Genomic DNA, 115,343 nt, shown 5'->3' with positions numbered 1-115,343 from the left:
GAGCCGGCCGCCTGCGCCGCGGCCGCGGATTCGCGGTCCGACACGGCCAGGGCCCCGTCGATCTCGCCGAAATTCCGTTCCAGCAGGGCCTGGAGCTTCATCAGCATCGTCACCTGCGCGGTGACGTCGCTCGCGAACTTGACGATCTTGTAGGGCCGCCCGCTGGCGTCCAGGATCGGGTTGTAGGAGGCCTCGATCCAGACCGCGCGGCCGTCCTTGGCGATGCGCTTGAACTGGCCGGCCTGGTAGACGCCCCGGCGCAGGGCCGCCCAGAACTCGCCGTAGGCGGCGCCCGCCCGCACCTCCGGCTCCACGAAGATGCCGTGGTGGCGGCCCACGATCTCCGACAGGTCGAAGCCGAGGGTCGACAGGAAGTTGGCGTTGGCGTCCAGGATGGTGCCGTCGAGGTCGAACGCGATCACCGCCTGCGACTTGCCGATGGCCTCGATCTGACCCTGGCGATCGGCATCCATGAGCTTGCGGGCGGTCACGTCGGTGGCGATCTTCACGACCTTGAACGGTCGGCCGGAGCGGTCGAGGACCGGGTTGTAGGACGCCTCGATCCACACCTCGCGGCCGCCCTTGCCCAGGCGCCGGTACTGGGCGGCCTGGTAGCGGCCGGACCGGAGGTTCTGCCAGAAGTCGGCATAGGCGGCGCCGGCCTGTTCGTCGGCCTCCACGAACAGCCTGTGGTGCCGGCCCTGGATCTCGGACAGGTCGTAGCCGACCACCTCCAGGAACCGCTCGTTGGCGGTGATGATGACGCCGTCGAGATCGAACTCGATGATGCCGTTGGACTGGGAGAGTGCCGCCAGCGTCGCCTTCTGCTCGAAGGACGATCTGCCCCATACGTCGATCATGATGGCCTCCGGCGTCCCGCCCCGGTGTCGACCGGGACCGACGCGCATCCGCGTCGATCAGATCCGCCGACGCATGTATTCGATGTGAAAAAATACCACCATAGGGTTTAATCCTGAGTTAAGATCGTTGCAGCGCGGTCCGTAAACGGATCGGTATCTCGAACGGGTGGGCCGCCCCCGCGCGAATGCCTTGGCGCTGCAAAGGCAGATCCTTCGCCGGCGGCCGGCATCGGGCGAAACCTTGTGGCGCGTGCGAGACGAGCCGCCGCGCCGGTGCGGCTACTCGCGCCGGAGCCGGTGTCGGGCTCTCGCCGGTCCCGGGCTCTCGCCACTCCCGGGCTCTTGCCGCTCTCGGGTTCTTGCCGACCCGGGGCTCTTGCCGATCCGATCCGCCCGGACGACATAGCAACCACCGAACGACCGCGGCCCGCGCGGGTTCGGCCCGGCCGGTGCCGCCACGGTCGCTCCACGCGTGATTCCGAAGAGACCCGATGGCCAAAGCCAAAGCCGCCGCCAAGACCAGTCTCAATAAGACCAGTCTCGACAAGACCAGTCTCGACGAGACAAGCCCGGCCGCGAGCGCGCCGCCCAAACCGGTCTCCCCGAAGACGGCGTCTTCGAAGGCCGCCGCCGCCAAGGGCGTCCGGGCGAAGGCCGAGCCGGCGGCTGAGGAAGCACAGGCCGAGGCCCGGCTCGAGGCGCTGTTCGACGGTCCGCGCGACACCCGGGTCATCGCCGTGCGCGGCGCGCGCGAGCACAACCTCAAGAACATCGACCTCACGATCCCGCGCGACCGCCTCGTGGTCTTCACCGGGCTGTCGGGCTCCGGCAAGTCGTCGCTGGCCTTCGACACGATCTACGCCGAAGGCCAGCGCCGCTACGTCGAGTCGCTCTCGGCCTACGCCCGCCAGTTCCTGGAGATGATGGCCAAGCCCGACGTCGACCAGATCGACGGGCTCTCGCCGGCGATCTCCATCGAGCAGAAGACCACCTCCAAGAACCCGCGCTCCACCGTGGGGACCGTCACCGAGATCTACGACTACATGCGCCTCCTGTGGGCGCGGGTCGGCATCCCCTATTCGCCCGCCACAGGCCTGCCGATCGAGAGCCAGACCGTCAGCCAGATGGTCGACCGGGTGCTGGCGCTGCCCGAGAAGACCCGGCTCTACCTGCTCGCCCCCGTGGTGCGCGGCCGCAAGGGCGAGTACCGCAAGGAGATCGCCGAGTTCCAGAAGAAGGGCTTCCAGCGCCTTCGCATCGACGGCGAATACTACCCGATCGAGGACGCGCCGAAACTCGACAAGAAGCTCAAGCACGACATCGACGTGGTGGTGGACCGCATCGCGGTGCGCGCCGACATCGCCGGGCGGCTGGCGGAATCCTTCGAGACGGCGCTGGAACTCGCCGACGGCATCGCCCTCGTGGCCTTCGCAGACGGGGCCGAGGGCGAAAGCCCCGAGCCGATCACCTTCTCCTCGCGCTTCGCCTGCCCGGTCTCCGGCTTCACCATCGCGGAGATCGAGCCCAGGCTGTTTTCCTTCAACAACCCCTTCGGTGCCTGCCCGACCTGCGGCGGCATCGGCCACGAGATGCGGATCGACCCCGAACTCGTGATCTCCGATCCGCGCCTGAGCCTCAAGCGCGGCGCCATCGGCCCCTGGGCGAAATCGACCTCGCCCTATTACGGCCAGACCCTCGATGCCCTGAGCCAGCACTACGGCTTCAAGACCGGCGTGCCCTGGGCCGACCTGCCCGAGAGCGCGCGCACCGTGGTGCTCTACGGCTCGGGCCGCGAGTCGATCCGGTTCTCCTACAACGACGGGCTTCGCGCCTATGCGGTCAACAAGCCGTTCGAGGGCGTGATCCCCAACCTGGAGCGCCGCTACAAGGAGACCGAGAGCGACGCCTCCCGCGAGGACATCTCGCGGTTCATGAGCGAGACGCCCTGCGCGGCCTGCGCCGGCAAGCGCCTCAAGCCCGAGGCCCTGGCGGTGAAGGTGGCGATGCAGGACATCGGGCAGGCCACCGCCCTGTCGGTGCGCGAGGCCCACCGCTGGTTCTCCGACCTCTCGGGGCAGCTCACCGACAAGCAGAACGAGATCGCCGCGCGCATCCTCAAGGAGATCCGCGACCGCCTGACCTTCCTCATCGACGTCGGGCTCGACTACCTCAGCCTGGCGCGCGGGGCGGGCACGCTCTCGGGCGGCGAGAGCCAGCGCATCCGGCTCGCCTCGCAGATCGGCTCGGGCCTCACCGGTGTGCTCTACGTGCTGGACGAGCCCTCGATCGGCCTGCACCAGCGCGACAACGAGCGCCTGCTCGGCACCCTCAAGCGCCTGCGGGACCTGGGCAATTCGGTCATCGTGGTCGAGCACGACGAGGACGCGATCCTGCAGGCCGACCACGTGGTCGACGTCGGGCCCGGTGCGGGCATCCACGGCGGGCGGATCATCGCGCAGGGCACGCCCGCGGAGGTCCTGGCCAACCCCGCCTCCCTCACCGCCAAGTACCTGACCGGCGAAATGAGCGTGCGCACCCCCACCGCCCGGCGCAAGGGGGCCAAGGGCAAGCTCACCCTGGTCGGCGCACGCGGCCACAACCTCAAGGACGTCACCGTCGAGATTCCGCTGGGCACCTTCACCTGCGTCTCGGGCGTCTCGGGCGGCGGCAAGTCGACCCTGATCATCGACACCCTCTACAAGGCGGTAGCCAAGAACCTGAACGGGGCGATGGAGCACCCCGCCCCGCACGAGCGCCTGGAGGGGCTGGAACACCTCGACAAGGTCATCGACATCGACCAGTCCCCGATCGGGCGCACCCCGCGCTCCAACCCGGCCACCTACACCGGCGCCTTCACCCCGATCCGCGACTGGTTCTCGGCGCTGCCCGAGGCCAAGGCGCGGGGCTACCAGGCCGGGCGGTTCTCCTTCAACGTCAGGGGCGGGCGCTGCGAGGCCTGCTCGGGCGACGGCGTCATCAAGATCGAGATGCACTTCCTGCCGGACGTCTACGTCACCTGCGACGTCTGCAAGGGCCGCCGCTACGACCGCGAGACCCTGGAGGTGAAGTACCGCGGCCGCTCCATCGCCGACGTCCTCGACATGACGGTGGAGGAGGCCGCCGACCTGTTCAAGGCCGTCCCCTCGATCCGCGAGAAGATGGAGACGCTGGCCCGCGTCGGCCTCGGCTACGTCAAGGTCGGCCAGCAGGCCACCACCCTGTCGGGCGGCGAGGCGCAGCGGGTGAAGCTCTCCAAGGAGCTCTCGAAGCGCGCCACGGGCCGCACCCTCTACATCCTCGACGAGCCCACCACCGGCCTGCACTTCCACGACGTCGCCAAGCTCATGGAGGTGCTCCACGAACTCGTGGACCAGGGCAACACCGTGGTGGTGATCGAGCACAACCTCGAGGTCATCAAGACCGCCGACTGGGTGATCGACATGGGGCCAGAGGGCGGCGACGGCGGCGGCGAGGTCGTGGCGCAGGGCACGCCCGAGCAGATCGCGGCGGCGAAGGGCAGCCACACCGGCCGCTTCCTGCGCGACGTGCTCGCCCGGCGGCCCCTGGGAGCGCCGGCTTCCAAGGCGACGTCCCCCAAGGCGACGACCCCCAAGGCGACGTCCCCCAAGCCGCCGATCCCCAAGGCGCGGGCCGCCGGCGGCGGCTGAAGCCGGCGTCGCTCCGGAAAGGCGCGCCTGCCCGTGATTCGGGCGGTCGCTGCCCGTTTGGGGCCCGCTGGAGGCCTCCGGCGGACCGTCGGGGCGGGCGAGGCCGTGACGCCGGTTTGCGCATCGGTCGACGCGCGATTGCGCAATCGTCCCGGCCGTAGGCCCCCGATCAAGCGATTGATCGTCTTGCGTTATTCTGCCGACGCGTCCCGGACAAACCCAAGGTCTTCGTCACGAGATCTTGGGCAAGACCTTAACGAATCCTTTCCAGGCAGTGCAGCCGAATTGCGGCTTTTGCGCAACGGTCGATTTGGAACTGCCTTGCCGGCGAGCATCCCCCTGTCATTCGCCGCCGACCTGTAGAATAGTTCTCAGCGTTGAGACGCGACTTGGGGCCGCAATGGGGGGCCACACACCGACTGCGAATCACACCGCGACCAAGCGGTGGACCAAGCGGGAAGGTGCGTAAGGCTGCGTCGCGGACGCCTGAAATCCTTGGGAAGGAAAAACACGATGACGAAGAACTGGCTGGCCGCTGGAGCACTTGCGGCCACGATGACCATGACCGCTACCGCGTCCTATGCCCAGACCACCACCGTTCCCGGTGAGCAGGTCGGTCTGGCCACCGGCGCTCCGCTGCCCGAGGGCATCTACGCGCTGAACACGTTCGTCTACCGCAGCAACGAGAACGTCACCCCCGGCAGCGTCGACGTCGGCGTGAACGTCCCGGTGCTGGTGTGGTCGACCCCGTTCGTTCCCTTCGGCGGCCGCATCGAGCTGCTCGTCGCTCCCCCGACCGTCTTCGCCTTCGGCAAGAACGGCGGCCCGAACGGTTCGCGTGACCTGTCCATCAACGTCGGCACCTTCGTGGGCGGCATCTGGGCGTTCGACCTCGGCGGCAACGTCGGCGTCAGCTTGCTCGGCGGTGTCTACCTGAACGAGCTCAACGGCGACCGCGGCGTTCTCGTGAACAACGCCGGCACCACCTTCGCCACCCCCGTGCTGCCGCAGCTGGCCTCGAACACCTACCGCGCCGGCATCGCCATCAGCTACACCGGCGACGGCTACAACCTCACCGCCAACCTGACCGGCAACTTCTACGACTCCCCGGCCACCTTCGGCGGCAACAACGCTTTCGGTACCCGTGGACCGTTCATCATCTCCGACTCGCTCAACCTCGACCTGACCGCGACCAAGAAGTTCGGCAAGTTCGAGATCGGCGCCATCGGCTACGGCACCGTCAACCTCGACACCAGCCCGAACAGCCTCGCCTTCCGCAACCGCGGCAACTTCTCGCTCGGCGGCCTCATCGGCTACGACTTCGGACCGTTCACGGCCCAGGCCTATGTCGCCACCACCGTCGCGAACGCCGTCCGTCGCGCCGACACGGTCGAGGGTTGGTTCCGCGTGATCGTGCCGCTGTACTCGCCGACCCCGGTCGTCGCTTCGGCCGCTCCGATCGTCCGCAAGTACTGATCTCGCAAGTCCAGATCCGTTCATCCTCTGAACCGATCTGAATGGTCGCTCCCGGTTCGTCCGGGGGCGACCTTTTCGTTTTCGGGGTAGCCTCCGGCTGCGAGCGACCGGCCCCCGTGGGCCTTTCGGATCGTCGAGGGACGCAAGGGGCCGCCGTTCGTTGTCGCGGCTTCGTCCGGTGCGAGCGCGTCGCGCCATCGGTGGTCCGGCTCCGGTCGATGGATCGCCGCCTCGCACGCAGGGGCGGGCCCGGCTCCCGGTTCGGCCGGGCGCGGTCGGTCGCGCAGGGCGGGACGTCCGGAGCCCGACGTGACCTCACGTCGGACCGCCCCATCCCTCGCCTTCGGCAGGACGGGCGCGACAGGGCCGGCCGAACGCCGGCCGCGATCGTCCCCGCAGGCTTTTCGATGGTGACGGACGAACGGGTTCCGGACGTCGAAGGAAGCCGGGGCGGCTTACGCGAACAGGCTCGACACGCTCGATTCCGTCGCGGTCCGGCCGATGGCCTCGCCGAGCAGCGGCGCGATGGTGGCGACCCGGATGTTGCGGGCGAGCTTGACCGCCTGGGTCGGCTGGATCGAGTCGGTGATCACCAGCTCCTTCATCCGCGAGGCGGCGATGCGCGAGACCGCACCCCCCGACAGCACCCCGTGGGTGATGTAGGCCGAGACGTCCTTGGCGCCGGCGGCCAGCAGCGCATCGGCGGCGTTGACGAGGGTGCCGCCGGAATCGACGATGTCGTCGACGAGGATGCACGAGCGCCCCTCGACCTCGCCGATGATGTTCATCACCTCCGATTCGCCCGGGCGCTCGCGGCGCTTGTCGACGATGGCGAGCGTCGCGTCGATGCGCTTGGCGATGGCGCGCGCGCGCACCACGCCGCCGACGTCGGGGGAGACCACCATCCACTCCCTGGGATCGAGGCGCTCCTTGATGTCGCGCACGATCACCGGGGCGGCGAAGAGGTTGTCGGTGGGGATGTCGAAGAAGCCCTGGATCTGGCCGGCATGGAGATCGAGGGTCATCACCCGATCCGCGCCGGCTTCCGTGATGAGGTTGGCCACCAGCTTGGCCGAGATCGGGGTGCGGCCCGAGGTGCGCCGGTCCTGGCGGGCGTAGCCGAAGTACGGGATCACCGCGGTGATGCGCCTGGCCGAGGAGCGCCGCGCGGCATCGATCATGATGAGCAGTTCCATCAGGTGATCGTTGGCCGGGTAGGAGGTCGACTGGACGATGAACACGTCCTCGCCGCGCACGTTCTCCTGCAGCTCGACGAAGATCTCCATGTCGGCGAAGCGCCGGACCATGCATTTGGCCAGCGGCATCTCGAGATAGGCGGCGATGGCCTCGGCCAGCGGCCGGCTGGCGTTGCCGGCGATGATCTTGATCGAGGACTTCATGCCGGGACTTTCCACCAGTGTGCTCGCGCCGACAGGCGTGGATGGCACCCGACCCGGTGCGCGTGGCCGAACGACGGGCGTGGGCCCGCACGGCGCGCGGGGACCGGCCTCGTCGATGCCCGCGCTCTTAACAGCGGCGGGGGGGCGTCACAATGCCTTCATGCGAGCGGTCCGCCGTCATCCCAGGCCCCGGGCACCGTCGGCGACGCGCCCTGCCCCGTCCCGGCAATCAGGGCGCGAGAAGACGGTGCAGATGCACGACGAAGTAGCGCGTCTGGGCGCTGTCCACGGTCGCCTGCGCCTTCGACTTCCAGGCGGCCTGGGCCGAGGCGAAATCGGGGAAGATGCCGACGATGTCGAGGCCGGGCACGTCCTTGAAGTCGACTCCGTCGAGGCTCTCGAGTTCACCGCCGAAGACGAGGTGCAGTTTCTGGCCGCTGTCGATCGTGGTTGTCATAGGCCTCTCCTCGTCGGGCCGGGGTTCGCCGCGCGCCCTTTAAGCACGGCTGCGGGACCCTGCGCGAGCGGTCCGGCCGGGATGCGTCCCATGCTCGGGCCGCCGGGCTCGTCCCGACGCCATGGCGGACGCTCGTCGGCAAGCACGCCGTGAGCCAGATTCGGCTTCACACGTCGAACAGCGACCCCTGCGGGGCGGCGGCCGACGCCTCGACCGTGGTGTCCACGACACCGCGCTTCTGGGCCGCGCGCCTGCGCCGGGCGGGCGCGGGCTTCTGCGGCGCGTCCTCGCCGGGGGGGGCGTGGCCGTCGGTGACGACGCCGATCCGGCCATCGGCGAATTCCAGGGTGAGCCGCTCGCCCGGCCCGAGGGTCGCGGTCCCGCGCACGGCTCCGCCGGCGGCGTCGCGCACCAGGGCGAAGCCCCTCGCCAGCACCGCCCGGTAGCTGAGGGAGCCCAGCAGCCCGCCCAGGGCCGCCAGCCGGTCGCGCCGGCGCTCGCCGAGGCGGGCGGCGGCGGTCGCGAGGCGCAGGGCCAGGGCGCCGAGGCGCTCGCCGTCGCGGGCGGCCGCGGTCCTGGCCCGCCCGAGGGTGGCCGCCTGCGCCAGCGACAGGCGCCGGCTCAGGTGGGTCAGCGCCTCGCGCTTGCGCAGGGTACCGAAGTGCAGGGCCTCGCGCGGCTTGTCCGCCACCAGCCGCAGGCGCCCGCGCGCCATGGCCAGTGCCAGGGCGGGGGGATGGCGGCCGATCCGCTCGGCGAGGCGGGCGAAGCGCGCGCGGTGGACGCGGGCATTGCCGGCCAGCGCCGGCACCAGCCGGGCCTCGGCGAGGTCGAGGCGCTGGCGCTTGCCCGCCAGCACCGCATCGGCCGCGGGCAGGGCACGCACCAGGGCACGCAGGTCGCGGGCCTCGCGCACCAGCCGGCGTTCGATGCCCTCGCGCTGGCGGGCGCCGAGGTCGCGGATTTCGGCCAGGAGGTCGGCACGCACCGGCACCGCCATCTCGGCGGCCCCCGTGGGGGTTGGCGCGCGCCGGTCGGACACGAAGTCGATCAGGGTGGTGTCGGTCTCGTGCCCCACCGCCGAGATCAGCGGGATGGTGCCGTCCGCGACGGCGCGCACCACCGCCTCCTCGTTGAAGGCCCAGAGGTCCTCGATCGAGCCGCCGCCGCGGGCGACGATCAGCACGTCGGGCCGCGGGATCGGCCCATCGGGACTAAGCGCGTTGAAGCCGCGGATGGCGGCGGCGATCTCGTCGGCCGCCCCCTCCCCCTGCACCCGTACCGGCCAGACCAGCACCGGACGGGGGAAGCGGTCGGCGAGCCGGTGCAGGATGTCGCGGATGACCGCACCGGTGGGCGAGGTCACGACGCCCACGACCCAGGGCAGGTAGGGGATCGCCCGCTTGCGCTCGGGTGCGAACAGCCCCTCGGCGGCCAGGACGCGCTTGCGCTCATCGAGCAGCGCCATCCAGGCGCCGATGCCGGCCGGCTCCAGGGCCTCGACGACGATCTGGTAGGAGGACTTGCCGGCGAACGTCGTGATCCGCCCGGTGGCGATCACCTCCAACCCTTCCTTGGGCTTCTGGCGGAGGCGGTTGAAGGTGCCCTTCCAGACCACGGCGTCGATGCGGGCCGAGCCGTCCTTGAGCGAGAAATAGGCGTGGCCCGAGCCGTGCTGGCCGCGATAGCCGGAGATTTCGCCGCGCAGGCGGACATGCCCGAAGGCATCCTCGAGGGTGCGCCTGAGCGCCCCGGCGAGGTCGCTTACCGACCATTCGGGAGCATTCCCGACGGCGGTGGCCTGCAGGGCGGCGGGAGACGGGACCGGTGACATGGCGGGACGCTAAGGCCGGAAACCCCATCGCGTAAAGCGCGGTCCGCCGGAACACGGCCGGGAACCGGCATCACGGGTGCGTGTCAGGACGCCCGTCCAGCCCTGAGGGCGTCCCGCCCCGCGGCACGGCCGCACGGGCGTGCGGGATGGTCCCTCAGCCCGCCTTTCTCGCCGCAGGGGCCGCCGCCTTCGCCGGCGTGCCTCCGTTCGTTGCAGCCTTGGTCGCTCCGGCCTTGGCCTTGGCGATCTTGGCCAGTTCCCGCAGCACCGTGGTCGTCACGCTCAGGCGCTCGGGGATCGTGGTGAGCTCGCGGATGAAGACGATGCTCATGTCGGGGCGGACCTTCGCGAAGGAGGCCTGGCCCGCCACGTAGGCCACCAGCCCCTGCGGGTTGGCGAACGACTTGTCGCGGAAGTGGATGACGATGCCTTTCGGCCCGGCCTCGACCTTCTCGATGTTGGTGTCGCGGCACAGGATCTTGATGGTGACGATGCGCAGCAGCTGCTCGACCTCCGGCGGCAGCGGCCCGAACCGGTCGATCAGCTCGGCCCCGAAACTCTCCATCTCGGCGTCGTTCTCGAGGGTCGAGAGCCGGCGGTAGAGGCCGAGCCGCACGGTGAGGTCCTCGACGTAGTGCTCGGGGATGGTGACGGGGGCGCCGAGCGCGATGGTGGGCGACCACGCCTCCTCCACCGGCTCCTCGATCCCGGCCTTGAGGGCGGTGACGGCGTCCTCCAGCATCTGCTGGTAGAGTTCGTAGCCGACCTCCTTGATGTGGCCGGACTGGGCGTCGCCGAGCAGGTTGCCGGCCCCGCGGATGTCGAGGTCGTGGCTGGCGAGCTGGAAGCCGGCGCCCAGGGTGTCGAGGGTCTGGAGCACCTTGAGGCGCTTTTCGGCCTGCACCGTGAGGGTGCGGTTGGCCGGCGTCGTGAACAGCGCGTAGGCCCGCGCCTTGGCGCGCCCGACCCGGCCGCGCAGCTGGTAGAGCTGGGCCAGCCCGAACATGTCGGCCCGATGGACGATCAGCGTGTTGGCGGTGGGGATGTCGAGGCCCGATTCCACGATGGTGGTGGAGAGCAGCACGTCGAACTGGCCCTCGTAGAAGGCCGTCATGACGTCCTCCAACTGGCCCGCCGCCATCTGCCCGTGGGCCACCGCCACCTTGGTCTCTGGCATCTCCCGGTCGAGGAAGCTCTTGACCTCGGCCAGATCCTCGATCCTGGGCACCACGTAGAACGACTGCCCCCCGCGAAAACGCTCGCGCAGCAGGGCCTCGCGGATCAGGAGCGGATCGAACGGCATCACGAAGGTGCGCACGGCGAGGCGGTCCACCGGCGGGGTCGCGATGATCGAGAGCTCGCGCACCCCGGTCATGGCCAGCTGCAGGGTGCGCGGGATCGGGGTCGCCGAGAGGGTGAGCACGTGGACGTCGGCCTGGAGATTCTTGAGGCGCTCCTTGTGGGCGACGCCGAAGTGCTGCTCCTCGTCGACGATGATGAGGCCGAGGTCCTTGAAGCCGACGGCCTTGGCCAGCAGCGCATGGGTGCCGACGACGATGTCGACGGTGCCGCCAGCGAGCCCGTCGCGGACCCGCTTCATCTCGGTGTTCGAGACGAAGCGCGACATCTGCGCCACCTCCACGGGCAGGCCCTTGAAGCGCTCGGCGAAGGTCCGGAAGTGCTGGCGCGCCAGCAGGGTGGTGGGCACCACCACCGCCACCTGCTTGCCGGAGATGGCGCAGGCGAAGGCGGCGCGCAGGGCCACCTCGGTCTTGCCGAAGCCGACGTCGCCGCACACGAGGCGGTCCATCGGCCGGCCCTCGTTGAGGTCGGACAGGACCGCGTCGATGGCGGTGGCCTGGTCCTCGGTCTCGTCGAAGGGGAAGCGCGCGGCGAATTCGCCGTAGAGGCCGTCCGGCGCCACGAGGCGGGGGGCCTGGCGCACGAAGCGCTCGGCGGCGACCTTGATGAGCTGGCCGGCCATCTCGAGGATGCGCTTCTTCATCCGCGCCTTGCGGGCCTGCCAGGCACCGCCGCCGAGCCGGTCCAGGGCGACCTCGGCGTCCTCGGAGCCGTAGCGGGTCAGGAGCTCGATGTTCTCCACCGGCAGGAGCAGCAGGCCGCCGGCGTACTGGAGTTCGAGGCAGTCGTGCGGCGCACCCGCGGCGGTGATGGTCTTCAGCCCGACGAACCGGCCGATGCCGTGGTCGGCATGGACCACGAGGTCGCCGGGCTGGAGCGCCTGGACCTCGAGGATGATGTCCTGTGGGCGCTTGGCCTTGCGCTTCTGGCGCACCAGCCGGTCGCCGAGGATGTCGCCCTCGGAGATCACCGCCAGCCGGTCGATGACGAAGCCGGACTCCAGGCCCCACACCGCCACCGCCACGTCCGCGCCGCGCTTCAACGCGTTGACGGCGCCCAGCGTGTTGATCTGGACCGGCTTCTTGAGGCCGTGGTCGGCGAGCACGCCGCAGAGCCGGTCGCGCGAGCCCTCGGACCACGCCCCGAGGATGACGTGATGTCCCGAACCCTGCAGGTCCTTCATGTGGGCCACCGCCGCGTCGAAGACGCTGGCGGAATCGTCGGCGCGCTCGGTGGCGAAGCTTCGGCCGGTGTGGGCCTCGCAGTCGATGGTGCCGTCGTCCGGGGCCTCGGGCATCGAGAAGCCGGTGAGGCGCACCACGCTGGCCGCGGCCACGCGCTTGTCCCATTCCGCCGCCCCGAGATAGAGCGCGTCGGGCTTCAGGGGCTTGTAGGGCGCCACCCCCGTGGAGGGCGTCTTCATCGCCTCGGCGCGGGCCTCGTAGTAATCCCCGATCAGCGCGAGGCGCTCGGCGGCGGCCTCCTCCACCTGCGGGTCGAACACCAGCGGCACGCCGGCGAGGTAGTCGAACAGGGTGTCGAGCCGGTCGTGGAACAGCGGCATCCAATGTTCGAGCCCGGCGTAGCGCCGGCCTTCGCTCAGGGTCTCGTAGAGGCGGTCGTCGCGGGTCGCGGCACCGAACTGCGCCACGTAGCCCTGGCGGAAGCGCCGGATCGTCTCGGTGGTGAGCTGGACCTCGCTCATCGGCACGAGGTCGAGGGAGCGCAAGGACCCGACCGTGCGCTGGGTCTCGGGGTCGAAGGCCCTGATCGATTCCAGCGTGTCGCCGAAGAAGTCGAGGCGGATCGGGTTGGGCAGGCCCGGCGGCGACAGGTCGAGGATGCCGCCGCGCACCGCGTATTCGCCCGTGTCCCGCACCGTCCCCGTGCGCAGAAAGCCGTTGGCCTCGACCCAGGCGGTGACGGTGTCCATCGGGATGACGTTGCCGATCGCCGCCGAGAACGTCTCCACCGCGATCTTCTCGCGGGGCGGGACGCGCTGCACGAGGGCGTTCACCGTGGTGCAGAGGATGCGCGGGCGCTCCTCCGACGACCGCGAGCGGGTGATGCGCGAGAGCGCGGTCATGCGCTCGGCAGCGACGGCGGGGTTGGGCGAGACGCGGTCGTAGGGCTGGCAGTCCCAGGCCGGCACGCTCATCGCCTCGATCTCGGGGGCGACGAACGACAGGGCGCTGCGGAAGGCGGCCGAGCGGCCGGAATCGCGGGCCACGTGCACCAGCACTGCCGGTCCCTCCGCGCGCGCCGCCAGGGCGCGGGCGAGGTCGGCCACCACCACGGCGTCGAACCCGTCGGGCACGTTGACCAGCGTCGGGCTCTTTCCGGCCTTGAGCGCCTCGATGGCGCGGGCGAGCGCCCCCGATTTCGGCAGGGCGAAGCGGGCGGTCTGCGGCTTGGGAGCGGCGGGGACGGGGGCTTTGGGCTGGGGTTTGGCCATCGGGTCGGGGTTTTGAACTCGTGCGAGAGATCGACGGAAGGCCGGGCGGGGCTGGACTCCTGCTCCATCCAACCCGCCACCTCATCCTGAGGTGCCCGCTGTAGCGGGCCTCGAAGGCGGCCTCCAGCCCACCCGACGATTCCCGGAGCCCTCCGCTTGGCAGCGGCGCCTCAGGGAGGAGACAGCGCGTGGGACGTCGAGCGATGGCAGATCCATGGATCCACCGCCATCGTCAGCCGTGGATCGGCGCGTCGTGCTTATGGAACGCCCGGAGGCGGCGGTACAGCGGGGTGTCGTAGTTCTCCGGGGTCGGGTCCTCGCCGGTGAGCCAGCGGAACAGGTCGCGGTCGGGCACCTCGATCAGTGCCTCGAACTGCGCCAGCTCCTCCTCGCTGAAGGACCCGATCTCGGCGTCGGCGAAGCGGCCCATGATCAGGTCCATCTCGCGGATGCCCCGGTGCCAGGCCCGGAACAGGGTGCGGCGGCGGCGCGGATCGAGGTCGGCGCTGGTGCGGGTGGTGCCGGACATCGTGGGCATCCCATGGTGGGGAATCGGACAGGTCGAAGGCCGGATATGGGGAGCGGCGCCGGAAAGGGCAGCACCCGGGCCGACCGCGCCGGCCCTTCTCGTGTGCGGGAGGGCATAATCTTCACGTCTTCGGCGCGACCTAGGGCGGGTTGCCGCAGCCGGTGCGCGTGTCCTCGCCGCAGCCTGCGCCGCCCGAGCGCGGGTGCTGGAACCGAAGGGCGCTTGTGGGTACGAGGGTGAGGCCACCGCCATGTCTCGCCGATGACCCGCCCGGACCCGACCCCCAGCCCCACCGGGGCCAGCGCCGCGCCGGACGCGGGCGGCCCTGCGCCCCTGCGCCCGAGCATCCTCGATCCGCTGTTCGCCCCCGCCCGCGGCCTTCCCGGCGTCGGGCCGAAGATGGCACCGATGATCGAGCGGCTGCTGGGCACCCCCGAGCGCCCGGCCCGGATCGTCGACCTCCTGTTCCACCTGCCCCAGGGCGGGGTGGTGCGAAAGCTCCTGGGCTCGATCAGCGAGGCGCCGCCGGGCGAGCCGGTGACGCTGGGCGTCACGGTCACCGGCTACCGGGCGCCCCAGCCGGGGCCGGGCAAGCGCCCCTACCGGGTGCTGGTGGAGGATGCCACCGGCGACGTGACCTTGGTGTTCTTCGGCATGCCCGCGGCCCGCGTCGAGAAGATGCTGCCGCTGGGCGCCCACCGCTACATCACCGGGCGCATCGACCTCTATGACGGCCACCGCCAGATGGTGCATCCCTCGCGCGTCGTCGACGAGGCGGGGCTCGCGGCCCTCCCGGCGGTCGAGCCGGTCTACGGCGCCACCGAAGGGCTGACCTCGCGGGCGATCTCGAAGCTGGCGCACGCCGCCCTCGACCGGCTGCCGAGCTTGCCCGAATGGCAGGACCCGGCCTGGCTTTCCAAGAACGGGCTACCCGCCTTCGCCGACGCCCTCAAGGCCGAGCACAGGCCGGAGGGCGCGCCCGCCCCGCCGGCCGCCGACGGCACCGTGGCCGCCGGCCCGGCCCGGCGGCGGCTCGCCTACGACGAACTCCTGGCCTCGCAACTGGCGCTGGCCCTCACCCGCGCCCGCAGCCGCCGGGCGCCGGGCCGCGCCAACGCCGGCGACGGCCACCTGTCGGACAGGATCGCGGCCGCCCTGCCCTTCTCGCTCACGGGCGCGCAAGGCCGGGCGCTTGCCGAGATCCGCGCCGACCTCGCCTCCGACCGGCGCATGCTGCGCCTGCTCCAGGGCGACGTCGGCTCGGGTAAGACCGCCGTGGCGCTGCTCGCCATGGCCAGCGCCGTCGAGGCCGGGCGCCAGGCCGCCCTGATGGCGCCCACCGAGATCCTGGCGCGTCAGCACCTCGCCCGGCTCACCGCCATGGCCGGCCCGTTGCGCCTGCGTCTGCTCACCGGCCGCGACAGGGCCGCCGAGCGCCGGGCGACGCTCCTCGACCTCGCGGAGGGGCGCATCGACATTCTGGTCGGCACCCACGCGCTGTTCCAGGACGGCGTCGCCTTCCACGACCTCGGCCTGGCGGTGGTGGACGAGCAGCACCGCTTCGGCGTGCACCAGCGCCTGGCGCTGGGCGCCAAGGGCCAGGCCGTGGACATCCTCGTGATGACCGCGACCCCGATTCCCCGGACCCTGGCCCTGACCTGTTTCGGCGACATGGACGTCTCGGTGCTGGACGAGAAGCCGGCCGGGCGCCAGCCGATCGTCACCCGCCTCGTCTCCACCGACCGCCTCGACGAGGTCGTGGCCGCCCTAGGCAGGGCCGTGGCCGCGGGTGACCGGGTCTACTGGATCTGCCCGCTGGTGGCCGAATCCGAATACGTCGATCTCGCCGCCGCCGAGGACCGCTTCGCCGACCTCGCCCAGGAGTTCGGCGCCGCCGTCGGCCTCATCCACGGCCGGATGCCGGGGCCGGACAAGGACGCGGCGATGGAGCGGTTCTCCCGCGGCGAGACCCGGATCCTGGTGGCGACCACCGTGGTGGAGGTCGGCGTCGACGTGCCGGAAGCCACCATCATGGTGATCGAGCATGCCGAGCGCTTCGGCCTCGCCCAGCTCCACCAGCTGCGCGGGCGGGTCGGGCGCGGCGCCGGGGCCTCGACCTGCCTGCTGCTCTATCGCGGCCCTCTCGGCCAGGTCGCCCGCGCCCGGCTCGAGACCATGCGCGAGACCGAGGACGGCTTTCGCATCGCCGAGGAGGACCTGCGCCTGCGCGGCGAGGGCGAGGTGCTCGGCACCCGCCAGTCGGGGCTGGCCGCCTTCCGGCTCGCGAATCTGGAAAGCGACGGCGACCTGCTCCAGGCCGCCCGCGACGACGCCCAGCTCGTGGTCGCCCGCGATCCGGGCCTGAAGAGCGAGCGCGGCCGTGCCCTCAGGGTGTTGCTCTACCTGTTCGAGCGGGACGCCGCGATTCGCCTGCTCGGGGCGGGGTGATCTCGGGGCGGGGTGATCTCGGGGCGGGATCCCGAGGCGAAGGGGCGGCGTTCCGTTCAGGAAACGAGCGGGGACGACGCGAAGCCGAACGGCGCGGGTCGCCGCGGGCCGATCGCCGTAGGCCCCGGCACGACCGCCACCACGACCGCGCAGCGGCGCCCCAACGAAGCGGTTTCTCGTTCCACGACAACATGTTGTAGGGGGCGTCTCACGTGCCGGCCAGGCACTCGCGGGGCGTGCGCGGGCCCGATGCGGGCATCGTGAGCTTGAAGTAGCCATAATCTCTGATTAACTGAACATGAACGAACGGCCGTCCAGGCTGCGCCGCCACAGATGTTTCAGGAGGATGGATATGTCGAGCGGACTGTTCCAGAACCTGCCGGGTGCCCACGAGATGGGGGGCGTCAACGGCCTTCCGAGCGAGCCGTGGCTGCTCCCGATCTCCGACGGTCCGGCGCCCGTCGAACCCGCGGCGGAGGCGGTGATGCTGTCCGTGCGCCGGGCGGCCCGCCCCTTCCAGATGGCGGCCAACGCCCTCGTCGCCGCGCTGGTGCTGATGCTCGGTGTGCAGATCGCCACGGACTGGGCCGGCACCCGCTCGGTCCCCCGCTCGAGCGAGCGGATCGCCGACGCCACGCCGCCGACGCTTCCCGTCGAGAAGGCGGCGCTGACGGTCCACAACTGAACCGGCGGTGCGCGGCCCGGCGCCGGCTCAGGCATCCTGGCTGGCGGGGGCCTTGCGCCCGGCGGACGACGGCGCCGCCTCGGTCTGTGCCGTGCGCAGGCTCGCCGCCATGGCATGGAGCCTGGCCTGGGGGTCCTCGGGCTGGATCACGCCCGCCGACATGACGAGCTTGGCCGCGTCGTCGACGCTGATCTCCACCTCGATGATGTCGGCGCGCGGCAGGTAGAAGAAGAAGCCCGTGGTCGGGTTGGGCGCGCAGGGCAGGAACACGCCGACATGGTCGCCCGCCGGATCGAGGGCGGTCTGTACGTCGGGGCCGGCCGGGGCCGACACGAACACCACCGACCAGGTGCCCTTCACCGGGAATTCGACGAGCCCCACCGTGCGGAACGAGGTGCCGTTGGCGGAAAACAGCGTCTCGAAGATCTGCCGCAACCCCTTGTACAGCCCCGAGATTACCGGAGTGCGCGCGAGCAGCACCTCCCCGAACTCGACGACGCTGCGCCCGACGAGGTTGGCGGTGAGGAAGCCCAGCAGCGTCACCGCGAAGAAGGCGATGAGGAGGCCGAGGCCGGGAATCGAGAACGGCAGGTAATGGTCCGGCAGGTAGCTCGGCGGCACCAGCGGCTTCACCCAGCTGTCGATCAGGCTGATGAAGTACCACGTGAGGTAGATGGTGATGGCCAGCGGCCCGGCCACGATGATGCCGGTGAGGAAATAGGTCCGCAGGCGCCCGCGCTTGCTCAGGCGCGGGCGGGTGCCGGGGAGGTCGGGCGGTTCCGGTGTCGGCAGGACCGTTTCGCGCAAGGGGACGTCTCGCTGGGGCCGTGACTCTGGAACCGGGAATCCGGCGGACCGAAAACACGGGGGATCGATGGAACGGGGACCCGTACGCGGTCCCTACCCGCAAGGGTTAGCGAGTCGGGCTCGCGACCTCAAGCGGAGGGCGGATCGCCCGGCCCGCTTTCGGCCCGTGTCCCGCGCGCATCGGCCACGCGCTTTCGCGGGCGGCGTCGGGCGAAACGCCTTGCCGATCGAAGGGCTTTGCGGGTGTAGGGATGTCTTGATGTCTGTGTGATCGTATGGCGCCGGCCCGGCCGCGCCGGGCGGATCGCGCGCGGTGATGGAAAGCGACGGACGGCGATGAGACGGCCCACATTGAGCGCCGGGTTCAAGGCCGCCGCCGTCGTCGTCGGCATCGGCATTCCCGCGGTGGTGGCGAACCATCTGCACCAGCAGTACGGGCAGGCCCTGCACGTCGCCGAGACCAGCACCGCCAACACCACCCGCGCCCTCGAACAGCACGCGGCCCGCACCCTGGAGACGGTGGACACCTACCTCCAGGCGGTGATCTCCGTGATCGGGCCGGACATGGACGGCCTTTCGCCCGAGGTGATCCACAAGGCCCTGCGCGACCGCCTCGCGCAGTCGCGCCACCTCAACAACGTCATGATCCTCGATGCGTCGGGCCGCCTGATCCACGAGGCGGGAGCGTTCCCGGCCCGGTCCACGGAATTCGGGGACCGGGACTACGTCGAGGCCCTGCACGGCGACGGCCAGACCGGCCTCGTCGTCGGCCGGCCGGTGACCGGGCGCGTCAGCAAGCTGCCGACCCTGCCCCTGATCCGCCGCATCACCCGCGCGGACGGATCCTTCGCGGGCATGGTCGTCGCCTCCCTCAATCCGGCCGCGTTCCAGGAGGTCTACGACGCCCTCGACCTCGGCGCCGGCTCCACCCTCTCCCTGTGGCGGGCCGACGGCACCCTCTTGGTGCGCTCGCCCGACCTGCCGAGCGCGGTCGGCAAGAACTACGCGGCCACCGAGAACTACAAGCGCTACGTCCTGGCGCGCCAGACCAGGCCGTTCTGGTCGGCGGGGTCCACCGACGGCATCGAGCGCGTCCTGGCGCTCGGCTTCGTGCCCTCCTACCCGCTCTACGTCAGCGCCACCCAGTCGCGCGACACGGCCCTGGCCGAATGGCGCAGGAGCGTCTGGACCCAGGCGCCCATCGCCGGCGGCACGACCCTCGTCCTCGTCCTGTCCCTGCTGTCGCTCGCCAGCGAGATCGGCCGCCGCCAGCGCTCCGATGCCCAGACGCGGCAGGCCGAGCGCAGCGCCCGCATCACCAGCGCCACCCTGCGCAACACCCTCGACACCATGGAGCAGGGCCTGATCGAGACCGACGCCCGCGGCGTCGTCCAGGTCTGCAACCGGCGCGCGCGCGACCTCCTCGGCATTACGGACGCCATGATGGCGCGCGCCCCGGTGCTCGGCCGCGACCTCGAGGGGCATCTGCGGCACGGCGAGGCCGATCCCGCCGACCCCCAGGCGCGGCGCTTTCCCGACGAGGGCGACGTGGCGCGCTGCGCAGCCGTGTTCGAGCGCGAGTGCCGCGACGGCACCGTGCTCGAAGTCCGCACCGTCGCCCTGCCCGAGGGCGGCGCGGTGCGCACCTATACCGACATCACCCCGCGCCGCCGCAGCGACCGGGCGTTCAAGGAGAGCGAGGCGCGCTACCGCCTGCTGGCCCAGACGGCCACCGACATGATCGTGCTCTCCGGCATCGACGGGGTCCGCCACTACGTCTCGCCCGCCAGCGTCGACCTCCTCGGCTACGGACCGGAGGAGCTCGTCGGCGCCCATCCGGAGGCGATGGTGCATCCCGAGGACGCCGCGCGGCTGGGCGAGATCCTGACCGCCCTGCGCGAGGGCCGGATCGACCAGGGGGTGAGCACCCACCGGTTCCGGCGCAAGGACGGGTCGTTCACCTGGGTCGAGTCGAAGTACCGGCTGATCCGCGACCCCGCCACCGGCGCTCCGGCCAGCATGATGGTGGCCGTGCGCGACGTCTCGGAGCGTCACGAACGGCAGGAGGAGCTGCGCGCCGCCAAGGAGGCAGCCGAGGCCGCCGCCGCCGCCAAGGGCGAGTTCCTCGCCAGCATGAGTCACGAGCTGCGCACGCCCCTCAACAGCATCATCGGCTTCTCGGGCCTGATGCTCGACAGCCCCGATCTGCGCACGCCGATGCTGCGCCGCTACACCCGCCTCGTCCAGGACGCCAGCACCACGCTCCTGTCCATCGTCAACGACGTCCTCGACGTCTCGAAGCTGGAGGCGGGCAGCCTCGCGCTCGACCCGCAGCCGTTCTCGCCGCACGACCTCGTCGAGGGCGCCGTCGCCCTCCTGCGCAACGAGGCCGACGCCAAGGGCCTGGCGCTGACCGCGCAGGTCGAGGCGGGCGTGCCCGAACGCCTCGTGGGCGACGATGCCCGCCTGCGCCAGGTCCTGCTGAACCTGCTCTCCAACGCGGTGAAGTTCACGGCGGCCGGCCGCGTGCACCTGCACGTCGCCACCGAGGAGGGCGGCGAGCGCGCCCGGATCCGCTTCACCGTGACCGACACCGGCATCGGCATCCCGCAGGAGAAGCGCCACCGCCTGTTCCAGCGGTTCAGCCAGGTCGACGGCTCCACCGCCCGGCGGTACGGGGGCACCGGCCTCGGCCTCTCGATCTGCCGCAGCCTCGTGGAGATGATGGGCGGCACGATCGACCTCGACAGCGCCGAGGGCGAGGGCTCGCGCTTCTCCTTCGCCATCGCCCTGCCGGTGGCCGCCACCCCCGCCGTCGAGGGGGCGGCCGATGCCGACGCCCGGGCCGGCACCGCCGTCGGCCGGTGCGCCCACATCCTCCTGGCCGAGGATGTGGACATGAACCGGGAACTCGCCGTGACGCTGCTGAGCGGCTGGGGCCATCGCGTCGACGTGGTCCTCGACGGAGCGGCGGCGGTGGAGGCGGTGACCCGCGTGGCCTACGACCTCGTGCTGATGGACGTGCAGATGCCGGTGATGGACGGCCTCGAGGCGACGCGGCGCATCCGCGGCCTCGGCGGCGCCTTCGCGCGCCTGCCGATCCTGGCCATGACCGCCAACGTCATGACCGACGACGTCGCCCGCTGCCGCGAGGCGGGGATGGACGATCACATCGGCAAGCCGTTCGCGCCCGCGCGGCTCCGGGCGGCGGTGGCGCATTGGGCCGGCCCGAGCGTGCGCGGACCGGACGCCGGCGTGCCGACGCAGGACGACCGTGACCAAGCGCCCGCCCCCGGCCATGACCCGGCCATCCTCGACGAGCTGCACGACCTGCTCGGCCCGGCGAGCCTCGGCCAGATGCTCGCCCGGTTCGCGTCCGAGCTCGACCGGCGCTTTGCCGCCCCGGTGCGGGACGCCGCCGACTGGCCGGCGGTCGGCGGAGATGCCCATGCCCTCGTCTCGAGCGCGGGGCTGCTCGGCTTCGGGCGCCTCTCGGACGCCTGCCGGACGATGGAGCAGGTCTGCACCGGGCCCGACCGCGACGAGGCACGAAGCCGCCTCCAGCTCGACCGCGTGCGCGAGGAGATCGCCTGGGTACGCCGGGCCCTGCCCGTGATCACGGCCCGCCGGGCGGCGTGATCGGCTATTCCACGGTCACCGATTTCGCCAGGTTGCGCGGCTGGTCCACGTCCTTCCCCATGAAGACGGCCGTGTGATAGGCGATGAGCTGGATCGGCACCGCGTAGACGATCGGCGCGACCACGGGGTCGAGGTCGGGCATCGTCACGGTCGCCATGGTCTCCAGGCCGGCCTCTGAGGCGCCCTTGGCGTCGCCGATGAGGATGATGCGCCCGCCGCGTGCGGCGACCTCCTGCATGTTCGAGACGGTCTTCTCGAACACCGCGTCGTGGGGGGCGATGACGATCACCGGCACGCTCTCGTCGATCAGCGCGATCGGGCCGTGCTTGAGCTCGCCCGCCGCATACCCTTCCGCGTGGATGTAGCTGATTTCCTTGAGCTTCAGCGCGCCCTCCAGCGCCATCGGATAGCTGGTGCCGCGCCCGAGGTAGAGCACGTCGCGGGCCTTGGCGACCTCGCGGGCGAGCGGCTCGATCTCGACCTCCAGCTTGACCGCCTCCGCCATCAGGCCGGGCACCGTGATCAGCGCGTCCACGAGGCTTCGCTCACGCTCGGGGCTGAGGGTGCCGCGCGCGCGGCCGGCCGCGATGGCGAGGCACAGGAGCACGGTGAGCTGGCAGGAGAACGCCTTGGTCGAGGCCACCCCGATCTCGGGGCCCGCCAGCGTCGGCACCACGGCGCTGGCCTCGCGGGCGATGGTGGAGGTCGGCACGTTCACCACGGCCAGCGTGTGCTGCCCTTGCGCCTTGGCGTAGCGCAGGGAGGCCAGCGTGTCGGCGGTCTCGCCGGACTGCGAGATGACGAGGGTGAGCCCGTCCTTGTCCAGCGGCGGCTCGCGGTAGCGGGCCTCCGAGGCGACGTCGATCTCCACCGGCAGCCGCGCCAGGCTCTCGAACCAGTATTTCGCGACCAGCCCCGCGTAATAGGCCGTGCCACACGCGGTGATCGACAGGCGCGAAAGATCCTTGAAATCGAACGGCAGCGCCTCGGGCAGGGCGACCCGGCCGTTGGCGAGGTCGACGTAATGGGCCAGCGTGCGGCCCACCACCTCGGGCTGCTCGTGGATCTCCTTGGCCATGAAGTGGCGGTGGTTGCCCTTCTCGACCCGGAACGCCTGGGCGACGATGCGCTGGCGGGGCCGGGCGACGGGAGCGCCCGACGCATCGTGGATCTCGGCGCCGCTGCGCGAGAGGACGGCCCAGTCGCCCTCCTCCAGGTAGGTGATCTCCTCCGTGAACGGCGCCAGCGCCAGGGCGTCGGAGCCGAGGTAGGTCTCGCCCGCCCCGTAGCCGATGGCGAGCGGCGCGCCGTGGCGGGCGCCGATGAGGAGGTCCTCGAAGCCCGCGAAGATGAAGCCGAGCGCGAAGGCGCCGCGCAGCTGCGGCAGCGCCGCGGCCACCGCCTCCACGGGTGCCAGGCCCTTGTCCATCTCGTGGCTCACGAGCTGGGCCACCACCTCGGTGTCGGTCTCGCTCTCGAAGCGGACGCCGCGGTCCTGCAGCATCCCCTTCAGCTCGCGGAAGTTCTCGATGATGCCGTTATGGACCACCGCCAGCCGCGCCGTGGCATGCGGATGGGCGTTGGTCTCGTTGGGGCGGCCGTGGGTGGCCCAGCGGGTGTGGCCGATGCCGATGGCGCCGGCGAGCGGCGATTCCGCGAGCCGCGCCTGCAGGTTGGCGAGCTTCCCCTGCGCCCGGCGCCGTTCGAGCCGGCCGTGCTCCAGGGTCGCGACCCCGGCGGAATCGTACCCCCGGTATTCGAGCCGCCGCAGGGCCTCGACCAACTGGTCCGCCACCGCGTCCCGACCGACGATACCGACGATTCCGCACATGATCCGTTGTCTCTCGTCAAAACCGTTCGTGGTCGTGCTTGTATCGGAACCGGTCGATGCGTGGCCAGCACATCGATCGTGCGGTGTGCCGATCGGCCGATTGTTGAACGGGCCTGTGAGGAAAGGCCTACAGGTCTCCCCGCCGTCAGGGCTTTTCGTGCGTCTTGGTTTCCGGTTTGCGCACCAGCCCCTTGGTCGCGCGCCAGAGCCTGGCCCCCTCCGGGCGGTTGACCTGGCGGGCGCGGGCTACCGCGAGCCCGTCGGCGGGCACGTCCGCGGTCACCACCGACCCGGCCCCGACGATGGCCCCCGCCCCCACCGCGACCGGGGCGACCAGGGCGCTGTTGGAGCCGACGAAGGCCCCCGCCCCGATCGATGTGCGGTGCTTGTTCACCCCGTCGTAGTTGCAGGTGATGGTGCCCGCGCCGACGTTGGCGCCCGCCCCCACCGTCGAATCGCCGAGGTAGGTCAGGTGGTTGGCCTTGGCGCCGGCCCCGAGGCGGGTGTTCTTCAGTTCCACGAAGTTGCCGACCCGCGAGCCCGTCTCCAGCACCGCGCCGGGGCGCAGCCGGGCGTAGGGCCCGATGGTCACGCCCGGTTCCAGGCTCGCCCCTTCGAGGTGCGAGAAGGCATGGATGACGCAGCCGTCCCCCACCGTGACGCGCGGCCCGAACACCACATGAGGCTCCACCAGAACGTCCTGGCCCAACACCGTGTCGACGCTCAGGAAAACCGTCTCCGGCGCCACCAGCGTCGCCCCGCCGATCTGGGCGGCGCGGCGCAGGCGCGACTGGATCTCGGCCTCCGCCACGGCGAGCTGGACGCGGTCGTTGACCCCCTGCGCCTCCGCCTCCTCCACTCGCACCACGGCGACGGACAGGCCCTCGGCCACCGCCAGGGCGACGGCGTCGGTGAGATAGTATTCGCCCGCGGCGTTGGCGTTGCCGATCCGGTCCAGGATGGCCAGCGCGTGGCGCCCGGACAGGGCCATCAGCCCGGCGTTGCACAGGCCGACGCGGCGCTCCTCGTCCGTGGCGTCCTTGTCCTCGCGGATCGCGGTGACGCTGCCATCCTGCGTGAGGACACGGCCGTAACCCGTTGGCCTGTCGGTGTCGAAGGCGAGGACGGCGATGGCCGCACCCTCGGCCAGCGGCGCGCGCAGGCGCGTCAGGGTCGCGGCGGTGACGAGCGGGGTGTCGCCGAAGGCGACCACGACGTCGTCGGCATCCTCGGCCAGGGTGTCGCGGGCGGCCAGCACCGCGTGCGCGGTGCCCAGGCGCTCGGCCTGGGGATGGACCCGCGCCCCGGGGGCGATGGCGGCGACCTCGGCCTCCACCGCCGCCTGACCCGGCTCGGCCACCACCGCGATACGCCCGGCACCCGCCTCCCGGGCGGCGGTGAGGACGTGCCCGAGCATGGTCCGGCCGGCGACGGCATGCAGGACCTTGGGCAGCGCCGACCGCATCCGCGTGCCCTTGCCGGCGGCCAGGACGATCGCCGTGAGAGTCCGTCCGGCCGATCCGTGTCGTGTGGTCATCCTGCCTTCGCCTCGCGGTTCGTCGCGCCGGTGCACGCTTGCCCGGACAACAGGTCGACGACCGGCCGGGCGGCCCCCGTGGAATCGCGCCGACGGTCCAATCAGGCGGTCTAATCAGGTTCGTGCGGCCAAGCCAACTTTGACGCGGCCAAGCCAACTTTGACGCGGGCAAACCGACGCCGCACGGGCGAACCGGCGCCTCCGCCGATGGCCCGAAAGTCGCTTGGCCTTCCGGGCCGGTCGGCACGAGTCCTTAACGCCCCGTTCAGGCCCCGGCATGGTAGGGAGGCCATCGACCGCCCGTGCGAACGACCCCCGTGTTCGCCGCTTCGAACGAACCGACATGAAGGCCGCATGACCCTGCCGACCCGGTCCACCCCCTTCCGATCCCCCTCGCTCCCCCCGGACTCCGGCTCGACCCGCAGGGACGTTCTGCGCCAGGGGGGCGTGGCGATGGCCGCCCTCGCCCTGGCGCCGGCCGCGGCCGCGGCGCAGGAGGCCGCCTCCGCCCTGCCCGCCGCCGGCACGCCGTTCTCGCCCGGCCTCGTTACCGATCTCGCCCGGGCGCTCGCCGCCAAGCCCTACCAGCGCCCGGCGGCAGACCTGCCCGAGTCCCTGTCCGGCCTGAGTCGCGACCAGTACGCCGCCATCCGCACGGTCCCCGGCAGCGCGATCTTTGCCGGCGACGACCTCGGCTTCACCGTCGAACCGCTGCACCGCGGCTCGGTCTACGGCGACCGCGTGACGCTCACCCTCGTCGCGGACGGCGTCCAGCGGCCGGTGCCCTACGATCCGGCGCGCTTTGCCGAGGGCGGGCCGGCGCTGCCCGCCTTCAAGGACGACCCGGGCTATTCCGGCATCCGTATCCGGTCTCGGTTCGGCGGCGGGGATCTGGCCGATTTCGCCCTGTTCCAAGGGGCCTCCTTCTTCCGCCTCGTCGCCTCGGGCCAACGCTTCGGCGCCACCGCCCGCGCCTTGACCCTGCGCCCGGCCGATCCGCGCGGCGAGGAGTTCCCGCAGTTCCGCGCCCTCTGGATCGAGCGTCCGGCCGCTCCTGACGCGATCGTGATCCACGCCCTCGTCGAATCCGAATCGGCCACCGCCGCCCTGCGGATCGACTGCCGGCCCGGCCCGGCCTCCACCGCCGAGGTCTCGGGCACCCTGTTCGCCCGCGCCGCCCTCGACCACCTCGGGCTGGCCAGCATGACGACGCGCTACCTGTTCGGGCCGAGCGAGCGGCGCGGCGCCGAGGACATCCGCGCCGCCGTCCACGGCTCGGAGGGCCTGCGCATCCGCACCGGCGCCAACGAGGCGATCTGGCGGCCGCTGCGCAACCCAGAGACCCTGCAGATCTCGTCCTTCCTCGACGAGAGCCCGAAGGGCTTCGGCCTGATGCAGCGCTCGCGCGACTACGCCACCTACCAGGACGACATCAACGGCTGGGAGCGCCGCCCCTCGCTCTGGGCCGAGCCGCGCGAGCCCTGGGGGGCGGGCGCGGTCAGCCTGCTGGAGATCCCGAGCGATTCCGACGCCAACGAGAACGTGCTGGCCTATTGGCGCCCCAAGGAAGGGCTGGCGGCCGGGGCCGAGCGGGCCCTGGCCTACCGCCTGACCTGGGGATGGGACGCGCCCGAGCGGCTGCGGCTGGCCCCCGTCACCGCCACCCGCAGCGGCCGCGGCTCGGCCGAGGGCCGGCGCCGGTTCGCGGTGGATTTCAGCGGCGACGACTTCACCGGCGGCGCGGAACTCCAGACCGAGCTCACGGCTTCCCCCGGCACGATCGTGACGCGCACGCTCTACCGCTATCCCGAGCGGCGGACGGTGCGGGTGGCGTTCGAGCTCGATCCGGCCGGTGCGAAGGCCTGCGAATTGCGGCTCCTCCTGCGGCGCGACGACAGGCCCGTGACCGAAACATGGCTGTACCGTTGGACACCCTGACCCCCCCGCATTCCGACGCCGACCGGCATCCCGCCCCGCCCCCGGAGGCGGGTCCGGCCAGGCCGACCGAGGCGACATCCGCCGTCCCGCCGGAGGCCCATCACGCGATGCCGCCGGAAGCACCGCTGGCGATGCCGGTGCAGGACCTCGGCGCCTGGGACCCGCGCTCCGGCCATCGCCCGGCCCGGCCCGAACGCCGCCCCTGGCTGGCGCGCGCCTTCGTGTTTGGAGGCGCGGCACTGCTGACCGCCTACGGCGCCCTGCAGATGTACGAAGTGGTCTCGGTCTCAGGCGGCACCACGGCGCTGCAGTACGTGCTGCTCGTCCTCTTCACCCTCAACTTCTCCTGGATCGCGCTGGCCTTCACGGGCGCGATCCTCGGGTTCGTCGTGCTGTTGCGCGCACCGCGCCACAAACCCCTGGCCGGGGCGCTCGCCACACGCACCGCGGTGGTGATGCCGGTCTACAACGAGGCCACCGCCCGCACCTTCGCGGGCATCGAGGCGATGCGGGCCGAGGTCGAGGCCACCGGCCACGGCGCCGCCTTCGACTGGTTCGTGCTGTCGGATTCGACCCAGGGCGACGCCTGGATCGCCGAGGAGCGCGCTTTCCTGGCTCTGCGCGAGCGCCTCGGACCCGAGGCGCGCCTGTACTACCGCCACCGGGCCAAGAACCATCATCGCAAGGCCGGCAACATCGGCGACTTCGTGAGCCGCTGGGGCGCCTCCTACGACCACATGCTGGTGCTCGATGCCGACAGCCTGATGAGCGGCCCCTGCATCGTGGCGCTCGCCTCCGCCATGGAGGCGGACCCGGACGCCGGCATCGTCCAGTCGCTGCCGCTCATCATCAACCGCAACACCCTGTTCGCCCGCGTGCAGCAGTTCGCCGCCCGGATCTACGGGCCGGTGATCGCCACCGGCCTCTCGGCCTGGTCTGGGTCGGACGGCAACTACTGGGGCCACAACGCCATCATCCGCACCCGCGCCTTCGCGCAGGCCTGCGGCCTGCCCGACCTGCCCGGCAAGCCGCCGTTCGGCGGCCACGTCCTGTCCCACGACTTCGTCGAGGCGGCGCTGATCCGGCGCGCCGGCTGGAGCGTGACGATGCTGCCGACCCTGCCGGGCTCCTACGAGGAGAGCCCGCCTTCTCTCATCGACGTGGCTGTGCGAGACCGGCGCTGGGCGCAGGGCAACCTCCAGCACTCGGGCATCATCGGCGCTGCCGGCCTGCGGGCGGCCTCGCGCCAGCATTTCGCCACCGGCATCGCCGGCTACGTCGCCTCCCCGCTCTGGCTCGCCCAGCTCGTGGTCGGCATCGCGCTGGTGCTGCAGACGGCCACGATCCAGCCCGATTATTTCTCCGGCGATTCCGGCCTGTTCCCGAACTGGCCGCGGTTCGACCCGGTGCGCGCGCTCCAGCTCTTCGGCCTGACCATGGGCATCCTGCTGGCGCCCAAGCTCCTCGGCCTCCTCCTCGCCCTGTTCGACGGGCCGGTGCGCCGGGCCAGCGGCGGCGCGCTCCGGCTGGTGCTCTCGAGCCTGATCGAGACCCTGCTGTCGGCGCTCATCGCGCCCATCGCGATGCTGATCCAGTCGGGCTCGGTCTTCCAGATCCTGGCGGGCCGCGACACCGGCTGGAACCCGCAGCGGCGCGACGACGGCTCGATCCCGTTCTCGGACATCGTGCGCCGCCACCGCTGGCACATGGCGCTGGGCCTGGTGACGGGGGTCGCGGCCTTCGCCATCGCCACCTCGCTGTTCCTGTGGATGTCGCCGACCATCCTCGGCCTGGTGCTGGCCATCCCGATCTCCTGGGCGAGCGGGCAACTCGCCTGGGGGCTCGGCCTCAAGCGCCTCGGGCTCCTGATGACCCCGGAGGAGCGCGATCCCCCCGCCGTGGCCACCGCCGCCGGCAGCCTCGCCCGGCGTAACGCCGCCATGGGCCTCGACGACGCCCCCGCGCTCGCCGCCATCCACGCCGACGCGCACCTGGCGGCCGCCCATGCCCTGATGCTGCCCCCGGCCAGCCCGCGTTCCCGTGGCGCCATCGATCCGGACCGGACGTTGGCGGCGGCCAAGCTCGCCGAGGCCCGGACCCTGGACGAGGCGACGGCCTGGCTGTCGCCGAAGGAGCGCCTGGCGGTCCTCCACGACCGCCCGCTCCTCGATCGCCTGAAGAGCCTGTCCTGAGCGCTCGTCCCGCCGCCGGGAAATACCGATTTCCGTCCCGGCGGTTTGGGCGTAGAGACGCGATGTCCGGGCGGCCTGCGCTCCGGAAGGGTGGCCGAGTGGTTTAAGGCAGCGGTCTTGAAAACCGCCGTGGGGGCAACTCCACCGTGGGTTCGAATCCCACCCCTTCCGCCAAATGTACCTGTAAGTTCTTGATTTAGTTAATAAAATTTGACCGTCTCTTACATGGCCCCAATGGTGGCCCCAATAACGATCACGAACATAAGCGGACATCGACGGGCTTCCACGGTCGAACCCTGCATCTCGTCTCGCATCCTCCGCAAGTCGCTAAAGCTCAGGCTTTTCCCGGCAATCAATCTCGACGGCGTCCCGGTCTGAGGGGCAGCGGAGGCTGATCACCTTCGGCTGGACGCACCAGAAACTCGGCCACGTCGACCCGTAGGGCAACAGCAAGGCGATCTAATACGTCGATCGTGGGATTGAAGCTGCGCCGCTCAATCCCACTCACGTAGCCGCGGTCCACGCCAGCATCGACGGCAAGCGCTTCCTGAGAAAGCCCCCGTTCAACCCGCAATCGTCGCAGATGCCACGCCACGCGGGCTCGTCCGTCCATGGTTCGGACGCGACCAGCTTGCCCAGGCTGAAACCATCGAATATGTTCGACACAATTGCCGTGAGACGCTGACTTGAGACGGTTATCCCCGTCACGCCATCAGTGCGGTGTATGGGGACTTCATTTCGATGCGGGTGCGCATCCATCGCGGCGCGCACGAGATCGGCGGCAGTTGCGTCGAGCTGGAGCACGAAGGTTCCCGCCTTCTACTGGACTTCGGCCTACCACTGGACGGGGACCCTGAGGACACGAGCCGCCACCCGGTGATCGATGGTCTAACCGGCGGCGCAGATCTGCTCGCTCTCGTACTCAGCCACGGCCACCGCGACCACATCGGCCTCAGTCACCTCGCCGGGCCGGACCTGCCGGTGGCGCTCGGCGCTGCCACCCTTCGTATTCTGCAGGCGGCATTCGCCTTCGTCCCCGATTGCCACGTGCCCACCAACACCATCACGTTTACAGACCGCCAGCCGCTCACCTTCATACCGTTCACGGTTACCCCCATCCTCGTCGACCACTCGGCCTACGATGCCTACGCCCTGCTGGTGGAGGCAGGCGGACAGCGCCTGCTGTACTCGGGCGACCTACGCGGGCACGGGCGCAAGGGCGCGCTGTTCGAGCGACTGCTGCGCGAGCCGCCGCAAGACATCGACACCCTGCTGATGGAAGGCTCAAGCCTCGGCCGGCTCGACGACAACCGCACCTTCCCGACCGAGGTAGAGATCGAGGACCGCTTCGTCGACTTGTTCGAGGACACCGTGGGACTCGCCCTGGTCGCGGCCTCGGCCCAGAACATCGATCGCGTGGTCTCACTCTACCGTGCCTGCAAGCGTGCCGGCCGGACCCTCGTCATCGACCTCTACGCCGCCGAGGTCCTGGCTGCGACCGGCAATCCGCGCATCCCACAATCCGACTGGCCGAACGTCGCCGTCTTCGTGCCCCACCACCAGCGCGTCCGCATCAAGAGGACCAACCGGTTCGACCTAATCGAACGGCACGGCAGGAACCGCATCTACGCGGAGGACCTCGCCACCCTGGCACCGCGGGCCGCCCTTCTGTTCCGCCACTCGCTGCTGCCCGACCTCGACCGGGCCGGGTGCCTCACCGACGCACGCGCGATCTGGTCACAGTGGGACGGCTACCTGCGCCAGCCGCGAGGGCAGGCACTCGCGGCTGACCTAGCCGCCCGTGCCATCCCACTCACTCACGCCCACACCTCGGGGCACGCAAGCATCCCGGACCTCAGACGCCTCGTCGAGGCGATCGGCCCGCGCCGGCTCGTACCCATTCACACCTTCGCACCCGAGCAGTTCCCGGCGCTGTTCGGACCAAGCGTGCGCATCGAACAGGACGGGACTTGGTGGGAGTGTGCAGCGTGAATAATCCAGTTTCCGTTTTCCGGGCCCTGAGCCCCAGCTTCATCGACGCCCTGGAGGCCTTGGCGGAACGGGCAGGTTGGTGGCAGGACGTGCTCGCTCACCCCGACCTGATCCTGGCGGTGCGGCGCGAGGCAGTGAACGTCTACCACCGCGGCGCCTCGATCTTCCGCGTCACCTTCCCGAACGGCACGGTCACGGCGGAGACGCACGCCAAGTATCTCCTGCGCCAGCGCCAAACGACGGTTCGGCTCGACCCGGCAGGGGGCTTCGGGATCGACCCGGCCAGCGCCGTATGGACGGACTATGCCGGTCCCGCGACCTTGGCCGAGATGCTTCGGGCCGCTTCCGCACTGGCAGGCCTGGAGAAGACTGGCCTGCACCGGCTGCTGCGCAACGCCACCAACGTGATCGATGTCGAGATTGCGCTGACGGGTTCCACACCCGGCAACACCACCACGGGGAACGACGAGCACAACAACGAGGGTGTCGAGGCCGACGCGGCGCTACTAGACGGCACGGCAGTCGCGTCCCCAACCCAGAGGCAGGACCGGCTCGACGTGGCGAGCCTGGAGGAGAGGGGCAACCCAGACGAGGCGTGGCTGGTGTTCCACGAGGCTAAGATCGCCGCGAATCCAGAACTGCGCGCCGCGCCGGACAACGTGCCAGCGATCGTCGAGCAGGTGGCGCGCTACACAGAGACCCTGACCCGGGAAGCCGATCGGCTCGTCGCCGGCTACCAGGCGCTGTGCCAAGACCTCACTCGGCTCGACGCCCTGCGCCAGCGGGTGCAGGGAACCACAGGCGTATCGGAGGCCGATCTCTGGCGGCGCGATCCGTTGGCAGCAGAAGTCGCCAAGGGAAAGCGGTGTTTGCGGGTCGACCCGCGCCCACGGCTCGTCGTGTTCGGCTTCGACGCCAACCAGCGCAATGGCATCCTCGGCGGGCACCTCAACCGACTGCAGGCAGAGCCGTTCAGTCTCGCAGTCCGGGCCATCGGCAACCCGGGCGCGGGCACCAGCAACGCCTTCCGGCGACCGTAGCTAATCGTCTCGACACGCTCGCAGATTGTGGATGCGACCGCCAGCCGCACCCACAATCTGCGCTCAGCTGTAAATTCCGAGGGGGGTCTACGTGAATCCCTAGTCCCGGCTCGTTCGAGCCCCGACGGGACTTCGTCATCATGTCGCTGCCCACTCCCGCCCTCACCCGCGGCACCTTCCACGCCGCCCTCTTGGCTCTGCTGTGCTTCTCCGAGCAGGCCCAATCTGAACCGCGTCTCGAAGGCCGCTTCCAGGGCCGCGGCGAAGGGCTCCTCACCCTGCGCGTCGCCGACGTTTCGACCGAACCGAACCGGCCCGAGTATTACGTCACCACCGACACCGCCGTGCCGAACGAGTGCACCGGCAGCGTGGGTGGACTGGCCACCCTGATCAATCCCGGCACCCTGCGACTGCGCCAGAAGGGTGAGGGCAGCGAGCAGACCTGCGAGGTGACGCTGCGCTTCAGCCCCGATCGCAGCCGCGTGACGATGTCGGCGCAGAACTGCAGCGACTACCACGGAATGTCCTGCGATTTCGCCGGAGCGCTCAAGCGCCGCTGATCCGGACTAGGGCCGAGCGCGACCACAGCCGCGTTCGTCCACTGCCGCGACTGGCCGCCCCCCGGTCCACCCTCTCTCCTGCCTCCGAAACGGAGCCGCCCCATGCGCACCCTGCTGCCGCGTGCAACCCTGACGCTTGCCCTGCTCCTTGCCGCCCCGGCGGCCCACGCCAATCCGCCGGTCGACGAGACAAAGGCGGGGTTGTGCCTCGACCTCAAGGTCGACGGCCAGGTTTGTCGCTGCAACCACGACTTCCGGCTCGTCGACGACGGCCAGGGCGAGATCACACTCGTCACCGGCTACGACGAGGCCAAGGCCGGCGTGAAGACGGTGGTGGCGTTCGCGACCGCCCAGGCACCCGACATGGAGAACGCCTACGGCTACGCCCTGCGCCTGACCTCGGTGACGCTGATGCCGGTGGGGAACCCCGACAGCCAACGGCATTGGCCGGCCACCGGCCTGTGCTTCATGGTCAAGCCGAACCCGGTGCGGGCGGGGACAACGCCGATCAAGCAGGACATCGTCATCCTGTGCACGGCCCACCTCACCGACACGGCCGCTCGTGTTCGCCGCTTCGACTGGAAGTTCGTGTTTTGACGATGCCCCACGAGCACTTTCAGCACCATGATTGGAGCGGCCCCATGCACAGACCAACGACACGAAAGCTCGCGGCCCTCCTCGCCTGCCTAAGCCTGACACCTGCCCCGACCAACGCGGCCGAGCTGATCCCCGGGCGCTGCCACATGAGCACCTGCAACTGGTTCAGCGTCGAGGAGAAAGATCTGGCCGGCACCGCGAAGATGGGGGCGTTGTTCAAGGTCGTGCTCGAGGGCTGGCAGTCCCACCACCCGGACAGCAACTACGCCCGCAAGACACAGCGGCAGGGCGGGCAAGCGAGAACCAGCTACGTCTTCTGCTCCAAGTCGAAGCCGGCACTTATCGATCGCGATGCACAGGGTCGCTGGGCCGCGGAGTACCTGCCGATCAACGCCGCGTTCGGACCGCCGGGCGTGCTGGAGACGGCGGCGACGATCTACTTCGCCGTCTGCCATGCGATCGGCGCAGGCAGCCAAGAGGACACCACCGACCTTGCCCGCCGGTTCGGCTACCCGGAGCAGGAGGAGAAAGGACCGGCGGAGACGCCGATCACACGGCCCGAGGACATCCTGAGGCCATGAGTACCACCCGCCGATCAGAGAGACATTCCATGCACTTCGAGGCTGAACGCAGACCGGAATGCCCGGAGAAAAAGGCGGCGACCGTACCGTCGGTCGGCATCTTCTGGGGCGTGCCGGAAGACGACAGAACCGTGCTCGTCACTCACCGCACACCCTTGGCGGAAGCGGAAAGCTACGGCGACTGCCTCACCCATCCCCACGGGCACAACGAAGTCTGGGAGGGATGGCGGCGGCTCGGAGCCACGGCTCTGCGCCGCCAGGGCCTGCCCGCCGCAATCGCTGCGCATGAGTACGAGGTCTTCCCGCGCGGGCGTGTCGTCTACATGCGGCCGGCCGTGTTGTTCACCCTCTACGCCGACCGGCGGCTTCAACGGCCCGACACGGTCGCCGAACTCGTCCGGCGATTTGGCCTGACTGAACAGCGCCACGTCGTGCGATCCGACGTGCACTACCGCAGCTGAGCCCAAGGCAGAGGAGCGCCCTCAAGGGAGCATCATCGCAGAATTCATGGCGAACGTCCTTCCGACAGACCGACCCCCTCCTACTATTTGGTCAGCGAGAACAAAGGTGACAAGCTCCCGACGGGATGACTGTCAACCGTCTCGCCCACATCCAAGAAAGCTACCCGAAACAGCCCAGGCCAAGTGTTTGAAAGTTGAGCGGTCCGCGTATCCATCTTCTGCCGGGATAGCGGCATCACGGACACCCGCGAGCTGTCGCTCAGCCCCGACGGGGACAGACTTACCTGCGGCAACTAAATAAGCTGGCACAAGGGGAATATAGAAACCGCTTTACGCCACAAGCCGACAGCAGATCATCGCCAAAATCCGAACGTTCAGCTTCACGCCAAAATCAAACGTCGGCAAAGTCATGGCGCTTCCTCTAATGCAGCCATTAGATGTTTGCTATCAATTGCTAATTCGCTCGACAAATCGCTACCTATCCAAAGCGACACGCAGCCGTCGCGCACGCTCCTTGAAGGCAATCTCGCCGCCTTCAAGAATACCGCACACAGCTGTGCGGATACCCAGTTCTTCGAGTCCGCCAGAGTTGTAGGTAATAGGCGGAAGATGACCACGCTTATGCGGTCCAGCTTTAGCAACTATGATCTGATCGGCGTCTGTATTTATCACAAGATTGGCGTTGTGAGTCACCATAATTACTTGACGCATATTCTTCGCTGTCATGAAAAGCTGAACCAACTCGTCGTAAATGCTTTTCGGATCAAGATTTTCTTCTGGTTGATCGATAATTAGCGGCCGCGTGTCGGTGTCGTCTAGAGCAAGGTACAGCAGCAGGAGAACGATACCGCGGGTCCCCGGCGACAAGTGCCGGATGTCGATGCCGTCATAATCGATGCTGTAGGTCAGTGTGATGTGCGAGGTCCCGTACAGCCATTTAGCGAACTGCTTGGCCCAGTGCCGGAAATTCGCCGCGTCGGCACGTGGGACGTTGGCTAGATCTAGCAGGGTCCGCTGATGTTGAGATAGGAAATCGGAGATCGCCCCGAACACGGCCTGCTCGTCGCCTTCTTCCCAAGCTGATCGCAGGGCTTTCTCGGCATACTCTCGGAGTGTGCCACGACCCTTGAAGTCTCCTCCCCTTAGATCGAAAAGTTTCTCGCCCTTAGCGGCCCAGCTATCAAGGTCAACGTTACGGTTCACGGAAAACGAGAGCTTTGCAACCGTTTTCGAGGCGGCTGAGAGACGCTCGGTCAGTGGGGCGTACAGCCCCCGGAGCGTCTCCTGTTCTTGAACGATTGACTTGAAAATCTCTCGATAGGTCTCGTTCCTGGTGTTTCGCAGTTCGCCGGCGCGGGTACTCGCCTGCAGAGCGTCCGTGATCCTGTCGTTGAGCTGGTTCAGAGCAGCTCGCTCCTCGTCAACTTTCTTTGAAACCGCCGCGTACCGCGCCGCAGTGGTCGAGTCCGTGTTGATCTGCGCTTGGATACGGCCGATCTCGGCGTCAAGGATTGCCAAACTTTCCCGCGAGAGGTCAGCGTTAGGCGCGATCAAGGCCGTCCGTAGGTCGACGACGGAGACGGCCTTACCCCGCCAACTATCCGAACTTTTCTGAGCGGCTGATGCCCGGTTGGTTAGTGTAGAATCAACATCGCCGGCGTACTCAAGCAGGAATGCAGACCAGTCGGTCTCTTCCAGAGCAGCAGCACGATGTCTCGCCTTGGATTGAGCCAGCGCCGTCAGAGCGCCAACGTTCTGAAAATGCCTGACCTCGTCCTGCAGAATTGCAACGGCACTCTTCCGAGCGTTCCACGCCCTGATCTGTCCTCGCGCGTAGTCGGCCGCTGCAGTCAGTTCGGCAAGACGCTGCACCCGATCCTCGCTGCCTGTTGTGACCAGTTTCTTGCGGTCAGCCTCCAAGGACTCGATTATTATCGCGCGCCGTTTGGCATGCCCCTGCAAGTCAGTAAGCTGCCGCTGCTTCTCCAGCTCGGTGTTAATCTCTTCGGATATATTGGCAACGGCATCCTCTGCGCGCCTCCGCGCCTGTGCAAACCGGGCCGTCGCTTCGTCTCGCATATCGTCGAAATTGATGGCGCCGTCTCGATCCACAAGCGAATGGGATGCGAAAATGACGCGTTCGATTTCTCCAACCAGCTCGTCCGTCATGCCGTCAGACGAACAAAGCTCCTCGACGAATTGCTGGGAGAGGTATCGCGCGCGGGGGAAATCGCTTGATGATGCTACCCAGGTTCCGTCAATCGGACGCTCAACAATGTCGTCGTCATCCCACTCGATCCGGACCGCAGCCCCTCCCAGTAGATTAGACCGCGCTCCGGTTCGGACATTGCGGTTCTGAGCGCGCGCCATGAAAGAGGCCGGGCTCAAGCGGTTTGGAAGCGCGTCGCAACCGGCAGCGATCATGTCAGCCAGCGCGGTCTTCCCAGACCCTCGCGCGCCGATGATTGTCACAAGTCCAGGGTTGAGTTCGATCACCGAAGTCTGCGCCCAATCTGTGTTCAGGATCTCAACCCGCCTGATGACTTCCGACCCTACACTGCCAACCGGCGCGGCCGATCCGACATAGGTGCGCCCCGCGGGATCGATGCAGGCCTGCCGCAAGGCATCAAACCGGACATCGCCCTTGATCCAGGAGTAGCGGTCCGCGTCAGGTAGGCCGACGGTTGCCAGAGCATGTGCATCGCAGCCGTGGAGACAGGGCTTCAGGCCGCGGTAACGCTGCTTCAGCTCGCCCTCACTCGCGGTCTTTCGGGCGAGCCAGAAGTCACGCTGGGCGCCGCTGCTAGCGAAGATGACATCGGCGAAGTGCTCCATCTCCTCGCGCAACGTCTGGTCGGCAGCGTTCCGCATGCCTGAAGTCCCGTCGGTCTCGGTCCCAGAAACCGCGATGAGGACATTCGTGTTCGCCCAATCGCTCTTCCCGTACGCGGTACGGAGCTGACTGAACTCAACCTTGAACTGTAGGGCGCCGTGCGACAGCGCAGCAAGCTCGGACACTTTTGATGGATCAGCAGCGCGGCCCAACCTTATTAGCTCGTCGCGCCGGCATCGATAGGTGTCACCGTGTGCCTCGAAGGTAAGCTGCTCTAAGAAACGCTTGGCCGAGGCAACGTGATCTGCGCCATCCGGCGAGATCAGCAAGTGTAGGTTGATGAACCGGCCCTTCACGGTCTGAAGGCCCAGTCGAAGCTCAACGTTTGGGAATATCAGAGCGCAGCGGGAGAGCTCGGCGCGCCGTGCGCAGATCTCTTCATAGGTGTCCAGGACGTAGTAGTCGGTAACGCCGATTGCATGGATCTCTGGCGACGCTTCGTTCAACAGGCGCACGTATTCCGAGGCGCGGTTCTCGCCCCGGAATTGGTCGTTCATGATGGTGCCGGGTGCGTGAATGTGGGGGTCCCATCGGTGCCAACGGGATCCAGAATTGAGCGTAGCGAGCAAGGGGACTTTCCGAACGTGTGCCGACAGGACGGCTCACCAATGTGCCGCATCTCATTTTCGGCGCAACTGGAGATCAAGGCAACCGGAGATTGGAATTTATGAATAAGCGAGAGGGATTTTGAGGCGTCGAGCCAAAAGCCCCTTCCTTCATTCTGAATTACGGAAGCGGTCGGTCCACTTCCGGCCAACTACCGCTGTTCGACCGAGCGTATAGAGGTGCCCGAAAGCGGACGATCCTAGCTTCTGCAAAGGGCCAACTTCGGAAATGGCTCAACCACGTAGGAATGAAAAGACACACCAGCGCATCCCTGCGAAGGCCCGCAAGGCAATCGCATGTCTCTCGGCTTTCTGAACCGCTAAATCTTCAGATAAAAAACACCCCCGGCGAGCAGGAAGAAGACGTACACACCACGACCGCCAGATGACGATGGCCACGATGCCTACGACCACCACCAACGCGTTGCACCACACGACGCCGACCACCACACTGACAGCCGGCTGGCATACCTCGCCGTTCCAAGTGCCCGGACAGGCATACGCTCAGACCCAATCCAGCCCGTGTTCATCCTGCCGGCCGACCCGGGAACCCTGACCTGACCGCAGCACCGCGGTCGCCGTCAGGACACCAACCACCATGGTCAACTACCTTCCTGTCCCCGCAGGGACCGGCGACGCTGTCCCCACACACCTTCATGACCTCATCGACCCAGGCGATCTGGGCCCGATCGAGCGCGTACCGCTCATCCCCGAGGCCGCCCGGCGCCACCACCACGTCTTCGTGCGCGCCGACCACCGGTTCAAGGCCGCCGCCCGGTTCCTCCAGGCCCTCTGGCGTGAGGACCGCGACCTGCCCATCGGCTACCACACCGATTCTTCGGGCAAGCGCCGCCGTCGCCTCGGCTCCCGCATCGGCACCGCGGCAGGCGAGCAGGGCACCAACTTCATCCACCCGGGCATCGTCCCGGTCGTGGCCCGGGCCCTGGCCTACCGTGAACCAGGCGCCGTTTATGACCTGGACCGCCTCGAGACCAACCTGCTTTCGTCGCAGCCCCTGACCTTCAACCTGTTCGGCCTGCTCGCCCGCGACCTCGTCCTGGCCACCCGCTTCATGGGGGAGTTCATCCCAGGGCTAATGAAGGAGGTCACGGACCTCGCCTTCGAGCACAGCCCGGGCCGCGGCGATGCCCGCTTCACCCAGGATGGCACCGCCTTCGACGTCGCCGTGCGTGGGCGCAGTGAGACAGGCGAGCGGCTCTTCGTCGGTATCGAAGTAAAGTACAGCGAGAGCAGCTTCGAGACGGTGCCGCGCTTCAGCCCCCGTTACGCCGCCATCGCCCCGACCACAAACCTCTTCGTGGACCCCGCCGCCGCCACGTTGCACGCCAACCCCTGCCAGCAGCTGTTCCGCCAGCACTGCCTCGCCGCCACCATCCTCGACCAGGGCTTTGCCGACCGAGCCGTGCTGGTACTCATTGCCCCCCAGCACAACACACTCACCGCGACTGCGGCCACCACCTACACCCGCCACCTTCGTGACCCGGCGAGTGGACCGATCCCATTCATCCCCCGCACGCTGGAGCAGGCGATCACGGCACTCGCGGCAACGGGCCTCACGGACCACGCCCGCGCACTGCACCGCCGCTACACCGACTGGTGGCTGGTCGATGGCGAACTGCAGCTCGATGCCGCCCCGAACGAGACCAACCTGTTCGTGCATCCCCGGAACGCCAACCGGAAACGATCCCGTCCCGAAGCACAACCGCACCGCAAGGCCGCCTGACAACCTCCGGGCGCCGCGGCCCGCACCATTACCACCCCAACATTGGGTCCCGGCAATACAGCACGCCGGGACTCACAACGCCTGAGGAATGTTTAGCCACAGTGACCACCCTCACGAGCGCTTGATGGCATCACCAGACCGCTGCAGAGCGAAGCTATATCCAGACACGCCTTCATCGATTAATTGGCCAAAGCCGGCCCAACGACCGGCGACGCCGCCCGCGATGTCAGGGCGGACGCAGCCACACTTCTCCTGCCCTACAGCCTCTACTTCATGGTAGCGGCACTTCTTATTCCCCACTACGGTTTGTCCGCCCAGCATGCGGTGCGGCGTCTTCTCTCGGACGTCACCACCGTGCTCACATCACCCAACCGCCAGACCTTTGACACCTACGTCACAAGCCAGCGCTTCCGAACGACGCCTGGCATGCTGAGCCGCGCACTCGTCGATCTGCAGGAATTCAAGCCAGCCCTCGATCTACAGCAACCCAGCTTCGTCGCAGTCGAACTCGACCTACGCCCGCATGCCAACAGTGCCATGCGAGTGTGCAGCGCCGACGGCCACGTTGAAGAGCGTCGGCCGCTTCAGACAGCTCACAGATCACCCTATCACCTCACGGTCAGCACCGCGGACGAGCCGGAGCATGGAGGCCACGACAGCACGTTACTGCTAAGCTTCATCCTTGAACCCATCCACTGCAGCGGCCGGCGACTGGAGACACGGCTGACCATCGCAACCCGCCTCATTCCGGAGTTCTGGTGGTCGCCAACCATCCCCAACGAACTTGCCGCGCTCACGGAGTGGTGGCTGCATCAGCTCAACCTACACCTCGCGACTGCATAGCAAGGTACCGACAAGGACGGCCAACACGCGGTCGCCCGCCTACCTTCGTCGCCCTACCCAACTACCGATACGACCGACGACGGCCGGCCGTCCCAGGCCTGGTATCCGACAGCACCGGCACCACCCGCCGCACACCATCACCAAATGCTGGCCGCATGAGGCGAGGTCAAGTGTTTGAAACTTCAGCGGTCGCATCCGCCTACTGGTGTTCGGATGGCGCCTACACCTGCCCCCGCGACCTCCAGCACAGTCCTTGCCAGCGGCCCCATTACGTTGCGGACATCATTACCGCTTTGCGCCAACAACGGACCTCCGGCCCGCAGGGGCTGAATCGCCGCTTGCGACCCAACTACGCCGTAAGAGCAAGCCAACGTATCTCTTGAAAGCAGACGTTGCAGTCGATCTCGCCGTGCGAGGGCATGATCTCGGATCTCCGCCTTTCAGAGTGGTGACGCCGCCGCATCATTCCTCTGACTGCTCCTGGGTGACGGCCGTATGCCGTGGTTGAGGACGAGTCGGTGGTCACGCTGACGTCACCAATCTTTTTCGTGTGTCAGTGGAATAGACGCGCCCGTTCGGCATCTCTCCCGATGCGGTCATGGTCGACCGCCGGAGACCTCACTCATGCACACCATGCTGATCCGCGCTGCCTTTGCGGCCTTCGCCTTCTCCGCCGTCGCCGCCCAGGCCGCTGCGCCTGCGATGACGGCCGAGACTGCCAAGGGGCCGGCGCTCGTCGATTCCAAGAGCATGACCCTCTACACCTTCGACAAGGACATGGGCGGCAAGTCGATGTGCAACGGCCCCTGCGCCGCCAACTGGCCGGCACTGATGGCCGCCTCCGGCTCGGCTGCTAGTGGCGACTGGACGATGGTGACGCGGGACGACGGGACGATGCAGTGGGCCTACAAGGGCAAGCCGCTCTACACCTTCGCCAAGGATACGAAGCCCGGCGACATCACCGGCGACGGATTCCTCAACGGTGCATGGCACATCGCCAAGCCCTGATCGGTAAAGCCTCGTGGACGAGATCGCCGCCCTCATCGAACCGCAGATCCCAGCGTTGCGGCGCTACGCAGTCGCACTGTTGCGGGACCGCGAAGCGGCGGATGACCTCGTCCAGGACACGTTGGAGCGGGCGTTGTCCGGCTGGTCCGGACGTCGCCGCGACGGCGACCTGCGAGCCTGGCTGTTCACGATCGAGCGCAACCTGTTCCTCGGCACTGTTCGACGCCGGGGCCGGCGCGGCATCGATGTCGGCGCTGAGGCTTTGGAGCAGGTGCCCGATCCGGGTGCCGACCCTGAGGCCGTTATGGGGGCACGCGACGTGCTCACCGGACTCGACGCCCTGCCCGAGGAGCAGCGCTCAGTGCTACTGCTCGTCGCGGTCGAGGATCTGTCTTATGCGGAAGCGGCGCAGGTGCTCGGAGTACCACTGGGCACGGTGATGTCGCGGTTAAGCCGAGCCCGGGAGCGGATGCGAAGTTTTCTGGAAACGGGCCGAATCGGCTTGTTAAGGAGGGTGAAATGAGCGGGGATCCGCGCCCGGTCGGCGAGGACGACCTGCACGGCCTGATCGACGGTCATCTCGAACCGGAGCGGCAGGCGCTGGTCGAGGCATGGCTCAGGGGAAACCCCGCGCGGGCGGCCGAGGTCTCGGCGGATCGCGCCCTGCGCGAGCGCTTGCGTACCCGCCTCGCGCCGATTGCCGAGGAGGCGATCCCGGCGCGGCTCCGGGTGGCCAACATCCGCTCGCGACATCGCCCAATAACCGGGCGCTGGCTTCCGGTCGCGGCTACGGCCGTGTTCTGCCTCGCGGTCGGCGGTGCCGCCGGCTGGTTCGGCCATGCCGCGCGGCAGGTACCCACGGTCACGCTCGCGCGAACCGAGCCGGCGACCGACGACGCAGTGGCGGCCTTCCGCACCTACGTGGTCGAGGCGGTGCATCCGGTGGAGGTGCGCGCCGACGAGAAGCCGCACCTTGTGACGTGGCTCTCGAAGCGCCTCGGCCGGGCGGTGACCACCCCCGACCTCACGGCCTACGGCTTCCGCCTGATGGGCGGGCGGTTGTTGCCCGCTGGGTCCGAATCCGCAGCGATGCTGATGTACGACGACGACCACGGCACCCGGCTGACGCTCTACAGCCGCGTGGGCGATGCGGATGGCCGCACAGTGTTCCGCTTCGCCCGCGAGGGCGACGTCGCCGCTTTCTCCTGGGTCGATGGCGGCATGTCCTACGTCGTCACCGGTCGGACCGACGAGGCCCGGCTGCTCACCGTCGCGCAGGCGGTTGATGCGCAGGTCCGCGGCCTCGCGCCGGATCGGCAGCAGCCATGACCCTCGACCAGCTCCGCATCTTCGTGGCGGTGGCCGAGCGGCAGCACGTGACGCGGGCCGCCGAGGCACTGAACCTCGTCCAGTCGGCGGTCAGCGCGGCGATCGCCAATATCGAGGGGCGTCACGCCACCAAGTTGTTCCACCGGGTCGGCCGCGGGATCGAGCTGACCGAGGCGGGGCGCACGTTCCTTGTCGAGGCCCGTGCCGTGCTCGCCCGGGCGGAGGCCGCCGAACTGGTGCTCGCAGACCTCAGCGGCATGCGACGAGGGACGTTGGCGCTTTACGCCAGCCAGACCATCGCCAGCGACTGGCTGCCGCGCCATCTCGTTGCCTTCCGCCGGGCCTACCCCGAGATCGCTATCCGGCTGGCGGTGGGCAACACCACCGACGCCGCCGACGCGGTCCGCGCCGGGCAGGCCGAACTCGGCTTCGTTGAGGGAGCGCTGGACGACCCGACGCTCGCGAGCACGACCATCGCGCGAGACCAGCTTGTCCTCGTAGTCGCTCCTGGCCATCCCTTCGCCGGGGCTACTGCCCTCGAACTCAAGGAGCTCGCAACGGCCAATTGGGTGCTGCGCGAGGCGGGATCGGGAACCCGCTCGGCTTTCGAGGCGGCGCTCACGGAGGCCGGTCTGGCCGTGGCCCGGCTCCGGGTCACGCTCGAACTGCCTTCTAACGAGGCGGTCCGCGCCGCCGTCGAGGCCGGGGGCGGGGCCGCCGTGCTGTCCGAGACCGTGGTCGCCGCAGCGCTTCGAGCCGGGACCCTGGTACGGGCGGCGTTCGCCCTGCCGAGCCGGCCGTTCCGGGTACTGCGCCACAAGGAGCGCTACCGCAGCCGGGCCGCCGACGCGCTGCTCGATTTGATCGCAACGGCGGATGCCGAATGAGCGAGCCCGCGAAACCCGTGCCGCCAGACGACCCGCGGGTCAGGCTCGCTGAGGACCGGACCGTGCTGGCGGCCGAGCGCACCTTCGTCGCGTGGCTTCGCACCGGGCTCGCCTTCCTCGGCGTCGGCCTCGCCGCGCAGCGCTTCCTGCGAGAGGTGCTCGCGGTCTGGCCGCTGAAGGTGCTGTCGCTGACGCTGATCGCCTGCGCGCTCGCCTCGTTCGCCGGTGCCGTGTGGCGGGACCGGGCGATCCGGGCACGGCTCGCCCATGCCGAGATCCCGATGATGCCGCGCCTCCTCACCGTTGGGATCGCGGCCCTGCTCATCGCGATCTCGGGCCTCGCGGCTACCGCCCTGCTCTGGGCGTGAGGTCAGGCCACCGTGACCCGTACCCGGTGCCAGGCGGCGCTGAGGTAGCCCTTGTAGTTCCAGGTGTCGTCGGGCGCGGCCGGCTGGGTCTGGCCGGCGGAATCCCAGGCCCGCACCGCGAGTTCGTGCTCGCCGGTCGTCAGCTCGCGCTCGATCTCCCAGAACGTCCAGGCGTAGGGCGCGTCGGCATCGCGCTCGATCCGGGCCTGCGCCCAGCTGCGACCGCCATCCGTCGAGACATCGACGCGGGCGACCGCGCGGTCGCTGGCGATGGCGTAGCCGCGGATCGCTTGCCGGCCGGCCTTCAACGCTGCGCCGCGGGCGGGCTCGCAGATCGCGCTGTTGAGCGGCATCGCCTCGATGGTGATGCCGTGGACGGGGTCCGCGGTCTCGGCGGTCACGTCGGGCGGAAACAGCTTGTAGTCGTCGGCCTGCATCGGGTTGTCGGAGGGGTGATCCTGCACCGTGATGCGGGCGAGCCATTTCGGGCTGCGGATGCCGGCAAAGCCCGGCACCACCACTCGCAACGGATGGCCGTGCTCGGGGGCGAGAGGCTCGCCGTTCATCGCGAAGGCGAGCAGCGTCTCGGGGGCCAGCGCCTTGGCGAGCGGGATCGAGGCGCCGAAGCGCGTGTCCGTGTCCGCGATCCGGTCGTGGCTCTCGAAGGCGACGTGACGTGCGCCCCCCGCGTCGAGGCCGGCCGCGCGCAGCACGTCGGCGAGGCGCACGCCGGTCCATTCCGCGTTGCCGATGGCGCCGGCCGCCCACGGGTCACCGGAGACCGGCGCCACCGCCAACATGTCGGCCCGGCGGTTGCCGGCGCATTGCATCACCGCCGTGACGGTGACGTGCGCGAAGCGTGCCTTCAGATCGGCGACGGACAGTTCGAGCGGCGTCACGACCATCCCGTCGACGGTCAGGCGGTAGCTGTCGGCGTCGAGGTCCGGGATATCACCGTGGCTGCGAACGTAGAAGTCGGCCTGATCGGTGAGGAAGGCCGCGCGCAGGCGATCGAGCGGCGGCTCGGCGTTGTAGGGCGCCTTGCCGTGGACGATGAGGCGGTCCTTGCGCTGGAACAGGCCGAGCATGGGGTCTTTGTCCTGCGTTCGTGAGGTGTCGACGACGAGAACGCGCCGGGAACCGACAAGGCCCCCGGCGCGCGTCGCCTCAGGGCTTCATCGTCGAGATGACCGCGTTCTTCGCCCGGTCCACCACGGCGACGCTGAGGTCGCGGTTGAGGACGTAGGCGTGGGCGTTGTCGGCCGAGAACGCGATCGCCTGGCGCGGCTCGTTCAGGCCGGTCACCGTGGCGACGACCTTGAGGGTGCCGGTGTCGATCACCGAGAGCGAGTTGTCCTTGAGGTTGCCCGAATAGACGAAGTGCCCGTCCGGGGTCAGCGCGGCGCCGTAGGGGTCCTTGCCCACTGCCACCTCGGAGGTGACCTTACGGGCGGCGACATCGATCACGCCGATGGTGTTGCGGCCGCTGTTGGCGGCAAACAGCGTCTTACCGTCCTTGGTGATCGAGATGGCGCGCAGCTTGTCGAACCCGGCGATCTCGCCGGTGATCTTGTTGGTGGCGGTATCGACCAACGTGATCTTGTCGCCGAGGAAGTTCGTCACGAACACGGTCTTGCCGTCAGGCGACAGCTTCACGCCCTGGCGCGGCTGCGAGAAGCCGGGGATCACGGCCTCGGCGAGCATGGTCCTGGTGTCGAACACGGTCAGCGTGCTCGCGGCCTCGTTGTTGACGTAGAGCTTGGCCCCATCGGCCGAGAGCACCGTGCCGAACGCGCCGGGGCCGGCGGCGAGAACGCCGGCTTCCTTGCCGGTGGCGGTCTCATAGACCGTGATCCGGCCCGTGCCGCTGTCGGAGACGTAGAAGCGGGCGCCGTCCGGCGCGAACACGATGTTGCGCGGCGTGACGAAGCCGTCGAGGCGGCGCAGCACCGTGCCCTTCGCGACGTCGTAGACGATGACGGCGCTCTCCTCGCTGTTCGACACAGCGGCCACGGTCCCAGCGGCGTTCAGCGCCAGGGCGTTGTTCTTGATCGCGCCGTCGAAGCCGGCGGCGAACCCGGGCTGGGCCTGGGCGAGGAGCAAGGCGGCTCCGGCGAGGAGGGTGCGGAGGCTGGTGCGGACGTGGGTCATGAAGCGTGTCTCTCTGGCATGCGCGCTCGTTCGGCGGCCGGGGCCTGCCGTGAGGGCTGGTTCGAAATCGGATTGCGTGATGCGAGACCGGTTTGGCCGTGCATCGCCCTGGGGAGATGCCGGAGGGCGCGGTCTATTCCCCGAGGCCGGCGAAAAAAACGCGGCGGCCTCGGGATTCGGGGGTTCAGGGCGTCGGCTTCAACGCCGTGAGGTAGTCGACGATGGTCTGCACGTCGGCCGGATCGACCGGTGCCTTGTAGACGTGAACCATCTTGTTCACGGTCTCGGTCCACTGCGCCTTCGTGAGCTTGGGCTGGGTCAGCACCATCCCGGCCGAGTGGCAGGCGAGGCAGTTGTTGTTGACGGCCTCCGCCCCCGGCCCGTCGGGGAAAATCCGGTCGGAGGTCGGAAATTCGATCGATTGCGAGGTGAAGCGCATCGGCTCGGGAGCTGGGGCGGCGAGCGCCACCAGAGGAGACAGGGCGAGCGCGGCGATCAGGGCCGCCGGATGGATCGGGTTCATGGCTGTTCTCCTCAAGCGGCCTGGAAGGACACGGTCTCGATGCCGTTCTGCATGAAGCCGGCCCCGTTCCAGACCCGGTCCAGGGGCTGCGCGACGCCGTTGGTGTTGGTGCAGCGGACCCTGACCGTGTGGCTGCCGACAGCCAATGCCGGCAAGCTGCCGTCGAAGCGGCGGAAGCTGTAGGGACCCTCGTCCGCGCCTAGCTGCGCCGGGAACCACGTCGCGCCGCCGTCGCCTGAGAAGTCCACCGCCTTCACCCCGCAATCGCCGCCGAAGGCGATGCCGCGCAACGCCACCGGCGTTCCGGCCGCCACCTTGGCGCCGTCCTGCAGGTTGGTGACGAACGAGCGCGGCACCATCCTGTTGATCGGCACCGTCTTGAAGCCGGTCTGGCCGGGCTTGATGTTAGCGCCCGGCACGTCAGGAATGCGGTAGGCGGTCTTCATCCAATACCCGTCGTCGGGTTTGTCCAGCACCTCGATGTCGGACAGCATCTTGACCCAGTAGGTCGAGTACCAGCCCGGCACTACGAGCCGGAGCGGGAAACCATTAAGCAGCGGCAATTGCTCGCCGTTCATCGCGTAGGCGATCATCACCTCACCATTGTTGGCGTGGTCGAGATCGAGCGACTTCTTGAAGTCGGGCGCGTCGTCGACCACCGGCTCGTCGAGGCCGTTGAAGCGGACCTGCACGGCACCGGCCTTCACCCCGGCCTTTTCGAGCACGTCCCTGAGGCGCACGCCGGTCCAGCGGGCGTTGCCCATCGAGCCGTTGGCCCATTGCGCGCCGGGCACCCGCGGCTCGAACAGCCCGCGCGAATTGCCCGAGCACTGGTTCACCGCGGCGATCTCGAAGCGCGGCAGGCCGGCGATGGCGTCGAGCGAGAGCGAGAGTTCCTTGTCGACGTGGCCGTGGACCTTAAGCCGGAAGGTGCCGGCGTCGACTTCGGTCGGGATCGAGGCCCAGTGCCAGCGCACGTAGAAGCGGTCGTTGGGCGTGAACACGCCCTCGTCGAACACCGAGAACGGCGTCTCCAGCAGCGGCGGATGGGTGCGTTGAAGGATCATCTCGGCCTTGCCCGGAAAGGCGGTGGTCAGCGCCCGCTCGTCCGGGCCGCCAGGCAGCGGAAGCTTCACCGAGCCCGCGGCCCAGGCCGGCATCGCGGCGGCGAGGCTGCCAACCCCTAGGCCACCCAGGACGAGGCGGCGGTTCAACGGTTCGTGCAGATGGCGCATGATGTCTCCCTGGAATCGTTTGTTGGGCCGCGTCGGCCGGTCGCTAGATCTCGGTGTCGCCGTCGGCGGACGGCATTGGCGTCGGTCGGGACGGTTCGGTCTCGCCGCCGGAAACTCGGGTCGTCGATCCATGTCATCCCGGCAAAGAGGCGTCTTCCCCGTGAAGGAGATGCTACGGCGAGACGATTATTCCATCCGATGATCGTTTGAGATTTCAACGATCTCCGATTGCGATCATCCGAAGATTTCCGATCTCCGATCAATGGCGGGCGGGCGGGTCAGATGATTGTCAGCCAGACGGTGCCGACGGCGGCGACGGTCAGGGCGACCGTCCAGAACAGGACCCAGCGCATGTGACCGCTGGTCTCGCCCTGCCGGGCCTCGTCGGTGGTCTCGAAGGTGGGTCGGGTCATGATGGATCTCCCTGCCATTCGGGTGGTCGAAGGCTTCACGCGCCGCCGGACGGATGCCCGGCGGCCAAGGGGGCGCTGTCAGCGTCCGATCAGTTCCCGCGCCGGGCCGCCGGTCTCCTGGCCGCGGCCACGGGCGTAGGCCGGGAGCGCCGGGTTCTTGGCGTTGGCGCCATCGGCATCGCCGTAGATCGGTGCGGATGGGCTGATGATGGAGTGGGCCTGCGGAGCGCGGAGGCCCTGGGCCTGCGAGAGGACCGTCATGCCGACGAGGGCGGAGGCGGCGAGGGCGACGGCGGCGATCGTACGTGTCATGGTCGATATCCTTCTGGTGGGGTCGTCACGTCGGTTCGTGATCACAAGAAGGTAGCGGCCGATAATCATTCGTTCCAATAGTTTGATTAGCTAGTTATAATCGATTGTTTTGATGATTAAGCGCCGCTTGCGAGCTGCTATCTATCGAGGCGGCGCGCGATGCGGGGTCGTGCTAGAGCCAGTGCGTTGACCCTCCGAAGCCCGAGAGCGCCCCGTGTCGGAATCCAGTCTGCTGGCGATCAGCACAGGCCTGAAGCCGCTCTCTCGCCTCCAGCATCCGCGGGACGTGATCCGGCAATTCACGCCGAACTGGTTCACCGTGGTGATGGGCACTGGCGTGGTCGCCTTGGCCCTCGACCGTCTGCCGGCGACGCATGCCCTGCTGGCCCCTGTCCCGCTCGGGCTCTGGCTCGCCTCCGTCGTGCTCTTCGCCACCTTCTGCCTAGTCTACGGCGCGCGTTGGATCTTCTACTTCGATGGCGCCCGACGGATCTTCGGACACTCGACGGTGTCGATGTTCTTCGGGGCGATCCCGATGGCACTTGCGACGCTGCTGAACGGGCTACTGATATTCGGTCCACCGTATCTCGGCGCCGAGACCGTCCGCATCGCCCTGCCTCTGTGGTGGTTCGACGTGGCGCTCGCTCTGATCTGTGCTGTCGCGATCCCCTACCTGATGTTCACCCGCCAGGAGCACCGCATCGACCAGATGACGGCCGTCTGGCTGCTGCCAGTGGTGACAGCCGAGGTCGTCGCCGTCTCCGGTGGCCTGCTCGCTCCAGCCTTGAATGGCGAGAGCCAACAACTCGCCGTCATCGTCACGAGCTTTGTGCTCTGGGGCGTCTCGGTCCCGCTGGCGCTGAGCATCCTGGCGATCCTGGTGCTGCGCATGGCGCTGCACAACTTGCCACCGCGGGAGATGGCCGCATCGAGCTGGCTCTCCCTCGGTCCGCTCGGAACCGGGGCGCTCGGCCTGCTCGTGCTGGGGCAGGCCGGTGGCCCGATCCTCGCGGCGGACGGTTTTGCCGGAGCTCCGGACATCCTCAGGATCGTGGGCCTCATCGGCGCACTGATTCTCTGGGGCTATGGGGCCTGGTGGTTCCTGCTCTCGCTCGCCGTCACCGTGCGCTACCTGCGCGCCGGCGTTCCGTTCAACCTCGGCTGGTGGGGCTACATCTTCCCGCTCGGCGTCTATGCCCTGGCAACCCTGCGGATCGGCGAAGTGACGGCACTCAGCGGGTTCGCCTGGCTCGGAGCGGGCCTCGTCGGCCTGCTGACCCTACTCTGGCTGATCGTGTCCGTGCGCACGTTGCGCGGGGCCTATCGCGGGGAGCTCTTCGTCTCGCCCTGCCTCGCCGGGGCCTGACCGGGCCTCGGGCGCATCCGATCGGTTCAAGCGAGGCCCAGCACGCGGATTAGACCGAGGCTGACGGCGCCGAGTGCGACGAGCGAGGCGACCACCGCCAGGGTCACCCGCGCCCCGGCCTTGGCGACGCTGCGCACATCGACCCCGAGGCCGAGCGCCGCCATCGAGACCACGGTGAGCAGATTGGCGGTCTCCGACATCGGCGCGAGCGCGACCTGCGGAACCAGCCCGGCCGAGCGAAGGCCCGCGAGCGCAAGAAAGGCGAGGATGAACCACGGCACCAGGCGGTGAATCGCGAGGCTGCCGCGGGCCGGGCGGTCGCCGGCGGTGACGCCGGGGGCGGCCTCGTCGGTTTCCTCGCGCAGCCGGCTCGCACCGAGCGAGAGCATCAGGACGACCGGGCCTAGCATCAGCACCCGGACGAGCTTCACCAGGGTTCCGACCTGGACGCTGAGCGCCGCGACCGGCGCGGTGGCGGCGAGGACCTGCGGAACAGCGTAGACGGTGAGGCCGGCGAGCACGCCGTACTGCATCGGCGACAGACCGAGCAGCGGCACCAGCAGCGGCAGGCCGAGCACCACCAGCACGCCCAGCACCGCGGTGAAGGCGATGGAGGCGGCGACGTCCTCGCCGTCGGCGCCGATCACCGGTGCCGTGGCCGCGATCGCCGAGTTGCCGCAGATCGAGTTTCCGCATGCGACGAGGATTGCCATGCGCGGATGCAGCCCGAGTGCCCGGCCGATGCCATAGCTCGACAGGATCGCGACCACGACGACGCCCGCGATGCCGAAAAGTAGACCCGGTCCGGCGGCGAGGATCGTCGCGAGGCTGAGCGACGCGCCGAGTAGTACGACCGCGATCTCCAGCACGGTCTTGGCCCCGAAGGCGATGCCGGGAAAGAAACGCTGCGACGGGGTCCAGGCGGTGCGGATCGCGCTCCCGAGCAGGATCGCCAGCACCAAGGCTTCAAGCCAGGCACGACCGAACAGTTGCGTCTCGACGGCCTCGAAGCCGATCGCTGCGGCGGTGACCGCCACGCAGAGGCCCAGTCCCGGAAGGATAGCTCTCGTGCCGGCCAAGGCACGCGTCGAACGAGAGTGGGAGAAAAGTCTGGGCGCGGACATGGATGGCTCCGATGTGATGCCGGAAAATCCCATGTCCCTTTCATTCAATCCAACGGAATGATTAGATGCTTCCCATCAACGGAATAGATGAAATGAGGACCCCTTCAGAGTTTGCCGAGACCCATTGTGGGGGGCCGACAGGCGGATTCACCCGTCGATCCAGCGGGCCTTGATCGTCGTGTCCGCAGCAAGCTCATAGATCCTGACGGAACCCGTCGCGAGTTCGAGGTGCTCGACCTCCGCGGGGCTCAGGTCTTCAAGCGCCATGACAAGCGCCCGCAGGCAATTGCCGTGGGCGACGACGAGCACGTCTCCGCCCATAACCGCCGGCAGGATGGTTCGGAGGTAGCATGGGACGATGCGGGCGACGGTATCGCGCAGGCTCTCACCGTTCGGCGGCGCCTCGGCGTAGGAGCGGCGCCAGGTCTCGATCCGCTCCGCCCCCCAGCGCGCATCGGCGGCGATCTTGTCGAGCCCGCTGAGGTCGCCGTAGTCTCGCTCGTCGAGCGCGGCGAAGCGTTGGGGGACCAATCCGGGTTGCCCGAGCGCATCGAGGATGAGCCGGCCGCTCACGACGGCCCGCGTCAGCGTCGAGGTGAAGGCTGCGGAAAAGCGCCAGCTGCGCTCGGCCAAACGCCGCCCGGCTGCCTCGGCTTCCATCCGGCCCTGCTCGGTCAAGGGCGAATCCAGCAATCCCGTGAACAGGCCGGATCGGTTGGCTACGCTCTGGCCATGCCGGACCAGCACGAGATGTCGCGTGACCGGGGCTTTGCAATCGTGAATCACGCTGTCTCCCGAAGCAGAGCACTTTCGCGCCGGTCGCATCGCCTCTGATGAAGTCGGCATCCGGCTTTAACGAACTTCGACCATGCGATGGGTTGGACCGTCCATCCGGAGACGGCGGGTCATCCTAGGTCCGCTTAAGAACGTCTTGCGACTGAAAGCAGCCAAGCTGCTTCCCACCCAACCCAGTCGTAAAGCGGAGGGTCAGGACACGATCCTTCCTCGCCGTAGAACCCGTAATTACCCACCCCCGCGATGATAGGGTTCAGGCGCCGACGGTCTTGAGGATGGTGCCGAACGGGCTGGCGCCGGTGAGGCGCGCGGTATCGACGACGGTGCGGATATCGGCCTCACCCTCGGCCGCCCACATCGCGCGGTAGCCGTTGGTCATCTTCCGCTGGATCACGGACGGGCGCAGCAGCCGCTCGCTGCCATTGTTTGTCGGCTCGACCGCGCCGGGATGGGCGAGGAAGACGAGCAGCTGATGGCGAGCCCGGCCGATCTTGGCTTGCAGGTCGCGGGTCAGGTCGCAGCTACTTCGTGTGCCCAGGATGGCGCCGAGTTGCCGATCCAAGGTCCGACGCTTGGCCGTCAGGGTCGAGATCGCGAAGTCGGTGACGTGCTCGGCCAGGGTGAATACGGATCGCAACCAGAGCTGCAGTCGCCAGGGTACGGGATCATCGCTGGTCTCGACGGCGTAGGCGACGTCGCGGGCGAGATGGGCAAGGCAGGTCTGGTGCGCGGCGGCATGGCCCTGCTGAGCCGTGTAGCGGTCCGAGATCCACACCGCCGGCCGATGCCCGTCCATCATCTCCCGCACCACGACGCCCCCCCGCGTTGGCGAGGTCGTGTGCACCACGGCTTGGGTCGAATGGAACACCCAGTGAAAGGCGTTGCTGCCCTCGATGCGCACGCCGGTCTCGTCCGAGGCGACCACCGTGGCTTGGCGCAGGGTCGAGACGGCCTCGTCGCGACCGGAGCGGAAGCACTTCTGCGCGCGCTGGAGCAGGTTCATCAGCCCACCCTGGCTGAGCGTGAGCCCGAACAGGTCGGAGAGCGCCGCCTGCAACCGCTCGTAGGAAAGCGCCTGGAAGGTCTTGAGATACGTCGCCACCGCATGCAGTCGCGGGCCGAAGGGCGTGCCGCGCGCCGCCGCCGGAACCGGTGCGATCACGCGCGCCCCGCAGGTCGGGCACTGCACCGCCAGCCGTTGATGCTGGGTGACGACCGGTGCGACTTCCGGCAGCTCGATCCGCTCGGACACGCTGACGACCTCGGCGGGAAGGTCCCCGTGCAGTCCGCCGCCGCAGCACGCGCAGCGATCAGGGCGATGCGCGACGACGCCATCGGGATCCTCGCTCATCACGCGGCTGTGGCCCTCGTGGCCAGGCTTCGCCCCGCCGGGTTTGGCCTGCTCGCGCCGCTCCTTGCGATCCGTCGCGGGCGGCTTCGAAGACGTGCGTGAGGTCTTCTCCGGGCGCTGCATCCGCAGCACCAGCTCGATCAGCTCCTCACGGCTCAGCCGTTCAAGATCGCTTCGGCCCATCCCACGAAGAAATCAGCGAAATCCAACCTGCGCAAGGGGGTGGGTAATTACTAGAACCCCGTTCGCACAGTCCTTAAAGGCGGATATTCGCCAGCTGGGCGTTATGGAACCGGACGAATGAGACTTTTGCCAGTTCGGCTACACCGCCAATGTTTCTTAAAGACTGATTTTCACCTACGGCCTGCATAGTGAGAGTGCTGGAACTTGATCAATTGGTCTTGTCGGTGATGGCGCGGTCGGCGTTGACCAGGGCGGACCAGCCCTTGGCGCTGTCCTGGCCCTTAAGGGACTGAAGCCGCGCACCGCTGACCTCGACGTTCTTGAAGTCAGCACCGGTCACGGTCGCGCCCGTCAGGTTCGCGCCGGAGAGGTCCGAGCCCATCAGCACCACGTCGGTCAGGTCGGCGTTTGTAAGGTTGGCGTATTCCAAGCGCGAGCGCCCGAGGTTGGCGCCCTTCAAATTAGCGCCCGACAGGTTCACGGAGACGAACACCGCCCGCATCAGGCCCATCGATTGGTTCTTGATGTCAGCGCCGCCCTTGAGGTCGACCAGCGAAGCGCCGCTCATATTGGCGCCCCTGAAATCGCCGATGGGCATGGACCGGCTGAGATCCGCCCCACTGAGGTTCGCCTCGCGGGCAGTGATGCCGAACATTTTTGCGCCGACGAGCTTGGCCCCCGAGAGGTCGGCCTTGATGAACCACGCCTGTTCGAGGTTCGTTCCGCTGAGGTCCGCTCCACGCAGGTTCGCCTTGATGAGGCGCGCTGTCCGTAGGTTTGCGCCCTTGAGGTTAAGGCCAGACAAGTCGAGGCCGGCGAGGGCCTTGTCGGAGAGGTCGATAGGTTTGCCGGCGGATTTTGCGATCAGAGCCTCGATGTCAGCCCGGGTCATTTCGGCCTGGGTCATCGCGGGCGTGTTAATGTTGGCCCCCAACAGCAGGTCCTGCTCGGCAGAGGCTGTTGCCGCCGCAACGCTCCATGCCAGCAGTGCCACAGGAAGGATGCTTATCAGTTCACTCCCGAATAGCTGGCTGAGCCTGTCAAAGATCGGGTCGTCGCCAGCCTATTTCTTGCTTCCGCCATGATAGCTGAAAGTGTGTGAAGCATGTCGGTATTTTAGGTTTCCAAAATCATTCGGTCGAGAAAACCAAGCATGCGTAGGCGGTTCTCCCTCCGACTGAGCCACATCGTGCAGACAGTGTTCCTTATATGCCTGCGGTTTGTTAGGCTGCTCGCCTGAAGGGATTATCGGGACGCAATGGCGAACAGGCGGGACACGAACGAGCCTACCGCCCCTGCTCAAGGTGCTACGGCTGGTTCGATCGCTGTTGGTGCACACGACCTTCTGCCAGCGCTTATGCCTGCACTTCGCTCTTTCGTACGCCGCTTCATGCGCGATGCAGACGAGGCCGGCGACGTGGCTCAGGATGCAGCGGTGCGGGCGTTGACGGCAAGGCACGTCCCGACGAATAGCCAGGCTTACCGGGTATGGCTGTACAGGATCGCGCGCAACGCTGCCGTCGACGCGCATCGGCGCCGCGCTGCGACGCTTGTACCGGTCGAGGTGGAGGGGGTTGATCCCTGGCTCATTGACCACCGTCTCGTGACAGACTTATCGGTGCGCCAGAGCTTGATGCGGATCTCCCCTGACCATCGCCGCGTCCTTCTGCTCGTCGACGTTGAGGAACTCAGCTACTCCGAGGCAGGCCGTCGGCTCGGCGTTCCGACGGGGACCGTGATGAGTCGCGTCGCCCGAGCGCGGACCGCCTTGCTGCGCACCATCGAGCAAGACGAGGCCGCCCGATGATCGAGAGCGACGAGAAAGGCAGCGAGCGGGATCGAGAGGAACTCAGCGCCCTCATTGACGGGGAACTTGCGCCCGAGCGCCTCGCCGCGGTCGCGGCCTGGATCGCAGAGGACAATGAAGCGGCACGCGCCTTCGCGACGTTAGCCGCCCTCAAGGCCCGAACGACGGCGACACTGCGTACTAACGACCTCCCGTCTCCCCGCCGGTCGGGACGCGAAGTTCGAACGTTTGTGGCGCTCGCTCTGGTCGCGGTACTCGGCGCGTCTCTCGTGCTTGCGCTCTCGACCCGCGAGGCTCCGAAGGACGGCGGCTCCCGACTTCAGTCGATTGCACAGACCCAATCGGGCCTACACACGGCGGAGCTGCAGATCCCGAACCTGGATGCCGCTAACCTCAGACTGGAGCGCGTAAGCTTCGCCTCCGACACTCGACCGACCCGGGCCGACGCCTTCTACATCGGCGAACGCGGCTGCCGCGTCCGCCTTACGATTACCGAACGCGGCGCGCCGGAGGACGCCGTGCCGGCAACGTCCCAGGTCGCGCGATGGACGGTCGGGGACTTCGCCTACCGGCTCACCGGCGAGCAGCTGGACACAGAGCGGTTCGCCGCGACGGTAGCGCTTGCCGAGGCTGGCAGTCGCAGCCCCGGATCGGTGATGGTCGCCAGTGCGTCGGACCCGCTGATGGGCCGTCCTTGTCTCGGCTGAACCTTTGTTTCGCGCGGCAGGGAATAAAACGGCGGTCCCGACCTGTCTGAACATTCGACGCCACCAGAGCACGACGGCCGCCGGGCCGATCACGCCGGAGTCCTGTCGGAGAGGAACGCCAGCCATGAGCACGCAAGGCCGTATCGAACGCTCGCTCGACGAACTGTACCGGGACGATCCCGAGCGGGCGGACGCGCTAGTGCATGGCCGCCGCACCGGCGCGAGCCGCCGCGGCTTCCTGAACGGAGCGGGGCTCGCCGCCATGAGCGCTACGGTCGGCGCCGCCATCCCATTCGCGGGCAACCTGCCGGCTGGACTCGTTCCTGCGGCGCACGCGCAAGGCGCCGCACCCGCCCCTGCTGCGAAGGGTCCGCAGCCTCTGGATTTCCCCGGCAAGGACAAAGGCCTTGTTGTGCTCGGCGACCGCCCGCTGGTCGCCGAGACGCCTGAGCACTTGCTCGACGACGAAACAACGCCGACACCGAAGTTCTTCATCCGCACCAACGGCCAGATCCCGGAAGCGGCGGCCGATGCCGAGGGCTGGCGCTTCACCGTCGACGGTGAGGTGAACCAGCGGCTCGATCTCTCGCTCGGCGAGCTGAAGAGCCGCTTTACGCCCAAGACCTACCGCATGGTGCTCGAATGCGGCGGCAACGGCCGCTCGTTCTTCCAGCCGCAGGCGCGTGGCAACCCCTGGACCAACGGCGGCGCCGGCTGCGCCGAGTGGACCGGCGTCCCCCTTGCTGACCTGCTGAAAGCCGCGGGCCTGAAGGACACGGCGAAATACACCGCCCATTACGGGGCGGACCCGCACCTTTCGGGCGATGCCACCAAGGAGTCGTTGTCGCGCGGCATGCCGATCGCCAAGGCGATGGAGCAGCACGGGCTCGTCGTTTTCGCCATGAACGGTGAGCCGTTGTCCAACATCCACGGCGGCCCCTTGCGACTCGTAGTGCCGGGCTGGCCGGCCTCGCTCTCGCACAAGTGGCTGAAGCGGATCACGATCCGCGACCGCGAGCACGATGGACAGGGCATGACCGGCACGGCCTACCGGGTGCCGAACAAGCCCATGGTGCCGGGCGGCAAGGCCGACGAGAAGGATTTTCGCATCCTCGAATCGATGCCGGTGCGATCGATCGTGACCGCCCCCGCCAACGGCGCCCGGCTGCCCTCCGGCAGCCGTGAGATCACCATGCGCGGTGCGGCCTGGGCCGGGGACCTCACCGTTTCACGCGTCGACGTGTCGACCGACTTTGGCGCGACCTGGATCCCGACCCAACTCGCGCCGACCCGCAACCGCTACGATTGGAGCCGGTGGAGCGTGAGTGTGCCGCTTCCGTCTGATGGCTATTACGAGCTTTGGGTGCGTGCGACCGACAGCGCGGGAAGGGCGCAGCCCCACGTAGCAGCGAACTGGAACCCGCAAGGGTACGGGGGCAATGCCCTGCACCGCGTCGCGGTGCTCGTCGGATGAGGCGCCTCGGCATCGTGCGTCTCATCTCCGGCTTTGGCGCCGTCCTGATCGGAACCACCTTTGCTCTGACAATAGGGAGCCGGGCGCAGGAACCGACCGTCCCCCTCAGGGATCAGGTGGTGGAGGACCTGCCTGCGCATCCGGGCCGCGAGGAAACCTTCGGGCTCTGCACGGCCTGCCACGCCTACCGGCTGGTCTCGAACCAGGGCATGAGCCGGGAGCGCTGGGACGAGACCCTGACTTGGATGACCGAGCGTCAGAACATGCCTGACATCCAGGGCACCGAACGGGCCTTGATCCTGGACTATCTGGCAACCGCCCATCCGCCCAAGGCGCCGTCGCGCACGGGCGGGTTCCAGAACCCGTTCGCCCCGCAATAACGACCCTCGGTTCGTGCGAATTGCGTTCCGTTGGCAGCGGGTCGCTCGCGTCGTCGTGGGCAGCATCACAAGAAACGAGAAACCATATGACTCGTCTGGCAGTGCCCTTGATAGTGGCTGGAATGTCGCTTGGCGGCATCGCTCTCGGATACGGAGCCGCACTCAGCCAAGCGGAACCGGCCCACCGTCACACCGCGCAGCCGCCCGATAGTGGCTTTGACGCTCTAATGGCGCGGTCCATGGAGCGGATGCACGCCGACATGGCGGTCCCGCCCTCGGGCGATCCAGACCGCGATTTCGCCGCGATGATGATCCCCCACCACCAGGGTGCGATCGACATGGCGAAGGCGCAGCTCATCCACGGACGCGATCCTGTCCTGCTACGCCTCGCACAAGGGATTATTGTCGAGCAGGGCCAGGAGATCGAGGTCATGCGCCGCGCGCTGGCGGATCGAGTCCCGGCCGCCGGCACCCTGCCGTCGGCACCTGTCCCTCACCCCCATCATCACGGCGCCGCGCCGATGCCGGCGCAAGGAACCATCCGATGAAGGCCGTCTTCCCGCTCGTCACCCTCGTCCTGCTCCTGTCTGGGCCAGCGCTTGCCGGCCAGGCCCCAGGGCCAGCCGCATCGCCAGACATCCCAGTCAGCGCCCGCGACCGGTTCTACAGCTCGGACCAGTTCTCCAACACCGTCTCGGTCGTGAACCCAGCCACCAACACGCTGCTCGGCGTTATCCGCCTGGGAGACATCACGCCAGCGAACCTCAGTCCACTTTATCGCGGCCAGCTGCTGGTCCACGGCATGGGCGTCTCGCCCGATTCCAAGACCTTGCTTGCTGTCTCAATCGGCTCGAACTCAGTCAGCTTCATCGACACGGCGACCAACGCGGTACGGCAGACGACCTATGTCGGCCGCTCGCCCCACGAGGCCTTCTTCACGCCTGACGGTCGAGAGGTTTGGGTCAGCATCCGCGGCGAGGATTACATCGCGGTCCTCGACGCAGCCACTGGCAAGGAGACGGCGCGGATCACAGTGCCGAACGGTCCTGGCATGACGATCTTCTCGCCTGACGGGCGTTACGGTTACGTCTGCTCCAGTTTCAGCCCCGAGACTGTCGTCATTGACGTGAAGTCCCGCACGATCGCCGGGCGGGTCAAGCAGGAGAGCCCGTTCTGTCCCGACATAGCCGCGACGCCGGATGGCGCCCAAGTCTGGCTGACCCTGAAGGACGTTGGCCGCACGATGGTTTTTGATGCCAAGCCGCCCTTCGCGTTGATCAGAACCATCGAGACCGGGCCGCTTACCAACCACGTCAACTTCGCGCGCACCAAAGCCGGCCAGTTCGCCTACGTCACTATCGGCGGGCTCAACCAAGTGAAGGTGTTCCGCACCGATGATTTCTCGCCTGTAGCCACGATCCCGACCGGCGCGTTACCGCATGGCCTCTGGCCCTCAGGTGATGGCTCGCGCATCTATGTCGGTCTGGAGAACGCCGATCAGGCGGCCGTGATCGACACTGCCTCGAACACAGTGATTGCCACCATTCCTATCGGACAAGGGCCGCAGGGCGTCGTCTACGTCCCGAATGCGGTGCCGGTTGGCGAAGGTATGCAGAACTTGCAGCCGCTAGGAGAAGCGGGCAAGTCGAACTCGCTCACGCTCAGCGGGGCTGATGGCAAACCAGAGACGCAAGTCACGCTGTTCGACCAGGGCGTGCTCCAGACGCTTCAGGCTGCCGTGACGGGACTGCCTCCGAAGAAGCCGTTCGTATTGGCGCTGTCGACCGATCCGAAAGGCTCCGGTGCCATCGAGCCTCTCGCAGCTTTCATGACGAACCCCGCTGGTGCGGCGGTCGTCAACGCGATCGGCCCGATCAGGCAAGTGACGCAAGGCGCGCCAGAGGCGGCACGGCGTTACCTCGTGATCGTCGAAGGTAGGCCGGGCGAGACCGGCTCGCCAGTTCAGCTGCAGAAAGCTCCATAATGGACGAGCGGCTTTATCAGCCGCAGTCGAGGCCTACGTCTCAACAGGGCTTGCCCTTGTGGAACGCTCCACGCCTCGCCGATAGACTACTTCGACGCGGGCGCCATCGGAGCATAAGAAAGGTATGCTGAACGTCTCAGAATTCATTGGAACGGCCGTAGCTTGCAAAAGCTGAGTAGCATCTGCTTTCCCTGCAACACGCTCATCCGCGTCTGTTCTATCAGGCTGCCTAGAAGCGGACGCTCTGAAGGTCCGACAGGGGTTGAAAGCTGTCGTACGAACTTCCCAAGTTGATGAGTTCGGACACTAAAGGCTTCCAAGGTGGCGTGAAAATGGGACGCGAAAATCCCGCAATGAGGCCTGAAAAGACCGAATCAGGCCACGTGAAACGGCCCCAAAACAGCTGCTCCCCCAGGGAAACTGACCTACCATGAAATCCGGGCGCGCCTCGGCGCAGGCCTCCTAGCTGATGGCCCATTCCCCGCGCGATGGAGGGTATTCGCGAAGCCGACGGGTTCGGCGAAAGCCGTTCCGGTTCAGGCTTCGTGCATCGCCTTTACCGGTCGTTCGGCATGTTCGGAATGGCGCAGCAGGGGCCAGGGCGGCATTAAGGACGACCAGCTACAGTTTCGCCCCACGTCAATGTGAAAGGGGGATCATGGCGGCGACCGTCACGACACGGCTCCTCGATGCCGAGGCCTCGGCGCACCTCGCCTGGGTCGACGTCGCCAAGGGCATCTGCATCCTGCTCGTCGTCATGATGCACTCGACGCTCGGCACCGGCGCGGCCATGGGGGGAGAGGGCTTCCTGCATGCGGTCGTGGCCTTCGCCACGCCCTTCCGCATCCCGGCTTTCTTCCTTCTTTCCGGGCTTTTCCTCGGTCGGGTGATCGACCGGGACTGGCGACGCTACGCCGACCTCCGCGTCGTGCACTTCGCGTACTTCTATTCGCTTTGGGTCGTCATCCAATCGGCCGCGAAATACGGCTAGGTTGTCGACGGCTCAGGACCCGGGGCGTTCCTTACCCACCTCGCCTCGGCGTTGGTCGAGCCCTATTCGACGCTCTGGTTCATCTACCTGCTGGCGGTGTTCTCGGTGGTCACGAAGCTGCTGCGTGAAGTGCCGAGGGCTCTCCTTCTTCTGGTGGCCGCCCTCATCCAGATCGTGCCGGTGGCGACCTCGTCCCTCCTCGTTGAGGAGTTCTGCGACCGCTATGTCTGGTTCGTGATCGGCTTCCTCTTCGCGGGCCAGATCCTCGCATTCGCCCATATCGCCCAGCGTCATCCCGTCCCTGCGCTCGCCGGCCTGGCGCTTTGGGCTGCCATCGACGGCGCCCTTGCCTTGATGCCATCAGGTTCCGCTTCATTCCCGACGCTCGCGGCATTGCCTGTCCTGAGGCTGGCGCTGGGCGGAGCGGGTGCCCTTGCGGTCGTCGCGACGGCCAGCCTGCTCACGCGTATCGGCGGTCCTCTCACCGATGCGCTGCGGCTATTCGGCGAGCGTTCGATGGTGATCTACCTGGCCTTCTTCTTGCCGATGGCTGCCACCCGCGCGGTTCTGGTGAAGACCGGCATCCTCCCGGATGTCGGCTGGGTCAGCCTCATGGTGACGGTCGTGGCGGCGACAACGCCCCTTGTCCTGGAACGCCTGATCCGCCCCACACCTTTCGCTTTCCTGTTCAGGCGTCCTCGCACCTTCCACATCGTGCGCCATAGCCCGACTTCATCGGGCTCGGTCCTGCGGGCCGCGTAGCGCCAAGGGCTTGGGCTCGCAGGAACCGGCTCGGAGCGAAGCTCAAACGTTTCCTACGGCGTCCCTTGACCTTCCCACGGTGGGAAGCCCCACATGCCTGTGACGCCACTCGAAACGGAGAGCCGTCATGATCCCGATCAACGTCACCAAGATGCATTGTGGAGGCTGCGCCAACGCGGTCACGCGCGCCGTCCAGGGGATTGATCCAGCGGCTCGCGTGGAGTTCGACTTGAAGTCCGGTTCGGTGTCGGTCACGCCGGGCGTGGCCATCGCGGCTGAACGCTTCGCGGATGCCATCCGCGCTGCCGGCTTCGGTGCGGAAACCGTATCCCGTGCGGTCTGATCGGTTCCGAAGGGGAAACCATATTGTCGCTCGATCATTCACGATGACGGAACGGCCGTTTCTCTCATCCCTGATCCGGTGTAAGCGAACCTCATGAGACCCGACCGGCAACTCTGGCGCCTGATGGCGGCGATGATCGTGATGATCGTCGTCTACGCCGCGCCGACTGCCGTTCAGGCCCATGAGGGCCATGCCCATCACGGTCCTCACCATGCCGTGGTGGAACAAAAGCAGGTCGCTCCGCCGGCCGTCGTAAAGGCAGCGGACGGCAAGACGTTCGCGTCCATGCCATCCACCCTTCATGAACCGACGCAGTGGGTCGCCGATCTCCAGGGTTTGACGACCGAGCGGGTTGCCTCGCTGCGAACGGCACAAGACGGCATGGGAAGCTGCCCGGGCGACGCCGGCGTTCCGTGTTGCGGGAAGAAGGCCTGCTGCTCACCGGGGATCTTGTCCGGGCCAGCCGAGCTGCCAATCATCCCTTTCCGGCAGTCCTCGGTCAGCCCTGGCGACATGAACGGTCGCCTCGGCGCGGGTCCCGGAGCCCTGCCCGAGCCCCCTCGAACCCTCGCGTAACGAACGGCGCGCCCTAGGCGCGCAACGGTCGGATTCCGTCCGCTAACCGCGGATGTGCGTCCGGTGTTCGAACGTGAGGATGCCCCTTCCATGTCAACCCGATTTGCGGCCGCCCTCGTGGCGATGCTGCTGGCTGCCGTCTCTCTGGCAGGTCCCGCTCGCGCCCATGAGGGTCACGACCACGGTGCGCCGCCCCCGCCTGTGTCGAAGTCCATCGCCCCACGCGGCGAGGCGCTCTCCGACGCCTTCGAACTGACCGCGGTCCCGCGCGACGGGAGGCTGACGTTCCATCTCGACCGTTTTCGGACGAACGAGCCGGTGCGCGGCGCGGTCATCGAGGTCGAGACGCCGGAGGGTGCACGCACCGCCTCCGTGACGGCGGAGGACGCCTACGTGCTGCCCGCGCCCTGGATGGCGAAGGCCGGGACCTACGATCTGCTCGTGACGGTGACGGCAGCGGACGTGGTGGACGTTCTCACCGTCCCGGTGAACGTGCCCGATGCGAAGGGTCCCACGCCAGGCGCCGCTCCGTCACAAGCAACGTCGACCCAGACTGCGCTGACCACCGCCTCCGCTGCCGTCACCGGCCTCAAGGACCGCCTCGTTGCGAAGGATCCCATCCTGGTGGCGACGGCGGCCGGGGCCTTCCTGTTGGGGATCCTCGTCTCCGTGGCGGCGCGCGGCCGACGCACCGTGCCGGCCGTCGCCCTCACCGCCATCGCCATCGCCCTGACCCTGGGCACGGCAGCCTTCGCCCATGGCGACGAGGACCATGGCGCGCCCGTCCAGGGCTCCGCCCTGATCGCACCCTCCCAGGCCGCGACCGATCTCGCGCAGCGGCTTCCCGATGGTTCGGTCTTCGTCCCGAAGCCGACCCAGCGCCTGCTCGTCTTGCGCACCACCATGACGGAAGCGGCCACCTTCCGGCGCACGGTCGAGCTGCCGGGTCGCGTCATTCCCGATCCGAACGCCAGCGGCGTCGTGCAGTCGTCGGTCGGCGGCCGCGTCTCGCCGCCCCCCTCGGGCCTATTCCCACGGCTCGGCACGACGGTGAAGAAGGGAGACGTGCTCGCGTACGTCACCCAGCCGGTGCAGGCCGTCGACGTCTCCGACATGCGCCAGCGCCAGGGTGAACTCGACCAGCAGATCGGCATCGTCGAGCGTCGGGTCGACCGCTTCAGGAAGCTCTCGGTCACGGGGGCGGTGGCCCAGACCCAACTTGACGACGCGCAGTCGGAGCTGACCGGCCTGCGCGACCGCAGGGCGGCCCTGGACAAGGTTCGACTCCAACCGGAAGCCCTGATCGCGCCGGTCGACGGCATCGTGGCTCAGGCCTCCGCGGTATCGGGGCAGATGGCGAGCCCCGGCGCCATGATCTTTCAGATCATCGATCCGGCCCGCCTGTGGGTCGAGGCGCTGAGCTTCGACGCCCTCACGGCCGCCCAGGACGCCACCGCCAGCCTCGCGGACGGCCGCAGCCTCAACCTCACCTATCAGGGCTCGGGCTTCGCCGACCGCAATCAGGCCATCCCCGTCCAGTTCGCGGTCCAGGGCGATACGTCCGGCCTGCGGGTCGGGCAGTTCGTGACCGTGCTTGCGGCCACCGACAGCGAGCTGACGGGACTGGCCCTGCCGCGCGCCAGCGTCGTGCGCTCCGGCAACGGGCAGGACATCGTCTACGAGCACACGACGGCGGAGCGCTTCGAGGCCCGGCCCGTCCGCATCGAGCCGCTCGACGGGACCCGGGTGCTGGTCGCCGAGGGCGTCGGGCCGGGTAAGCGCATCGTCACGCTCGGCGCCGAACTCCTCGATCAGGTGCGCTGAGCCATGTTCACCTTCCTCGTCACGCAGTCCCTGCGCAATCGCCTGCTTGTGCTCGCCATCGCGGCCGTGCTGATCCTCTACGGCGCCTTCACGGTCACGAAGCTGCCGGTCGACGTCTTCCCGGACCTGAACAAGCCGACGGTCACCATCATGACCGAGGCCGAGGGGCTGGCCCCGCCCGAGGTGGAGCAGCTCGTCACCTATCCCATCGAGACCCGCATGAACGGCCTGCCGGGCGTCTCGCGCGTGCGCTCGGTCTCGGGTGTCGGCCTGTCCATCGTCTACGTCGAGTTCGACTGGGGCACGGACATCTACCGCAACCGGCAGCAGGTCGGCGAACGCCTGTCCCTGGTCCGGGAGCAGCTCCCGCCCAACACGACCCCGCAGATGGGGCCGGTCTCCTCGATCATGGGGCAGATCCTGCTGGTGGCGATGACCAGCGACAAGGCCTCGCCGATGGAGGTGCGCGAGGCGGCGGACTTCATACTGCGACCCCGGTTGCTCACCATCCCGGGCGTCGCGCAGGTCATCCCGATGGGCGGCGAGGTCCGCCAGTTCCGGGTCAGCCCGAACCCGGCCGCGATGCGGGCGCTCGGGGTCACGAACGCCCAGTTGGAAGGGGCACTCGCGCAGTTCGGCACCAACGCCGGCGGCGGCTTCACCGACCAGTATTCCCGCGAGTACCTGATCCGGAACATCGGCCGGACCATGAGCCTCGACGACCTGCGCAGCGTCGTCGTCGCCACCGCGGGCGCGGCGCCGGTCCATCTGCGCCAGGTCGCGGAGGTGTCGTTCGCCGCAAAGGTGAAGCGAGGCGACAGCGGCTACATGGGCAAGCCGGCGGTCATCGTCTCGGTCGAGAAGCAGCCCGACGTCGACACGGTCAAACTCACCCGGGAGATCGAGCGGGCGCTGAAGGAGGTCACCGTCACCCTGCCCGGCGGCATCAAGGCCGACCAGATCCTGTTCCGCCAGGCGAACTTCATCGAATCGTCGATCCGGAACGTCCAGACGGTCTTGGTGGAAGCCATCGTCGTCGTGGCCATCGTGCTGTTCGCGTTCCTGCTGAACGTCCGCACGACGGCGATCTCGCTGACCGCGATCCCGGTCTCGATCCTGACCACGGCCGTGGTCTTCCACTTCCTCGGCCTATCCATCAACACGATGACGCTGGGCGGGCTGGCCATCGCCATCGGCGAGCTCGTCGACGACGCCGTGGTCGACGTCGAGAACATCTTCCGTCGCCTTCGGGAGAACCGGGCGGCCGGGTCCCCGCACTCGGTCTTCGATGTGGTCGTCGCCGCGTCGAACGAGGTCCGCTCCGGCATCGTCTACGCGACGCTGATCATCGTGCTGGTGTTCGTGCCGCTGTTCGCGCTGTCCGGCATCGAGGGGAGGCTCTTCGCGCCGCTCGGGCAAGCCTACATCATCTCGATTCTGGCGAGCCTCCTGGTCTCGGTCACCCTGACGCCGGTGATGGCCTACTACCTGCTGCCGGGCCTGAAGAGCCTCGACCATCGCGAAAGCTGGTTCATCCGGGGGCTCAAGCGCGGCAACGCGGCCCTGCTCGCCGTCGCCTTCCGCCATCAGCGCCTGTTGATGGGCAGTGTCGCCGTGGCGGTCATCGCCGCCGGTGTCACCGTCTGGCAGCTTCCGCGAGCCTTCCTGCCCCCGTTCAATGAGGGCTCCTTCACGGTCAACATGACCTTCAACCCGGGAATCTCGCTTTCCGAGAGCAACCGGGTCGGCCTGATCGCGGAACGCCTGCTCCTGCAGATCTCCGAGGTCTCGGCCGTCGGTCGACGTACCGGCCGGGCCGAGCTCGACGAGCATGCCGAGGGCGTCCACTCCTCCGACCTTGAGATCAACCTGAAGGATGGGGGACGTCCCAAGGAGGCGCTGGTCGCCGACATCCGGGCTCGCCTCGCCGTCCTGCCCGTTACCACCAACGTCGGTCAGCCGATCTCGCACCGCCTCGACCACATGCTCTCGGGCGTCCGCGCCGAGATCGCCCTCAAGATCTTCGGCGAGAACCTCGACGCCCTGCGCCGCATCGCCAACGATCTTCGGGACCGGATGGCCAAGATCCCAGGGCTGGCCGACCTGCAGGTCGAGAAGCAGGTTCGCATCCCCCACCTCGAGATCCGCGTCGATTACACCCGCGCCGCCCTCTACGGCGTCCAGCCGGCGGCGGTCGTCGAGCAGCTGAGCCGCCTGTCGAACGGGCGCGTCGTCTCGACGGTCGTCGACGGCTACCGCCGGTTCGACGTGGTCGTGCGCCTGTCCGAGAGGCAGCGCACCACGCAGGGCTTGGGCGACCTCCTGGTAGAGACCCCCTCGGGCTGGGTGCCGGCCCGCCAGATCGCCGACATCCGCGAGACGGACGGCCCGAACCAGATTCTGCGAGAGAACGCCCGCCGGCGCCTGGTGGTCCAGGCCAACACCAACGGCGAGAGCGACATGGCGTCCATCGTGGACGCCATCCGCGGGGTCGTGGCGGAGGCAAAGCTGCCGCCGGGCTTCTTCACGAGCCTGGAGGGCACATTCCAGGCCCAGGAGGAGGCAAGCCGCACCATCGGCGCGCTGTCGCTGCTGTCCCTCGCGATGGTCTTCGCCATCCTCTACAGCCGCTACCGCTCGGGCGTGCTGGCGCTCATCATCATGGGCAACGTGCCGCTCGCCCTCATCGGCAGCGTCGCCGCGCTCTGGTTGGTGGGGCAACCGCTGTCGGTCGCCTCCATGATCGGCTTCATCACGCTGACCGGCATCGCCGCGCGCAACGGCATCCTCAAGATCAGCCACTACCTCAACCTGTCGCTTCACGAGGGCGTACCCTTCGGGCGCGAGCTTGTCGTGCGCGGCAGCCTGGAGCGTCTGACGCCGGTGCTGACGACGGCGCTCTCGGCGGGCGTCGCGCTGGTGCCGCTGCTGATCGATGCCGACACCCCCGGCAAGGAGATCCTGCACCCGGTCGCGGTGACGATCTTCGGTGGGCTGATCAGCGCCACGCTGCTCGACACGTTCCTGACCCCCGTCCTGTTCCTTCGATACGGCGCCAAGCCGTTGGAGCACCTGCGCGCCGCGCAAGGCGAGACCCCCGACACGCCTCGTCCGGATGGCGCCAAGCCGCGTCCGGTCGAGTCGTTCTGAGCCATCCCACCCCCGAAAACGGAGAGACCCGATAATTTCCTGGAGAATGGCCCTGGTCGCGAGCGCGCTGGCCGCCCTGCCGGTCTGCGCGCACGAGGTGTCCGGCCAGCACGGTGGACGCGTGGCGGACGCGGGCAAGTTCCACGTCGAGCTCGTCGCCAAGGGCGAGACCGTCGACGTCTTCGTCTCGGACGGTAGTCAGAAGCCAGTGCCGGCGACCGGCTTCAAGGGCACGGCCATCCTGGTCGTCGGCGGCAAGCCCGCCCGGGTCCCGCTCCAACCCGCCGAGGGCAACCGCCTCTCCGGCAAGGCTTCCGTAGCGCTGGGCGAGAGCCCGAAGGGCGCCGTTCAGCTCACCGGCCCGGACGGCACGACCGCCAACGGCAAGTTCAACTGACCCCTCCGTAAACCTCCATTCGAAGAAGGACACGCACCATGACCTCCACGGCCACCAGGACCTTGTTCGCCGCCCTCGTTTCGCTCGGGCTCGCCGGATCGGCCGCCGCCCAGGGCACGCACTCCCATGGCGGACACGAGATGCCGGGCGACCCTAAGGCGTCGCATGACACCGACATGATGAAGATGATCACCGACATGAAGCCGGACCCGAAGGACCCTGCCTCGACCAAGGACTTCAAGGCCGCCGACATGGCGATGATGCACGACATGCACGTGCCCTACACAGGCAATCCCGACGTCGATTTCCGGACCCACATGATCCCGCACCACAAGGGCGCGGTCGAGATGTCCAAGGTGGCCCTGAAGCACGCCAAGGACCCGGCCACGAAGCAGATGGCCCAGAAGATCATTGACGATCAAGAGAAGGAAATCGCCGAGATGGAGGCCTGGCTGAAGAAGAACCGGAAGTAACCTTTGCTGGCTTGTTGCCGAACGCCTCCGCATTCCGCGCCCCCGAAGCCAAAGACCGGCCGCTACCTGGCCGGTCCGGCCCCCCTCAGGAGAACACCATGAAGCGCCTTGCACTCACCACCGCCACGCTCCTCGTCCTCTCCCTCACCCCGGCCCTGGCGGCTGGTTGCTGCGGCAAGGGCGGTAAGGGGATGTGCGCCAAGTCGACGTCGTCGATGTCGATGAAGAGCAACAAGAAGGGCTGCTGCTGCGATAAGATGGCCAAGAAGATGGAGATGTAGGGCTGCCCTCTCGCGCTGGGCACCGGGCTGATCCAGCCCCGTCTCAGTGCCCGGCGCGGGCTCTCCTGCGCGGTCCCGGAGGTTCCGGTGCCGCCAGGGCGGCGCCCGCATGGCTGGCCGGGACGTTCTCTCCTGTCTCCAGGCTGGCGATGATCGGGCAATCCGGTCGACCGTCCCCGTCGCAGGCATCCGCGAGGGAGCGCAGGGCCTCCGCCATCTCCTGTAGCTGGCGCGCCCGACCTTCGAGCTCCTGGATGTGGGCCTTGGCGATGGCCTTCACCTCGGCGTTGCTCCGCTCGGGGTCGCTCCAGAGCCCAAGCAGCACCTTGATGCGCTCCAGCGAGAAGCCGAGGTCGCGCGCGTGCCGGATGAACCTGAAGCGGTGCAGGTCGGCGGTCCCATAATCGCGGTAGCCGCTGTCCCGCCGGTCGGCCTGGGGGACGAGGCCGATAGCCTCGTAATGCCGGATCATCTTGGCCGAGACCCCGGAGGCCTGGGCCGCCTGACCGATGTTCATGACCGTGCGCTTTCACCTGTTGACCCTCCCATGATGGGAAGGTCCAGAACGGTTCGCAAGCTCATTTGAATGAGAGGTTCAACGATGTCTGGATACGCTCACGCCCACGGATCGGCCCAAGCCCGCGATGATGGCCAAGGCACGCCGGCCATCGCCGCCGCGGGCCGTAAGGCTGTCCTCTACCGCATGGTCATGCCGCAGCATGTCTGCCCCTATGGCACCAAGGCCAAGGACCTTCTCGAACGCCAGGGCTACTCCGTCGAGGACCGCTGGTTGCGCACGCGCGAGGAAACTGACGCCTTCAAGGCCGAGCATGGCGTGCGGACCACGCCGCAGACCTTCATCGCAGGCGAGCGCGTCGGAGGGTACGACGACCTGCGCCGCCATTTTGGCAAGCACGTCGCGGACGCGAACGCGGTGACCTACATGCCGGTCATCGCGCTCTTCGCCATGACCGCCTTGATGGCGCTGGCGGCGAGCTACGCCGTGTACGGAACGCCCCTGACGGTGCGCGCGGCCGAGTGGTTCATCGGCTTCAGCATGTGCGTGCTCGCGCTCCTGAAGCTGCAGGACGTGGAGAGCTTCTCCTCGATGTTCCTTGGCTATGACCTGCTGGCGCAGCGCTGGGTCCGGTACGCCTACGCCTACCCCTTCTGCGAGGCGTTGGCCGGAGTCCTGATGGTGGCGGGCGCGCTGAACTGGCTGTCCATTCCCGTGGCGCTCTTCATCGGCACGGTCGGCGCCGTCTCGGTGTTCAAGGCGGTCTACGTCGACGGGCGGGACATCAAGTGCGCCTGCGTCGGCGGATCGAGCAAGGTGCCGCTCGGCTTCGTCTCGTTGACCGAGAACGTGATGATGGTCGCCATGGCGCTGTGGATGCTCGTGGCGTCTCACTGATCTTTTCGCGAAACGGCTGCTTTGCTAGGTTTCCGCCCGAGAGCAGACGGGCTTAAATCCACCCACCTCGGTCGAACGGGACGGTTCTCCAAATCTCTCATAAGCGGACTCCCATAAGGGCCGCTGAAGGTCACAAGTTAGCTTTAAGACTTTCCGACTGCGTGCTGACTTGAAGCTCTGCCATCAGGCACGTAGAGGCTACCATGACTACCTTGGCGCATAACCTTTGGGCGAGCGATCAGCCCTCAACCGCTCCCTCTGATGCAACGGTATTACACAAAGCTTACCCGCCAAAGGTAAGAGTCAGCTCCCTATGAGCCCCGGACGTCACCGCTATCCAGGCGGCGGGGAGAACCCCGGGTAGAACGCCGAAGGGCATCGGCAAAAAGTGAACCTGCCGAACGGAAGGTTAACAGGACAGAGGGAATGGGTCGCCCCAAACCTCTGAAACGACCCCGACGTCCGCAGATCGAGCAGATGGGGTCCGTTTGCGTTGTCCGCCTCGCGGCGGGAAGCGGTACGTAAAGGCCGACAGCACAACCCCGGCCTCCCTCTTACCAGGTTGTACGTCGATCTGACGGTTGACCGAAGGCGTGGCTCCGAGATCCGGACCCGAGCTCTGCGGCTCAGCTAGGCTTCGCCGGTCGCCCGGCAAAGCTTTGCCTCCAGCAAGACGGCCTCCCTCCAACGTTCACCAAGATCCTGGGCAGAACAGGGCACAGGCCCGGCGCCCCCGCATAGCCGCGATCTGCAGCCCCCAGCGAGGTGGTGCGGACGCTGGCCCCGGCCCAGTGGCAGGAAGGCCGCCAAGCGCCCGCCCCATAGACCCGGAATGAAACGCCGGGAAACAGTGTGCATCGTCTCCCACTGCTCCTGCCAGCGCCTGCCACACCAGCCCAAAACCACCCACGACACCCCTTCCGCAACTGCTGGCCGGTTCGGACCAGGCTAAGTGTTTGAAACTAGAGCGGTCGGGTCGACCGAATGCTGGCCGGATGACCGCTACTCTGGCCGCCGCGAGCTGTCGCTCAGCCCCCCGCGCACCGCCGCCCACTTGCTGTGCGGTTCACCTCACCGATCCGGGAAACCTGCTCACGAGGCCGCCCCTTCGTCGCGGCCGCAACGGAGCTCACCCGGCCATGCCCGCCGATCTACACGAGCGCGTCACCGCCACCATCCTGCAGCAGCTCGACACCGCCGACCCCGCCACGTGGACCCCACCCTGGCACGGCGCCGACCCGCTCCCGCGCAACGCGCTCACGGGCAAGCGCTACCGCGGACTCAACATCCTGGCGCTTTGGTGCGCGGCGCAAGCCGACGGCTACACCGACGCCCGCTGGGCAACCTACCGCCAGTGGGCCGCCCTCGGCGCGCAGGTTCGTCGCGGCGAGCGCGGCACTCTGATCCTGTTCTACAAGGACCTGCCGACCGGCGCCCGAACAGACACAACGCACGGGACCAGCGCAGACAGCGACACGACCACAGCCCGCTTCGTCGCCCGCGCCTCGACCGTGTTCAACATCGCCCAAGTCGACGCCGCGCCCCAAGCGACCGCCCCGACAGGACTACCGCCCACCCCGCAACCCACCTACGACACCTTCGTCACGGCCACGGGCGCCATCATCCACACTGGCGGTACCCGCGCCTGTTACACCCCGGCCACCGACACGATCCGGATGCCGCCCCGTAATGCCTTCCGCACACCGGAAGGCTACGCCGGCACCCTCGCGCACGAACTCGTGCACTGGACGGGCGCTCCCCACCGCCTCGCCCGTGACCTGACGGGCCGCTTCAAACGCCGCGCCTACGCCGCCGAGGAGCTGATTGCCGAACTCGGCGCCGCCTTCGTGCTGGCCGACCTCGGGCTCGCGCGCACCCCCCACCCGGACCACGCCGCCTACCTCGCGTCCTGGCTCCCGCTGCTGACGGCCAACTCGCGCGCGCTGGCGACAGCCGCCGCGGCCGGCTCACGTGCCGCCGACTACCTCACCGCCTTGCAAACACAAGTCGAACCCATCTCGTCAACCGCTGCGAGCAGAGACGAACGCGGCCCCACCGAGTTCAAGTCCACTACCGCTGGACCACCTGGAAGCACTCCCTCCGGCGCCGGTGTCGACATGTACGTGAGCGTGGCATGAGCGCCGTGCCACCAGTCTCACGCCGCGTGCTCGCGGCACTGTGCCCGAACGCGAGCTGGGCTGGACGGGCCCGCGAGACCAGCACACCGGTGACACACGCTTTCGTGCGCCTCGACACCGCGCTCGATGCTCATCTCGCTGCACTTGCTGCCATCGATCGTATCGAGGAAGCCGTGGCAACAGCCTACGGCTATCCCCGCGTACCCCTACTAGGTGAGGATGCGCCACCCGACTACGCGGCCGACGTGACGACAATTCAGCGGCGCCTCGGCTCCAGTCCTGTCCCCCGTCACCTCATTACGGAGTTGCGCCGCCGGCAGGCGGCGTTCGCGCACGCGGCTAAATCGGCAGGTCTCGATGCGGCGCAGGCACAAGGAGCGAACACAGCGCACGACGACCTTGCACTTAAGCCCACGATATCAATCGCGTCTGGTGAGACGACTGCAGCCAACGAACGTGCTTTTTACTATCTAAGTCTCCGCAAAGTACGCATTAGACCAATGTATTGTAGAATGGAATTATTCCATGAGATAAGGCCTTCTTAATTCTAAAAAAATATTGACAATAGTCATGCCATAAAATCAGCGCACAGGCATATTAACGACGAGTAGCCAGCATCAAGCTGTCTCGATATTTCTTTTGCATGCCTCTGTGAATCTCGGTCCCAATATCGCCAACAACATCTTCGATTTCGCTTCGCGTAAAATTATCGCCAAAGTCATCTATAAGATCTTTGACTAATTCTATAATGCGCGAATCTTCTGGATTATATTCTTGATCTGGTTCAGTTAGTGGGTGAACTTTATCCAAGATCCATCCCGAAACCTTCGCTTCAATATCAATAGCCCGCGACATTTTTTGGTACACTCGATTGGTAAAAGCCAAAGCGGCTTCGGAAGCACTCTAGTTCCCATCCGTGCAGTTGAGCAACTCCAATCAGGAGTTCGCACCGGCTAATCTCTCCGTGAAGAGCTGCATCGCTCTCAAATCACGACCCCGCTCAATATCGGCAGAAGTGCGCCCCCGCGACCGGCTCACCGCACCGCAAGGAGTTCAATCATGCCGAACACGACCCACCTTAAAGGCCTTTCACCCTTCTACGGAGGCGTGGGTGGGCACTTTCGCGTTCCCCCGTACTTGCCACCCCTCCTCGACTCAGAGCTAGAACAAAGTAGAAATAGAGATATCCAGCGATCCTTCAAGTGCTCGATCGAAAAACGAAGCACTCGGCTGTTGCATAGCCTAGACCGCGATCTCGTCCAATTCGTCGAACGACTGACCTGTGACAGGGCGGCTGCTGGCGTTTTGTCTATTTCACTTCTTGCTTATCGCATCCTAGCTCGTTGCAAGCTACTCGCAGATGCGCATGTCGTATCCTCGGAACCCGATGATGACTTCGAAGCTCTTTTTCACACGATACGCTGCGGAGCAAATGAAAATCAAGACTGGATTAACTTAGAAACATGTATGGGAATTATTGTTATTGAGACTAATAACGCTATGCTGCAACAGCATTTTGCTGAAATCTGGAACGTGCTTCAGCCGTTCATGCGGGCGCAGACGCCGCAGCACTGGCTAGCACTTTTTTTCTGCGCTTGGCGGACGCCGTGCGATGACTGGCCGCCATTCAAATGCTGGAGCTACGTCAAATACGCACGCCGAATTCGCAACCAGGTAGCCGTATCGTATAAAATAGACAGATAGCAGAAGTAACATTCTAAATCGCCAATATGCGGGAAGTCCTAATATATCGTTGCCGACAAACACGAGGTGACGACAATGAGTAATGACCAGCGCGGCGCAATGTCTATCGAAGGCTTTTGTGCGTGGGCAGGGATTGGTCGATCATTAGCATACAAAGAGATCGAAGCCGGCCGCCTTCGTATTAAGAAGGTGGGCCGGCGCACTCTTGTCACTCTCGAAGCCGCCCAAAATTGGCTCGCCGCCCTCCCGGCCGGGGGCGGCGAAAACGCTGCATAGGCCGGCTGTATCAGCACCTGTTTCGACCCGCTAAATTTTCCATAACCCCCAGCCAGCCAGGATGTAGATAGCGATGCTAAATGCCGCGGTGGGCAAACGGCCGCCATCACGAGCGACGGCCAACTCATCTAGCCAGGACTAACCACGTATACCGGCGCGCAGCCTAAGGTGTGTACTTAGGTCTGCATTCACAACTCTGAGCCGAAGCAATATCAGACTCGCAAGCTGCACAACACAAGCTTGGCCGTTTCTCCGCGCGCTAGCCGGTTTCTGCTCAATAACACATTGTGATAGTGGAGGTTTTCGGGGGCGCTTTCCATTTCATGGCCCGAAACCCTCCGTTTACGAAATGGAAGACGGCACCGGCACGCATTTTTCGATAAGTTCTGACGAGGAGCTAGAAAGGTAGGACTTTATCCAGTTCCGACGTTAGCTCCGCGAGGTGACGATCCCTTACTCCCCGCAAGTACTCAAGATTGGAGTACCGCTCGTCAGTTGCGTTGTTATACAAATCGGTTTCTGGTTCGTAGCCCGCATTACACTGCGCCTTTCCCATCATCGACCGTGAGCGCCGTACCCGCTGGAAAGGGATGCAGCCACAATACTGAGATTTCTCGACGCCAAACAGGTCATGTGCGGTGAGGCCCGGCTCAAGGAAAATAGCCTCCTCCAGCTCGGTTAGGCGTGGGTCGAGACCCTTCATCAAGTACGCGAACCAATTCCACTGCGAGATGGTCGGATCTAAACGGTTCCAGGCCTGAACATTTAACGCTGTCGTTGCCGATTTGCGCGAGAGACTGCCAATATAGCCTTTGAGCCACTTGCGGAAATCTAACAGCTTGACGGCCGGCACATGCACACCAGAGTGTGAGTGGCACCCGTGAACCTGTCCGTATTCAAAAACTGTGTAAGAGAAGTAGAGCGCGCCGTAACTTAGTATCTTCTTACGCAGGTTTTCAGCAAACTTTTTGAAAACAGCATCAAGCTCTAGCCAAGTTTCATAGCCAATTATTTGCCAACTGACGGTAAAGTTGACGTTTAAGAAGCATCCTTGGTAATTCGCAAAGCAAATACCCCTATATATTTTTTCAAGGTCGATACGGCTGATGTAACAATCAGCCATGTTGCAGCTGGAAGTTAGCCGCGAGCGCAGCGCCGAGCTGCTATTAGTGAACTGGTATGGTGACGGCAGGTGGGTCAATGTGCGCTCCGCAAGGTGAGCGCTTGGATTTTCCAAGCTCCAGTATATAGCCGGCGCGAGCTCAATAACGCAGGTGAAAGCTTACAACTGTCTCGGTTTGTCAGGGATTGCTCACGCGCGATGTGCTCCCGCTAGATGCCGCTGCAATGTTCTGCCCACGCCTCCATCAGCAAACGCCGCTTCTCTAATGCGTCGCCGCGGCGGTAGGCACGCTCCACCGCATCACCTATCAAGTGAGCCAACGCCGCCTCGGCCACTTCACGCGAGAAAGGTGTCTCCTCCCCAACCCAGTCTCGGAACGTCGAACGAAAGCCGTGTGGCGTGTCGGTTAGCTTGGCCCGTCGCATCACCATCTCCAACGCCATCACCGATAACCCCTTGCCGGTCCGCTGTCCCGGGAACACAAACGGGTTGTCGGCTAGATCCAGCGACTTCATCTCTTCAAGGAGCGCGAGCGACCGCCCACTAAGCGGCACGCGATGATCTCGCCCTGCCTTCATCCGCGTGGCCGGCACTGTCCAAACACGCGCTTTCAAGTCTACTTCTGCCCACTGCGCCCCAAGCGTCTCGCCAGAGCGAGCTGCCGTGAGGATGGTGAACTCCAGTGCCCGTGCCGCGATGCCCAAAGTGCCGCGCAGGTGCCGAACGAAGGCAGGGACATCCTCATAGGCCATCGCCTTATGGTGACCACGACTGAGCTTCTGCCGTCTTGGCAGCAGTAGATCGAGATGCCCTCTCCAGCGGGCGGGGTTTTCGCCCACGCGTAATCCCTGCGCTTTCGCCGAGTCCAGAACCCGCTCGATCCGACCGCGCAAGCGTGAGGCTGTCTCGGGCTTCTCTAACCAGATCGGCTTCAGCACCCGCACAACGTCTTCGGTGCTGATCGCATCGACCGCGCGCTCGCGTAGGGGAGCCGCATATTCCCGCAAGGTCATCTGCCATTGCGCGACATGCTTTTCGTTGCGCCACTGCGTCTTCATCGCCTCCACGAAGGCGTCCGCCACCTGGCCAAAAGTCACCACGACAACCGGCGCGGCATCCCGCACGGCTAACGGGTCCGTTCCCTGTAAAACAAGATCACGGGCGCGAGCAGCGCCCTCACGTGCCTTTGCCAATGACACATCCCGCGGAATCCCAAGGCCCATCTCGCGCAGCTTGCCCTGCCACCGGAACAGGAAAACCCAACGCCGACGCTGCCCGTCCTTCGAGATCGACAGATACAATCCACCACCATCGGCATGGCGCCCCGGCACGTCCAACGTCGCAACCTTTCGGGTGCTGAGCCGATTCATCAGGCGCGTCACCGCATGCCCCTCGTCACTCACTGACAGGCCCCAACACGGGCCCCAATTCATGACGGGGATTCTAGCGGACGCCAGCGAACACAGCCAGCGAAACATGAGGCATAAGTCACTGTGAAGAATGAAAAATATTCTACATCGGCATCCGCCTACGAGCACCAGCGGACGTTAGTATGAGTGACACCCCTTCCGCCAAGTGGTTCGGCCGAATCCCCGCCGGTTCGTGATCTTTTCGATCTGGGCCGGTCGGGCGCCACTCGTCGACGCCCTTCATGTCCGATGTGGCTTTCGCGTGATGAAAGCGGTGGCGGTATCGGCAAGCCCTCGCGGCGCCCGGGCGAAGCCTATATCCGCATCACGACGTGATCGACCGGCGACTGTATTGCGGGTCAAGCCGCGACATCGCACCGGGCGGCGGCTCGGTTTTGGCCTTTCTCTACCTGATCGGCGGCTCGGCCCGGTTCGGCCGTCGCTTTCTGGTGCCGGACGCAGGCGCTTTCCGTGCGTGCGATATGGATCCGCCCGGAGTTCGCTCCGGAGACAGGGCGCCGAAAGCGATGGGACCGGCGCGCTGGGCGTCGAGGGGGACGACCGCACGACGGTGCCCGGGCCCTACGCTGCCGCGCGCAGGCTGGGGAAGGTGGCCGCCTCAAACGAGCGGACGCAGTTCCGGCCGCTCGACTTGGCCTCGTAGAGCGCGCGATCCGCGCGTTCGATCGTGCGGTCGATGTCTTCGTCGGTCTGCTCGGCCTCGGCCATGCCGATGCTGATCGTCGCCCGGAGGCATTGTCCCTCCGGCTCGAACACGGTGTCCGCGACGGTCTGGCGGATCCGGTCCGCCAGGATCGTCGCGCCGCGCAGGTCGGTTTCGCGGAGCAGGACCACGAACTCCTCGCCCCCGAACCGGGCCACCTTGTCGGTGGTCCGGATGGCGTCGCCGATGATCCGGCCGACCTGGCGGATCACTTCGTCGCCCGCCGCATGTCCGTATAGGTCGTTGACGCGCTTGAAGTGATCGATGTCGACCATCAGCACGCAGATCGCCCGGCGATAGCGCTTGAAGTAGCTCATCGCGTCGTTGGCCAGCGGCAGGAACGCACGCCGATTGAGGAGGCCGGTGAGCGCATCGGTGTCGGCGAGCACCTGCATGGCATGGAGGTCCGCCCCGAGGCGCCTGACGCGATCCTCCGCGGCGTGGGCCGCGCTCGAGGCCACGGCCTCGATGTGGCGGGCATCCGCCTCGGCCGTGCCGATCCGCCTCAGCAACGACCGTACCGAGGTCGACAGGCGAAGAACCTCGGGCGAGCCGTGCACGCGGTCCGTCATCCTGGCGTTCGGGTCCCGGCCGATGCGGTCGACGGCCTCGGTCAACTGCGTCAACGGCCGGCTCAGGCGTGCCGCGACCAGCCGGATGCCGACCATCCCGATCAGCGCCGCGCCCAGGCCCAGCAGGATGATGAGGCCGGTCAACTGGGTGGCACCGGTGAGCGCGGTATCGATCGGCTGCAGGGCCACGACGATCCAGCCCAGGCCCGGATAGTCGCCCCGGCCGCGGGTCGCGGTCGCCGTCGCAAGGCGGGTTCCGTCGGCGCGCTCGTCGATGAAGTGGCCGGCCGCCAGTTGGGCCGCCGTGTAGGGCGCCATGCCCAGGTCCGGTCCGAGCAGGACGCGACCGGCCCGGTCGAGGACCACGATGTCCTCCTTCAGGTCGGGGCGCCGGGACGCCAGAACCTCGCGCCGGACCACATCGGCCCAGCGCCAGCTGAGATGGACCCCGAGGACGCCCACCACCTGGCCCGAGGCATCGCCGATCGGAACGGCGAGGTCCACGAACCGAAACGGGGTCCCGTCGGCATTCGGCGTGAGCAAGGTCTGCAGCAGGGATGCGAAATGCACGTCCTCGACGGCGGCCTGCCGGATCCCGTTCTTGAACCAGGGCCGCTGGCCGACGTTCGCGCCCTCGAGAACGCCGCCCGTGGCGGCACGCACCCGGCCCTCGCGATCCGCGAACCCGATCCAGGCGTAGTCCGGAAGGGTCTCCTGCATCCTGTCGAGGACCTTGCGCAGGCTGCCGGTGCTCTCCATCCAATGGGGCTGAAGGGGTTCGAGGGCCGCCACGTTGCGGATCTCCCGCAGGCGCTCGGCCATGTCCTGATCGAGCCGGTCGGCCACGGACCGCGCCACCTGCAGCAGGTTGCCCTGGGCCATGTCGGTCGCCTGCCCGCGCGCCAGCAGGGCGGAACCGATCGTGGTCGCTCCGACGATGGCCAAGCTGATGGCGCCGGCCAGGAGGGCGATCTGGCGGCGCAGTAGAGTCCTGTCGGCGAGCTGAGTGAGCATGACGATCCAACCTCGATCGTAGCATTCATGCTGGGCGTTGGATGACGATGTGTGAAGCTTATGAGTCAATCTTTTCGTGACGTGGCTTTTCGTGAGATATCTCACGATGGCGTGTCCGCCGCAGTCACGCGGGTCGATGCGCTGCGGGCGGAAAACGTCAAACGCAGGATGAAAGTCTGCGTCGACGCAACCGAGGCGGCGGATTCGTCTTTGGATGGGGATCCACGGGATGGGGATCCACGCGCGGTGACCGCGAACCGAGGATGGCTCGCCCCTCCCCGGCAGGTGTTCGTCATGTCCTGCGCCGAAAACCTGTGACAGACCGAGGGCTTCGGCAGGAGTAAAGCGTTGGCGTGCCGACGCGAACCTGCTCAGGCCGTCCCCGCCGGGGTCTCGATTTCCACAGGAACCGATCCCTCCCCTGGTGATCCGCATCGTCGCAGGCGAGCGTCGGGGGCCGGTCGAAGGCCGCGGGGCTTTCCCGACGCAGGCCCGCCGGGCGCGGGGCCCGAGCGTTTTTCCAATGAGGTCCGACCGGACCAGGGACCCGGATCGCCGTCTCCGGCGACGAAGACCGCTCGGCCACGAAAGGGTTTGGACCACGAAAAAGGGCCAGCCGCGAGGCTGGCCCTGGTCGTCGTGCCGCCGTCGCTTATTCGGCGGCGCTCATCTCGGGCGTGAAATGACCGCACCAGTCGGATGCGCTCACCACCGGCCACAGGCCGTGGTCCTTGGGACCCGGCTGGCTCACGGGCGGGTTGAAGCGGCACAGGCCCTCGTCGCCGTGCGCCATGGCGCCGTTGACCTTGTGCTCGTCGTAGAACTTGCAGGTGTCACACTTCACGTCGGCCATCGTCGGTCTCCTTCGAAGAACGGTCGCCTCGCGGCGCTACATTCTCATTAGACAAATTCCAATCTGGCTGTCAACGAGCGGATGCCGCGCGGGTTCCACGCGGCGCTCGAAGGCGGCGTTTGGAGAGGGCGCTCCTGAGCGTTCGCTCGGAGACGGTTTGGCCGGGATCGGTCCGATGGGGGGCGGGGCCGTGGATCCGAGCCGTTCGTGCGTCGGCGACCGCAACGGTCAGGCGCGCACCACCTCGCCGTGCGCGATCGTGCGGCGAGGTGGTCGATCCGAGATTCCGGGTGCCAGAGGCCCGGCGCCTCAGCGGCCGAGGGGGGCCGAGCGGGCCGGCGCGAGCCTGCGCCTCAGGAAGCCGGTGCCGGCGCTGAGCGGACCCCAGAACAGCAGCGCCAGCCCCATCACCATCAGGGTCGAGACGAGGCCGTTGGAGAAGAACACCGACAGGTTGCCGCCCGAGCCGAGCAGGGCCTGGCGGAACGCGTCCTCGGCGCGGTCGCCGAGCACCAGGGCCAGGACCAGGGGGGCGAGGGGATAGTCGAGCTTCTTGAAGATGTAGCCGATCACCCCGAACACCAGCATCAGCCAGATGTCGAACCGCGAGGATTCCACCGTGTAGGCGCCGATGGCGCAGACGATCAGGATGATCGGCGCCACCAGCGCGAAGGGAATGCGCATGATCGCGGCGAAGACCGGCACGGTGGCGAGCACGATCAGGAGACCGGCGACGTTGCCGAGGTACATCGAGGCGATGAGGCCCCAGACGAACTCCTTGTTCTCGATGAACAGGAGCGGGCCGGGTTGCAGGCCCCAGATCATCAGGCCGCCGAGCAGCACCGCGGCCGTGGCCGAACCCGGGATGCCCAGCGCCAGCATCGGCAGCAGCGCCGAGGTGCCGGCGGCATGCGCCGCGGTCTCGGGCGCCAGCACGCCCTCGATCTCGCCGCGCCCGAAGTTCTCGGGCGTGCGCGAGAACCTCTTGGCGAGGCCGTACCCCATGAAGGAGGCCGCGATGGCGCCGCCCGGCGTCACGCCCATCCACATGCCCACGATCGATGAGCGGATCAGCGTCGCCCAGTAGCGCGGCAGCGCGGCCCAGGTGCGCAGGACGACCTTGAGGTCGATCTGCGCCTTCTTGCCCTTGAAGTGCAGGCCCTCCTCGATGGTGAGCAGGATCTCGGAGACGCCGAACAGGCCGATCACCACCACGAGGAAGTCGAAGCCCTTGATGAGCTCGCTCACCCCGAAGGTCAGGCGCAGGTCGCCGGAGATGGTGTCGAGGCCCACCGCGGCGAGCAGGAAGCCGATGGCGAGGGAGGCCACGATCTTGGCCTTGTTCTCCTTGCCCATGCCGATGAACGAGCAGAACGTCAGGAAGAACACCCCGAAGAACTCGGCCGGGCCGAACCGCAGGGCGAATTTCGCCACCAGCGGCGCCACGAAGGTGATCAGGATGACACCGGCCAGCGCCCCGATGAAGGAGGCGGTGAAGGCGGCGGTGAGCGCCTCGCCGGCCTTGCCCTGCTGGGCCATCGGATAGCCGTCGAAGGTGGTGGCCACCGACCACGCCTCCCCGGGGATGTTGAACAGGATCGAGGTGATGGCGCCCCCGAACAGGGCCCCCCAGTAGATCGACGACAGGAGGATGATCGCCGAGGTCGGGTCCATGCCGAAGGTCAGCGGCAGCAGGATCGCGACGCCGTTGGGGCCGCCCAGGCCCGGCAGCACGCCGACCACGATGCCAAGCAGCACGCCGACGATCATGAACATGACGTTGGTCCAGGACAAGGCGACCTGGAAGCCCAACATGAGCTGGTGGAGATCGTCCATGGCGGTTCCTCGGACTTTTCTTGGTTGAGATTAGAAGCCGAGCATCGCCTCGACCGGACCCTTGGGCAGGGACAGCCGGAATTGAATCTCGAAGACCCAGAACGCCACGAGCGGCACGGCGACCACCGCCAGCAGCGTCTGCCACCAGCGGAACTCGCCGAGCATCACCATGAACACCGCCATGAACAGGGCCGAGGCGGTGTAGATGCCGACGAACTCGATGGCGAGCACGTAGAGGAACAGCGGCGCGAACACCGAGCCGACCATGCGCAGCTGGCCGTAGGTGACGAACACGCTGTCCTCGCGCCGCACCGCGCTCACCAAGGCGGCAGCGGCGGCGATCAGCAGGATCCAGCCGACGCGGGCGGGGAAGAACCCGTTCTGGGGCCCGGCGTCCCAGCCCGCGCCGCGCTCGTAGGAATCCCACAGCACCAGCCCCGCCAGCCCCATCAGGACGAGGGCGACGAGGATCTCCACCATCCGGCGCGACAGGCCGGGCTCGGTGGCCGTTTGGGACGTCTCGGTCATCCGTTCATCCTGATCGTTCGTTCGGCGCGCACCTCTCGTCCCCCGCATCTCTCGGGCCTGCCCGAGAGATGCACCCCGGGGGTCCGGGTCGGGCAGGCCCGACCCGGGTGCGGGGAGGAGTCGATAGTGGGGGCGGTTCCGCTTGTCCCCGGAGGAGGGTCGCCCGGCCACTCCCACCCTCGGTCCCTCCCCGCGAGGGAAAGGGACCGAGGGGTCAGCGCGAACGCGCCGGAGTGCTCACCCGGCGGCCGCCCTCAGTTGGTGCCGATGAACCCGGCCTTGCCCATCAGGTCCTTGTGCTTCTGCTCGTCGGTGGTGAGGAACGAGACGAACGCGTCGCCGGAGCGGAAGTCGGGCACCAGGGCGTTGCGCTCGACGTAGGCCTTCCAGTCGGCCGTCTCGGTGACCTTCTTGAAGAGGTTCACGTAGAAGGCCTGCTGCTCGGGCGTCACCTTGCCGGGCATGAACATGCCGCGCAGCATCTGGTAGTTCACGTCGAGGCCCTGCGAGACGCAGGTGGGCACGTCGGCCCAGGACATGTCGGCGGTGATCTTCTGGGTGTAGCCCAGCGGCTTGTCGGAGAACACGCACAGCGGCTTGACCGCGCCCGAGCGCCAGTTGGCGATCTCCTCGGCCGGGTTGTTCATGTTGGCGTCGATGTGGCCGCCGGCGAGCTGCACGGAGGAAGGTCCCCCGCCCTGGTAGGGAATGTAGGTGATCTTGATGCCGGCCGCCTGCTCCATCGTCACGGAGATGAGGTGGTCCTCGCGCTTCGAGCCGTTGCCGCCGGTCTTCAGGGGCGGATTGGCGGCCTTGGCGGCGGCGACGAAGTCGCCCGCGGTCTTGTAGGGGGTGCTCGCGTTCACCCAGAGCAGGAAGGCGTCCTGCGCCATCATCGCGACCGGGGTGAAGTTCTTCCAGCTCACCGGCAGCTTGGTGGCCAGCGGCGTCATGTAGATGCCGCTCGAGGTGGTGATGAGCTTGTGGGGGTCGCCGGCCGACTTCTGGATGTCGAGCATCGCCTCGCCGCCCGCCGCGGCCGGCTTGTTGACGATGATGATCGGCTGGGAGACGAGGTTGTTCTTCTGGATCGCACCCTGGATCGTGCGCGCCATCTGGTCGGACGAGCCGCCGGGCGGGAAGGGCACGATGATCTCGATGGGCTTGGTCGGCTCCCAGGCCAGGGCCGGGCCGACGGGCAGCAGCGTGGCCGCCAGGGCGGCCTTCACGATGGATTGCATGGCGTTGTCCTCCGGCGGTGCTCTTGGCGGCCCCGCCTTGTATACCAGGGTATGAAGTTTCGGGGCCGTTTGGCAACAGTGGGTTTTCTCGATCACGACCGCTCCTGTGGCCTTCCCGCGCCGGCTCGCCGATGATGGGAAAAACGCCAGGGCGGGATTCCATGCACACCACCTCCGACCAGCCTCACGGCCCCTTGCGCGGCCTCACGGTGATCGAACTCGCCCACATCATGGCCGGCCCGGTCTGCGGCCTGATGCTCGCCGACATGGGCGCCACGGTGATCAAGGTCGAGAAGATCGAGGGCGGCGACGACACCCGCCGTTCGGTGCCGCCGTCCCTGGAGGGCGAGAGCGCCGCCTACATGATGATGAACCGGGGCAAGCGCGGCATCGCGCTCGACCTCAAGAGCCCGGAGGGCCGGGCGATCCTGCACCGGCTGCTGGCCGGGGCCGACGTACTGATCGAGAACTACCGCGCCGGCACCATGGAGCGCCTCGGCCTCGGCTGGGACACCCTCAAGGCCGCCTACCCCGCCCTGATCTACTGCGCCCTCTCGGGCTTCGGGCGCACCGGCCCCTATGCCGAGCGGCCCGGCTTCGACCTCGTGGCGCAGGGCATGAGCGGGCTCATGAGCATCACCGGCGCGGGACCCGGCGAGGCGCCGATGAAGTGCGGCCCGCCCGTCACCGACGTCACCGCCGGCATCCTGGCGGCGATGGGGGTGCTGGCCGCCTACACCCACCGCCTCAGGACCGGCGAGGGCCAGGCGGTGGACACCTCCCTGTTCGAGGCCGGCATCACCCTGACCTACTGGCAATCGGCCATCGCCATGGCCACCGGCATCGCGCCCGGCCCGATGGGCTCGGCCCACCCGCTCAACGCCCCCTACGAGGCGTTCCAGACCGCCGACGGCTGGATCACGGTCGGGGCGGCCAACCAGACCAACTGGCTGCGCCTCCTCGAGGTGCTGGGTGCCGCCGATCTCGGCCACGATCCGCGCTTTGCCCGCAACGCCGAGCGGATGGAAAACCGCGAGGCACTGGCCGCGGTGCTGGCCCCGCGGTTTCGCCGGGAATCGTCCGCGACGTGGCTCGCTCGCCTGGAGGACGGCGGCGTCCCGGCCGGCCCGGTCCTCGACGTGCTCGCCATGCACCGCGACCCCCAGGCGCTCGCCCGCGAGATGGTGGTGGAGGTCGACCACACCCGCATCGGGCCGATGCGGACGCTGGGACTGCCGGTGAAGTTTTCGGGCACGCCCGGGCGGGTGCAGGGGGCTGCACCGCTGCTGGGGGAGCACAGCCGCGCGATCCTGCGGGGGGTCGGTTACGACGAAGCGGAGATCGAGGGGTTTTTGGCGCGGGGCGTGGTGCGCGAGACGGTGGGGTGATGATCGTCCCTTCTCCCCGTAAGCGGGGACAGGGGGGCGCCGTGCGCCTCATCCCACCCGCAACGCCCCATCCAACACCCGCGCCACATGCTGCGCGGTGATCCCAAGCCCATCGTGGATCTGATGCCTGCAACTGGTGCCGTCGGCGACGACCCAATCGTCGGGACCGGCCTTGCGCAGCGCCGGGAACAGCGACAGCTCGGCCATGGCCAGCGAGACGTCGATGGTGTCGGCCCCGTAGCCGAAGGCGCCGGCCATGCCGCAGCAGCTCGACTCGATCACCTTGACCTCGAGGCCCGGCACCTGCCGCAGGACCGTTTCCACCGCCCCCATCGCGTCGAAGGCCTTCTGGTGGCAGTGGCCGTGGAGATGCGCGACGCGCCCGCCCTGGTCGGCCAGCGGCAGCGCGATCCGCCCGGCCGCGAGGTCGGCGGCCAGCAGTTCCTCGAACAGCAGGCTGGCACCGGCCAGGGCCGTGGCCTCCTCGCCGGGCAGCAGGGCGGCGAACTCGTCGCGGAACGTCAGCAGGCAGGAGGGCTCCAGCCCGACGACGCGGGCGCCGGCCCGAACGTAGGGCAGCAGCGCGTCGAGGGTGCGGCGCGCCTCCTCCCGCGCCCGGTCGGTCTGGCCGGAGGCGAGATAGGTCCGCCCGCAGCACAAGGGTCGCCGGCCCGTGTGCGGGAAAACCCGGTGGAGGCGGTAGCCGGCGGCGATCAGGACGCGCTCGGCCGCCTCCAGGTTCTCGCGCTCGAAGGCGCGGTTGAAGGTGTCGCCGAACAGGACGATGTCGCGAAACGTGCCCGTGACGTCGGAGGGGTGGGCCGGCTCGCCCGTCTCCGCCCAGGGCCGGCGCCAGGCCGGCAGGGTCCGCCGGGCCGAGAGCCCCGCGACCCTTTCCGACAGCCGCGCCAGGGCGGGCACCCGGTCGCGCAGGTTGAGGAGCGGGGCGAGTTTCGCCGCCAGCTTGGCATAACGCGGCAGTTCGGCCACCAGCCGCTCCTTCAGGGGCAGGCCGTGGCGGGCGTGGTAGTGGTGGAGGAACTCGACCTTCATCTTGGCCATGTCGACGCCGGTGGGGCATTCCCGGCGGCAGGCCTTGCACGAAACGCACAGGTCCATCGTGCGCTTCATCTCGGGGGATGTGAAGGCGTCGGCCCCGAGCTGTCCGGAGATCGCGAGCCGCAACGAGTTCGCCCGGCCGCGGGTGAGGTGCTGCTCCTCCCGCGTCGCCCGGTAGGACGGGCACATCGCCCCGCCCGCGAGCTTGCGGCAGGTGCCGTTGTTGTTGCACATCTCGACGGCCCCGCCGAGGCCGCCCCAGTCCGACCAGTCGAGCGCCGTCGTCGTCGGCGCGGTGACGGCGTAGCCCGGCGCGAAGCGCATCAGCGAGCGGTCGTCCATCCGCAGGGGCCGCACGATCTTGCCCGGGTTGAGCCGGTTGTCCGGGTCGAAGCCGTCCTTGACCGCCTCGAAGGCGCGGGTGAGGCGGGCGCCGAACAGCGGCTCCACGTATTCCGAGCGCGAGATGCCGTCGCCGTGCTCGCCCGAGTACGAGCCCTTGAAGCGGCGCACCAGGGCGGAGGCCTCCTCCGCGATGGAGCGCATCTTGGCGACGTCCCCGCCCTGCTTCATGTCGAGGATCGGGCGCACGTGCAGGCAGCCGACCGAGGCGTGGGCGTACCAGGTGCCGCGGGTGCCGTGCCGGGTGAACACGTCGGTGACGGCGTCGGTGTAGTCGGCCAGGTGCTCGAGCGGCACCGCGCAATCCTCGATGAAGGAGACCGGCTTGGCGTCGCCCTTGGTCGACATCATGATGTTGAGGCAGGCCTCGCGTACCTCCCAGACCGAGCGCTGGCGCACAGGCTCGGGCACCTCGACGACGGCGTCGGTGAATCCGTGGTCGGCCATGCAGGCGTCGAGGCGCCTGAGGTCGGCCAGCAGCGCGTCGCGGTCCTCGCCGGCGAACTCCGTGAGGAGCAGGCAGTTCGGCCGGCCCCGCGTGATGTCGGCGAGCGTGGTGCGGAACAGCGGGATGTCGGCGCCCAGCACCAGGACGTTGTTGTCCACGAGTTCGACCGCGACCGGGTTCAGGTCGACGATCGCCTTCGTGGTCTCCATCGCGGAACGGAACGAGGGGAAGTGGCACACCCCCATCACCCGGTGGGTCGGCAGGCGCGAGAGCTTGAGCGTCACCGAGGTGGTGGCCGCCAGCGTCCCCTCCGAGCCGACCAGCAGATGGGCGAGGTTCGGGCGCGGCTCGATCAGGGCGTCGAGGTTGTAGCCGCCGACCCGCCGCTGCACGCGCGGGTACATCGCCAGGATTTCGTCCCGCTCCGATTCCGCCAGGGAAACCATGCGGCGCGCGAGATCCTTTGCCCGCGCCGAGCCCGACACGCCGGTGGCCTCGTTTCCCGTCAGCGAAAAGCCGAACGCCTCGCCGTCGTGGAACAGCGCCTCCATCGCCAGGACGTTGTCGCTCATCTTGCCGAAGCGCAGCGAGCGGGCGCCGCAGGAGTTGTTGCCGGCCATGCCGCCGATGGTGCAGCGGCTGGCCGTCGAGGGCTCGACGGGAAAGAACCAGCCGTCCGCCTTCACCCGGGCGTTGAGGCGCTCCAGCACCATGCCGGGCTCAACCGTGACGGTGCCGCCCTGCGGATCGTAGGCGAGGATGCCGTCGAGGTGGCGCGAGCAATCCACCACGAGGCCGCGCCCGATCGGCTGGCCGTTCTGCGAGGTGCCGCCGCCGCGCAGGATCACGGGCACGCCGTGCTCGGCGGCGATGGCGAGCGTCGCGGCGATGTCGGCGGCCGATTTCGGGAAGACCACGCCGGTCGGCACGATCTGGTAGATCGAGGCGTCGGTGGCGTAGCGACCGCGGGTGAAGGCGTCGAAGCGTGCCTCGCCCCGGAGCGCCTCGGCCAGGCGGCGGGCCAGGCCGGCACCCTGCCGCCGCGCCGCCCGCGGGCTCGTCGTCCCGGCGCCCATCGCTTCGGGACCCGTCGCCGGCTCGGCCGTTGTCGCCATGGTGTCCCGTCCCTGTCCCGCCCCGTCGCCGTCTTCGTCGCGGCCTATGACTGCATGCATAATACCACCGACCGGTGGGTCAACGTCGCCCGTTGTCCCGCGGCGCGGGATCTCATGCCATTTCCGGTTGATCACTTCGTGATGCGGACATGGGCTTCGCTCAGCCGCCCTGCAGGCTCTCGGCGAAATCCTCCGGGATCTCGCCGAAGCGGCCGAGGATGGTCACCCCTTCGAGTTCCCCGGTCTCGTCGTCGGCCACCACCTTGAGGGCGGCCGTGCCCGGCATCCGGCCGGCCATCGCCTCGGCCTTCTTCAACGCGCCGCTCTCGGTGGGCGCGACCTCGCGGTCTCCGGGCACCAGGCGCTTGCGCTTGATCACGAAGGTCTGGACCACGAACGTCGTCTTCATCGTCATCGGATCGGTTCCTGGTGGCGTCCCCGGCGGTAGCACAACACGCCCGGAGCGTCGGCATCGGGCCATCCCGTGAAGGTCTCTTAATCGACCTTGCTCCATGATAGGCGCCTTGATCGAACGGCGACGATGGCGGACGATGCTCTGCATGCGCGACGACCCGGCACCCGACGACGCGCAAGCGGTGATCGACCTGGGCGAAGACGACGACACGGTGGAACTGGAACGGCTGAAGGCCGCCTTCGCCCGGCAGTCGGCCGCCCTCGCCCATGCCCAAAAGATCTTCGCGCGGGCCTCGGAGGCGGCCCGGATCGGGGTGTGGGAATGCACCCTCGACGGCGAACACCTGACCTGGACCGACGTCGTCTACGACCTCTTCGACCTCCCCCGCGGCTCGGTCCTCGACCGGGCGGCGACCCTGGCCCTCTACGCGCCGGACTCGCGAAAGGCCCTCGACACGATCCGCGCCCGCGCCATCGGCGAGGCGCGCGGGTTCACCCTCGATGCGGAGATCGTCACAGGCCTGGGCAACCGGCGCTGGATCAGGATCACCGCCACGGTGGAATGCGAGGACGGGGTCCCCACCCGCATCTTCGGGATGAAGCAGGACATCACCGAGGAGAAGGCCCTGTTCGACCGGACCCGCTACCTCGCCGCCTTCGACGACATGACCGGGCTCGCCAACCGCACCAGCTTCCAGGCGCGGCTCGCCGCGGTCGAGGAGGAGGGCTGCGGGGCCGCCCTCCTCCTCGTCGACCTCGACGGTTTCAAGGCGGTCAACGACACCCTCGGGCACCTGGCGGGCGACGCCTGCCTGCGCCGGGCGGCCGCCCGCCTGCGCACGGTCTGCGATCGCGCCGACCTCGTGGCGCGCATCGGCGGCGACGAGTTCGGCGTGCTTCTGGGCACGGATGACCCGACAATCGCCGAAGACCTCGCCGGCCGTATCGTCGCGGCCCTGCGCCGCCCGGCGGAGGGCGAGGACCACGGCCTGCCGCTTGGCGCGTCCCTCGGCGCGTCCCTCGGCGCGTCCCTCGGCGCATCCGTGGGCGTCGCCTGGCACGACGCCGCGGCCCCCGCCACCCTGTTCGCCAGGGCCGATGCCGCCCTCTACGCCGCCAAGGCGGCCGGCCGGAACACCTTCCGGACCGACGCATCCGCCGGCCATCCGGCCCGCCGCAGCCGCGTCGCCTGATCGGCGCTGCGAGGCCTCGCCTTCGGTTCTGCATGCACTTTGGCCCGAACATTGCTGGGCGATGCGCACGGCGATGGAGGCTTCATGACGGCGCAGACGGTGCAGCTCGGCCTGCGCGGAATCCGCAAGGCCTTTCCCAGTAAAACCGGCCCGGTCCCGGTCCTCGACGGCCTGAGCTTCGATATCTACGAGCGCGACTTCGTCAGCATCATCGGCCCGAGCGGCTGCGGCAAGACCACGGTGTTCAACATCATCGCCGGCCTCCTCGACCCCGACGGCGGCACCATCCGCTACCGGGGCGAGGTCGTGCCGGGCCTGCGCGGCCGGGTCGGCTACATGATGCAGAAGGACCTGCTGTTTCCCTGGCGCACGGTCCTGCAGAACGTGATGCTCGGCCTCGAGATGAAGGGCGTCGACCCGGCCCAGGCGCTGGACACCGCCCGCGAGTACCTCTCCACCTTCGGCCTTTCGGGATTCGAGAACGCCTACCCCAAGACCCTGTCGGGGGGCATGCGCCAGCGAACGGCGCTGATCCGGACCCTGATCATGGACCCCGACATCCTGCTCCTCGACGAGCCGTTCTCGGCGCTCGACTACCAGACCCGGCTCTACCTCGAAGGCGTGCTGCTCGACGCGGTGGAGACCTACGACAAGACCGTGGTGCTCGTGACCCACGACATCGACGAGGCGGTGGCGCTGTCCAAGCGCGTGGTGGTGCTCGGCAACCGCCCGGCCACGGTCAAGGCCGTCCACGACATCGCCATCGCCGACCGCTCGCCCATCGGCGCCCGCTCCGACCCGCGCTTCTCGGAATATTTCCACGCCCTGTGCGGGGAACTCGACATCCAGACCCGTCCCCGGGCCCAGACCCTTCCCCGGGCCCGCTCACACGCGAAGGTCGCCTGATGACGACGCGATCGATCGAGGCGGCCCCTCCTCCTTCCCCCGCCCGCTCCCGCCGGCCCGGCGCCCTCGCGCTGGCCGCCGACACGCAGGCCGGGCGCGCCCTCATCCAGTTCACGGCGGTGATGGCGTTCTTCGGCGCCTGGGAGCTGGGGGTGCGGGCGGGCTGGGTCAGCGACTTCCTGGTCGGCGCTCCCTCCGGCATCTGGCGGGTGTTCGTGCGTGCCGTCATGGACGGCAGCCTGTTCGTCGACACCTGGTACACGCTGATCGAGGCGATCCTCGGGTTCGTCATCGGCACCGTCCTCGGCTCCGCCGCCGGGCTCGGGCTGTGGTACTCGGCCTTCGTGGCGCGCCTCGTCGAGCCGTTCATCGTCGCCATCAACTCGGTGCCCAAGATCGCCCTGGCCCCGATCGTGATCCTGTGGTTCGGCACCGGCTTCGTCTCGAAGGTGGCGCTGGCGGTGTCGCTCACCGCCCTCGTCGCCCTCATCGCCGCCTACCAGGCGGCGCGGGACGCCGACCCGGACCTGCAGGCGCTCCTCGCGTCGATGGGCGCCTCGAAGCACCGCATCTTCAAGAGCGTGATCGTGCCCTCGACCCTGCCGGCGATGATCGGGATGTTCCGCATCAACATCGGCTTCGCGCTGGTGGGCGCCGTGGTCGGCGAGTTCATCTCGTCCCAGCGCGGGCTCGGGCACATGATCTACAACGCCTCCAGCCTCTACGACCTCAATTCGGTCTGGGTCGGGCTGTTCGTCCTGATGTTCGTGGGCTTCCTGCTCTACCACGTCATCGACTTCGCCGAGCGCCGCATCCTGCCCTGGAAGCAGGTCTCGACGGCCGGTCAGGTCCAGGTCTGATCGGGCGGCGGGACCGGCGCCGCCGGGGTGGGTCGGCCCCTATTGCAAAATCCGTTCGATGGCTTCGCAATGCGGATGTCGGCTTCGCTCAGGAGCCGCGCGGACTCGGTGATACGGTTCCCGCTCGAATCGAGCGGGAACCGTATCACACCACCTCGACCCGGCCGTCGAGGCCGACCACCCGTCCCAGCCCGCGCACGCGGTTGAGGACGCGGTCCCCGGCGAGGGATCGCCAGTCGGAGGGCACGGTGAGCACGACGCGGCCCTCGGCGATGCCGACGGGCAGGCGCGGCAGGATCGCCGCCATGCCCGCCGAGGTCGGGAAGGCCACCCGCAGCAGGCCGCCGACGAGGCGGGCGCGCTCGAACAGGCGCGGGCCGGCGAGGTTGCGCAGGATCGGGCTCGCCTTCTCGGGGGCGACGCCCTCGTGCCGGAAGTAGACGGCGAGCGCCAGGTAGGCGCGGCCCGGGTGGTCGATGCCGACGAAGGGCGCCTGGGTGATCACGTCGATGCTGTGCCCGCCGCGATAGTCGGGATGCGCCCGCCAGCCGATGTCGGACAACAGGCAGGCGGCGTGGCGCAGGCGGCGCTCGTCCGCCGTCTCGGGGCCGTCGAGTTCGGCCACGAAGCGATCGGTCCAGGCGATGAGGTCGGTGGCGTGGCCCGGCGAGCGGGCGCGCAGGGCGTTCAGCTCGGACGCCGCGGCCAGGAGCGGATCGGCGGCCCGGGTTTCGCGGTCGAGGAGTTCGTAGAGCAGGCCCTCGCGCACGCCGCTGGCCGAAATCGCCACCTCGCGCGGGCGGCCCAGGCGCAGGATCTCCTCCAGCACCACCGCGCCATAGGCCAGGAGCGGGCGGCGGGCCTCCGAGACGCTCTCGACGTCGGCGAGCAGGGCCGCGTCGACCCGCTCCACCACTTCGAGGAAGTTGAGTTCGTCCGAGGGCTCCACCGTGTAGCCGTGCATGACGTGGAGCGGATAGGCGCGGGCGGCCTGGTGCAGGCGGGCCAGGGCCCGCCAGGTGCCGCCCACCGCGTAGAAGCTGCGCCCGCGCAAGGTCTCGAGCTGGGGAGCGGCCTTCTTGAGGTGCTCGCGGACGATCTTCTGGGCCTTCTTGGGCGAGCCGCCGGTGAGGTCCTGCAGGGCGAGGCCGCCCAGCGGCATCGTCACCCCCTGCCCCACCTCCGCGCCGCGCACGTCGACGAGTTCCAGCGAGCCGCCGCCGAGATCCCCCACCACCCCGTCCGGGGCATGGAAGCCCGAGACGACCCCGAGCGCCGAGAGTTCCGCCTCGCGCCGCCCCGAGAGGAGCTCGATCGGGTGGCCGCAGGCGGCCTCGGCCGCCGCCAGGAAGTCCGGCCCGTTCTCGGCGTCGCGCGCCGCCGCGGTGGCCAGGACGAAGACCCGCTCGATCTCCATGACCGCGCACAGCATCCGGAACCGGGCCAGGGCCGCGAGCGCCCGCCTGACCGCCTCCTCGTTGAGCCGGCCGGTGGTGAGCACGTTGCGGCCCAGCCCGCACAGCACCTTCTCGTTGTAGAGCGGGGTCGGTGCCCGGCTCAGGCGGTCGTAGGCGACGAGCCGCACCGAGTTCGAGCCGATGTCGATGATCGCGAGGGGATCGCGGGGCGGGCCGACCGTCGTGCCGACTGCCTGTTTCATGCCCGGTGCCTGTCCCATGCCGGGTCCTTCAGGAACGCTGGGCTCGCCGGCTCAGCGCACGCGGACTCGATTTCTTCGACGACTTGCCGCGCCCGGACAGGCTCGGGTTCGTCATGAAGTACTTGTGCGCGTTGAACGGCTCCTCGCCGTCGGAGGGCTGGATCCGCTCGCTCGCACCCGACGCCAGTACACGCCAGCTCTGGCGGTTGTCGAGGAGGTTGGCGAGCATGATCTGGTCGAGCACCTGCTGGTGCACCGTCGGATTGGTGATCGGTAGCAGCGCCTCGACCCGGCGGTCGAGGTTGCGGCTCATGAGGTCGGCCGAGGAGATGGAGACGGTGGCCTTGGGGTGGGGCAGGCCGTAGCCGTTGCCGAAGGCGTAGACGCGGCCGTGCTCCAGGAAGCGCCCGACGATGGACTTGACGCGGATCGTCTCCGACAGGCCGGGGACGCCGGGCCTGAGGCAGCAGATCCCGCGAATGATGCAGTCGATCGGCACGCCGGCTTCCGAGGCGTCGTAGAGGGCGTCGATGATCTGCTGGTCGACCAGCGAGTTGCACTTCAGCCAGATCGCGGCCGGGCGCCCGGCCTTGGCGTGGCCGATCTCCTGCTCGATGCTGTCGAGGAGCTTCGCCTTGAGGGTGAGGGGCGAGACCGACATCTTCTCGAGTTCGGCGGGCTCGGCGTAGCCGGTGATGAAGTTGAACAGCCGCGCCACGTCGCGGCCCACCGCCGGGTCGGCCGTGAAGAACGACAGGTCGGTGTAAACCCGGGCCGTGATCGGATGGTAGTTGCCGGTGCCGACGTGGCAGTAGCTCACGAGCCTGTCGCCCTCGCGGCGCACCACCATCGAGAGCTTGGCGTGGGTCTTGAGCTCGATGAAGCCGAACACCACCTGCGCGCCGGCCTTCTCGAGGTCGCGCGCCCAGCGGATGTTGGCCTCCTCGTCGAAACGGGCCTTCAGCTCCACGAGCGCGGTGACCGACTTGCCGGCCTCGGCGGCCTCGGCGAGTGCTGCCACGATCGGCGAGTTCGAGGAGGTGCGGTAGAGGGTCTGCTTGATCGCCACCACATGCGGGTCGCGGGCGGCCTGGGCGAGGAACTGCACCACCGAATCGAACGATTCGTAGGGGTGGTGGACGATGAAGTCCTTCTGGCGGATCGCCGCGAAGACATCGCCGCCGCTCTCGCGGATGCGCTCGGGAAAGCGCGGGTTGTAGGGCTTGAACTTGAGGTCGGGCCGGTCGATCCCGACGATCTGCGACAGCTCGTTGAGGGCCAGCATCCCCTCCACGAGGAAGACCGCGTCGGGGCCGATCTCGAGTTCGTCGGCGACGAAGCCGCGCAGGTCCTCCGGCATCCCGGCCTCGATCTCGAGGCGGATGACGACGCCGCGGCGACGCTGCTTGAGGGCGGTCTCGAAATGCAGGACGAGGTCTTCGGCCTCCTCCTCGATCTCGAGGTCGGAGTCGCGGATCACCCGGAAGGCGCCCTGCCCCTTCACGAAGTAGCCGGGGAAGAGCCGCCCGGTGAACAGCACGATCACCTGCTCGATGGCGATGAACCGGGCCATGGCGTCCCCGCCCACGTCGGGCAGGCGCACGAATCGCTCCACCACCGAGGGCAGGCGGATCAGCGCGCGCAGGGTGCGCCCGTCGCGCGGGCGCACCAGCATCAGGGCGATGGTGGAGCCGAGGTTGGGGATGAACGGGAAGGGGTGGGCCGGGTCGATGGCCAGCGGCGTCAGCACCGGCAGGACGTGGTTGAGGAAGTAGTCCTGCAGCCAGACGGCATGGTCCTGGCTGAGGTCGGCCGGCTCGACGAGGTCGACGCCGACCCCGTGCAGGTCCTTGCGCAATTCGCGCCAGCGCTGCTGCTGCTCGAGGGCGAGGCGCGAGACCTCGGTGCCGATGCGGGCGAGCTGCTCGGTCGGGGTCAGCCCGTCCTGCGAGGGCACCACGAGGCCGGCGCGGACCTGGTCGTGCAGGCCGGCGACCCGCACCATGAAGAATTCGTCGAGGTTGTTGGCCGAGATCGAGAGGAAGCGAAGCTGTTCGAGCAGGGGGTGGTTGGGGTTCGAGGCCTCCTCCAGCACCCGGTGGTTGAATTGCAGCCACGAGATCTCGCGGTTCACGAACCGCTCCGGCATCCGGCGCAGGGCGCGGCCGGCCTCGACCACGGCGGCGCGCAGCTCGCGCTCCTCCTCCGGATTCTTGCCCGCCGCGGCGACGATCGCCGCCGCCTCGGCGCGCGCCGGCATGGCGTCATCGGCGGAGGCGGGCTCCGGCGGGGATGGCGCCTTCACGGGCAGGGACGACGCCGGTTTGGAGGTCGCTGCCCTGGGGGACGACGCGGGCCCGGATGCGGTGGATTTGGACGCGGTGGATCTGGATGCGGCGGGTTTGGCGGCCGCGGGCCTGGGAGCGGGCGGCTTGCCCGGGGTGGCGGGGGGCCGCGTCGTCTCGGCGTCGCCGACCTCGGCATCCGGGCTCATCCTGTCCGCTTCCCTCTCCGACAACGGCACATCTCCTTCTCGTCGACCACGAACGGGTCCCTAGCATGCGGTCGGCCCGCGTTTGTGACGGTTCCATGACACCGCCCGGGCCGGCCTCTACTCGTCCCCCTCCGAACCGAGGCCGAGCCTGGCGAGGACGGCCAGCGCCAGCGGCCGGGTGATGCGCCGGCCGCGGCCGAGCGCGTCGCGGTCGAGTTCGGCCACGACCTCGCGGGCCAGGGCCAGGGAGCGGTCGATGCGCAGCACCAGCGCCTCGACCACGCTGAGGTCGACCACGAGCTGGCGGTCGACGAACAGTTTGACGATGACCGCCCGCAGCAGCGCCTCGTCCGGCGGCAGGATGGTGGCGCCGGGTGCCAGGCGCAGGCGCGAGCGCAGGTCGGCGGTCGCCAGGCCGATCGCCTCCACGGGCTTGGCCGCCGTGAGCAGGATCGCGGTCCGGTGCTCGCGGGCGAGGTTGAGGAGGTGGAACAGGGCGGCCTCGTCGCCCCCCTGGAGCCGGTCGACGTCCTCGACCACGAGGGCGCCGTTCGAGACGAGATGGGGCACCCCCTCCCCCGTCAGCGCGGCCGCCGCCACGGTCCAGGCATGGGCCCGCGTCGCCCAGATCGAGGCGAGGTGGCTCTTGCCGCTGCCGGGCGGCCCCGTGAGCAGGAACACCGTGTCGGGCCATTCGGGCCACGCTTCGATCAGGCCGTAGGCGGTCTCGTTGGCCGGCCCGACCAGGAAGTCCTCGCGCCCGTAGCGCGGGTCGAGGGGCAGGTCGAAGGCCAGCTGCCTCGGGGGGGCGGTGTCGCGGCGCGGGCGGTCCATGGCGGGCTCAGGGCCCCTTCGGGAAGGCCGGGGCCGCCGGATCCGGCGCCTGGTGGAGCGGGCTGGCGAGATAGCGTTCGAGCGCATAGCGCACCAGGACGCCGATCGAGGCGGCCACCGGCACCGCGATGAGCAGGCCGATGAACCCGAACAGCGACCCGAACGCCAGCAGCGCGAACATCAGCCAGACCGGGTGCAGGCCCACCGAATCCCCCACGAGCTTGGGCGAGATGACGTTGCCCTCGAGGAACTGCCCGACCGCGAACACCGCCACCGTCAGCCCGATGCGCAGCCAGTCGGAATCCGGCCAGAACTGCACCAGGGCGACGCCCACCGAGAGCAGGAAGCCGACGATGGTGCCGACGTAGGGGATGAAGGTGAGGAAGCCCGCGATGAGCCCGATCAGGATGCCGAAGTTCACGCCCACCATGAACAGGCCGACGGCGTAGAAGGTGCCGAGGATGAGGCAGACCAGCGTCTGCCCGCGCAGGAAGCCGGTGACGGCCCCGTCCATCTCGCGCCCGAGGCGGCGCACCACCGGGCGATGGCGCGGCGGCACCCAGGCGTCGACCTTGGCGACCATCCGGTCCCAGTCGAGCAGGATGTAGAACGCCACCACCGGGGTGATGAACAGGAGCGAGACGATGGAGACCAGCGCCTGGCTCCCGGTCCAGAGCGAGCTCAGCACCGAGAGGCCCCAGCTTCCCCCCTGCCCCACCAAAGTCCCGGCCGAGGATTGCAGGTCGCTCAAGATGCCCGGGCCGCCGATCCGTTCCAGCAGCGGGCCGGCCCGCTCGACGATGAGGCCCTGCAGCTTCGAGGCCATGCCCGGCAGGGTCGCGACCAGGGCCGAGACCTGCTTGGCCACCAGCGGCCCGACGATGAGCACCACCAGGACCAGCGCCACCGCGAACAGCGCCAGGATGAGCAGCGAGGCGCTCAGGCGCCCGAGCCCGAGGCGCTCCAGGCGGTCGGCCAGGGGATCGAGGAGATAGGCGAGCGCCAGCCCGGCGGCGAAGGGCAGGATCACGTCCTTGAGGAGGTAGAAGAGCACGACGAAGACCACCAGGCCCGCCGTTGCGATCATCGTCCTGCCGCGCATCGGCCGTCCTTCTCGGGTTCGTCGTCGCTGTCGACAGTGGGAATCGGGTCCGGCCCGGTCAAGGCGGTCTCGCCAGGGGATTAGGCCGTCCCTTGCCTCGCGCGCAATGGTTGTCGGAACGCTTGGCTCCCGGACTCGCGAAGACGGGCAGGACTGGTTAGAGGTCGCTGACGATCGGATGAAGGGCTCGCTGCGGATGACGGCCGAGAAGCAGAACGGACTGACCTACGCGCAGGCCGGTGTCGACATCGACGCCGGGAACGCCATGGTCGACACCATCAGGCCGCTGGTGCGCGCCACCCGCCGGCCGGGTGCGGATGCCGAGATCGGCGGTTTCGGCGGGTTGTTCGACCTCAAGGCCGCCGGCTTTGCCGACCCGATCCTGGTGGCGGCCAACGACGGGGTCGGCACCAAGGTGAAGATCGCCATCCTCACCGGGCGCCACGACACCATCGGCATCGACCTCGTGGCGATGTGCGTCAACGACATCGTCGTCCAGGGGGCCGAGCCGCTGTTCTTCCTCGATTACTACGCCACCGCCAGGCTGGTGCCGGGGGTCGGCGTCGACATCGTGCGCGGGATCGCGGAAGGCTGCCGGCAGGCGGGCTGCGCGCTCATCGGCGGCGAGACCGCCGAGATGCCCGGCCTCTACGCGGGCGACGACTACGACCTGGCCGGCTTCAGCGTCGGCGCGGCCGAGCGCGGCACGCTGCTGCCGCGCGAAGGCATCGCCGAGGGCGACGTGGTGCTCGGCCTGCCCTCCTCGGGCGTGCATTCCAACGGGTTCTCGCTGGTGCGCCGGATCGTCGAGGCGAGCGGGCTCGGCTACGAGGCGCCCGCCCCCTTCGCCCCCGGCCAGACCCTCGGCGAGGCGCTGCTGACGCCGACGCGGATCTACGTGAAGCCGCTGCTGGCCGCCCTGAAGGCCACCGACGGCATCAAGGCGCTGGCGCACATCACCGGCGGCGGCTTTCCCGACAACCTGCCCCGGGTGCTGCCCGACGGCGTCGGAATCGCCATCGACCTCGATGCGGTGCCCGTGCCCCCCGTGTTCGGCTGGCTGGCCGCCACCGGCAACGTCGCGGTGCCGGAGATGCTGCGCACCTTCAACTGCGGCATCGGCATGGTGGCGGTGGTGCGGGCCGAGGCGGCCGAGGCGGTGACGGCGGCCCTGGCGGCGGCCGGCGAGGCCGCCGTCCGGATCGGCCGGATCACCCCGCGCGGGCCCGAGCCCGTGACCTTCACCGGCACCCTCGCGCTCTGACATGACGCACCCGAGGAAGACCCGCGTCGCGATCCTGATCTCGGGGCGCGGCTCCAACATGGTCTCGATCCTGGCGGCCGCCGCGGCCCCCGACTATCCGGCCGAGATCGCCCTCGTCCTGTCGAACCGGCCGGAGGCGGCCGGGCTCGCCCATGCGGCGGCGGCGGGCATCGAGACCCGTGCCGTCGATCACCGCGCCTTTCCGGACCGCGCCAGCTTCGATGCCGCCCTCCATGCCGAATTGACGGCGGCGGGCATCGAGCTCGTGTGCCTGGCCGGTTTCATGCGCATCTTCTCAGGGCCCTTCGTGGAGGCCTGGGCCGGGCGGATGATCAACATCCATCCCTCGCTGCTGCCGCTGTTTCGCGGCACCGATACCCACGCCCAGGCCCTGGCGGCCGGGGTGCGCCTGCACGGCTGCACCGTGCATTACGTGGTGCCCGAGCTCGATGCCGGGCCGATCGTGGCCCAGGCCGCCGTGCCGGTGCGGCCGGGCGACGACCCCGACCGCCTCGCCGCCCGCATCCTCGTCGAGGAGCACCGGCTCTACCCGCAGGCCCTCGCCCTGGTCGCCGGCGGCCGGGCCCGCCTCGACGGGGACCGGGTGGTCTTCGCCGACGACGTGGCCTTTCCCGAGGGCGCCCTGCGCAGCCTGTAGCGGCGGGCGGCGCCGTCGTTCGTGCCGGGCGGGCGTGCCAAAGCGGACCCGGCGCGAAAGGATCGTGCCAAGTCGGTCGTGCCAAATCGGTCGTGACGCCGCAAAAATCGGCGGTATCCGGTACGATACGCTGGCGACCGTTGTCTTTTCCCAGTGTCCGAGGCCGCAGCGATCCCGTTCGGCGGTCGTCGCGGAATGACGGTCACGCGATTGTTGCACGGGACTCAGGCCTGGTCTGTCGTTTCACAGGGCCGTCATGTCCAAAAGGCGGGAACCCGGTACGCTGTCGCCGCTTTTGCCCGACACCCGATACCGCATGATTGCCCACGGACAATTGCCATGACCCATCGCCTCGCCGCCGCCGCGCTTGCCGCCGCGCTGAGCCTTTCGGCCGGTGCCGCCCTCGCCCAGAGCTACAACGCCCCGGCCGGCATCCCCGCCGCCACGGCCCCGGGCGGCCTCACCGGCCGTGCCGCCCCCTACAACCTCGCCGAGGAGCGGCACGCCCGCGGCCACGCGATGCGCCACGACGACATCGGCACCGGTTCGGTCCGCACCCGCCGCCATGTCCCGGACGGCTACGGCCGGTAGGGCGCTCCCATCCGTATCCGAGGGCGAAAGGGCCGGCGTTCGGCGAGGAGGGCCGGCCCTTTTTCGTGATGCGGCGTCTCGGCGAGGGCTCGTCGCCTCCGTGCGCCGGACCGGGGCCGGATGCCCGCGCGTACAGGCGCCGCACGATCAATGGGCGGGCGACGCGCCTCCCCCTCCCGCCGAACCCCTCCCGCCGAACCCCTGCCGCCGAACCCCTGCCGCGCTGTCGCATTGTCTGCGCGGCGGTCTGGCCGACGGGTTCGTCGCCATGAGCGCCGACGGACCGGGGAGGTCCGAGGCCGCGCGCGAGCGGGCCGACGCCGTCGATGCCGAGACGACGACGGCGGGGTCTCGATCATCGAGGGCCCGCTTAAGGACCACAAGGGTAAGGAGATCGCCGGAGCCAGCACACGGCGCTGGCCGAGAACGCGCTCGCCCTGGAGGGCACCACCTCTCTCGTGGAGGGGGTGAAGGGCTTGGCGTGAGCCAAGCATCACTCTGCGAAGTGTTTGGCGGTTCGCAGGAAAAAATGTTGCACCATCAAGGAAATCTAAGCAGTCATTCGTCGGGTGACCCACGAATGACTGCTTAGATCGCCGCCAGCCCGCGCTTCACCGCCGGGCGCGCGAGCACCTGGGTCAGCCAGCGCCGGACATGGGGCAGGCCCTCGAGGTCGACGCCCTGTTTCTCGTGGTACTTGGCCCAGGTCAGGATCGCGATGTCGGCGATGGAATAGTCGCCCGCCACGTGCTCGTGGGCGGCCAGGCGCCGGTCGAGGACGCCGTAGAGGCGGTGGGCCTCCTGCGTGAAGCGGTCGATGGCGTAGGCGATCTTTTCCTCGGCGTAGATCCGGAAATGGTGCGCTTGCCCGAGCATCGGCCCGAACCCGCCCACCTGCCAGGCCAGCCATTCGTCCACCAGGACGCGGGCGCGCTCGTCGACGGGGTAGAGGCATCCCGTCTTGCGCCCGAGGTACTGCAGGATCGCGCCCGATTCGAACACCGAGATCGGCGTGCCGCCCGGCCCGTCCGGATCGACGATGGCCGGGATCTTGTTGTTGGGCGAGATCGCGAGGAAGTCCGGCGCCATCTGCTCGCCCTTGCCGATGTTCACCGGCACCACCCGATAGGGCAGGCCGCACTCCTCGAGCATGATCGGGACCTTCCAGCCGTTGGGCGTGCTCCAGGTGTGGACGTCGATGGGGTGTCCCGGTGCGATGGCCATGCGGCTGGTCTCGATCGTGTCAGGGGCGGTCGCCACCCGGTTCAAGCCGGCGGGCGGGGGAAGGTTGCACGCGGGCTCAGCTAGACCGCTTGTGGCGCCGAGCTCAAGCATCCCTCGCGCCGATCCGACCGCGATCATCCACAGCGCAGGGTTGCAGGACGTGGACATCGCCCTTGCCCTGCGGCTGCGGTTGCGCTTGGGATGATCGCCCGTGTGCGGAGCCTAGTGGGGATCGTCCGATGCTGAATCGTCTCGTCTGTGCCGCGTTGATCGGCGTTGCCCTCGCGATCCCTCTCCCCGCCGTGGCCCAGGCTCCGGCCGCCAAGGACGCGCCCAAGGAGATGACGGTCGGCCAGAGCGCGGCCCGCCAGCGCCAGAAGACCTGCGGCGCCCAGTGGCGCACGCTCTCGGTGAGCGAAAAGGCGACGCAGGGCCCGAAGTGGCCGCAGTACTTCAGCAAATGCGTCAAGAAGCTGAAGGAGCAGAAGGCCTGAAGCCCCGTCCCGGGCCCTGCGCGTCACAGCCGCTTGCGAAACCCCTCGTGACCGCGTTCGTAGCCGAGGCGGTCATAGAAGCGGTGGGCGTCGTGGCGCAGTCGCGACGAGGACAATTCGATCAGGGCCACGCCCTGCCGGCGGGCGATGTCCTCGGCCTGTCCGATCATCCAGGCGCCGATCCCGCGCGAGCGGCGGTCGGCCCTGACCTGAACGCTGGCGAGCTTGGCCCGGCGGGCGCCGCGTCCGGCCAGGGTGACGAACGACACGAGCTGGAACACGCCGACGATGTCGCCATCCTCGACGGCGACGTGGAGGCTCGTGCCCGGCGCGGCGGTGATCGCCGCGAGGGCGGCCCGGTAGTGGGCCTTGTTCCCGTCGGTCCAGGCGTCGCCGTGGCCGCCCAGCGTATCCGCCGCATAGAGGGCGACGATCGCCGCCAGATCGTCGGCTTCGGCGTCGCGGATCGTGAGCATCGTCCCTCCCTATGATGGCGCCGGCCGGTTCCTCCGAGCCGATCGGCCCCGCGAACCATCCGAGGATCCCGTCGATATCCTGAGCTTCGTGCCGCAACGCACCGTCTTCCCGGAACGTCCGGCGGATCGCCGCGCTGATAACCGTGACGACCCTCTCCCCGCCGGACCGACCATGATCGCCGAACGACGCTTCCTGCAACGCACCGTGGCCCTGGCCGCCGTGATCCCGGTGGCGGCCGGTGCCTACGGCGTCCTGTTCGGCATCGACGGGATCGGCCGGGCCGGCGCCGCCGACGTCTCGGCCGACAGTCATTTCCGCTACCTCTCGGGCCTGCTGACGGGCATCGGCATCCTGTTCTGGACCTGCGTGCCGGGGATCGAGGGCAAGACCGGGCTGTTTCGCTTCCTCACCCTGGTGGTGGTCCTGGGCGGCCTCGCCCGCCTCCTCGGCCTCTACCTCACCGGCCTGCCCTCCCTGACCATGCTGGCCGCGCTCGCCGTCGAACTGTTCCTCACGCCGCTGCTGTGCCTGTGGCAGGCGCGTATCGCGCGTCTGGCGGCCGACGAGCCGGTCGCGTGAGCGACCGTGCCGCGGTCTCCCGCCTCGACCGGGCGCTCGACCGGATCGAGGCGCTGGTCCCGGCGCCGGCCGCCTGGGCCTTCGCCCTGCGGATCTGGCTCGCCATGGTGCTCGCCCTCGGCATGGCGTTCTGGCTGCAACTCGCCAGCGCCTCCTCGGCGATGGTCTGCGTCGCCATCCTCGCGCAACCCAAGCGCGGTCAGGCGCGCGCCAAGGCGACCTATCGCTTCCTCGGCACGCTGGTCGGGGCCGTGGTCGGGCTCGCGCTGATCGGCCTGTTCGCGCAGGACCGGGTCCTGCTCCTGGTGTCCTTCACCGCCTGGCTGAGCCTGTGCGTCTACGTCGGCCAGTTCCTGCAGGATACGCGCTCCTACGGCGCGATGCTCTCGGGCTACACCGTGGCGATCGTCGCCATCGCCCATATCGATGCCCCCCAGGCCACTTTCGAGGCCGCGGTGGACCGGGTCGCTGCCATCGCCGTGGGGATCCTCGTCGTCACCCTCGTCAACGATGCCCTGGGGGCGCCCGGGATCTGGCGCGGCCTGCGCCGGAGCCTCGCCGACGCCCATGCCGAGGCCAGGGCCTTCGCCCGCGAGGCCCTGACCAGGGCCGATCCGGGGCCCGAGCGCACCGCCGCCCTGATCCGGCGGGTGGCGGCCCTGCGCGGCGATGCGGTGGCCGTGCGCGAGGAATTCCGCGACGGTGACCATCGCTCCGCCGGGGCGCGCAGCACCATCGCCGCCCTCTACGCCATGACGGCCGCGGCCCGGGCCCTCGCCGAGGCTGCGCGGCGTTGCCCCGACCAAGGTCCGCGGCCGCGAGAGGCGCTAGGGCTCTGCCGGGGCCTCCTCGCGCCGGATTCGCGTGAGGATTCCACCCTGGTGGCGGCCGATCTCCACGCCCTGGTCGAGGCGGGCGTAGCCGAGGGCGACGACCTCGGCACCATCCTCGTCCTGCAGCGGGCCCTGGACGTCGCCGAGGCGGTCGTTCACGCCGAGGACGGCCTGGCCAGCCTCGAGACCGGACGCCGCCCGTTGCGCACCGTGTCGCTGCCCACCCATCGCGACGGGCCGGTCGCCCTGCGCGGGGCCGCGCGGGTGGCGCTGGCCTTCGGCCTCACCGCCCTGTTCTTCGTCGCCACCGGCTGGCCCGGCACCACCTTCGCCCTCGTCCAGGTGGCGGCCATGGGCGCCCTGTCCACCACCGCACCGAATCCGAAGGCCTTCGCCCGCGGCGTCCTCATCGGCATGCCCCTGGCGTCCGCCTGTGCCGGCTTCGTCCTGTTCGGCATGCTGTCGGGCGTGCAGGGCTTCCCGCTCCTGGCCATCGCCATCGCGCCGGTGGTGGCCGTGGCCTGCTTCCTCTGCCTCAACCCGGCGACCTTCTCGGTCGGCTTCATCCTGCTCGTGTTCTTTCCGGTGCTGCTGTCGCCCTCGAATCCGCAGGGCTACGATCCGCAGGGTTTCCTCGGCAACGCCTTCCTCGTCGTGGTGGCCGCCGTGATCCTGTCGGTGGCGGTGCGGGTGATTCTGCCGCTGACCCCCGCCCGCCACCGCGCCTTCGCCCTCGACTCGGCCCGCCGCTCCCTCCTCGACGCGCTGGCCGGAGACGGGGGCGACGCCACCACCCGCACCAGCCTCAACAGCGACCGCCTGCTCCAGTTCGCGCAGTGGACCTCCGGCAGCGGCGCGGTGCGGGCGATGGCCATGGCCCACGCCTTCGCGCTCTCGCGCCTGGAGGCGGCCGCGGCCAGAGCGCACGGGCAGTTCCGCGTCCTCGACCGGATCCCGGCCCTGGAGACGCCCGTCGCCTCCGGCCGGCGGGCGTTCGCCGCCCTCGACGGCCCCGCCATGGAGCGCGCCGGCCGCGCCCTCGTGGAGGCCGGTCGCGGGGGCGACGCGGCGACCCGCGGGTGCATCGCCCGGGCCGCCGGCGATCTCGCCACGGCCGCCGCCCTCGTCCACGACCACGGCCGCTTCCTGAGGCGGCTCGGGCTGCCGGCCCGGACGGATGCGAGGCGCGCCGATGTTCCATGACCTCGATATCGGCGGCGTCCTGGTCTCGCCGTTCCTCGCCTATGCCGCCGGCGCGCTGCTCCTGCTCGTGCTGCTGCGCCGGCTTTTCGCCGGCCTGCGCCTGTCGCGCTACGTCGCCAACCCGCCGCTGGCCGAGGCCGGGATCTACGTCTGCCTCCTCGCCCTCCTGATCGTGTTCCTGTGATGCCCGACCATGCTCCCCGCCGTTCCCGTCGCCTCGCCCGCCTGGGGCGGCTCCTCCTCACCGGTCTGATCCTGGGCGCCGCGCTCGTCGCGGCAATCGTGGTGTGGCGCTACTACGTGGTCGCCCCCTGGACCCGCGACGGCCGGGTGCGGGTGCAGGTGGCCAGCGTCGCGCCCCAGGTCTCGGGCCAGATCGTCGACCTGAGGGTCGTCGACAACCAGGCGGTGGCCAAGGGCGACGTGCTCTACGTGATCGACCCGGTCGATTTCGAGATCGCCATCCGCCAGGCCGAGGCCGAGGTCGAGAACCGCGAGGCCGACCTCCAGGTGAAGCGCACCCAGGCGGCCCGGCGCGAGGCGCTGACCACCCTCTCCACCTCGGTGGAGGAAAAGCAGCAGTACGCCGGCACCGCCCGGATCGCCGAGGCCGCGCTGGCCTCGGCCCGGGCCGGCCTCGCCAAGGCCAGGCTCAACCTGGAGCGGGCTCAGGTGCGCTCGCCCGTCAGCGGCCGCGTCACCAATCTGCTGCTGCGCAGGGGCGACTACGCCACCACCGGCACCGTCAACATCGCGGTGATCGACACCGATTCGTTCTGGATCGACGGCTACTTCGAAGAGACCAAGATGGCCGGCATCCGTGTCGGCGACCGGGCCACCGCCGAACTCATGGGCTACGCCGCCCCGGTGGCCGGGACGGTGGAGAGCATCACCCTGGGCATCAGCAGCGGCAACGCCGCGCCGAGCACGCAGGGGCTGCCCAACGTCGATCCCGTTTACACCTGGGTGCGGCTGGCCCAGCGGGTCCCCGTGCGCATCCGGATCGACCGGGTGCCAGACGGCGTCACCCTGGTCGCCGGCATGACCGCCACCGTGTCGGTGGGTGAGCCCGGGGCGCATGGGCGAGACTGGCTCATGGCCCTGCGCGACCGGGTGCTGGGCACCGGCGAGGGGCGCGCGGAAAACCACCTCTCCCCGCCGCCCAGGACGCATGCGGGCGGTTGATCTCCTCCGCCCCATGATCCCGTCGGCCGGCCCTCCTCGCCTCTCCCCGGATCACCCTCCGCGTCGCTCCACCCGTCCGGGCAAGGTCCGGTCGAGCAGGCTCCCGCGAGCCGTATGTCGGCCGGTTCACGGGGGTAGCGATCGAACACAGAGCGTTTTTGCAGCGCCTGCAAATTCGCCGCAAGTGTTTGAATTGCAAGGGATGCGGCGCGTTCGGTATCGCTCCGTCAAGCGTCATCGACCACAAGAACTCTCAAAGTGCTTGACGACGTCCCGATCCGGTCGCACTCTACCCCTGTGCTTCGCCGGTGAAGCACAGAAGGCTCAAGCCTAAAGTATTGGGCTGAGGGTCTTCGGTCGACGCTGAAGGAGACAGGAATGACTCCACCCCAGCAGGACGCTGCCAGGATCGCCTGAGGGACCGGTTCGGCCCGAAGCGTAGCAGCACTGACGGACATCGCGACGGAAGCGGTTTCAGGGGCGCAGAAGCGGCCGATACGGCACGACTTCGAACGCGCATCAGCCCCAACTCAAGCCGCTTCCGCCGCGATCGGTGGATCCGCGACGCTCACCGCCCGGCGCCCGTGGTCGAGGGCAGTCCTCTCATCCCCTCAGCTCAAATCGCGGCCTGTGCTCCCGCCGTTCGTGCCTCGGGCCAGCCGAGATGTCGGAGAGCGGGCTTTTTGCGGTCCAGGGTCGAGCGCTGCGGATATCGGGGTCCTACCCTGTGAACCTGTCCAAGGGCCTCTGCTCTTGGGAAACCCATGTCTCATCYCATTTCCRGTTCTCATCCCATTTCCGGTTGATCACGTCGTGATGCGGACATGGGCTTCGCTCAGGCGCCGCGCGGGCTCGGTGATACCGTTCCCGCTCGATCCAAGCGGAAACCGTATCACCGGTGAAAGGCAGGGGCGCAGGCTATGGCGTGTCGTCCCTCACTCTCATGCTCTGATTTCGGAGGACTATGCGTCGGATGCCGACGCATAGTCCGTTTCGGTGGCGCTGCGCTTACTTGACCGCCGGAGCCTGTGCCGGCTTGACACTCGGCGTCGCCGTCGTATCGGCCTTGGTGGCCGCCTTGGGCATCGCCGTCACGTCGATCACGTCGAAGCGGACGCCGTTCTCGGCGGTCTGGAGCGCCACGTTGGCCTCGTAGTACTGGCCCGCGGCGATGAACTTGGCCGCCTGATTCACCTCGTCGGTGGTCTTGACGAGCGGCACGACGGCCATCGTGAAATTCACGTCGACATCGGCGAGCTTCAGCCGTTCGATGGCCGCCTTCCGGTCACCCTTGGCGACGTGCTTGTTCGCATCCGCTACGGCCGCAGTCTTCCGGGGCGTCGCGACGAAGTCGTTGGCGAGGACGAGCTGGCCGTCCACCGGCAGCCAGGCCACGGGCTGGGTGTCGGGCTTCCCGTCGGTTGGGGGCTGCTGCCGGCCCATCGTCGTGGGCCCCGTCGTTTTGGAGGCTGTGTCCTTCATCGGCATGAGGTCGGCCTCCGCCTTGGTGAAGACCGCCTCGTCGGTCTTGGCCTGGTCGAGCGCGGTCTTGGCCTGGGCCACGTAGCGTCCCGCATCCTCCGGTTTCGCCTCGAAGATCGCCAGGCGCGCGAGCCGCAGGTCACGGTAGGCGCGGGCGCCGTCGGCCGACAGCTTTCCGGCGGCGCGCTCGACGGCGACATCCTTGGAAGCCGTGTTGTCGGCCATCGCGTAGCCGCCCGGCAGGGCGACCCCGGAAAGGAGGACGGTTGCCATGAAAGCCGCGACACCGGCTGTTCTCGTCTTCGTCATGATCGTCTCCGTTCGCTCCGAACGGTGTGGCGAGCCATCGAGGCCGTCTTCTTGCACCGCCGAACGCACGATCATGAAACGACTTTACGAGGGCGATGTTGCGTGAATTCTTGGTAATGTCTCGGACGGATGGCCGCAATATCGTCTCTTAGCCTGTCTCCACAGACGACAGCCGGCCGATCTTCTGAATACGGAATACGCCGTCGACGGCCCCGATGGGCTGGGGCCGTCGTCTTGTCCGGTGCTCTATCCTTCGATTCCGAGTTTCGCCTTCAAGAGCGCGTTCACCGCCGCCGGGTTGGCCTTGCCGCCGGTGGCCTTCATGGTCTGGCCGACGAACCAGCCGAGCAGGGTCGGTTTCTCCTTGGCCTGGGCGACCTTGTCGGGATTCCTGGCGATGATCTCGTCCACCGCCGCCTCGATGGCGCCGGTGTCGGTGACCTGCCGCAAGCCGCGCGATTCGACGAGCGCCCGCGGGTCGCCGCCTTCCGACCAGACGATCTCGAACAGGTCCTTGGCGATCTTGCCGGAAATCACGCCCTCGGCGATGAGATCGACGATGGCGCCGAGCCGGTCGGCCGAGACCGGGCTCGACTCGATGGTGAGGCTCTCCTTGTTGAGGCGCCCGAACAGCTCGTTGATGACCCAGTTGGCCGCCACCTTGCCGTCGCGACCCTTGGCGACAGCCTCGAAGTAATCGGCGCTCGCCCGCTCGGCCACGAGCACGCCGGCGTCGTAGGCGGAGAGGCCGTAGTCGGCGATGAAGCGGGCCTTCTTGGCATCGGGCAGTTCGGGCAGGCCGGCGGCCAGGGCATCGACATAGGCCTGGTCGAATTCCAGCGGCAGCAGGTCGGGGTCGGGGAAGTAGCGGTAGTCGTGCGCTTCCTCCTTCGAGCGCATCGAGCGGGTCTCTCCCTTGGCCGGATCGAACAGGCGGGTCTCCTGGCTGATGGTGCCGCCGTCCTCGATGATCGCGATCTGGCGGCGCGCCTCGGTCTCGATGGCCTGGCCGATGAAGCGGATCGAATTGACGTTCTTGATTTCGCAGCGGGTGCCGAGCGGGTCGCCGGGCTTCCTCACGGACACGTTGACGTCGGCGCGCAAGGAGCCTTTCTCCATGTCGCCGTCGCAGGTGCCGAGATAGCGCAGGATGGTGCGCAGCTTCGTCACGTAGGCGCGCGCCTCCTCCGAGGAGCGCAGATCCGGCCGCGAGACGATCTCCATCAGGGCGACGCCCGAGCGGTTGAGGTCGACGAAGCTCTGGGTCGGGTTCTGGTCGTGCAGCGACTTGCCCGCGTCCTGCTCGAGATGCAGCCGCTCGACGCCCACCGTGATGCTGGTGCCGTCGGGCAGGTCGACGATCACCTCGCCCTCCCCGACGATGGGGTCCTTGAACTGGCTGATCTGGTAGCCCTGCGGCAGGTCCGGATAGAAGTAGTTCTTCCGGTCGAACACCGAACGGTGGTTGATCCGCGCCTTCAGCCCGAGGCCGGTGCGCACCGCCTGGGCGACGCATTCCGCGTTGATCACCGGCAGCATGCCGGGCATGGCCGCGTCCACCAGCGAGACATGGTCGTTGGGCTCGCCGCCGAATTCCGTCGAGGCGCCGGAGAACAGCTTGGAGCGGCTGGTGACCTGGGCGTGGATCTCCATGCCGATCACGACCTCCCAGTCGTGCAGGCCGCCCTTGATGAGCTTTTTTGGGTTTACGGGTGCGGTCATGGCGGTCGGACTCGGGTTTGGGAGGCCACAGGCCTCTCGCATGTCTGCGCGGTTGCTGCCTGAGACGCGGCTTCCCTCTCCTGGAAGGAGAGGGATAGGGTGAGGAGTAAGACCTCGCCGGAGATCGCACTCCCCTCACACCTGCCTCTCTCCCCATGGGAGAGGGAGTCCGCGCTCGTCTCGACCGCCGGTCGGAGCATCTAGGGAGCGGCCGCGAAGGCGGTCAAGCGCGGCGGCGAAACACCATCCGCGCGCCGAAGGCGGCCAGCGCCCACAGGAACGCCCCGCCGGTGCGCACGGGAAAGAAGGTCGGCAGGTCGCGCCCGATCGGGGCCGGCCACGGGATGCCCGCCATGGTCAGGAGCCAGCTCGTGAGCACCGAGGCCGTGAAGGCCATCAGCGCCACCAGGATCAGCTTGACGACCTGGTCGGACTTCCACCCCATCACCACGGCGACGAGGATGAGCACCGGATCGAGCGCCGCCCAGATCCAGACGTCGAAGGGATAGACCGGGACGGTCATCGCGGATCCTTCATCACAGATCCTTCATGCCCACCACGCCGGCGGCAGCACCGTGCGCCCGGCCGCCTCCTCGATCACCTGCGCGGTGGCGAACAGGGTCTCCTCGTCGAAGGGCCGGCCGATCAGCTGGAGGCCGAGCGGCAGCCCCTGCGCGTCGAGCCCGGCCGGGACCGCGATGCCGGGCAGGCCGGCCATGTTCACGGTGACCGTGAACACGTCGTTAAGGTACATCTCGACGGGATCGGCCGACGCCTTCTCGCCGATGCCGAAGGCGGCCGACGGCGTGGCGGGGGTGAGGATGGCGTCGACGCCGGCCGCATAGGCCTCCTCGAAGTCGCGCTTGATCAGGGTGCGGATCTTCTGGGCACGCACGTAGTAGGCGTCGTAATAGCCCGCCGAGAGCACGTAGGTGCCGATCATGATGCGGCGCTTGACCTCGCGGCCGAAGCCCGCCGCGCGGGTCTTCTCATACATCTCGGCGATGTCACGCCCCGGCACGCGCAGGCCGTAGCGCACGCCGTCGTAGCGCGCGAGGTTGGAGGAGGCCTCCGCCGGCGCCACGATGTAGTAGGCCGGCAGCGCCAGCTTGGTGTGCGGCAGCGAGATCTCCCTGATCGTCGCGCCGGCCGCGCGCAGCCAGTCCGCGCCCTGGTCCCACAGCGCCTGGATTTCGGCGGGCATGCCCTCGACCCGGTACTCCTTCGGGATGCCAATGGTCAGGCCCTTGACCCCGCGCGAGACGGCGGCCTCGAAATCCGGCACCGCCAAGTCGGCGCAGGTGGTGTCGCGGGCATCCGGCCCGGCCATGGAGGCGAGCAGGATCGCGCAATCGCGCACCGTGCGGGCGATCGGCCCGGCCTGGTCGAGGGACGAGGCGAAGGCCACCGTGCCCCAGCGCGAGCAGCGCCCGTAGGTCGGCTTGATGCCCACCGTGCCGGTGAAGGCGGCGGGCTGGCGGATGGACCCGCCCGTGTCGGTGGCGGTGGCGCCCAGGCACAGGCGCGCGGCCACCGCCGCCGCCGACCCGCCCGAGGAGCCGCCGGGCACCAGCGGCGCGTCGGAGCCGGTCCGGCGCCAGGGCGAGATCACGCTGCCGTAGGCGCTGGTCTCGTTGGACGAGCCCATGGCGAACTCGTCGAGGTTGAGCTTGCCCAGCATCACCGCGCCGTCGCGCCACAGGTTGTGGCTCACCGCCGATTCGTAGTGCGGCTGGAAGGTCTCGAGGATCTTCGAGCCCGCCGTGGTGGTGACGCCGTGGGTGCAGAACAGGTCCTTGATCCCCAGGGGCAGGCCCTCCAGCGGGCGCGCCTCGCCGGCCGCGATCTTGGTGTCGGCCACCGCCGCCATCTCGAGGGCGCGCTCGGGGGTCTCCAGGAGGTAGGCGTTGAGGCTGCGCGCCGCCGCGATGGCGCCGATATGCGCCTGCGCCAGTTCGACGGCGGAAAAGTCCTTGGCCTTGAGGCCGTCGCGGGCCTGCGCCAGGGTGAGGTCGTTCAACGTCGTCATGGTCACTCGCGTCCCGGCGCTCGGCCCCAGAAGTCCGGTGGCATCGCGTCGCCGTGCCGGCGCCGAACGATCCCCGGAGAGAAAATCCCGCCCGCTACTCGACCACCTTCGGAACCAGGAAATAATGGTCCTCGGTCTCGGGGGCGTTGAACACGACGTCGCGGGCGCGGCCGCCCTCCGTGACCACGTCCTCGCGCTTCTTCATCGCCATCGGGGTGACGGAGGTCATCGGTTCGATGCCCGACACGTCGACGGCACCGAGCTGCTCGACGAAGGCGAGGATGGCGTTGAGCTCGTCCTGGAGCGGCGCGACCTCCTCCTCGCTCACCGCGATGCGGGCGAGATGCGCGATGCGCCTCACCGTGTTGGCGTCCACCGACATGCTGATTTCAAACCCGATCCGCGAAGGGAGCCCGAAGGCGCCGCGCGGCTATAGCACCGGGCTTCGCGGGCTCGCAACGGCGGGCCCGGACGACCCCGGGCACCGACGACCCCGGGGTCAGACGATCTCGTGGTCCGGATTGCCGGGAAGCTCCACGGCCACCCCCGGCCGGTAGGGCTTCATGCCGGCCTGAGTGAAGCCGGCCACCAGGATCTCGAAGGCGACGAGCAGCATCAGCTTGTGCCGAAGCCGCAGGGGACGCCGGGGACGGGGCGCGACAGCGTGTGAGGGGCGCATGGGCGGCTCCGGCTCCGGGGCGTGACGTCGAGGGGGGCTTGGCGTCGTTGGTTAACAAACCGTTAACGCAATCGCCATGGGCTGGGCTACGCACGCGCCGGAACCACCTGTGAACAGGGTTAACGCTTGGCCGGGAGTGCGTGCGTGATGTGGGATGCGGTGTTTGCCACCCTGCGGCCCGGGGTGGTCTGCGACGACGAGGCCCTCGCCCGGGCTGAGGCCGCCCTCGGCTTCCCCCTGCCCGAGAGCTACCGCAGCTTCTGTCGGACCTGCGGCGCGGGGCTGGCCGGCGGCCACATCCGGATCGCGGTGCCGGACCAGGCGGAGGGCGCCGACCTCGTCAGCGTGGCGGAGGTGATCGCCCACGGGGTCGCCGCGGCCCGCGCCGAGCACGAGATCGGCGTCTTCGACGTGGCCGGCGACGATGCCAGCGTCGTCGACCGGGCCTGCTTCTTCGGCCGCGGCGAGGCCGGCGAGCTGCTGTTCTGGGACGTGGTGCCGGGGCGGGGCGAGTACGAGATCTGGGTGCTGGCCGCCGACCTCGAATCGGTCCGGTTCGGGGGCGCCGACCTCGCCGACCTGCTGGCCCGGTTGCAGGGGCCGGCGGTGCGCGGCATCCTCGGGCTCGACGCCGTCCCCCTGCCCGCCACCTTCGTGGGCGACGACGCGGCCCCGGACGGGACGCTGCTGTCGTGAGCGAGGCCGAGATCCTCGCCTTCCTCGCCGCCGCCGCACCGCGCTCGCGCCTCATCGGCATCGATCTGGGCACCAAGACCATCGGCCTCGCCCTGTGCGACGGCGGCCGCCGCATCGCCTCGCCTCTGGAGACGATCCGCCGGGTCAAGTTCACCCCCGACGTCGCCCGCCTGCGCAGCCTGTGCGAGACCCACGCGGTCGGCGGGCTGGTGATCGGCCTGCCGCTGAACATGGACGGCAGCGAGGGGCCCCGGGTGCAATCCACCCGCTCCTTCGTGCGCAACCTGAAGCCGCTGCTGCCCCTGCCGGTGCTGTTCTGGGACGAGCGCCTGTCCACGGCGGCGGTGACCCGCGCGATGATCGCCGCCGATGCCTCGCGGGCCAGGCGCGGCCAGGTCGTGGACCAGCTCGCCGCCGCCTACATCCTGCAGGGCTGCCTCGACACGATGCGGGGGCTGGTGGAGGAGGAGACCGGAGAGGCGCTCGACCCCGATGCCCCCTCCGGAGCCTGACGCAACGATGGTCTGTTTGGCCTCCGCGAGGGCGATACACAGGCCCCGTGACCGATCTTCTCATCCCATTTCCGGTTGATCACGTCGTGATGCGGACATGGGCTTCGCTCAGGCGCCGCGCGGGCTCGGTGAGACGGTTCCCGCTTGATTCAAGCGGAAACCGTATCACCCCACCAGAGACACCGCCCCACTGCCGTGGCGCTCGATGCGGCCGTCGAGTTCGAGTTCCAGCAGCATCGTCTGGACGACGCGGACGCCCAGGCCCGAGGCACGGGCGAGTTCGTCGGTGCCGATCGGGGTCGGGCTGAGATAGGCGATGAGCCGGGTGCGCTCGTCCTGCGGCGGGCCGTCGTCGCGCGCGTAGACGTCGGCGGCCCTCGCCTCTCCCGCCGGCACGCCGCCCGGCCCGTCGCCGAAATCGAGCTCGTCCCAGAACAGAGGCGCCTCGCCGAGGTCGGGACCCGCCTCGCCCGCGATCTCGCCAAAGCCGCCGCGGTCGATCAGGGGGGCGATGGCGCAGGTGACGTGCTCCACCTCCGCCACCAGGGTCGCCCCCTGCCGGATCAGGTCGTTGGTGCCCTCCGCCCGCGGGTCGAGGGGGGAGCCCGGCACCGCGAAGACCTCGCGGCCCTGTTCGTTGGCGAAGCGTGCGGTGATGAGCGAGCCCGAGCGCCGGGCCGCCTCCACCACCACCGTGCCGAAGGCGAGCCCCGAGATGATGCGGTTGCGCCGGGGGAAGTCGCGCCCCCGCGGCTCCCAGCCCATGGGCATCTCGGCCACCACCGCCCCGCCCTGCGCCAGGATGGCCTCCACCAGCGGCGCGTGGGCGGCCGGATAGATCCGGTCGTGGCCGCCCGCCAGCACCGCCACGGTCCCGTCCCTCAGCGCCGCCCTGTGAGCGCGGACGTCGATGCCCCGGGCCAGGCCCGAGACCACCACCAGTCCGGCCTCGCCGAGCCCCCGCGACAGGCGTTCGGTGAAGGCGAGACCCGCCGCCGAGGCGTTGCGCGAGCCGACGATGGCCACCGCGGGCCGGTCGAGGATGGCCGCCTGCCCGCGCACGGCGAGGAGGGGCGGCGCGGAATCGGCGGCCTGGAGCAGCTTGGGATACGCCTCCTCCCCCATGGCGACGAGGCTGACGCCGAGGCGGGCGGCGGCCTCGATCTCGGCCTCGGCCTGCGCGATCGTCGGCGGCACCACACGCTTCAGGCCGCGCATGGTCAGGCCCGGCAGGGCGTCGAGGGCCTGACCCGCGCCGCCGAAGCGGTTGATCAGGGTGCGGAAGCTGCGCGGGCCGACGCCCTCGGTGCGGATGAGGCGCAGCCAGTCGCGCCGCTGCCGGTCGGTGAGTTGCATGGCCGCCCCCGAACGGGCCGGCCCGACGCTCAGCCCTTCTGCCCGATCCGCCCCTCGGACCCGTCGAGCAACCGTCGGATGTTGGGGGCGTGCTTCCACCATAGCAGCGCGCACAGGAGAAGGAACAGCAGCGCAACCGAAGGCTGTCCCAGTGCCCACAGGACGATCGGGGTGGCGGCGGAGGCGGCCAGCGCCGCAAGCGAAGAGTATTTCAGCGTGAAGGCCAGCCCGAGCCAGACGCCTGCGAAGGCGAGGAGCGCCGGCGGGCTGAAGGCGATCAACACGCCGATGAAGGTCGCGACCCCCTTGCCGCCCCTGAAGCGCAGCCACACCGGGAAGAGGTGGCCGAGGAAGGCGCCGAGCCCGGCCGCCAGCGCCGCGCCTTCCCCGAACCGGGCGGCGACCAGAACGGCGATCGTCCCCTTCAGCGCGTCGCCCAGAAGGGTGGCGGCGGCCAGGCCCTTGCGGCCGGTGCGCAGGACGTTGGTGGCGCCGATGTTGCCCGAGCCGATGGCGCGCACGTCGCCGAGCCCAGCGAACCGCGTCAGGATCAGCCCGAACGGGATCGAGCCCAGGACATAGCCGCCGGCGAGGCTCGCCAGCAGCAGCGGCCAGCCGGCCTGCGCGAGGAGGGTCATGCGGCGGCCTCGGCATGGTCGGCGGCCCGGAACACGAGGCGTCCGGCGACGAAGGTCATCACGGCCGCACCCTGCAG

General features: G+C 68.4%; 98 protein-coding genes, 1 tRNA gene and 2 pseudogenes (2 of these 101 running past the window's edge). 53 read left to right on the top strand and 48 right to left on the bottom strand.

What is annotated here, in order from left to right; genetic code table 11:
• Positions 1–860, bottom strand: the 5' portion of a protein-coding gene (locus ASF39_RS19525; RefSeq protein ID WP_055883195.1) for a PAS domain-containing methyl-accepting chemotaxis protein. It extends 622 nt beyond the left edge of the window; 860 of the gene's 1,482 nt are visible here — the first part of the coding sequence; its start codon is at positions 858–860; its stop codon lies beyond the left edge, outside the window.
• A gap of 491 nt (positions 861–1,351) precedes the next feature.
• Here ASF39_RS19525 and uvrA point away from each other — a divergent pair, with 491 nt between their 5' ends.
• Both uvrA and ASF39_RS19515 read left to right on the top strand, forming a co-directional pair.
• A complete protein-coding gene (gene uvrA / locus ASF39_RS19520) occupies positions 1,352–4,528 on the top strand; it encodes an excinuclease ABC subunit UvrA (protein WP_165700246.1) in 3,177 nt (1,058 codons plus the stop codon).
• Between the two features lie 513 nt (positions 4,529–5,041).
• A complete protein-coding gene (locus ASF39_RS19515; protein WP_055883198.1) occupies positions 5,042–6,004 on the top strand; it encodes a transporter in 963 nt (320 codons plus the stop codon).
• 455 nt (positions 6,005–6,459) lie between these two features.
• Here the strand turns inward: ASF39_RS19515 and ASF39_RS19510 are convergent, their stop codons facing one another.
• The 5 genes and pseudogenes from ASF39_RS19510 to ASF39_RS19490 all read right to left on the bottom strand — a co-directional run bounded on the left by ASF39_RS19510 (position 6,460) and on the right by ASF39_RS19490 (position 14,041).
• Complete coding sequence (locus ASF39_RS19510; protein ID WP_055883200.1) at positions 6,460–7,404, bottom strand: ribose-phosphate pyrophosphokinase; 945 nt, start codon at positions 7,402–7,404, stop codon at positions 6,460–6,462.
• A gap of 229 nt (positions 7,405–7,633) precedes the next feature.
• Positions 7,634–7,861 carry a DUF4170 domain-containing protein gene (locus ASF39_RS19505; RefSeq protein ID WP_056286930.1) on the bottom strand — a complete coding sequence of 76 codons (228 nt, stop codon included), beginning with the start codon at positions 7,859–7,861 and terminating at the stop codon, positions 7,634–7,636.
• A gap of 166 nt (positions 7,862–8,027) precedes the next feature.
• The gene (gene xseA, locus ASF39_RS19500) at positions 8,028–9,695 is read right to left on the bottom strand and encodes an exodeoxyribonuclease VII large subunit (protein WP_056286927.1); all 1,668 of its coding nucleotides are present in this window, start codon (positions 9,693–9,695) and stop codon (positions 8,028–8,030) included.
• 238 nt (positions 9,696–9,933) lie between these two features.
• Positions 9,934–13,512 (bottom strand): annotated as a pseudogene (mfd, locus tag ASF39_RS19495) (transcription-repair coupling factor); the annotation flags it as partial.
• Between the two features lie 232 nt (positions 13,513–13,744).
• Complete coding sequence (locus tag ASF39_RS19490; RefSeq protein ID WP_055883227.1) at positions 13,745–14,041, bottom strand: succinate dehydrogenase assembly factor 2; 297 nt, start codon at positions 14,039–14,041, stop codon at positions 13,745–13,747.
• Positions 14,042–14,302: 261 nt separating this feature from the next.
• Between ASF39_RS19490 and recG the strand changes: the two genes are divergently transcribed.
• Entirely contained in the window at positions 14,303–16,489 is a 2,187-nt protein-coding gene (recG, locus tag ASF39_RS19485) for an ATP-dependent DNA helicase RecG (RefSeq protein ID WP_082494698.1), read from the top strand.
• A 352-nt stretch (positions 16,490–16,841) separates the two neighbouring features.
• Entirely contained in the window at positions 16,842–17,174 is a 333-nt protein-coding gene (locus ASF39_RS19480) for a hypothetical protein (RefSeq protein WP_055883207.1), read from the top strand.
• A gap of 27 nt (positions 17,175–17,201) precedes the next feature.
• Here ASF39_RS19480 and ASF39_RS19475 read toward each other — a convergent pair whose 3' ends face one another.
• Positions 17,202–17,981 carry a DUF502 domain-containing protein gene (locus ASF39_RS19475; protein ID WP_056286922.1) on the bottom strand — a complete coding sequence of 260 codons (780 nt, stop codon included), beginning with the start codon at positions 17,979–17,981 and terminating at the stop codon, positions 17,202–17,204.
• A 336-nt stretch (positions 17,982–18,317) separates the two neighbouring features.
• Here ASF39_RS19475 and ASF39_RS19470 point away from each other — a divergent pair, with 336 nt between their 5' ends.
• Positions 18,318–21,620 (top strand): ATP-binding protein, encoded by a 3,303-nt coding sequence (locus ASF39_RS19470; protein WP_082494697.1) that lies wholly within the window; start codon positions 18,318–18,320, stop codon positions 21,618–21,620.
• Positions 21,621–21,624: 4 nt separating this feature from the next.
• Here ASF39_RS19470 and glmS read toward each other — a convergent pair whose 3' ends face one another.
• Positions 21,625–23,451 carry a glutamine--fructose-6-phosphate transaminase (isomerizing) gene (glmS, locus tag ASF39_RS19465; protein WP_055883213.1) on the bottom strand — a complete coding sequence of 609 codons (1,827 nt, stop codon included), beginning with the start codon at positions 23,449–23,451 and terminating at the stop codon, positions 21,625–21,627.
• A gap of 145 nt (positions 23,452–23,596) precedes the next feature.
• Entirely contained in the window at positions 23,597–24,988 is a 1,392-nt protein-coding gene (gene glmU / locus ASF39_RS19460) for a bifunctional UDP-N-acetylglucosamine diphosphorylase/glucosamine-1-phosphate N-acetyltransferase GlmU (RefSeq protein ID WP_056286915.1), read from the bottom strand.
• 354 nt (positions 24,989–25,342) lie between these two features.
• Here glmU and ASF39_RS19455 point away from each other — a divergent pair, with 354 nt between their 5' ends.
• The 3 genes from ASF39_RS19455 (at position 25,343) to ASF39_RS19445 (ending at position 29,292) form a co-directional block, all read left to right on the top strand.
• On the top strand, positions 25,343–26,926 hold the full coding sequence (locus tag ASF39_RS19455) for a glucan biosynthesis protein D (RefSeq protein WP_056286912.1): 1,584 nt from the start codon (positions 25,343–25,345) through the stop codon (positions 26,924–26,926).
• Entirely contained in the window at positions 26,902–29,118 is a 2,217-nt protein-coding gene (mdoH, locus tag ASF39_RS19450; RefSeq protein WP_082494696.1) for a glucans biosynthesis glucosyltransferase MdoH, read from the top strand. Before ASF39_RS19455 ends, mdoH begins: the two co-directional genes overlap by 25 nt.
• Positions 29,119–29,202: 84 nt before the next feature.
• Positions 29,203–29,292: transfer RNA gene (locus ASF39_RS19445), tRNA-Ser, on the top strand.
• Positions 29,293–29,470: 178 nt separating this feature from the next.
• On the opposite strand, the gene ASF39_RS20860 is transcribed toward ASF39_RS19445, so the two are convergent.
• Both ASF39_RS20860 and ASF39_RS21695 read right to left on the bottom strand, forming a co-directional pair.
• Positions 29,471–29,731 (bottom strand): helix-turn-helix transcriptional regulator, encoded by a 261-nt coding sequence (locus ASF39_RS20860; protein WP_082494695.1) that lies wholly within the window; start codon positions 29,729–29,731, stop codon positions 29,471–29,473.
• The gene (locus ASF39_RS21695; RefSeq protein ID WP_162240609.1) at positions 29,623–29,922 is read right to left on the bottom strand and encodes a hypothetical protein; all 300 of its coding nucleotides are present in this window, start codon (positions 29,920–29,922) and stop codon (positions 29,623–29,625) included. Before ASF39_RS21695 ends, ASF39_RS20860 begins: the two co-directional genes overlap by 109 nt.
• Here ASF39_RS21695 and ASF39_RS19440 point away from each other — a divergent pair.
• The 6 genes from ASF39_RS19440 to ASF39_RS19415 all read left to right on the top strand — a co-directional run bounded on the left by ASF39_RS19440 (position 29,860) and on the right by ASF39_RS19415 (position 34,349).
• On the top strand, positions 29,860–31,110 hold the full coding sequence (locus ASF39_RS19440) for an MBL fold metallo-hydrolase (RefSeq protein ID WP_056286909.1): 1,251 nt from the start codon (positions 29,860–29,862) through the stop codon (positions 31,108–31,110). The genes ASF39_RS21695 and ASF39_RS19440 overlap by 63 nt on opposite strands.
• The gene (locus ASF39_RS19435; RefSeq protein ID WP_244472481.1) at positions 31,107–32,150 is read left to right on the top strand and encodes a hypothetical protein; all 1,044 of its coding nucleotides are present in this window, start codon (positions 31,107–31,109) and stop codon (positions 32,148–32,150) included. The genes ASF39_RS19440 and ASF39_RS19435 overlap by 4 nt, the downstream gene beginning before the upstream one ends.
• Positions 32,151–32,290: 140 nt before the next feature.
• Positions 32,291–32,710 carry a hypothetical protein gene (locus ASF39_RS19430; RefSeq protein WP_055886523.1) on the top strand — a complete coding sequence of 140 codons (420 nt, stop codon included), beginning with the start codon at positions 32,291–32,293 and terminating at the stop codon, positions 32,708–32,710.
• Between the two features lie 102 nt (positions 32,711–32,812).
• Positions 32,813–33,307 (top strand): hypothetical protein, encoded by a 495-nt coding sequence (locus ASF39_RS19425; RefSeq protein ID WP_056286906.1) that lies wholly within the window; start codon positions 32,813–32,815, stop codon positions 33,305–33,307.
• 44 nt (positions 33,308–33,351) lie between these two features.
• Positions 33,352–33,888: a hypothetical protein gene (locus tag ASF39_RS19420; RefSeq protein WP_156387726.1), complete on the top strand. Its 537-nt coding sequence runs from the start codon at positions 33,352–33,354 to the stop codon at positions 33,886–33,888.
• A 29-nt stretch (positions 33,889–33,917) separates the two neighbouring features.
• On the top strand, positions 33,918–34,349 hold the full coding sequence (locus ASF39_RS19415) for a hypothetical protein (RefSeq protein ID WP_055886531.1): 432 nt from the start codon (positions 33,918–33,920) through the stop codon (positions 34,347–34,349).
• Between the two features lie 474 nt (positions 34,350–34,823).
• Here ASF39_RS19415 and ASF39_RS19410 read toward each other — a convergent pair whose 3' ends face one another.
• The gene (locus ASF39_RS19410) at positions 34,824–37,811 is read right to left on the bottom strand and encodes a TrlF family AAA-like ATPase (RefSeq protein ID WP_055883007.1); all 2,988 of its coding nucleotides are present in this window, start codon (positions 37,809–37,811) and stop codon (positions 34,824–34,826) included.
• Positions 37,812–38,445: 634 nt separating this feature from the next.
• Here ASF39_RS19410 and ASF39_RS19405 point away from each other — a divergent pair.
• From ASF39_RS19405 to ASF39_RS19375, 7 genes are all read left to right on the top strand, one after another.
• Entirely contained in the window at positions 38,446–39,591 is a 1,146-nt protein-coding gene (locus ASF39_RS19405) for a hypothetical protein (RefSeq protein WP_055883003.1), read from the top strand.
• Between the two features lie 183 nt (positions 39,592–39,774).
• On the top strand, positions 39,775–40,434 hold the full coding sequence (locus ASF39_RS19400) for a hypothetical protein (protein WP_056286904.1): 660 nt from the start codon (positions 39,775–39,777) through the stop codon (positions 40,432–40,434).
• 624 nt (positions 40,435–41,058) lie between these two features.
• A complete protein-coding gene (locus ASF39_RS19395; RefSeq protein ID WP_055882999.1) occupies positions 41,059–41,442 on the top strand; it encodes a hypothetical protein in 384 nt (127 codons plus the stop codon).
• A 13-nt stretch (positions 41,443–41,455) separates the two neighbouring features.
• Complete coding sequence (locus ASF39_RS19390; protein ID WP_055882997.1) at positions 41,456–41,965, top strand: RNA polymerase sigma factor; 510 nt, start codon at positions 41,456–41,458, stop codon at positions 41,963–41,965.
• Complete coding sequence (locus ASF39_RS19385; protein ID WP_055882995.1) at positions 41,962–42,771, top strand: anti-sigma factor; 810 nt, start codon at positions 41,962–41,964, stop codon at positions 42,769–42,771. The genes ASF39_RS19390 and ASF39_RS19385 overlap by 4 nt, the downstream gene beginning before the upstream one ends.
• Positions 42,768–43,658, top strand: a complete 891-nt coding sequence (locus ASF39_RS19380; RefSeq protein WP_055882992.1) for a LysR family transcriptional regulator — start codon at positions 42,768–42,770, stop codon at positions 43,656–43,658. Before ASF39_RS19385 ends, ASF39_RS19380 begins: the two co-directional genes overlap by 4 nt.
• Complete coding sequence (locus ASF39_RS19375) at positions 43,655–44,026, top strand: DUF202 domain-containing protein (RefSeq protein ID WP_055882989.1); 372 nt, start codon at positions 43,655–43,657, stop codon at positions 44,024–44,026. The genes ASF39_RS19380 and ASF39_RS19375 overlap by 4 nt, the downstream gene beginning before the upstream one ends.
• Positions 44,027–44,028: 2 nt before the next feature.
• Here the strand turns inward: ASF39_RS19375 and ASF39_RS19370 are convergent, their stop codons facing one another.
• The 6 genes from ASF39_RS19370 to ASF39_RS19350 all read right to left on the bottom strand — a co-directional run bounded on the left by ASF39_RS19370 (position 44,029) and on the right by ASF39_RS19350 (position 48,660).
• Positions 44,029–45,114, bottom strand: coding sequence for a sulfite oxidase (locus tag ASF39_RS19370; RefSeq protein WP_055882987.1), 1,086 nt, complete (start codon positions 45,112–45,114; stop codon positions 44,029–44,031).
• Positions 45,115–45,193: 79 nt separating this feature from the next.
• Positions 45,194–46,177, bottom strand: coding sequence for a beta-propeller fold lactonase family protein (locus ASF39_RS19365; RefSeq protein WP_055882985.1), 984 nt, complete (start codon positions 46,175–46,177; stop codon positions 45,194–45,196).
• 184 nt (positions 46,178–46,361) lie between these two features.
• Positions 46,362–46,700 carry a cytochrome c gene (locus ASF39_RS19360; protein WP_055882983.1) on the bottom strand — a complete coding sequence of 113 codons (339 nt, stop codon included), beginning with the start codon at positions 46,698–46,700 and terminating at the stop codon, positions 46,362–46,364.
• 11 nt (positions 46,701–46,711) lie between these two features.
• Complete coding sequence (locus tag ASF39_RS19355) at positions 46,712–47,935, bottom strand: molybdopterin-dependent oxidoreductase (protein WP_056286902.1); 1,224 nt, start codon at positions 47,933–47,935, stop codon at positions 46,712–46,714.
• A 278-nt stretch (positions 47,936–48,213) separates the two neighbouring features.
• Positions 48,214–48,348: a hypothetical protein gene (locus tag ASF39_RS22610; RefSeq protein WP_274533822.1), complete on the bottom strand. Its 135-nt coding sequence runs from the start codon at positions 48,346–48,348 to the stop codon at positions 48,214–48,216.
• A 78-nt stretch (positions 48,349–48,426) separates the two neighbouring features.
• On the bottom strand, positions 48,427–48,660 hold the full coding sequence (locus ASF39_RS19350; protein WP_055882978.1) for a hypothetical protein: 234 nt from the start codon (positions 48,658–48,660) through the stop codon (positions 48,427–48,429).
• 214 nt (positions 48,661–48,874) lie between these two features.
• Between ASF39_RS19350 and ASF39_RS19345 the strand changes: the two genes are divergently transcribed.
• Positions 48,875–50,026 (top strand): TDT family transporter, encoded by a 1,152-nt coding sequence (locus tag ASF39_RS19345; protein ID WP_055882976.1) that lies wholly within the window; start codon positions 48,875–48,877, stop codon positions 50,024–50,026.
• Positions 50,027–50,052: 26 nt separating this feature from the next.
• On the opposite strand, the gene ASF39_RS19340 is transcribed toward ASF39_RS19345, so the two are convergent.
• The 4 genes from ASF39_RS19340 to ASF39_RS19325 form a co-directional block, all read right to left on the bottom strand.
• Positions 50,053–51,150, bottom strand: a complete 1,098-nt coding sequence (locus ASF39_RS19340; RefSeq protein ID WP_055882974.1) for a putative sulfate exporter family transporter — start codon at positions 51,148–51,150, stop codon at positions 50,053–50,055.
• A gap of 147 nt (positions 51,151–51,297) precedes the next feature.
• Positions 51,298–51,936 (bottom strand): 2,3-bisphosphoglycerate-dependent phosphoglycerate mutase, encoded by a 639-nt coding sequence (locus ASF39_RS19335; protein WP_055882972.1) that lies wholly within the window; start codon positions 51,934–51,936, stop codon positions 51,298–51,300.
• Positions 51,937–52,198: 262 nt separating this feature from the next.
• The gene (locus ASF39_RS19330) at positions 52,199–53,479 is read right to left on the bottom strand and encodes an IS66 family transposase (RefSeq protein WP_055882970.1); all 1,281 of its coding nucleotides are present in this window, start codon (positions 53,477–53,479) and stop codon (positions 52,199–52,201) included.
• A gap of 208 nt (positions 53,480–53,687) precedes the next feature.
• Entirely contained in the window at positions 53,688–54,488 is an 801-nt protein-coding gene (locus ASF39_RS19325; RefSeq protein WP_056286899.1) for a pentapeptide repeat-containing protein, read from the bottom strand.
• Positions 54,489–54,737: 249 nt separating this feature from the next.
• On the opposite strand from ASF39_RS19325, the gene ASF39_RS19320 reads away from it, so the two are divergent.
• The 14 genes and pseudogenes from ASF39_RS19320 to ASF39_RS20855 all read left to right on the top strand — a co-directional run bounded on the left by ASF39_RS19320 (position 54,738) and on the right by ASF39_RS20855 (position 68,628).
• Positions 54,738–55,286 (top strand): RNA polymerase sigma factor, encoded by a 549-nt coding sequence (locus ASF39_RS19320; protein WP_082494692.1) that lies wholly within the window; start codon positions 54,738–54,740, stop codon positions 55,284–55,286.
• Positions 55,283–55,993 (top strand): hypothetical protein, encoded by a 711-nt coding sequence (locus ASF39_RS19315; RefSeq protein WP_055882963.1) that lies wholly within the window; start codon positions 55,283–55,285, stop codon positions 55,991–55,993. Before ASF39_RS19320 ends, ASF39_RS19315 begins: the two co-directional genes overlap by 4 nt.
• 124 nt (positions 55,994–56,117) lie before the next feature.
• The gene (locus ASF39_RS19310) at positions 56,118–57,467 is read left to right on the top strand and encodes a sulfite oxidase (protein WP_055882960.1); all 1,350 of its coding nucleotides are present in this window, start codon (positions 56,118–56,120) and stop codon (positions 57,465–57,467) included.
• On the top strand, positions 57,464–57,847 hold the full coding sequence (locus ASF39_RS19305) for a hypothetical protein (RefSeq protein ID WP_055882958.1): 384 nt from the start codon (positions 57,464–57,466) through the stop codon (positions 57,845–57,847). The genes ASF39_RS19310 and ASF39_RS19305 overlap by 4 nt, the downstream gene beginning before the upstream one ends.
• Before the next feature lie 122 nt (positions 57,848–57,969).
• Positions 57,970–58,395, top strand: a complete 426-nt coding sequence (locus ASF39_RS19300) for a DUF305 domain-containing protein (RefSeq protein WP_055882956.1) — start codon at positions 57,970–57,972, stop codon at positions 58,393–58,395.
• Positions 58,392–59,831 carry a YncE family protein gene (locus ASF39_RS19295; protein WP_055882954.1) on the top strand — a complete coding sequence of 480 codons (1,440 nt, stop codon included), beginning with the start codon at positions 58,392–58,394 and terminating at the stop codon, positions 59,829–59,831. The genes ASF39_RS19300 and ASF39_RS19295 overlap by 4 nt, the downstream gene beginning before the upstream one ends.
• 658 nt (positions 59,832–60,489) lie before the next feature.
• Positions 60,490–61,584, top strand: a pseudogene (locus ASF39_RS19290) (acyltransferase family protein).
• Positions 61,585–61,711: 127 nt separating this feature from the next.
• The gene (locus ASF39_RS19285; protein WP_055882951.1) at positions 61,712–61,927 is read left to right on the top strand and encodes a heavy-metal-associated domain-containing protein; all 216 of its coding nucleotides are present in this window, start codon (positions 61,712–61,714) and stop codon (positions 61,925–61,927) included.
• A gap of 123 nt (positions 61,928–62,050) precedes the next feature.
• Entirely contained in the window at positions 62,051–62,503 is a 453-nt protein-coding gene (locus tag ASF39_RS19280) for a hypothetical protein (RefSeq protein ID WP_210168685.1), read from the top strand.
• A 90-nt stretch (positions 62,504–62,593) separates the two neighbouring features.
• Positions 62,594–64,327 carry an HlyD family efflux transporter periplasmic adaptor subunit gene (locus ASF39_RS19275; RefSeq protein WP_055882947.1) on the top strand — a complete coding sequence of 578 codons (1,734 nt, stop codon included), beginning with the start codon at positions 62,594–62,596 and terminating at the stop codon, positions 64,325–64,327.
• A gap of 3 nt (positions 64,328–64,330) precedes the next feature.
• The gene (locus ASF39_RS19270; RefSeq protein ID WP_055882945.1) at positions 64,331–67,477 is read left to right on the top strand and encodes an efflux RND transporter permease subunit; all 3,147 of its coding nucleotides are present in this window, start codon (positions 64,331–64,333) and stop codon (positions 67,475–67,477) included.
• Positions 67,478–67,508: 31 nt separating this feature from the next.
• Positions 67,509–67,874, top strand: coding sequence for a hypothetical protein (locus tag ASF39_RS19265; protein WP_055883025.1), 366 nt, complete (start codon positions 67,509–67,511; stop codon positions 67,872–67,874).
• Between the two features lie 38 nt (positions 67,875–67,912).
• Positions 67,913–68,347, top strand: coding sequence for a DUF305 domain-containing protein (locus tag ASF39_RS19260; RefSeq protein ID WP_082494691.1), 435 nt, complete (start codon positions 67,913–67,915; stop codon positions 68,345–68,347).
• A 98-nt stretch (positions 68,348–68,445) separates the two neighbouring features.
• Positions 68,446–68,628: a hypothetical protein gene (locus ASF39_RS20855; RefSeq protein WP_082494690.1), complete on the top strand. Its 183-nt coding sequence runs from the start codon at positions 68,446–68,448 to the stop codon at positions 68,626–68,628.
• 43 nt (positions 68,629–68,671) lie between these two features.
• Here ASF39_RS20855 and cueR read toward each other — a convergent pair whose 3' ends face one another.
• Entirely contained in the window at positions 68,672–69,145 is a 474-nt protein-coding gene (gene cueR, locus ASF39_RS19250) for a Cu(I)-responsive transcriptional regulator (protein ID WP_055882940.1), read from the bottom strand.
• Between the two features lie 186 nt (positions 69,146–69,331).
• Here cueR and ASF39_RS19245 point away from each other — a divergent pair, with 186 nt between their 5' ends.
• Positions 69,332–70,042 carry a glutaredoxin gene (locus ASF39_RS19245; protein WP_055883021.1) on the top strand — a complete coding sequence of 237 codons (711 nt, stop codon included), beginning with the start codon at positions 69,332–69,334 and terminating at the stop codon, positions 70,040–70,042.
• A 1,139-nt stretch (positions 70,043–71,181) separates the two neighbouring features.
• A complete protein-coding gene (locus tag ASF39_RS19240; RefSeq protein WP_055882937.1) occupies positions 71,182–72,180 on the top strand; it encodes a zincin-like metallopeptidase domain-containing protein in 999 nt (332 codons plus the stop codon).
• 597 nt (positions 72,181–72,777) lie between these two features.
• Here the strand turns inward: ASF39_RS19240 and ASF39_RS21565 are convergent.
• Positions 72,778–73,065, bottom strand: a complete 288-nt coding sequence (locus ASF39_RS21565; protein WP_156387611.1) for a hypothetical protein — start codon at positions 73,063–73,065, stop codon at positions 72,778–72,780.
• A gap of 174 nt (positions 73,066–73,239) precedes the next feature.
• Between ASF39_RS21565 and ASF39_RS21560 the strand changes: the two genes are divergently transcribed.
• On the top strand, positions 73,240–73,884 hold the full coding sequence (locus ASF39_RS21560) for a hypothetical protein (protein WP_156387610.1): 645 nt from the start codon (positions 73,240–73,242) through the stop codon (positions 73,882–73,884).
• 673 nt (positions 73,885–74,557) lie between these two features.
• Here ASF39_RS21560 and ASF39_RS21555 read toward each other — a convergent pair.
• The 7 genes from ASF39_RS21555 to ASF39_RS19210 all read right to left on the bottom strand — a co-directional run bounded on the left by ASF39_RS21555 (position 74,558) and on the right by ASF39_RS19210 (position 83,460).
• Positions 74,558–75,361, bottom strand: a complete 804-nt coding sequence (locus ASF39_RS21555) for a hypothetical protein (protein ID WP_156387609.1) — start codon at positions 75,359–75,361, stop codon at positions 74,558–74,560.
• Between the two features lie 131 nt (positions 75,362–75,492).
• Positions 75,493–76,665, bottom strand: a complete 1,173-nt coding sequence (locus tag ASF39_RS19235) for a site-specific integrase (protein ID WP_244472479.1) — start codon at positions 76,663–76,665, stop codon at positions 75,493–75,495.
• 609 nt (positions 76,666–77,274) lie between these two features.
• Complete coding sequence (locus ASF39_RS19230; RefSeq protein WP_244472478.1) at positions 77,275–79,437, bottom strand: sensor domain-containing diguanylate cyclase; 2,163 nt, start codon at positions 79,435–79,437, stop codon at positions 77,275–77,277.
• Between the two features lie 217 nt (positions 79,438–79,654).
• On the bottom strand, positions 79,655–79,855 hold the full coding sequence (locus ASF39_RS19225; protein WP_055882932.1) for a hypothetical protein: 201 nt from the start codon (positions 79,853–79,855) through the stop codon (positions 79,655–79,657).
• Positions 79,856–80,164: 309 nt separating this feature from the next.
• Positions 80,165–81,691, bottom strand: coding sequence for a tripartite tricarboxylate transporter permease (locus ASF39_RS19220; RefSeq protein WP_055882929.1), 1,527 nt, complete (start codon positions 81,689–81,691; stop codon positions 80,165–80,167).
• 30 nt (positions 81,692–81,721) lie between these two features.
• Entirely contained in the window at positions 81,722–82,219 is a 498-nt protein-coding gene (locus ASF39_RS19215; protein ID WP_156387608.1) for a tripartite tricarboxylate transporter TctB family protein, read from the bottom strand.
• A gap of 254 nt (positions 82,220–82,473) precedes the next feature.
• Positions 82,474–83,460: a tripartite tricarboxylate transporter substrate binding protein gene (locus ASF39_RS19210; protein ID WP_055882924.1), complete on the bottom strand. Its 987-nt coding sequence runs from the start codon at positions 83,458–83,460 to the stop codon at positions 82,474–82,476.
• A gap of 161 nt (positions 83,461–83,621) precedes the next feature.
• On the opposite strand from ASF39_RS19210, the gene ASF39_RS19205 reads away from it, so the two are divergent.
• Positions 83,622–84,848: a CoA transferase gene (locus tag ASF39_RS19205; protein ID WP_056286893.1), complete on the top strand. Its 1,227-nt coding sequence runs from the start codon at positions 83,622–83,624 to the stop codon at positions 84,846–84,848.
• A 48-nt stretch (positions 84,849–84,896) separates the two neighbouring features.
• Here ASF39_RS19205 and ASF39_RS19200 read toward each other — a convergent pair whose 3' ends face one another.
• Entirely contained in the window at positions 84,897–87,872 is a 2,976-nt protein-coding gene (locus ASF39_RS19200) for an FAD-binding and (Fe-S)-binding domain-containing protein (protein WP_056286889.1), read from the bottom strand.
• A 160-nt stretch (positions 87,873–88,032) separates the two neighbouring features.
• Positions 88,033–88,287: a hypothetical protein gene (locus ASF39_RS19195; protein WP_055882915.1), complete on the bottom strand. Its 255-nt coding sequence runs from the start codon at positions 88,285–88,287 to the stop codon at positions 88,033–88,035.
• A 145-nt stretch (positions 88,288–88,432) separates the two neighbouring features.
• On the opposite strand from ASF39_RS19195, the gene ASF39_RS19190 reads away from it, so the two are divergent.
• The 3 genes from ASF39_RS19190 (at position 88,433) to ASF39_RS19180 (ending at position 91,245) form a co-directional block, all read left to right on the top strand.
• On the top strand, positions 88,433–89,479 hold the full coding sequence (locus tag ASF39_RS19190) for a diguanylate cyclase (RefSeq protein ID WP_244472477.1): 1,047 nt from the start codon (positions 88,433–88,435) through the stop codon (positions 89,477–89,479).
• An 84-nt stretch (positions 89,480–89,563) separates the two neighbouring features.
• The gene (locus tag ASF39_RS19185; RefSeq protein ID WP_055882911.1) at positions 89,564–90,385 is read left to right on the top strand and encodes an ABC transporter ATP-binding protein; all 822 of its coding nucleotides are present in this window, start codon (positions 89,564–89,566) and stop codon (positions 90,383–90,385) included.
• A complete protein-coding gene (locus ASF39_RS19180; protein WP_055882909.1) occupies positions 90,385–91,245 on the top strand; it encodes an ABC transporter permease in 861 nt (286 codons plus the stop codon). The genes ASF39_RS19185 and ASF39_RS19180 overlap by 1 nt, the downstream gene beginning before the upstream one ends.
• A gap of 145 nt (positions 91,246–91,390) precedes the next feature.
• Here ASF39_RS19180 and ppx read toward each other — a convergent pair whose 3' ends face one another.
• The 4 genes from ppx to ASF39_RS19155 form a co-directional block, all read right to left on the bottom strand.
• Positions 91,391–92,905 (bottom strand): exopolyphosphatase, encoded by a 1,515-nt coding sequence (ppx, locus tag ASF39_RS19175; RefSeq protein WP_244472476.1) that lies wholly within the window; start codon positions 92,903–92,905, stop codon positions 91,391–91,393.
• 28 nt (positions 92,906–92,933) lie between these two features.
• Positions 92,934–95,399, bottom strand: coding sequence for an RNA degradosome polyphosphate kinase (locus tag ASF39_RS19170; protein ID WP_165700245.1), 2,466 nt, complete (start codon positions 95,397–95,399; stop codon positions 92,934–92,936).
• Positions 95,400–95,516: 117 nt separating this feature from the next.
• Positions 95,517–96,233: a DnaA/Hda family protein gene (locus tag ASF39_RS19160; RefSeq protein ID WP_056286879.1), complete on the bottom strand. Its 717-nt coding sequence runs from the start codon at positions 96,231–96,233 to the stop codon at positions 95,517–95,519.
• A gap of 7 nt (positions 96,234–96,240) precedes the next feature.
• Positions 96,241–97,335: an AI-2E family transporter gene (locus ASF39_RS19155; RefSeq protein ID WP_055882901.1), complete on the bottom strand. Its 1,095-nt coding sequence runs from the start codon at positions 97,333–97,335 to the stop codon at positions 96,241–96,243.
• Between the two features lie 196 nt (positions 97,336–97,531).
• On the opposite strand from ASF39_RS19155, the gene purM reads away from it, so the two are divergent.
• From purM to ASF39_RS19140, 3 genes are all read left to right on the top strand, one after another.
• Complete coding sequence (purM, locus tag ASF39_RS19150; protein ID WP_055883016.1) at positions 97,532–98,599, top strand: phosphoribosylformylglycinamidine cyclo-ligase; 1,068 nt, start codon at positions 97,532–97,534, stop codon at positions 98,597–98,599.
• Position 98,600: 1 nt separating this feature from the next.
• Positions 98,601–99,257: a phosphoribosylglycinamide formyltransferase gene (gene purN, locus ASF39_RS19145; protein ID WP_056286876.1), complete on the top strand. Its 657-nt coding sequence runs from the start codon at positions 98,601–98,603 to the stop codon at positions 99,255–99,257.
• Between the two features lie 339 nt (positions 99,258–99,596).
• Positions 99,597–99,848: a hypothetical protein gene (locus tag ASF39_RS19140; RefSeq protein WP_055882897.1), complete on the top strand. Its 252-nt coding sequence runs from the start codon at positions 99,597–99,599 to the stop codon at positions 99,846–99,848.
• A 588-nt stretch (positions 99,849–100,436) separates the two neighbouring features.
• Here the strand turns inward: ASF39_RS19140 and ASF39_RS19135 are convergent.
• Positions 100,437–101,072: a glutathione S-transferase N-terminal domain-containing protein gene (locus ASF39_RS19135; RefSeq protein WP_055882895.1), complete on the bottom strand. Its 636-nt coding sequence runs from the start codon at positions 101,070–101,072 to the stop codon at positions 100,437–100,439.
• 239 nt (positions 101,073–101,311) lie between these two features.
• Between ASF39_RS19135 and ASF39_RS19125 the strand changes: the two genes are divergently transcribed.
• A complete protein-coding gene (locus tag ASF39_RS19125) occupies positions 101,312–101,566 on the top strand; it encodes a hypothetical protein (protein ID WP_055882891.1) in 255 nt (84 codons plus the stop codon).
• A 23-nt stretch (positions 101,567–101,589) separates the two neighbouring features.
• On the opposite strand, the gene ASF39_RS19120 is transcribed toward ASF39_RS19125, so the two are convergent.
• Positions 101,590–102,042 (bottom strand): GNAT family N-acetyltransferase, encoded by a 453-nt coding sequence (locus ASF39_RS19120; protein ID WP_055882889.1) that lies wholly within the window; start codon positions 102,040–102,042, stop codon positions 101,590–101,592.
• 172 nt (positions 102,043–102,214) lie between these two features.
• On the opposite strand from ASF39_RS19120, the gene ASF39_RS19115 reads away from it, so the two are divergent.
• From ASF39_RS19115 to ASF39_RS19100, 4 genes are read left to right on the top strand one after another with little or no spacing between them, the layout of a single operon-like run.
• A complete protein-coding gene (locus ASF39_RS19115; RefSeq protein WP_055882887.1) occupies positions 102,215–102,622 on the top strand; it encodes a DUF4345 domain-containing protein in 408 nt (135 codons plus the stop codon).
• A complete protein-coding gene (locus tag ASF39_RS19110; RefSeq protein ID WP_056286873.1) occupies positions 102,619–104,658 on the top strand; it encodes an FUSC family protein in 2,040 nt (679 codons plus the stop codon). The genes ASF39_RS19115 and ASF39_RS19110 overlap by 4 nt, the downstream gene beginning before the upstream one ends.
• Positions 104,648–104,842, top strand: coding sequence for a DUF1656 domain-containing protein (locus ASF39_RS19105; RefSeq protein WP_055882883.1), 195 nt, complete (start codon positions 104,648–104,650; stop codon positions 104,840–104,842). The genes ASF39_RS19110 and ASF39_RS19105 overlap by 11 nt, the downstream gene beginning before the upstream one ends.
• Positions 104,842–105,843 (top strand): HlyD family secretion protein, encoded by a 1,002-nt coding sequence (locus ASF39_RS19100; RefSeq protein ID WP_056286871.1) that lies wholly within the window; start codon positions 104,842–104,844, stop codon positions 105,841–105,843. Before ASF39_RS19105 ends, ASF39_RS19100 begins: the two co-directional genes overlap by 1 nt.
• Before the next feature lie 1,008 nt (positions 105,844–106,851).
• Here the strand turns inward: ASF39_RS19100 and ASF39_RS19095 are convergent.
• From ASF39_RS19095 to ASF39_RS20850, 6 genes are all read right to left on the bottom strand, one after another.
• Entirely contained in the window at positions 106,852–107,598 is a 747-nt protein-coding gene (locus ASF39_RS19095) for a YfdX family protein (protein WP_056286867.1), read from the bottom strand.
• A gap of 282 nt (positions 107,599–107,880) precedes the next feature.
• Positions 107,881–109,356: an Asp-tRNA(Asn)/Glu-tRNA(Gln) amidotransferase subunit GatB gene (gatB, locus tag ASF39_RS19090; protein WP_056286863.1), complete on the bottom strand. Its 1,476-nt coding sequence runs from the start codon at positions 109,354–109,356 to the stop codon at positions 107,881–107,883.
• 223 nt (positions 109,357–109,579) lie between these two features.
• Positions 109,580–109,879: a hypothetical protein gene (locus ASF39_RS19085; protein ID WP_055882873.1), complete on the bottom strand. Its 300-nt coding sequence runs from the start codon at positions 109,877–109,879 to the stop codon at positions 109,580–109,582.
• 24 nt (positions 109,880–109,903) lie between these two features.
• Positions 109,904–111,385, bottom strand: coding sequence for an Asp-tRNA(Asn)/Glu-tRNA(Gln) amidotransferase subunit GatA (gatA, locus tag ASF39_RS19080; protein WP_055883013.1), 1,482 nt, complete (start codon positions 111,383–111,385; stop codon positions 109,904–109,906).
• 94 nt (positions 111,386–111,479) lie between these two features.
• Complete coding sequence (gene gatC / locus ASF39_RS19075; protein ID WP_055882871.1) at positions 111,480–111,767, bottom strand: Asp-tRNA(Asn)/Glu-tRNA(Gln) amidotransferase subunit GatC; 288 nt, start codon at positions 111,765–111,767, stop codon at positions 111,480–111,482.
• A 117-nt stretch (positions 111,768–111,884) separates the two neighbouring features.
• Complete coding sequence (locus ASF39_RS20850; protein ID WP_082494686.1) at positions 111,885–112,064, bottom strand: hypothetical protein; 180 nt, start codon at positions 112,062–112,064, stop codon at positions 111,885–111,887.
• 147 nt (positions 112,065–112,211) lie between these two features.
• On the opposite strand from ASF39_RS20850, the gene ASF39_RS19070 reads away from it, so the two are divergent.
• Both ASF39_RS19070 and ruvX read left to right on the top strand, forming a co-directional pair.
• Positions 112,212–112,760 (top strand): SMI1/KNR4 family protein, encoded by a 549-nt coding sequence (locus ASF39_RS19070; protein WP_056286860.1) that lies wholly within the window; start codon positions 112,212–112,214, stop codon positions 112,758–112,760.
• Positions 112,757–113,272 carry a Holliday junction resolvase RuvX gene (gene ruvX / locus ASF39_RS19065; RefSeq protein WP_055882867.1) on the top strand — a complete coding sequence of 172 codons (516 nt, stop codon included), beginning with the start codon at positions 112,757–112,759 and terminating at the stop codon, positions 113,270–113,272. Before ASF39_RS19070 ends, ruvX begins: the two co-directional genes overlap by 4 nt.
• A gap of 165 nt (positions 113,273–113,437) precedes the next feature.
• On the opposite strand, the gene dprA is transcribed toward ruvX, so the two are convergent.
• The 3 genes in view from dprA to ASF39_RS19050 are tightly spaced (at most 29 nt apart) and all read right to left on the bottom strand, a layout consistent with a single transcriptional unit that may run on beyond the window.
• Positions 113,438–114,628, bottom strand: a complete 1,191-nt coding sequence (gene dprA / locus ASF39_RS19060; RefSeq protein WP_055882865.1) for a DNA-processing protein DprA — start codon at positions 114,626–114,628, stop codon at positions 113,438–113,440.
• A 29-nt stretch (positions 114,629–114,657) separates the two neighbouring features.
• Positions 114,658–115,266, bottom strand: a complete 609-nt coding sequence (plsY, locus tag ASF39_RS19055; RefSeq protein ID WP_055882863.1) for a glycerol-3-phosphate 1-O-acyltransferase PlsY — start codon at positions 115,264–115,266, stop codon at positions 114,658–114,660.
• Positions 115,263–115,343, bottom strand: the final stretch of a protein-coding gene (locus ASF39_RS19050; RefSeq protein WP_056286857.1) for a dihydroorotase. 1,263 nt of this gene lie beyond the right edge of the window; only the last 81 of its 1,344 coding nucleotides appear in the window; its start codon lies beyond the right edge, outside the window — the gene reads right to left on this strand; the stop codon is at positions 115,263–115,265. Before ASF39_RS19050 ends, plsY begins: the two co-directional genes overlap by 4 nt.

The organism is Methylobacterium sp. Leaf108, assembly GCF_001423265.1.
Lineage (GTDB): Bacteria > Pseudomonadota > Alphaproteobacteria > Rhizobiales > Beijerinckiaceae > Methylobacterium.
The sequence above is the reverse complement of the archived record's forward strand: the minus strand, read 5'-3'. Positions and strand labels throughout refer to the sequence as shown.

Coding starts and splice junctions, on each gene's coding strand:
- uvrA (WP_165700246.1), top strand. CDS start 1,352: ATGGCCAAAGCCAAAGCCGCCGCCAAGACCAGTCTCAATAAGACCAGT.
- ASF39_RS19515 (WP_055883198.1), top strand. CDS start 5,042: ATGACGAAGAACTGGCTGGCCGCTGGAGCACTTGCGGCCACGATGACC.
- ASF39_RS19510 (WP_055883200.1), bottom strand. CDS start 7,404: ATGAAGTCCTCGATCAAGATCATCGCCGGCAACGCCAGCCGGCCGCTG.
- ASF39_RS19505 (WP_056286930.1), bottom strand. CDS start 7,861: ATGACAACCACGATCGACAGCGGCCAGAAACTGCACCTCGTCTTCGGC.
- xseA (WP_056286927.1), bottom strand. CDS start 9,695: ATGTCACCGGTCCCGTCTCCCGCCGCCCTGCAGGCCACCGCCGTCGGG.
- ASF39_RS19490 (WP_055883227.1), bottom strand. CDS start 14,041: ATGTCCGGCACCACCCGCACCAGCGCCGACCTCGATCCGCGCCGCCGC.
- recG (WP_082494698.1), top strand. CDS start 14,303: ATGACCCGCCCGGACCCGACCCCCAGCCCCACCGGGGCCAGCGCCGCG.
- ASF39_RS19480 (WP_055883207.1), top strand. CDS start 16,842: ATGTCGAGCGGACTGTTCCAGAACCTGCCGGGTGCCCACGAGATGGGG.
- ASF39_RS19470 (WP_082494697.1), top strand. CDS start 18,318: ATGAGACGGCCCACATTGAGCGCCGGGTTCAAGGCCGCCGCCGTCGTC.
- glmS (WP_055883213.1), bottom strand. CDS start 23,451: ATGTGCGGAATCGTCGGTATCGTCGGTCGGGACGCGGTGGCGGACCAG.
- glmU (WP_056286915.1), bottom strand. CDS start 24,988: ATGACCACACGACACGGATCGGCCGGACGGACTCTCACGGCGATCGTC.
- ASF39_RS19455 (WP_056286912.1), top strand. CDS start 25,343: ATGACCCTGCCGACCCGGTCCACCCCCTTCCGATCCCCCTCGCTCCCC.
- mdoH (WP_082494696.1), top strand. CDS start 26,902: ATGGCTGTACCGTTGGACACCCTGACCCCCCCGCATTCCGACGCCGAC.
- ASF39_RS20860 (WP_082494695.1), bottom strand. CDS start 29,731: ATGGACGGACGAGCCCGCGTGGCGTGGCATCTGCGACGATTGCGGGTT.
- ASF39_RS19440 (WP_056286909.1), top strand. CDS start 29,860: ATGCGGGTGCGCATCCATCGCGGCGCGCACGAGATCGGCGGCAGTTGC.
- ASF39_RS19430 (WP_055886523.1), top strand. CDS start 32,291: ATGTCGCTGCCCACTCCCGCCCTCACCCGCGGCACCTTCCACGCCGCC.
- ASF39_RS19425 (WP_056286906.1), top strand. CDS start 32,813: ATGCGCACCCTGCTGCCGCGTGCAACCCTGACGCTTGCCCTGCTCCTT.
- ASF39_RS19420 (WP_156387726.1), top strand. CDS start 33,352: ATGCACAGACCAACGACACGAAAGCTCGCGGCCCTCCTCGCCTGCCTA.
- ASF39_RS19415 (WP_055886531.1), top strand. CDS start 33,918: ATGCACTTCGAGGCTGAACGCAGACCGGAATGCCCGGAGAAAAAGGCG.
- ASF39_RS19405 (WP_055883003.1), top strand. CDS start 38,446: ATGGTCAACTACCTTCCTGTCCCCGCAGGGACCGGCGACGCTGTCCCC.
- ASF39_RS19395 (WP_055882999.1), top strand. CDS start 41,059: ATGCACACCATGCTGATCCGCGCTGCCTTTGCGGCCTTCGCCTTCTCC.
- ASF39_RS19385 (WP_055882995.1), top strand. CDS start 41,962: ATGAGCGGGGATCCGCGCCCGGTCGGCGAGGACGACCTGCACGGCCTG.
- ASF39_RS19380 (WP_055882992.1), top strand. CDS start 42,768: ATGACCCTCGACCAGCTCCGCATCTTCGTGGCGGTGGCCGAGCGGCAG.
- ASF39_RS19375 (WP_055882989.1), top strand. CDS start 43,655: ATGAGCGAGCCCGCGAAACCCGTGCCGCCAGACGACCCGCGGGTCAGG.
- ASF39_RS19370 (WP_055882987.1), bottom strand. CDS start 45,114: ATGCTCGGCCTGTTCCAGCGCAAGGACCGCCTCATCGTCCACGGCAAG.
- ASF39_RS19365 (WP_055882985.1), bottom strand. CDS start 46,177: ATGACCCACGTCCGCACCAGCCTCCGCACCCTCCTCGCCGGAGCCGCC.
- ASF39_RS19360 (WP_055882983.1), bottom strand. CDS start 46,700: ATGAACCCGATCCATCCGGCGGCCCTGATCGCCGCGCTCGCCCTGTCT.
- ASF39_RS19355 (WP_056286902.1), bottom strand. CDS start 47,935: ATGCGCCATCTGCACGAACCGTTGAACCGCCGCCTCGTCCTGGGTGGC.
- ASF39_RS22610 (WP_274533822.1), bottom strand. CDS start 48,348: ATGACCCGACCCACCTTCGAGACCACCGACGAGGCCCGGCAGGGCGAG.
- ASF39_RS19350 (WP_055882978.1), bottom strand. CDS start 48,660: ATGACACGTACGATCGCCGCCGTCGCCCTCGCCGCCTCCGCCCTCGTC.
- ASF39_RS19340 (WP_055882974.1), bottom strand. CDS start 51,150: ATGTCCGCGCCCAGACTTTTCTCCCACTCTCGTTCGACGCGTGCCTTG.
- ASF39_RS19330 (WP_055882970.1), bottom strand. CDS start 53,479: ATGGGCCGAAGCGATCTTGAACGGCTGAGCCGTGAGGAGCTGATCGAG.
- ASF39_RS19320 (WP_082494692.1), top strand. CDS start 54,738: ATGGCGAACAGGCGGGACACGAACGAGCCTACCGCCCCTGCTCAAGGT.
- ASF39_RS19315 (WP_055882963.1), top strand. CDS start 55,283: ATGATCGAGAGCGACGAGAAAGGCAGCGAGCGGGATCGAGAGGAACTC.
- ASF39_RS19310 (WP_055882960.1), top strand. CDS start 56,118: ATGAGCACGCAAGGCCGTATCGAACGCTCGCTCGACGAACTGTACCGG.
- ASF39_RS19305 (WP_055882958.1), top strand. CDS start 57,464: ATGAGGCGCCTCGGCATCGTGCGTCTCATCTCCGGCTTTGGCGCCGTC.
- ASF39_RS19300 (WP_055882956.1), top strand. CDS start 57,970: ATGTCGCTTGGCGGCATCGCTCTCGGATACGGAGCCGCACTCAGCCAA.
- ASF39_RS19295 (WP_055882954.1), top strand. CDS start 58,392: ATGAAGGCCGTCTTCCCGCTCGTCACCCTCGTCCTGCTCCTGTCTGGG.
- ASF39_RS19285 (WP_055882951.1), top strand. CDS start 61,712: ATGATCCCGATCAACGTCACCAAGATGCATTGTGGAGGCTGCGCCAAC.
- ASF39_RS19280 (WP_210168685.1), top strand. CDS start 62,051: ATGGCGGCGATGATCGTGATGATCGTCGTCTACGCCGCGCCGACTGCC.
- ASF39_RS19275 (WP_055882947.1), top strand. CDS start 62,594: ATGTCAACCCGATTTGCGGCCGCCCTCGTGGCGATGCTGCTGGCTGCC.
- ASF39_RS19270 (WP_055882945.1), top strand. CDS start 64,331: ATGTTCACCTTCCTCGTCACGCAGTCCCTGCGCAATCGCCTGCTTGTG.
- ASF39_RS19260 (WP_082494691.1), top strand. CDS start 67,913: ATGACCTCCACGGCCACCAGGACCTTGTTCGCCGCCCTCGTTTCGCTC.
- ASF39_RS20855 (WP_082494690.1), top strand. CDS start 68,446: ATGAAGCGCCTTGCACTCACCACCGCCACGCTCCTCGTCCTCTCCCTC.
- cueR (WP_055882940.1), bottom strand. CDS start 69,145: ATGAACATCGGTCAGGCGGCCCAGGCCTCCGGGGTCTCGGCCAAGATG.
- ASF39_RS19245 (WP_055883021.1), top strand. CDS start 69,332: ATGGTCATGCCGCAGCATGTCTGCCCCTATGGCACCAAGGCCAAGGAC.
- ASF39_RS19240 (WP_055882937.1), top strand. CDS start 71,182: ATGCCCGCCGATCTACACGAGCGCGTCACCGCCACCATCCTGCAGCAG.
- ASF39_RS21560 (WP_156387610.1), top strand. CDS start 73,240: ATGCCGAACACGACCCACCTTAAAGGCCTTTCACCCTTCTACGGAGGC.
- ASF39_RS19230 (WP_244472478.1), bottom strand. CDS start 79,437: ATGCGGATCACCAGGGGAGGGATCGGTTCCTGTGGAAATCGAGACCCC.
- ASF39_RS19225 (WP_055882932.1), bottom strand. CDS start 79,855: ATGGCCGACGTGAAGTGTGACACCTGCAAGTTCTACGACGAGCACAAG.
- ASF39_RS19220 (WP_055882929.1), bottom strand. CDS start 81,691: ATGGACGATCTCCACCAGCTCATGTTGGGCTTCCAGGTCGCCTTGTCC.
- ASF39_RS19215 (WP_156387608.1), bottom strand. CDS start 82,219: ATGACCGAGACGTCCCAAACGGCCACCGAGCCCGGCCTGTCGCGCCGG.
- ASF39_RS19210 (WP_055882924.1), bottom strand. CDS start 83,460: ATGCAATCCATCGTGAAGGCCGCCCTGGCGGCCACGCTGCTGCCCGTC.
- ASF39_RS19205 (WP_056286893.1), top strand. CDS start 83,622: ATGCACACCACCTCCGACCAGCCTCACGGCCCCTTGCGCGGCCTCACG.
- ASF39_RS19200 (WP_056286889.1), bottom strand. CDS start 87,872: ATGGCGACAACGGCCGAGCCGGCGACGGGTCCCGAAGCGATGGGCGCC.
- ASF39_RS19195 (WP_055882915.1), bottom strand. CDS start 88,287: ATGACGATGAAGACGACGTTCGTGGTCCAGACCTTCGTGATCAAGCGC.
- ASF39_RS19190 (WP_244472477.1), top strand. CDS start 88,433: ATGCGCGACGACCCGGCACCCGACGACGCGCAAGCGGTGATCGACCTG.
- ASF39_RS19185 (WP_055882911.1), top strand. CDS start 89,564: ATGACGGCGCAGACGGTGCAGCTCGGCCTGCGCGGAATCCGCAAGGCC.
- ASF39_RS19180 (WP_055882909.1), top strand. CDS start 90,385: ATGACGACGCGATCGATCGAGGCGGCCCCTCCTCCTTCCCCCGCCCGC.
- ppx (WP_244472476.1), bottom strand. CDS start 92,905: ATGAAACAGGCAGTCGGCACGACGGTCGGCCCGCCCCGCGATCCCCTC.
- ASF39_RS19170 (WP_165700245.1), bottom strand. CDS start 95,399: ATGAGCCCGGATGCCGAGGTCGGCGACGCCGAGACGACGCGGCCCCCC.
- ASF39_RS19160 (WP_056286879.1), bottom strand. CDS start 96,233: ATGGACCGCCCGCGCCGCGACACCGCCCCCCCGAGGCAGCTGGCCTTC.
- ASF39_RS19155 (WP_055882901.1), bottom strand. CDS start 97,335: ATGCGCGGCAGGACGATGATCGCAACGGCGGGCCTGGTGGTCTTCGTC.
- purM (WP_055883016.1), top strand. CDS start 97,532: ATGACGGCCGAGAAGCAGAACGGACTGACCTACGCGCAGGCCGGTGTC.
- purN (WP_056286876.1), top strand. CDS start 98,601: ATGACGCACCCGAGGAAGACCCGCGTCGCGATCCTGATCTCGGGGCGC.
- ASF39_RS19140 (WP_055882897.1), top strand. CDS start 99,597: ATGACCCATCGCCTCGCCGCCGCCGCGCTTGCCGCCGCGCTGAGCCTT.
- ASF39_RS19135 (WP_055882895.1), bottom strand. CDS start 101,072: ATGGCCATCGCACCGGGACACCCCATCGACGTCCACACCTGGAGCACG.
- ASF39_RS19125 (WP_055882891.1), top strand. CDS start 101,312: ATGCTGAATCGTCTCGTCTGTGCCGCGTTGATCGGCGTTGCCCTCGCG.
- ASF39_RS19120 (WP_055882889.1), bottom strand. CDS start 102,042: ATGCTCACGATCCGCGACGCCGAAGCCGACGATCTGGCGGCGATCGTC.
- ASF39_RS19115 (WP_055882887.1), top strand. CDS start 102,215: ATGATCGCCGAACGACGCTTCCTGCAACGCACCGTGGCCCTGGCCGCC.
- ASF39_RS19105 (WP_055882883.1), top strand. CDS start 104,648: ATGTTCCATGACCTCGATATCGGCGGCGTCCTGGTCTCGCCGTTCCTC.
- ASF39_RS19100 (WP_056286871.1), top strand. CDS start 104,842: ATGCCCGACCATGCTCCCCGCCGTTCCCGTCGCCTCGCCCGCCTGGGG.
- ASF39_RS19095 (WP_056286867.1), bottom strand. CDS start 107,598: ATGGCAACCGTCCTCCTTTCCGGGGTCGCCCTGCCGGGCGGCTACGCG.
- gatB (WP_056286863.1), bottom strand. CDS start 109,356: ATGACCGCACCCGTAAACCCAAAAAAGCTCATCAAGGGCGGCCTGCAC.
- ASF39_RS19085 (WP_055882873.1), bottom strand. CDS start 109,879: ATGACCGTCCCGGTCTATCCCTTCGACGTCTGGATCTGGGCGGCGCTC.
- gatA (WP_055883013.1), bottom strand. CDS start 111,385: ATGACGACGTTGAACGACCTCACCCTGGCGCAGGCCCGCGACGGCCTC.
- gatC (WP_055882871.1), bottom strand. CDS start 111,767: ATGTCGGTGGACGCCAACACGGTGAGGCGCATCGCGCATCTCGCCCGC.
- ASF39_RS20850 (WP_082494686.1), bottom strand. CDS start 112,064: ATGCGCCCCTCACACGCTGTCGCGCCCCGTCCCCGGCGTCCCCTGCGG.
- ASF39_RS19070 (WP_056286860.1), top strand. CDS start 112,212: ATGTGGGATGCGGTGTTTGCCACCCTGCGGCCCGGGGTGGTCTGCGAC.
- dprA (WP_055882865.1), bottom strand. CDS start 114,628: ATGCAACTCACCGACCGGCAGCGGCGCGACTGGCTGCGCCTCATCCGC.
- plsY (WP_055882863.1), bottom strand. CDS start 115,266: ATGACCCTCCTCGCGCAGGCCGGCTGGCCGCTGCTGCTGGCGAGCCTC.